Origin of the sequence: Pantoea dispersa, assembly GCF_014155765.1 — a bacterium.
Lineage (GTDB): Bacteria > Pseudomonadota > Gammaproteobacteria > Enterobacterales > Enterobacteriaceae > Pantoea > Pantoea dispersa.
Map to the genome: position 1 here is coordinate 796,682 of NZ_SCKT01000001.1, position 115,343 is coordinate 912,024.

Below are 115,343 nucleotides of genomic sequence, written 5' to 3' on the forward strand. Positions count from 1 at the left end.
CCGACTGACTGTACCAGCGGCGGAACTGTGACAAATCGACATTGGAGGCATCTTCCATCGCCTGCACGAAATCATCACAGGTGGCGGCGCTGCCATCGTGACGCTCGAAATAGAGCTGCATCCCCTGCTGGAACTGCTCTTCACCCAGCAGCGTGTGCAGCATGCGAATCACTTCAGAACCCTTCTCATACACCGTCAGGGTGTAGAAGTTGTTCATTTCAATCACCTGATCCGGGCGGATCGGATGGGCCATCGGGCTGGCATCCTCGGCAAACTGCGCGCCGCGCATCACGCGCACATTATCAATACGGTTGACCGCGCGCGAGCCGAGATCGGAGCTGAACTCCTGATCGCGGAAGACCGTCAGCCCCTCTTTCAGGCTGAGCTGGAACCAGTCGCGGCAGGTCACGCGGTTGCCGGTCCAGTTGTGGAAATATTCGTGACCAATCACGGCTTCAATGCCGAGATAGTCTTTATCGGTGGCGGTTTCCGCTTTGGCCAGCACGTATTTGGAGTTGAAGACGTTGAGGCCTTTATTCTCCATCGCGCCCATGTTGAAGAAATCCACCGCGACGATCATAAAGATATCGAGGTCATATTCGAGGCCGAAACGCTCTTCGTCCCATTTCATGCTGGCTTTGAGCGAGGTCATCGCCCAGTCCGCGCGGTCGAGGTTGCCGCGATCGACAAAAATTTCCAGCGCCACGTTACGGCCGGAACGGGTGGTAAAGCTGTCGCGCAGCACATCGAAATCGCCGGCGACCAGCGCAAACAGGTAGCAGGGTTTCGGGAACGGATCCTGCCATTTCACCCAGTGACGCCCATCCTCGTGCTGACCGCTCTCCAGCTTGTTGCCGTTGGACAGCAGGTACGGATAGCTAGCCGCGTCGGCGATCAGGGTGGTGGTGAAGCGCGCCAGCACGTCCGGGCGATCGAGATACCAGGTGATATGCCGGAAGCCTTCGGCTTCACACTGGGTGCAGAGCGCCTCGCCGGATTTATACAGCCCTTCCAGCGCGGTGTTTTTATCCGGATGGATTTCATTAATAATGGTCAGGGTAAAGTTGTCCGGCAGCTGGCTGATGATCAGTGCGCCCTGCTCTTCGCGGTAGTGCGGCCACGGATTGCCATCCACCGCCAGCGACAGCAGCGTCAGCGCCTCACCGTCCAGACGCAGTTCAGCCTGCTGCGCGCCAAGGCGTTTTACCTGACTGACGGCGGTGACGCGCGTGGTCGCCGCATCAAGATCAAACGTCAGGTCGATATCGGTGATGGTGTAGTCCGGCGCCCGGTAGTCGTGGCGATATTTAATTTGCGGCTGTTGCGTCATAAATCCTTCTCGCATCGTTAATATAGTCAACCCTCAGAGTCTAAGCGGGTTGCGCCCGGGTTGCCACGCACAATGCGTGCGTTGCGCCAAAAGTCTACAATTCATTAACAATGGCACAAATGACCCTCGACCTGTCACCTGCAATTATGGTGTGATCGCGGTGATTACTGTTTTATACTCCTGCGTCTTTATGACTTTGTTGAATACCGGGCTCTGCTCCGCGGAAGAGGATGCTGAAACGCACCATGACTGGACACGCTTCCCCGATTTTGACCACGCTGCTTGATACCGATGCCTATAAGCTTCACATGCAGCAGGCCGTTTATCATCGTTACTACGATGTCCCGGTAACGGCAGAATTTCGCTGCCGCAGCGATGAGCAACTCGGCCAGTATGCCGACGCCATCCGCACGCACATTACTGCCATGCAATCTCTGGCGCTGAGCGATGACGAATATCGTTACCTCAGCAGCTTACCGTTTTTCCAGCAGGACTATCTCGACTGGCTACGCCAGTTCCGCTTCGATGCCTCGCAGGTTGAGGTGCGCGACGATCACGGGCATCTGCGCATTCAGATTCGCGGCCCGTGGCGTGAAGTGATTCTGTGGGAAGTGCCGCTGCTGGCGCTGATCAGCGAAGTGGTACACCGTCACCGGACGCCGGAAAGCGGCGCGGAACAGGCGGTGGCGCATCTGCAGCAGAAGCTGGTGCACTTCCGTGAGCAGGTGGGTGATCTCGATATGTCGCGCTTCCAGCTGATGGACTTTGGCACGCGGCGTCGTTATTCGCGCGCGGTGCAGGAAGCGATTGTCAGCACGCTGAAAAACGAATTCCCGTGGCTGCTGGGCACCAGTAACTACGATCTGGCGCGCCGGTTGCAGCTTAACCCGGTCGGAACCCAGGCACATGAATGGTTCCAGGCGCATCAGCAGATCAGCCCGGTACTGGCCAACAGCCAGCGCGCGGCGCTGCAGTCGTGGCTGGATGAGTACGATAACCAGCTCGGCATTGCCCTGACCGACTGCATCACGATGGACGCCTTCCTGCGTGATTTCGGCCCCGGTTTTGCCCATCGCTATCAGGGCCTGCGCCATGATTCGGGCGATCCGGTGGAGTGGGGAGAAAAAGCCATTGCGCATTATCAGCGGCTGAATATTGATCCGCTCAGCAAAACGCTGGTGTTCTCCGACAATCTCAACCTCGACAAAGCACTGGCGCTGTATCGTCATTTCGGTCAGCGCGCGAACGTGGTATTTGGCATCGGCACCCGCCTCACCTGCGATATTCCCGGCGTCACGCCTTTGAATATCGTGATCAAACTGGTGAGCTGCAACGGTAAACCGGTGGCCAAACTCTCCGACAGTCCCGGTAAAACCATCTGCCAGGATAAAGCCTTCGTGCGCGCCCTGCGCAAAGCCTTCGACCTGCCGCTGGTCAAACGCGCCAGCTAATTGGCCTGAGCAGGGTGCCTGCGCCCTGCTCTGCGCCAGAAAATCTCTTTATTCTCCGGCAATTTTGCTTGTTTCCTGGTGGCTCGCAAGTAACATAGCTAAACCCCGGAATGGGGCTTATTTCACTCCATCTTCATTTATATAGAGAGATTTTTATGAGCGTAGTGCCTGTAGCGGATGTACTGCACGGCCGTGTAGCGGTTGACAGTGAAGTCACCGTACGTGGTTGGGTACGTACCCGAAGAGATTCCAAAGCCGGTCTTTCCTTCATCGCCGTTTATGACGGTTCCTGCTTTAATCCCGTTCAGGCCGTCGTCAATAATTCTCTGAATAATTATCAGGATGAAGTGCTGCGTCTGACCACCGGCTGTTCGGTGATCGTCACCGGTAAAGTGGTGGAGTCGCCGGGTGAAGGCCAGGCATTCGAACTGCAGGCGACCCAGGTTGAAGTCACCGGCTGGGTGGACGATCCGGATACCTATCCGATGGCGGCTAAACGTCACAGCATCGAATACCTGCGAGAAGTGGCGCACCTGCGTCCGCGCACCAACATTGTCGGTGCCGTGGCGCGCGTACGTCATACGCTGGCGCAGGCGCTGCATCGCTTCTTCCATGAAAACGGCTATTTCTGGGTCTCCACGCCGCTGATCACCGCTTCTGACACCGAAGGTGCCGGCGAGATGTTCCGCGTCTCAACGCTGGATCTGGAAAACCTGCCGCGCGACCCGCAGGGCAAAGTCGATTTCGATAAAGACTTCTTTGGTAAAGAGGCTTTCCTGACCGTTTCCGGCCAGCTGAACGCCGAGACCTACGCCTGTGCGCTGTCCAAAGTGTATACCTTTGGCCCGACGTTCCGTGCCGAAAACTCGAATACCAGCCGTCACTTAGCGGAATTCTGGATGCTGGAACCGGAAGTGGCGTTCGCTACGCTGGACGATGCGGCTGCCCTGGCGGAAGCAATGCTGAAGTACGTGTTTAAAGCGGTACTGGAAGAGCGCGCTGATGATATGGCGTTCTTCGCCGAGCGCGTGGATAAAGAAGCCATCGCCCGTCTGGAGCGCTTCATCAACACGGATTTCGCCCAGGTAGACTACACCGACGCCGTCGACATTCTGCTGAAAAGCGGCCAGAGCTTCGAGAACCCGGTGTCATGGGGCGTCGATCTCTCTTCAGAACACGAGCGTTATCTGGCGGAGAAACACTTCAAAGCGCCGGTGGTGGTGAAGAACTACCCGAAAGATATCAAAGCGTTCTACATGCGTATGAACGACGACGGTAAAACCGTGGCGGCGATGGACGTGCTGGCGCCGGGCATCGGTGAAATCATCGGCGGTTCCCAGCGTGAAGAGCGTCTTGATGTGCTGGACGCGCGCCTCGCTGAAATGGGCCTGAATAAGGAAGATTACTGGTGGTATCGTGACCTGCGTCGCTATGGCACCGTGCCACATGCCGGCTTCGGTTTAGGTTTCGAACGTTTGATCGCCTATGTCACTGGCGTACAAAATGTAAGAGACGTTATCCCGTTCCCACGCACGCCACGTAACGCGAATTTCTAAGATTTAAGATTAAATATAAGAAATTCATATATATATTGAGGTCGGCCCTGCCGGCCTTTTTTTATTTTTGTAAATTTTGAGTTCTCTCACAAAGTTCCCGATATTTTACAAATTGTAATACAATTTTGCTTTTTGATACGTAATTACGAGAATTGAATCATTTTCGGGCTAGAATTAGCAACCCCGTGATGGAAAGATGCGTGCAGACACAGGAGACATCAAACTTCTTTCAAGGTTCCCGTAAAGGTTTCTTGACGGCAGTGGCAGATGTCCAAATAACTCCAATGAGGGTAATAAATAATGATGAAGCGCAACATTCTTGCAGTGGTTATCCCTGCTCTGTTAGCTGCCGGCGCAGCAAACGCAGCAGAAATTTATAACAAAGATGGCAACAAACTGGACCTCTACGGTAAAGTTGATGCGCGTCACCAGTTCTCTGATGACTCAAGCTCAGACGGCGACAAATCTTACGTTCGTTTCGGCTTCAAGGGTGAAACTCAGATTACCGACCAGCTGACCGGATACGGCCAGTGGGAATACAACGTACAGGCTAACGTTGCTGAATCTGAAGGCACTTCTGGTTCTAAAACCCGTCTGGGCTTCGCCGGTCTGAAATTTGGTGATGCAGGCTCATTCGACTACGGTCGTAACTACGGCGTTCTGTACGACGCAATGTCTTACACTGACCAGCTGCCAGTGTTTGGTGATGATACCCTGTATCAGGATAACGACAACTTCATGGCCGGTCGTTCAAACGGTCTGGCTACCTACCGTAACAGCAACTTCTTCGGTCTGGTTGACGGCCTGGCATTCGCCGTTCAGTATCAGGGCAAAAACGAAGGTCGTGGCCCTCGTTACGATAATGGTGATGGCTGGGGTACCTCTCTGTCCTATGACACTGGCATGGGCATCAGCGCAGTGGGTGCATACTTCAACTCTGACCGTACTGACCAGCAGGCAACTGATGGCAACGGTGATAAAGCAAGTGCCTACGGCTTCGGTCTGAAATATGACGCGAACAATGTTTACCTGGCAGCCTTCTACGGTGAGTCACGTAACCTGACTCAATATGGCAATAACAACGACGGCACTGGCGCTACCGGCCCTGACTTCAACTTCGCTGCCAACAAAGCGCAGGCTTTCGAAGTGGTTGCTCAGTACCAGTTCGACTTCGGTCTGCGTCCATCCATCGCTTACCTGCAGTCTAAAGGCAAGGACCTGAACGGCGCGACTGGCCACGGCTCAACCTTCGCTGGCGGCGATGCTGACCTGGTTAAATATATCGAAATCGGTACCTACTACTACTTCAACAAAAACATGTCCACCTACGTTGACTACAAAATCAACCTGCTGGACGACAACGACTTCACCCGCGCTACCGGTACTTCTACCGACGACGTGGTTGGCGTTGGCCTGGTTTACCAGTTCTAATCTGCCGATTCGAACTGCGTAACACCTCAGAAACGGAGCCTTCGGGCTCCGTTTTGCATTTCAGTGATCGGGCTCCCGATTAGCGCCATTACTTTATACGCCACAGTTATTTCTTTTTTATGTCAGCGGTTGGCAAGCGTTGCGTCTGACGTTAACCTGATAGCTCATTTTGCTAAAGTTCACCCAAACGGAACTGACTCATGTTTGAATCAATCTCTGCCGCACCAGCCGATCCTATTCTGGGACTGGCTGACCTGTTTCGCGCCGACGACCGCCCGAATAAAATCAATCTTGGCATTGGTGTTTATAAAGATGAAACCGGCAAAACGCCGGTGCTGACCAGTGTGAAAAAAGCTGAGCAGTATCTGCTGGAGAACGAGACCACCAAAAACTACCTCAGCATTGATGGTCTGGCTGATTTCGCGCGCTGCACGCAGGAACTGCTGTTTGGCAAAGAGAACGCGCTGATTAGCGCTGGCCGCGCCTGCACCGCGCAGACGCCGGGCGGCACCGGTGCGCTGCGCGTCGCCGCGGACTTCCTCGCTACGCAAACCAACGTCAAACGCGTCTGGGTGAGCAATCCCAGCTGGCCGAACCACAAAAACGTGTTCAACGCCGCCGGTCTGGAAGTGTGTGATTACCAGTATTACGATGCGGCGACCCACAGCCTCGACTTCGACGGCATGCTGGCCTCGCTGCAGGAAGCGCAGGCGGGCGACGTGGTGCTGTTCCACGGCTGTTGCCATAACCCGACCGGTATCGATCCTACCGCTGACCAGTGGCAACAGCTGGCGCAGCTGTCGCTGGAGAAAGGCTGGCTGCCGCTGTTCGACTTCGCCTACCAGGGCTTCGCGCGCGGTCTGGATGAAGATGCTGAAGGCCTGCGCATTTTCGCGGCATCCCATCAGGAACTGATCGTCGCCAGCTCCTACTCGAAGAACTTTGGTCTGTACAACGAGCGTGTCGGTGCGCTGACGCTGGTAGCGGCAACGGCCGACGTGGCGAAGACAGCATTCAGCCAGGTGAAATACAGCATCCGCGCCAACTACTCTAACCCGCCGTCGCACGGTGCTGCCGTGGTCGCCACCATTCTCGGTAACGACGCGCTGCGTACCATCTGGGTGCAGGAGCTGACCGACATGCGCCAGCGCATTCAGCGCATGCGCCAGCTGTTTGTGAATACCCTGGCGGAGAAAGGTGCACAGCGCGATTTCAGCTTCATCATCAAACAGAACGGCATGTTCTCGTTCAGCGGTCTGACCAAAGATCAGGTGGTGCGTCTGCGTGAAGAGTTTGGCGTGTATGCGGTGAATTCCGGTCGCGTTAACGTGGCAGGTATGACGCCGGATAATATGTGGGCGCTGTGCGAAGCCATCGTCGCCGTGCTGTGACCAACGAAAAATGGGCCTGATGGCCCATTTTTTTATTGCAGGAAAGGATTACTGACGCGCTCGTGGCCGAGGGTGGAAATCGGGCCATGGCCGGGGACAAACGTCACATCATCACCCAGCGGCAGAAGTTTATCCCGTATGGCCGCGATTAGATCGCTGTGGCTGCCCTGCGGGAAATCGGTGCGCCCGACGCCACCGTTAAAAATCACATCACCGGAGATCAGCAGACGGCCAGCACGGTCAAAGAACACGATATGGCCCGGCGTATGCCCTGGACAATGCAGCACTTCCAGCGTCACGTTGCCCAGCTGTACCGTTTCGCCCTCTTCCAGCCAGCGATCTGGCGTCAGCGGCGCGCACTCCGGCAAACCAAACATCCGGCTTTGAGTGGGCAGGTTATCCAGCCAGAAGGCATCGGCTGGCTGCGGCCCGACGATCGGCACCTGATAGTGCTGCGCCAGTTCCGCAGCGGCACCGACGTGATCGAGATGGCCGTGGGTCAGCAGGATTTGCGACGGCGTTAAGCCTCGCTCCGCCAGCACGGTAATAATGGTTTCGGCATCGCCGCCGGGATCAACCAGCGCAGCCTGTTGCGTCTCGTCATCCCAGATAACGGAACAGTTCTGTGAAAAGGCGGTGACCGGAATAATCAGGTAATTCATAGCGCTCCATGACCGACACACGCAGCGCTGCCGGTATCAGGACCAGTGCCTTGCAGGCCCGGTATCAATGTGTACGAAGTTGCTGCGCGGGTAATATCCTACACCACCGGCGCGCATAGATAACGCCGCTTTGCGAACATTGCTGAGAGAAATGCCCTCAATGTGGAAATCCATCGCCTGACCTTTGGTGTGATAGCTGTGTTTAGCCACGCCAGGGCCCGATTCACGCAGCATATTATTGGTCGCCAGCGTACGGTAGCCGGAGATCAGCTGCACCGGTTTGCGCGTGTTGAGCAGCGTCTGCAAACGATACAGCTGGTCAAACAGATGCGGATCGATGTGTTTAACCTGATTGGCGCGGTAATCGCGGAAGAAGTGGTTTAAGCGAGCTAACTCATCCTTGTCATAACTCTTACCGTTAAAAAACTCAGTTTTGAGGGTTTCACCGGTATGCATGTTACTGAGCGTTAATACCCGGGGGCGGGAGGTGGAAACTGACGCCAGCGCTGCACCCGGCAGCAGTGACAATCCAGCCGCTGCGCCACCCAGCAGCAATAAACGACGACGTTGAGAATCAAAATTAGCCATGAAGCGGGGTTACCTAATCTAAAACGATAAAAATATGTGCAAAAAGTACACAAGGCCGAACAGTAACCGCAGCCTGGTGAGCAGTCAACCCGCAATCTGTCACAGAATGCGCAAAACCGGTCTGAAATCAATTTTCCAGACCGGTCTTGCCATTTTCTTTGAGGGAAGGATAACAGGGAAATCAACGCTTAGAGCAGCAGCTGCCCCGCTTTGGTCAGCACCTGGCTGCCGGAGCGCGCCGGGTTATCATAATTGTAAATATCTGTACGATACTGCGGCTGGCCGTCGTCCGCCACCCAGGCCGTAAGGTAGTAGAGATTGACCGGAATGCGATGGCGAATCGGCACGTAGCGCGTATCGCCCTGCTTCAGCGTGTCAGAGATACGGCTGTCGTTCCAGCCCGCGTCCTGCAACAGCAGATCGGCCAGTTCAGAAGCTTTGTTGACGCGCACGCAGCCGGAGCTGAGCGCGCGGATATCACGCTGGAACAGGCCATGGTTCGGCGTGTCGTGCAGATAAATCGCGTCAGAACTCGGCATGTTGAATTTATAGCGGCCCAGCGAGTTGCTGGCACCCGGCGCCTGACGAATGCGATACGGGAAACTGGCGGCGGACACCATGTGCCAGTCAATCATCGACGGATCGATCACTTCCGCATCAGCGCTCCAGCCCGACAGCAGCGTGTAGCCGTGCTTATACAGATAGCTCGGATCCTGCTTCACCTTCGGCACGATATCCTGGCGCACCAGCGTAGTGGGCACGTTCCACGGTGGATTGAGCACCACATTATTGAGCGCGCTGCGCATCAGCGGCGTTTTGCGGTCCGGACGACCGACAATCACCCGCGAGGACAGAATGGTATTGCCGTTGTTGTAGTAGGTCAGGGAATAGTTGGGAATATTCACCATGATGCCGTTGTGCATGTCATCCGGCAGCAGACGCAGACGCTGAATATTCAGCGCCAGCAGTGCCGCACGCATCTGCGGGGAAACATTCAGCCACTCGCGGGTACGCGGGCCGATGGCACCGTCGTCTGCCAGTCCCTGCCAGTGCTGGAAGCGTTTTACCCCCTCCACCAGCGTGTTGTCGTAGACATTATTGCTGGCAGCCGGGGTGACCGTGCTGATGTTGCCGCTGGCCTGCGGTACCTGCGCCGGCAGATCGCTGACGCTGGTGGCCGACGGACTGACGGCCACGGGCTGATCGCTCTGACTCACCGGCTGCGGCGCCGTCGGGACGGCATCGTCGGCTGGCGTGGGCGTCGCGCTGTGCGTGCCGGTCAGCATCCCGGTGCGCTGCAGAATCTCACGCAGCGCCGGCACATCATCGCTGATCTGACCCGGGCGCAGCGTGCCCTTATCGCGCAGCTGCGGCCACGGCCGGTTATCGGTCAGCAATGCTTTTAACGCGCTGTGCATCGGTGCGTACTGCGGATGCTGCGGTTGCAGCGACACCACAAAGGCGCGGCTGCCGCCGCCGTTCACCGCGTTTTGCCACTGATTGATGGCGGAAAGTGACGGCATGGTCAGCTTGTACGGCACATTGCTGTACAGCCAGGTTTCGCCCTGGGTCGGTACGTTAGCGACAAACTGCAGATAGCCAAGCATAGCGTCGCTCAGCACCACGTCCCGCGCGAAGCCTTTGATATCCGGATTAGTGAGCAACTCTACCCAGCGGGTAAACTGCGGCTGTACGCCGGAGAGCGCCACTTCTGCCAGCTGCTGCTGGAAAGCCTGCACGGCGTCGCGATCCTGCCACAGCGGCGCCATGTTGCGTGCCGCATAGATGCCGGCGAGGCCGGGCAGATAAAAGGGTCGTTCGCTGGGGCTAAATGCCTGCTGAATTTGCTGCTGGCTGGCAGCCACTGACAGCGTGCTGTGCGGCAGCGCGCCGACGTCTGCCGCCTGGCTGATAGCCAGCGGTGCCGCCATCAGTGACAAACTGAGTGCTATTGCAGCACGATTAACTCTGCTCTTCTTGTTCAGCAACATCCCTGCCCCCTTCTTACCAAAGACACAGCATCCTGAAAACGCCGTGTACCGCCTGTACTCTTATGGTTGAGTATAAAATAAAAAACGGCATCCGCCTCGCAGGGCCGATGCCGTTTACAGATTAACCGCAGCCTGAATTTTTAACCAGATTTGCTGCTAGCTATTTTCAGTGGCCACGCCTGCGCCGGGATTTTCCTGTTTCACCGGCGTCGGATCGGCGGAAAAACCGCGCAGTCCGACCACGTGCACATGCTCCGTATTGTTAAAGACTTTACGTACCAGCTTATAAGTGGTGCCTTTTTCCGGACTGATATTCTCCGGCGCGGCAATCACCAGCTGCATTTCCAGACGCTCGCACAGTTCGAACAGCGTGGCGATGGAGCGCGCATCAAGACGCGCGGCTTCATCGAGGAACAGCAGGCGGCACGGTGAAATATCTTTACCGCGCAGACGCCGTGACTCCTCTTCCCAGCTCTGCACCACCATCACCAGAATCGACATGCCGGTACCGATCGCTTCACCGGTCGACAGCGCCCCGCTTTCGGCGCGCAGCCAGCCGTCTGAGCCGCGGTTCACTTCCACTTCCATCTCAAGGTAGTTGCGGTAGTCGAGCAGCTCTTCACCGATGGTCTGCGCCGTGCGCTGGCCCATATCAATCTGCGGATTGAGACGCTGATACAGCTTCGCCAGCGCTTCCGAGAACGTGAGGCGATTGCTGGTAAACAGATCCTGATGCTGTTCATGCTCTTCCGACAGCGTATCCAGCAGCATGGCGTGCGTTTCGCGTACGTTGACGTTCAGCCGCACGCTGCGCACCTGACCAAAGCTCACCGCCTGCAAGCCCTGGTTCAGCTGACGGATGCGGTTCTGCTCGCGCTGAATGGTTTTGCGGATGATATTGGCCGCACTGCGCGAACTGATCGCCAGCGTCTGTTCACGCGCCGTCAGCTCTTCGGTCAGACGGTTCAGCTCAATCTCCATCTGCTCGATGGCTTCAACCGGATCGTCGGTACGAATAATGTCCTGACGGATACGTTCACGCAGATGCTGATAGACGGCGATAAAGAACTGAATCTTGCGCTCCGGCCGTTTTGGATCTTCCGACATGCGCAGCACATCGCGCAGGTGTTCATTATCCGCGACCGCCAGGCGCAGCGCACCGAGGGCCTTATCCGACATTGAGCGCAGCTCGTCGCCGCTCAGGTAAGCCAGTTCGCGGCGATGCAGACGGCGCTCGACGCCGTTCTCTTTCACCAGGCGCAGCACGATGCACCAGCCCGCTTTGGCGCTGACAACCTGCTCACGCATCAGGTGATAATCGCGCTCCAGCTTGCGCAGTTTCTTCTGCAGGCTATCCATCTCGGCTTCGCAGAAGGTGAGCTGTTTCTCCAGCTGATTGCGACGCGCACGGTTGTGGCTGAGCGCCGTGTAGAGTTCGTCACGCCGGCTGCGCGCGCGCTCCTCGGCGCTGGCATCGGCGTGCACGCCAATGTCCTGCATCTCCTGCTGCAACTCTTTCAGCATGTCGCGCTTGGCGTCGTACGAACTCTTCAGCGATGCCAGCACCTGGGAATACTGCGTCAGCTGCGCCTGATGTTCGCGCAGGCGTTCGCGCGCGCGGCTGCGTTCGCCTTCCGCCTGCTCCAGACGCTGGCGCAGTTTTTCGTTGAGATCGCTGTTACCGGTCAGCATGCCAGCCGAATCTTCATAGCTGAAGTGCGCGCGGCGCTGCACCACTTCGGTCAGGGCAAATGCCTGCTGACGCGCTTCGCGCTGCTGCTGCTGCGCCTGCTGATAGTCACGCGTCAGCTGTTCGTGCTGCTGCGGATCGCTCTGCAGCACCGCCACCAGCGGCTCCAGTTTGCTGAGTTTCGCGCCGTGCTGATGCAGGAAGCGCGCGGCTTCCTGGGCTTCTTCCACCCGCTCACGAATCTCTTCGCAGCGGTCGGCCAGCGAGTCGTCAAGCAACAGGTTAACGCGCGGCAGCAGGCGGTTGAGCTGCGCCACGCCCTCTTTTGCCTGCTCGAACTGGGCATGCTGCTGCTGGTTGTCATTCTCGTGCTGCGCCAGCGCACGCTCCAGCTCGCCACGACGACTGTTGAGCTGGCGCATCTGCGCTTCCGGATCTTCGTCGAAGGCCACGGCCAGGTGGCTGCCGATAAAGCGGCTAAACGACTGATGCAGACGCTGGGTTTTCTGCACGTCAAATGACAGCGTGGCAAAACGTTCGGCCAGCTGATCGCGCTCATTGCTCAACAGCTCCAGCTGATTTTCCCGCGCCGCGCGACCAAACAGCGGCACTTTCGGGAAGCGCGAATAACGCCACTGGCGCTCCGCCACTTTGACGACGACCGCATTTTCCAGCTCGTCGACGCTAAAGACGCTGTCATCAAACGACTGCGGATCGCCTTCGATCAGATAGAGATCTTCCGGACACTCTTCAAGGCCGTCGAGCATCTCGCGCACCAGCGACAGGTCCGGTACCACAATGGCGTGACGCGACGGGCCATACAGCGCGGAGAAGTACGGCGCATCATCCAGCGTCACGTCATCGTAAATTTCTGACAGCAGCACGCCGCCAAACCGCTCCGCCAGCTGAGTCAGGCGCGCATCTTCCGCGCCGCCCGGCTGGCTGAGTCGCGCAATCTGCTGCTCGACTTCACGCTTGCGCGCCGCCACTTCATCACGCTCAACGGTGGTTTCACGCTCGCGCTCCAGCAGCTGCTGCATATATTCGGTGATCTGCTGGCTGCTGCTCAGCGTCTGGCCGGTCTGTTCGCTCAGCTGGGTGAGAATCTCCTGCGCCGCCAGCCAGTGCGGTGCCCGCGCAGTCAGCGCAGTGATGCGCTCGCGCAGCTGCTCCAGCTCCTGGCGCATCAGCATGCGGCGTTCACCGGCGTCGGCCACGCTTTCGTTCAGCTGCTCTATCTGCGCTTCCAGTTCACGCTGCAGGCCTTCCAGCGCGTCAGCGTCATACTGCTGGCCCTGACGTTTACAGAAGTCGGCCAGCAGACGTTCGGCCTCATGCTGCTCGCGCAGGCGGGTTTCCAGTTCGTTGAGACGCAGACGCAGCGAAGAGAGCTGTTCGGCATGATGGCGCTGGTTAGCGGCATCGCGCAGCAATTCGCGCCCGACCTGCCACGCATCCTGCCGGCTTACCTCGCCAGCAATACTGGTGACCAGCGCCAGCGCCTGTTCAAACTGGCTGTGCGCCGCTTCCGCCACGCTCAGCTTCTGCTCCAAACGCAGCAGCCGTTCGGTGGCCTCTTCTTCGCGCGCCTGGAAGGTTTCCTGCCACTCTGCGGCGTTGTCGATGGTGAGGTCCGGCAGCTGGCACTGCGCCCGCGCTTTTTCCAGCGCCTGCAGCGCCTGCTGATACTGAATGGCGCGGGTTTGCTGCACATCAAGCGCCTGCTGAAAATCGGCCAGCTGGCTTTTCAGCTCGTCGACTTCAATTTCCGCCGCTTCAGCGCGCGCTTCGTTCTCTTCCTGCACTTCACGCGCTTCGGCCACCACTTCATTCTGCTCTTCGAGACGATAAGTCAGCTCTTCCAGATCGGCGTCGTAACGCGCGATCTTCTCCTGCTGACGCATCGCTGTCTGGACCAGATTAAGGTGATCGCTCGCCGCCTGATAATCGGTTTCCAGATCGCTCTCTGCGCCGTTGTGCTCAGAGAGTTCGCGCGCCATTTCGATGTGACGATACTGTTCCGATGCCAGCTGATTGCGACTGGTGAACAGCTCGTTACGCAGCTGCAGCGCACCGTCAAGATGGATGCGACGCTCGTTGGCGTGGCGCATGTAGTCGGCAGAAACGTAGCTGGTGGCTTCAGAGATCAGATGCTTAAACAGATCGCGGTCCGACTGCGTGACGCGAATTGCTTCCAGCGTCATGCGGTTTTCGCGCAGCGCCGCTTCCATATCCTGGAACGCTTTACGCACGCCGCCGTTTTCCGGCAGCAGGTAATCGCGCAGCGAGCGGGTAATGGCGCTGGAGATACCGCCATACAGCGAGGCTTCGATCAGACGGTAGAATTTGCTGCGATCGCCGGCGGTGCGCAGACGACGCGGTACCACGCCGAGCTCAAACATCATGGCGTGGTAGTCCGTGACCGAGCTGAACTGGCGGAACTGCACGCCCTCCTGCGCTTCCACCCGCTCCTTCACTTCTGCCAGCGGCAGCACGCGCGCCTGACGGCTGCCGAGAATTTCGGTCAGCATATCGGTTGGCAGCGTATCGGTCGGCAGGCCGTGAATACTGAAAGGCTTGATGTCGACTTTCTTATCGCGTCCGGCCACCTGCTGCAGGCGCACGCCAGCCACCACGCGCTGATGGCGCGAGTTGACCACGTCCAGCACCGCATAGCAGACGCCCGCGCGCAGTTTGCCGTGCAGGCCCTTGTCGCGCGAGCCGGATGTGGCACCGGCTTCGGTGGTGTTACGGAAATGCAGCAGGGTTAAGTCCGGAATCAGTGCCGTAACAAACGCCGCCATGGTGGTCGATTTACCGGCACCGTTACCGCCGGACAGCGTGGTGACCAGCTCATCCAGATCAAAGGTGCGGGCAAAGAAACCGTTCCAGTTGATCAGCGTGAGCGATCGAAATTTACCGCGTTCAATCATGCCTGTTCATCCTCCGCGCGCTCGCTCGCGTCGTGTTCGCTGTCATTTTCTGCCTCGTCGCTCTCACTGGCGACCGGTGCGTTCTCCAGCGTCATCGCTTCACCGTCACGAATCAGGCGCAGCTGCGCTTCACGTGCGTCGTCACCGCTGCGCACATCCGCACCAAAGCGGAAGACGGACTCCATGATGCGGAACTTGCTGCTGTCGTTGCCCATAAACCACACCATGCCGAGACGGCGCAGACGGCTGAGCGACGCACGCATCTTCTCCTGCAGTTTGGCGCGATCCAGGTCCGATCCGGTGGAGCGCTGGTTAACCAGCTTCAGCAACCTGCTTTCATCCGCCAGCGACAGCAGCTCGTCGTACAGCTCCTGCTGGGTGAAAATGCCCTCGTTGGCCAGCCGCTCCGGGCTCAGGTAGAGATAACAGAGAATTTTACCCACCATCATGTCGAGCTCGGACAGCACCGAGCGCGGGATCAGCGTGGTTGAGCGCGGACGCAGATAGAAAAAACCTTCCGGTGCGCGGATCAACTCAACGTTGTAGCGCGCATAGAACTCTTCCAGAAACGGCTGGTAATCCATCAGAAAAGCGTGATTATCCAGCTCTTCAATACCAATGTGGCGGCCGGCGCGTAACTGGCTATCAAGCGCGGGAAAAATCGGGTTTGCCAGTGCCAGCGCCAGTTTGACCGGCATCACTTGTTCAATATTTGTCGATGACATGTGCCTGCACCTTGGCTCCGTAATCATTGATGGTCTGCCATTCCGCAGGCAGACCGGCTAAATCGGCTTCGGCCACGCCGAGTCGCACCGCCTGATCGATGACGATGCGTGCGAGGTCGAAGTGGCGCGCGCGGGGATATTGCGCCAGATAATCACGCATCACCGTGGCGAGATGCAGCGGCTTCTGCTGCTGCTTGTAAATCTGCAGCGCTTCTTCAATCATCGCCGCCAGCTGCTCGCGGATTTCGTTAAACTCTTCGTACTCCATCTCCGGCGGCAGCTCGCCCATCACCTCGTCGTTACGCAGCGTCATCTCTTCATCGCGCATGTCATACAGACGGTCGGCATTGGCGTAGGTCAGCGCCCACGGCTGATCGAAATAGTTCTGCACCGACTGGCGCAAACGCTGCGCGAACACGCGGTTTTTATCCATGTCGATGGCGGTACGAATAAATTTGTGCACGTGGCGGTCGTAACCGATCCACAGATCGATGGCCTGCTGGCCCCAGCTGATAATGCGATCGAGCTTGTTTTGCAGGTCAAATACCAGCTTGTCGACGAAGCCCAGATCCGGGCTGCTCAGCGTGGCGTCCTGAATCCGCAGCAGATTAGCCTGCAGCTTGTCGCCTGCCGCTTCCAGCGTATCCTGCAGTTCGCGCAGCGTGCCGGAGGTCTCCGACAGCAGCAGCTCACAGCTGGAGATGGCCGCGCGCCAGTCTTTATTCAGCAGATCGGCGATATCGCTTTTTACCGCCTGCTGCTGTTCGTCCATCAGGCGCTGCGTCATGTCGATGCTGTCGAAGATTTCCGCGACCGAATATTTCAGCGGCGCAAAGACGTTGCGATGCCAGTGAAATTCGTCGCCATCTTCCTCGGCGGCGTCGGCGGCGCGCTTCAGCTCCTGCGCAACAATCGACAGCTGCATCGACAGGCGCAGCGTGGAAAATTCGCGCTGGCGGATGTAATAGTCGGTGATGCCGATCGCCAGTGGCGTCAGACGATAGATGGCGTGACCTTCGGTCAGCTCGCTGGTAAAGCGGTTAAGCAGGCGCTGACGCACCATGTCGTTGATGGCGTTGTTGGCACGGACCTGAATGGTTTCGTGGGTTTGTTCAAATGCTTTGCTGACGTGACGAAAGGCGTCAATCAGCTCACCTTCACTCATCTCGCCGTCCATGCGCTCCCCGTTGAGGGTGGCGATGGCCAGCAAAAACGCCAGACGTTCTACCGGCAGCGCAAGGGAAAAGTCATTCTTGCGCGCCCATGCCACCAGTTCGGGGACCGTCTGGGAAAATTCGCTCATAGTTGATCCTTCTACCTGGGTTTGCGCGCAGTCACGTGGATATAGCGCCCTAAGCTCAAAAAGGGCTCCTGACGACAGTAGCGCCGTTCCATCTCAATAATTTCCTCAACGCTCTTCCCGGCGCCGGGCTGCGGCTTCATGTAGTCACTGAACACGCGGATACCGGCACGCTGCTCGGTGATAAATCCGCACTGCGTCAGCCAGCGCTGTACATCGTCAGGATCGCGGGGGAAATCCGGCGACAGCGTGCGTTTTTTGCGCTTGTTCATGTTGGCGCGCAGATAGCCGAAATTGCCGAGCGTCAGGGTGCGGAACGTCAGGCCGTGCGCGTTATAAAACATCAGCGACAGCACACCACCGGGTTTCAGCGTATGCCACAGCGCCTGCAGCACCGCCAGCGGATCCGCCACCCACTCAAGCACAGCGTGAAACAATACCAGATCCACCGGCTTATCCAAATGTTCGCCAACCTGCTGCGCGCTAATTTGTTTGAATTGCATGTTGTGGCTCACACCTGCGCTGTACGCATGGGCGGCGGCCAGCTTAAGCATCTCGCCCGACAGGTCGCACAGCAATACCTGATGCCCCTGCGCAGCCAGACCGCTGGAGATCTGACCGACACCACCACCGGCATCCAGCACCGTCAGCGGGCCAGCGGGCAGCGTCGGCAGAATGGCGTTCAGCTCATCCCAGATGATCGCCTGACGCACCTGGCCTTTACGGGTGCCATAAATATTTTGCGAGAATTTTTCCGCCAGATCGTCAAAGTTACGATCCTGCATGGTGATGGCTCCGCTTTGCTGCATTCAACTTGTGCTATTTTGTCACAGGCTCGACAAGAATGAACCTTTCATGCCGCAGTAACTGTCTGGCTGCTGTTTTTTCGGACAAAAGGAGACGTTTTCGATGTTTTTTGCCTTAAAAAAATGGATTGGCGCGATGCTACTGCCTTTGCCATTGCTGTTAACGCTTATGGCGGCAGGACTTTTACTGCTCTGGTTCAGCCGCTGGCAAAAAAGCGGCAAAATCCTTATCTCATTGAGCTGGCTGATGCTGTTACTGCTGAGTCTGCAACCGGTGGCCGATCGGCTGCTGGCCCCGCTGGAAAACCAGTATGCCACGTGGAATGGCAGCGAGCCGGTAGACTATATCGTGGTGCTGGGCGGGGGTTACACCTATAACCGGCAGTGGGCACCGAGCTCCAACCTGCTGAACAACAGCCTGCCGCGCGTGACCGAAGGCGTTCGCCAGTGGCGACGCTATCCTCAGGCCAAAATGATCTTCACCGGTGCCGCTGCGGGCTACAATCCGCGCAGCAACGCCAGCGTTGCTGCTGACGTGGCGCGCAGCCTTGGCGTGCCCGACGATGCCATTATCGTGCTGGATCAGCCGCATGACACCGGCGAAGAAGCGCTGGCGGTGAAGCAGACCATCGGGCAGCATCCGTTTTTACTGGTGACGTCTGCCAACCATCTGCCACGCGCCATGCACTTTTTCCAGAGCGCCGGCCTGAATCCGCTACCGGCACCGGCTAACCAGCTGGCGATCACCTCACCGATCAGCGTCTGGGATCGCACGCTGCCCTCGCCGCTGTGGCTCAGCCATAGCCAGCGCGCGGTGTACGAAACGCTGGGGCTGATCTGGCAGCGGCTGCGCGGCAGTGGCGAACCTTCAGCCGAGCCAGGGGAGTAGCTGCGCGCGGGCATGGTCAAAGCGCGGGCGGTCAAACTGGCCGCTGCTGACCAGCGTGTCAACGCAATCCCACAGCTGATAGAGCCAGCGGCGCCAGACGAAACCTTCATCCACCGGCGCACGCTGTAAATAGTGCTGCAGCAGCGATGCTTCAGCACCGTTTTCCGCCAGGCGCATCAGCTCATACTCACGCGGGGCCCACAAAATGGTGCCCGGCTGGGTCATCGCCACCAGCTGATCGCTGTGCGGGTCTTTCAGCATACTGGCGAGACGCAGATTGCCGTGCATTAGCACGCACGGGTCGTCAAAGCCGACAAACAGCTGCGCCAGTTGTTCGCGGCTGCGGAACAGAATCTGACGATCGGCGTGGGTAAATCCGGGGGGCGACAGATAGCCCAGCGTGGACCACAGCACCTCCACCCGCTGGCGATACCATGCCGGCCAGCGATTTTCCTGCACGCTGTCAACGCTGCCGACCAGGCCATGGCTGTCAATGCGGTGCCACGCCAGCAGCCCTTCGACAATCTGTTCACACAGCTGCTCCCAGCGCGCTGCCGTGCGTGCCGGCGCTTCGGCCGATACGCCATTTAAGCGCGCCAGCAGCAGCATTTCATGCGCCGGCGGTTGCTGACTCAAAACCAGGCCGTACACCGTGGGCAGCGTAATCAGCCCTTCATGCGCCAGCATGGTGAGTTTTTTCGCTTCGAGCGCGGCGCGCCCCTGATGACGAAAATATTTGGCCACCAGCGGCATCGGCTTGCCGTGGTCATCATAGAGGGCGTAAAGCCGCGATTGTGCCTGTTCGCTGATGGTTTCCAGCCGGCTAACGCCTTCGCCCAGCACCAGCGCCAGTTCTGCACGGAGTTGTTCCATGGAAGAGTCCTCCGGAGTTAACTCATTGCACCATCCTGGAGGTCATGACGGCGCGAAACTTAGCGCCAGATCAAACTTTGCGGCCAGCCGGGTCGCTGGCCGCTGACGATTATGCCTGCATCGCTTCACGCACGCGCAGCAGATCGTCCGGCGTATCCACACCGACGCTCGGCACGGTGGCCGCTACCGCCACGTGGATCTTTTCGCCGTACCACAGCACGCGCAGCTGCTCCAGCAACTCGATCTGCTCCAGCGCACAGGGTTGCCATGCCACATAGCGACGGATGAAACCGGCGCGATAGGCATAGATACCGATGTGGCGCAGCAGCGTGTCGCCAATCTGCTCACGCGACTGCGCGTAACGTTCGCGATCCCACGGAATGGTCGCACGTGAAAAATAGAGCGCATAACCGCTGGCATCAGTGACCACTTTTACCGCGTTGGGATTGAACGCCTCTTCTGCCTCGTGAATCGGTACCGCCAGCGTGGCCATGCCGGCATCCGCCTGGGCCAGATTGTCCGCAACCTGACGCACAATCTCCGCCGGAATCATTGGCTCGTCGCCCTGCACGTTCACGATGATGGTATCGTCAGCAAACTGATACTTTTCAATCACCTCGGCCAGACGCTCGGTACCAGATTGGTGGTCGGCGCGCGTCATGCAGACTTCCCCGCCGGCAGCGGTCACCGCCGCCGCCACGTCAGGATGATCGGTGGCCACAATCACCCGCTCGGCGCCGGACTCGCGTGCACGTTCCATCACGTGCACCACCATCGGTTTACCGTGAATATCCAGCAGCGGTTTGCCCGGCAGGCGCGTGGAGGCGTAGCGTGCCGGAATAATCGCCACGAAACTCATGGATGAATCTCTTCAACGGACAGGGTGCGCGCTTCTACTTCCAGCAATACCGGAATACCGTCACGCACCGGGAACGCCAGGCCGTCGGGTTTGCAGATCAACTCCTGCTGCTCTTTGTTGTAATACAGTTTTCCGTTGCAGACCGGACAGGCCACAATCTCAAGTAAACGGTGATCCATACTTTTCTCCTTTCAGGACCGATACGTCAGAGGATTAGCATACCATAGCGCAATCAGGGACGGCGCGCCGCCATCGGCTTATATGCTGACGTGCCAGCACGTGGACCAGGCGGCCCGCAGCGCATCAGGCGCGTTTTCCAGCACCACTTCGCTGGCGCCCTGCCAGGCGGCGAAGCGGTTAATGGCTTTATGCACATCGGCGAGAAACTGCTGGCTCACGCGCACGCCGGGCTCCAGCCAGAAGGCCCGCAAAATGAGGCGCTGCGCCTGACGATCCATTTTGGCATCGACGCGCCCTTTCAGTACGCCGCGGTGCAGCAGCGGCAGGACAAAATAGCCGTATTTACGTTTGTGCTCTGGCGTGTAGCACTCGATGCGGTAGTCAAAATTAAACAACTCAAACGCGCGGCGGCGATCCCATACCACCGGATCAAACGGTGACAGCAGCGCGCTGTGCGTGGCGGCCTGCGGCTGTGCCAACTGCGGCAGCAGCGTATGGTGCAGCCACATCTCGCCCAGTTGCTCAACCTCAACGCGCTGAATCACTCCCTGCTCAGCGGCCTGCGCCAGCCAGAGTGCGATGGGCGCGCGTTTCAGCCGGTAGTAATCGGCCAGCCAGCTGGCGCGGAAAATGCCAAGGCTGCGCGCGCTGTGATCCAGCATCTGCATCACCGCCTCGTTCTCGCTCAGCGCATGCTGCTCGTCGCGCCAGTGCGGCATCACCCGACTACGCAGATCGTAGACGCGCTGGAAGTTACGGCGCTCGACAACCATCAGCTCACCGGCGCTAAACAGGTTCTCCAGATGTCGCTTGTGCGGCTTCCACGCCCACCAGCCGGGTTTGGTGTGCTTGTCGCTGGCAAAATCAGCGGCGCGTACCGGACCGGTGGCGGCGATATGTTGCAGCAGATCGGCGATCTCCTGCTGATGCTGATCCACCCATTGCTGATTGTATTTCCAGCCCAGGCGCTGCGGAGCCAGCATGCGGTGACGCAGCAGCGGATAATCTTCAAAAGGGATAAAACAGGCTTCATGCGCCCAGTATTCAAACAGCGCGCCCGCCGCCAGCGTTTGCTCCAGCCACTCAGCAGGAAAAGCGCCCAGCCGGCTGAACAGCACCAGATACGGACTGCGCGCAACCACATTAATGGTATCGATTTGCAGCAACGACATCTGCCGCACGCAGGCGTGAATATCGGCAAAACGCGCCTGACGGCGCGGCGGGCGTAGCAGGCCCTGGGCAGAGAGGTGCAGGTTGCGGGCGGTTTGCAGAGAGAGGGAATGCGTGCTGGTCATTACGTCGTCCCTTTAGATGGTTAGCGCGACCGGACGTCGCGCGCAGCCGTACAGAGTTGCGTCAGATCGGCCAGCAATGCGGCCAGCGGCGCGCCCGCCAGATGCGCATCCACCGGCAGATACCACCAGTTAGCGCGGGCAAAATGGCGGCACTTGACCGCGTCTTTTTCCGTCATCAGCAGGCACTGTGCATCCTGAGTCAGGCTGCGTAACTCTTCTTCGCTGTAAGCGTGGTGATCGGCAAAGGCGATCTCTGCCACCGGCTGCACGCCCTGCTGCTGCAGCGTAGTGAAGAAACGCGGCGGATGACCGATGCCGGCCATCGCGACAACTGGCGGCAGCTGCGTCAGCGCAGCCTGTTCACCGGTCAGCAAATTGACCGCCAGACCCGGCTGCAGCGTCATGGCGATCTCGCCAGCCTGCGCGCTGCCCCCGTTGACCACCACGGCATCAACCTGCTCCAGCCGCGATGCGCGTTCACGCATCGGTCCGGCCGGTAACCACCAGCCGTTGCCAAAGCGGCGCACGCCATCCACCACCACGATTTCGCGATCGCGCTCTAACGCATAGTGCTGCAGGCCATCATCCGTCACAATCACATCCAGCGGATGCGCCGCCAGCAGGGCCTCGATTGCCAGCCGGCGTTGCGGTGCCACTGCCACCGGCACCTGAGTGCGCTGGGCGATCAGCACCGGTTCATCACCAGCCTGTTCCGTCGCGCTATCCTGATTGACCAGCAGCGGATAGCGTTCCGCTTTACCACCGTAACCGCGCGACACCACACCCGGACGCAGCCCCTGCTGTTGCAGCGCCTGCACCAGCCAAATCACCAGCGGTGTTTTACCGTTGCCGCCTGCGGTCAGGTTGCCAACGACAATGACCGGACAGGGCGCGCGCCAGCGGGTACGCCAGCCGCGCTGATAGCTCAGGCGAATCAGCCAGGTGATAGCGCCATACAGCAGACTCAGCGGCCACAACAGCAGCCACAGCGGCGAGCGTCCGCTCCAGATACGTTCAATCATTGACCGAACTGCAGTTTGTGCAGCTGCGCGTAAGCGCCTTTCTGCGCCAGCAGCACCTCATGGGTGCCGCGTTCCACGATACGCCCATCCTCGACCACCACGATTTCGTCGGCCTTTTCAATGGTGGAGAGACGGTGCGCAATCACCAGCGACGTGCGGTTCTTCTGCAGCTCGTCCAGCGCCGACTGGATGGCGCGCTCGGATTCGGTATCCAGCGCCGAAGTGGCTTCGTCGAGAATCAAAATCGGGCAGTCACGCAGCAACGCACGGGCAATGGCGATACGCTGACGCTGGCCGCCAGACAGCAGCACACCGTTTTCACCAATGACCGTATCGAGACCGTTATCCATCTTGTTGATGAAGTCCATAGCATGCGCCATAGTCGCCGCCTGCTCGATTTGCTCGCGGGTGTATTCACCGTTGCGCGCATAAGCGATGTTATTGGCGATAGTGTCATTGAACAGATGGACATTCTGCGAGACTAACGCCACCTGATTACGCAGCGATCGCAGGGTGTACTCCCGCAGGTCGTGGCCATCCAGCAGAATTTCGCCCTCGTTGATATCGTAAAAACGCGTCAGCAGGCTGGCCATGGTGGATTTACCCGAGCCGGAACGGCCCACCAGCGCCACGGTTTTACCCGCGGGCAGCGTGAGATTAATATCACGCAGCGCCGGAATGTCACGGCCCGGATAGGTAAAGGTCACGTTGCGGAATTCAACATCCCCTTTCGCACGCGTAATTTCGCGCTTGCCGTTGTCGATCTCCTGCTCACTATCCAGAATGGTGAACAGAGTCTGACAGGCCGCCATGCCGCGCTGGAACTGGGCGTTGACGTTGGTCAGCGATTTCAGCGGACGCATCAGGGCGATCATCGACGAGAACACCACGGTAATGGTACCGGCAGTCAGGGTATCCATCACGCTCGGGAAGCTGGCCGCATACAGCACAAACGCCAGCGCCAGCGATGCGATCAGCTGGATCACCGGATCGGAAATCGAAGAGGCTGAGACCAGTTTCATGCCCTGCTGGCGCATTTTATTGCTCACCTGCGAGAAACGCTCAGCTTCTACTTCCTGTCCGCCAAAAATCAGAACTTCTTTGTGCCCTTTCAGCATCTGCTCAGCACTGGTGGTTACCTGCCCCATGGTGTTCTGCATATTTTTACTGATGCTGCGGAAACGCTTGGATACGGTGCGGATGGCAAAAGAGACCAGCGGCGCCAGCAGGATCAGAATCAGTGACAGCTGCCAGCTGTAGTAAAACATCATGATGAACAGGCCAATGATCGATGCGCCTTCGCGTACCACCGTCACCAGCGCGCTGGAGGAGGAAGAGGCCACCTGTTCAGAATCGTAGGTAATACGCGACAGCAGCGTACCGGTAGACTGCTGGTCAAAGAATGCAACCGGCATGCCCATCATGTGGCCGAACAGGCGACGGCGCATGTTCATCACCACATTGCCGGAGACCCATGAGATGCAGTAACTGGAGATATAACTGGTTACGCCGCGGATCAGCATCAGGCCGATGACCGCCAGCGGCATCCACAGCAGAACGGATTTGTCGGCTTTGCCGAAACCATCATCCAGTAAAGGTTTCAACAGGGAGAGCATTAGGGTGTCGCCTGCCGCATTGAGTATCAGCGCCACGGCGGACACAATCAGGCCAGCCTTGTGCGGCGCAATCATCGGCCAGAGTCGGCGAAATGTCTGCCACGTTGAGAGGTCTTTGTCTTGATGCATTATTTATTCACGCTGTTTGAAATAGCCGCTCATTCTACCTGGAATCGCGTTTGACGCCAAACCACTGATGATACCAGCGGGGGATTATTTGCTCTCTTAACCCCTTAATCTGCCAGCGACCCTGCCGTATCGCGATGTGAATCTGGCCTGATTGCGCAGTGTCATACCAGCGATAGCCCTGCTCGCGGTAACGCTGGACCACGGCGACGGCGGGCATACGCCAGGCGTTATAGCGCGCCAGCGAAGCCAGCGCCGCCTGCCCGGCAACACTCCGTAACAGTAAAGGGCCGGAGGAGCTCCGGCTGCCATGATGGGGCACCTGGATAACCGTAGATTGTAAGCCGCCCTTTTCCAGGGCGACCAGCTTGCGCTCCGCCTCCAGCTCAATGTCCCCGGTCAGTAACAGGCTGAACTGACCATCATCCACACGCACTACGCAGGAGTCGTTATTTTGCCCGGCAGTCTGCGCGTGCGGCGGCCATAGCGCGTGAAAGTGCAAACGCCCCCACTGCCACTGCTGGCCGCGATAGCACGGCAGATGCCCGGGCTCGCCGAGCGCGCTGCGTACCCGCAGACCAGGCTGCGCCTGTTGCAGCGCGGCTAATCCACCACGGTGATCGAGATGCTTGTGGCTCAGGATCACCCCTTGCAGTTGGCGCCCGGTGTAGTGCAGCCAGGGTAACAAAACCCGCCCGCCTGCATTGTCCTCTGCCCAGCCGGGTCCGCTGTCATACAGCATCACCTCATCTCCCTGGCTGATCGCCACCGCCAGACCATGTCCGACATCGATCATGTCAATCTGCCAGTCGTCCTGCTGGGCATTGCTGCGCCAGAACCACAGCGAGAGCAACAGCGCGCAGCAGGGCATCAACGCCTTCGCGAGCAAGCCGCTGCGCCACAGCGCCAGCCCGGCCCAGAGCAGCAGCACCGCCGGCAGCGTATCGCTCCAGCGCCACCATCCAGCGGGCAGCCACGCCAGCCCCTGCATCACCAGGCTGACCGACAGATCGGCCAGCTGCCATAGCGGAACGGCGATTGCAGGCAGCGCCAACAGCATCGCCAGCAGAATCAGCGGCACGGTAATCAGCGACACCACCGGCACCGCCAGCAGGTTGGCCACTAGCGCGCTCAGGCTGAGCCCGTGGAACAGAAAGATCTGCAGCGGCGCCATCAGAATCATCATGCCCAATTGCAGGTGCAACAGTCGCAGCAGCAGCCAGCGGCGCGGCTGGCGGAAACGTGGCGGCAGAGGAAACCACTGAAACCACAGTATCAGCATCGCCACGGCCAGCGCCGACAGCCAAAAGCTTTCTGACAGCACCGTTAGCGGATCAAGCCATAACAAACTCCCCATGCAGAGCGTCCACACCTGCCAGTTGCTCAGCTGCCAGCCAGCTATACGCGTCGCCAGCCACAGCGTTAACGCCAGCATCGCGCGCTGTGCCGGAGGATGACTGCCGGAGATCCAGCAATAGGCTGCCGCTGTTAACCCGCTGATCAGCAGCGGCATCAGATAGCCGATTTGCCTGGCAGGTAACACTAACTGGATGACGCGCGCCAGTAGCCAGCCTACGCTGGCCGCCAGCGCGATATGCATGCCGGAGATGGCCATCAGATGTGCGGTACCGGTTTCGCGCAGCAAGGCTCGCTGGGCCGGGGTCATCGCATCACGCACGCCAAAGGCCAGTGCCTGTACTATCGCGGGCTGCGTTAACCCGGTGAAACGCGCCAGATGATGATTGATAAAACGCGTCCGCCAGCTGCAGCGCAGAGACTCAGCCTGCTGGCTGACTATACGCCCCTGCAGCGCGCTGTGGTTAGCAATGGCAAAACGCTGCAGATCAAATTCGCCCTCGTTGAGCCGGGCGTGCACCGCGCGTAGCCGCAGCTGCATCTGCCAGCGCTGTCCCGCACACCAGACGACCTCATCGCTGACATTACGCAGCGTGACAAACAACGGTGGAAAGACGTAGCGGTCACCTGCCCGGATTACCTGCGCCGTGAGCTGGTTCTTCGCGAGATTCACTGCAGTTATCTGAAGCGTGGCCGCCACCGGTGCCACGGTCAGTTGCTCAAGGGTATCGACCGTCTGACGCGCCTCGATCAGTGCCCAGCTCAACAGCAGCAAGCCCAGTCCGGCGTAGCGCAAAAGCATTACTGATGTACACGCCAGCAACAGTGCGCTTATTAACAGCAGCACAATGGTGCTGTAAGCAGGGATGTGCGGCAGCATACCCAGCGGCAGCGCCGCGAGGAGCATCATTCTGGCTACCACTATTATTGTCACGCGCACGCCCTCTTCTGTCATTGCCGCGGATTGTGCGCGCTGACAGAGGCAAAAGCATGTGGCTAAATGTCGATTTCAGAGAGGGATTACGCGCAGTTTATGGTGGTTGCAGGAAATGAACAGCAACATGGAAGCAGGATCGCAAACCTGAATACGAGGCAAAAAAAAACGACACCTGCAGGTGTCGTTTTTATCGTTCGGTAACGGCTTAGCCGTAGATATTTGCACGGTCACGCAATTCTTTGCCTGGCTTGAAGTGGGGAACGTATTTACCTTCCAGTTCCACTTTGTCACCCGTTTTCGGGTTACGACCAGTGCGCGGTGCGCGGTAGTGCAAAGAAAAGCTGCCGAATCCCCGGATTTCAATGCGCTCGCCCTGGGCCAGCGTAGTGGCCATGTGCTCGAGCATCTCTTTGACCGCATCCTCAACGACTTTCGCCGGGATATGAGTATGCTGGCCAGCAAGTCTTTCAATCAGTTCTGACTTGGTCATGTAACCTCCGGTTAATCCCTGTTTGGAAAGGTATGACAGCTTTTACCGAAACCGGACGATTTTCACCGTCCGGTGCTTCGGGTCGATTACTCGCCTTTAGCCGCTTTGAACGCTTCAGCCATTGCGTTAGAGAAGTTGCCATCTTCCTGTTTGGTGTTAACAGTGTTGATAGCTTCTTTCTCGTCAGCCTGGTCTTTAGCACGAACAGACAGGCTCACAACGCGGTTCTTACGGTCAACGCCGGTGAATTTCGCTTCAACGTCGTCGCCTACGCTCAGAACCTGAGTGGCGTCTTCGATGCGGTCCAGAGAAGCTTCAGAAGCGCGCAGGTAACCTTCTACGCCGTCAGCTAATTCTACTGTAGCACCTTTAGCGTCAACTGCAGTGACTTTACCCGTCACGATTGCGCCTTTCTTGTTCAGGGTGATGTAGTTGTTGAATGGATCTTCAGCCAGCTGCTTCACGCCCAGAGAAATACGCTCACGCTCTGCGTCAACCTGCAGTACAACGGCAGCGATTTCGTCGCCTTTCTTGTACTCACGAACGGCTTCTTCGCCAGTCGCGTTCCAGGAGATGTCAGACAGGTGAACCAGACCGTCGATGCCACCGTCCAGGCCGATGAAGATACCGAAGTCAGTGATTGACTTGATTTTACCTTCAACGCGATCGCCTTTGTTGTGGGTCTCTGCGAACTGCTGCCATGGGTTAGATTTGCACTGCTTCAGACCCAGGGAGATACGACGACGCTCTTCGTCGATGTCCAGAACCATAACTTCAACCACATCACCTACGTTGACAACTTTAGATGGGTGGATGTTTTTGTTGGTCCAGTCCATTTCAGACACGTGTACCAGGCCTTCAACGCCTTCTTCGATTTCAACGAAGCAGCCGTAGTCAGTCAGGTTGGTCACGCGACCGGTCAGTTTGGTACCTTCCGGATAACGCTTAGCGATAGCAACCCATGGATCTTCGCCCAGCTGTTTCAGGCCCAGAGATACACGAGTACGCTCGCGGTCGAACTTCAGCACTTTAACAGTGATTTCGTCGCCCACGTTGACGATTTCGCTTGGATGCTTAACGCGCTTCCACGCCATATCGGTGATGTGCAGCAGACCGTCAACGCCACCCAGGTCAACGAATGCGCCGTAGTCAGTGAGGTTCTTAACGATACCTTTGACTTCCATGCCTTCCTGCAGGTTTTCCAGCAGCTGATCGCGCTCAGCGCTGTTTTCAGATTCGATAACCGCGCGGCGAGAAACCACGACGTTGTTACGCTTCTGATCAAGCTTGATTACTTTGAATTCAAGCTCTTTGCCTTCCAGGTGCAGAGTGTCGCGGACCGGACGAACGTCAACCAGTGAACCTGGCAGGAACGCACGAATACCGTTCAGCTCAACTGTGAAGCCACCTTTAACTTTGCCGTTGATAACACCGGTAACAGTTTCAGCGTCTTCGTAAGCTTTTTCCAGCGTGATCCAAGCTTCGTGACGTTTAGCTTTCTCACGGGACAGCAGGGTTTCACCGAAGCCGTCTTCTACTGCATCCAGAGCAACGTCAACTTCGTCGCCCACCTGGATTTCCAGTTCGCCGGCTGCGTTCTTGAACTGCTCTGCAGGGATAGCAGATTCAGATTTCAGACCCGCATCAACCAGCACGACGTCTTTGTCGATAGCAACAACGACGCCACGAACGATGGAACCCGGACGGGTTTCGATTTCTTTCAGGGACTCTTCAAAGAGTTGAGCAAAAGATTCAGTCATATTGATAATCTTAGGATTCTTCAATTTAACGTCCACCTGACGTCATTGTCGGATGGGGTTGTTTCACATGCCCTGCACCGCTTCCCTGGCACAGGGTTACTACAATTCGGTCGCCGAAAAGATTAAATGCCCAGCTTCTGGCGGGCATAATCTAGTGCCTTTTCAATCACTTGCTCAATGGTCATGCTGGTTGAATCCAGCACCAGAGCATCAGCGGCTGGCACTAAAGGCGCGATGGCGCGGTTACGATCGCGGTCGTCGCGTTCCTTTATCTCGGATAAAAGGCGATCAAAGTTAACACTAAAGCCCTTTTCCTGCAACTGTAGCATACGGCGATGCGCACGCTCTTCGGAGCTGGCATCGAGGAAAATTTTAACGGGCGCGTCCGGGAAAACCACGGTGCCCATATCACGTCCATCGGCGATTAAACCCGGCTCCTCGCGGAAAGCACGCTGTCGGCGCAGCAAGGCTTCACGCACGCGTGGAAATGCCGCCACGCGCGACGCCGTATTGCTCACTTCCTGGGTGCGGATTTCGCCGGTGACATCCTCACCTTCCAGCACTACCTGCATTTCACCGTCTACCGACAGAAAACGCACGTCAAGGTGCGCCGCCATAGGCACCAGCGCTTCTTCCGACTCGATATCCACCTGATGATGCAGCGCGGCCAGAGCCAGTACGCGATAAATAGCCCCTGAATCCAGCAGGTGCCACTGCAACGACTCCGCCATCGCTTTACATAAAGTCCCTTTACCCGCGCCGCTTGGGCCATCAATGGTAATTACCGGGGCGATTGCCGTCATTGTTCTCTCCTGTTGCTGCATGCTGATGATCAGCCTTCTTGGCTGTCTGGATTGCGCGGCATTATACGCTGCCCGCGTCCGCTTGGTTACCCTTTAGCGTAGACAGCGCCAGAAATTTCGACAGTTTCAGAACAATTTCCCGCCAGTGAGGCCAGCAGAGGGTTCAGAAGCCCGGCACAGCGGTACCGGGCGGGCGGATTAGGATGCGTGGCTGATTTTTGCCAGCTGCTGGAAGTAATCCGGGAAGGTTTTTGCCGTGCAGCCGGGATCGAGAATGGTTACCGGCGTGTCGGACAGCGCAACCAGCGAGAAACACATCGCCATGCGGTGATCGTTGTACGTGCCGATATCGGCGTGCTGTAACTGCGCAGGCGGTGTGACGCGAATAAAATCGTGTCCCTCTTCCACTTCCGCCCCGACTTTACGCAACTCGGTCGCCATGGCCGCCAGGCGATCGGTCTCCTTTACGCGCCAGTTATAGATGTTGCGCATCAGCGTGGTACCTTCGGCAAACAGCGCGGTGGTAGCGATTGTCATTGCCGCATCCGGAATATGGTTCATGTCCATATCAATGGCGTTCAGCGCACCGCGCGTGCAGGCAATATAATCGTCGCCCCACTCGATCACCGCTCCCATCTTCTCCAGCACGTCGGCAAAACGGATGTCGCCCTGCACACTGTTGCGGCCAATCCCGGTAACGCGCACCGTGCCGCCTCTGATTGCCGCAGCGGCAAGGAAATAGGACGCTGACGACGCATCGCCTTCCACCAGATAATCACCCGGCGATTGATACTGCTGCTGACCTTTCACCACAAAGCGCTGGTAGTGCTGATTCTCAACGTCCACGCCAAAGCAACGCATCAGGTGCAGGGTGATATCAATGTAGGGTTTGGAAACCAGCTCGCCTTTAATAGTGATCGTGGTGTCGTTTTGTGCCAGCGGCGCGGTCATCAGCAGCGCCGTCAGGAACTGGCTGGAAACGCTGCCATCGACACTGACTTCGCCGCCGGTAAATCCGCCGTTCAGACGCAGCGGCGGATAGTCGGTTTGTTCGAGGTAATCAATGCGCGCGCCGCCCTGCCGTAACGCATCGACCAGATGGCCGATCGGACGCTCTTTCATGCGCGGTTCGCCGGTCAGCACCACCGACTGCTCGCCGAGGCACAGTGCGGCCGCCAGCGGACGCATCGCGGTTCCGGCATTGCCCAGAAACAATTCCAGCGGCTGACTGGCGCGCAGCGGCCCGCCATTGCCGACCACTTCGCACACGGTGCGATCGGCTGACAGGGTATAGCTGACGCCCAGCGCCTGCAGCGCATTCAGCATGTGTTTAACATCATCGCTGTCGAGCAGGTTGGTCAGGCGCGTGGTGCCGTTCGCCAGCGCGGCCAGTAACAGGGCGCGGTTTGATACGCTTTTTGAGCCCGGTAAGTTTACCGTGCCGTCAACGCGGGCAATCGGCTGTAAAGTCAGGGAGTCCTGCATGTGAAACCAAATCTCCAGAAATACGAGACCCTGTCCAGTGACAGGGTCTGATGCCAGCCGGGCAGGCTGGCACTAAAGTAGATAATTAACCGTGACGACGTTCGAAGTCGACCATGAATTCGGTCAGCGCTTTAACGCCTTCCAGCGGCATCGCATTGTAGATCGAGGCACGCATACCGCCAACCACACGGTGCCCCTTCAGCGCATGCAGGCCCGCCTTCAGTGATTCTTCAAGGAACACCTTATCCAGCACAGCATCGGCCAGCTGGAAAGGCACGTTCATCCGGGAACGGTTTTCTCTGGCGACGTCGTTACGGTAGAAGCTGCTGCTATCAATCACGCCGTACAGCAGATCGGCTTTCGCCTGATTAACCTTGTCCATCTCCGCTACACCGCCCTTCTCTTTCAGCCATTTGAACACCAGGCCGGAGAGATACCAGGCAAACGTCGGCGGGGTGTTAAACATCGAATCGTTTTCGGCCAGCACTTTGTAGTCGAGAATGGAGGGCACCCAGCGCTGCGCTTTGCCAAGCAGGTCATCACGCACCACCACCAGCGTCAGGCCAGCGGGACCGATGTTCTTCTGCGCGCCGGCATAAATCACGCCGTAGCGGCTGATGTCGAGGGGGCGGGACAGGATGGTCGAAGAGAGATCGGCCACCACCACTTTATCGCCGAAGTCTGGCTCTTCATCGATGGCAATACCGTCGATGGTTTCATTCGGGCAGAAATGCACATAAGCCGCATCATCGCTGAGCTGCCATTCACGCATCGGTAACAGTGCGCGTTTACCCTCACGGGTGGTTTTGATGTCAATGGCGTTCGGCGAGCAGAATTTTTCTGCTTCTTTAATAGCGCTGTGCGCCCAGTAGCCGCCGTCGATGTAATCCGCGCGGCTGGCATCGCCCAGCAGATTGCCCGGGATTGCCGCGAACTGCGCGCGCGCGCCGCCATGGCAGAATAATACTTTGTAGTTGGCCGGGATTTTCAGCAGATCGCGAAAATCCTGCTCCGCCGCTTCCGCGACTTCAATAAACTCTTTGCTGCGGTGACTGATTTCCATCACCGAGGTGCCTAAGCCATGCCAGTTTGTCAGTTCTTGTTCTGCACGACGAAGCACTTCCACCGGCAGCATTGCCGGTCCGGAGCTAAAATTATAAACCTGCGCCATTTCCCCTCACCATTGTCATATCGAACGGTTATGAATACCCCATCGGTTTTATCATTGCCTCCGGATGGCTGCAATCATTTATCCGGCAGCGATCACATTTCCAGAGCCCGCTCCACCGCAGCTTATGTCACAAATGTAATAAGCCACGGAATTTTGTGAGGCAGTGCGGTGAAGTAAAATCAGACAGCTGCCAGAGCGCGAAAAAGCCGTAACAATGCGTTGAGAAATTTGGCGGAGCAATAGCGAAGCAGGCGCAAAACCCGTATTATTGCGCGCTTTACGCCCAACCATCGACTTGAGAGAGCGCCACCATGACGCAAACGTTTATTCCAGGTAAAGACGCCGCACTGGAAGACTCCATCGCACGCTTCCAGCAGAAACTGCAGGATCTGGGTTTCAACATTGAAGAAGCTTCCTGGCTAAACCCGGTGCCGCACGTCTGGTCTGTGCACATTCGCGACCGCGACTGCCCGCTCTGTTTTACTAACGGTAAAGGCGCCAGTAAAAAAGCGGCGCTGGCCTCAGCGCTGGGCGAATATTTTGAGCGCCTCTCAACCAACTACTTCTTTGCCGATTTCTGGCTGGGCGAAACCATCGCTAACGGCGACTTCGTGCACTACCCGAACGAGAAATGGTTCCCGCTGAGCGACGATGACAGCCTGCCGGAAGGTATTCTGGATGCACGCCTGCGTAAGTTTTACGATCCGGAACAGAGCCTGAGCGCATCCGATCTGGTGGATCTGCAGTCTGGTAATGCCGATCGCGGTATTTGCGGCCTGCCATTTACCCGCCAGTCCGATCAGCAAACTGTTTACATTCCGATGAACATTATCGGCAACCTGTATGTGTCTAACGGCATGTCCGCTGGCAACACCGCCAATGAAGCGCGCGTACAGGGCTTATCCGAAGTGTTTGAGCGCCATATTAAAAACCGCATTATCGCGGAATCCATCAGCCTGCCGGAAATTCCTGAAGCGGTGATGCAGCGCTATCCTGGCGTGGTGGAGGCTATCAATCGTCTTGAAGCAGAAGGTTTCCCGATTTTCTCCTACGACGCTTCGCTGGGCGGCAACTATCCGGTGATCTGTGTGGTGCTGTTCAACCCGGCTAACGGCACCTGTTTTGCCTCTTTTGGCGCCCATCCGGACTTTGGTGTCGCGCTGGAACGTACCGTCACCGAACTGCTGCAGGGTCGCGGCCTGAAAGATCTCGACGTGTTTACCCCGCCCACCTTCGATGATGAAGAAGTGGCCGAACACGCTAACCTTGAAACCCACTTCATTGATTCCAGCGGTCTGATCTCCTGGGATATGTTCAAAGACGATGCCGACTATCCCTTTGTCGACTGGAGCTTTGCCGGCACCACCCATGAAGAGTTCGATACGCTGATGGCGATCTTCCGTGCGGAAGATAAAGAAGTGTATATCGCCGACTACGAACATCTGGGCGTTTACGCCTGCCGCATTATCGTACCGGGCATGTCTGATATTTACCCTGCCGAAGACCTGCTGCTGGCGAATAACAACATGGGTGCATCACTGCGTGAAACGCTGTTGTCCCTGCCGGCAACCCAGTGGCAACCCGAGGAGTATCTGGCTCTGATCGAACAGCTGGATGAAGAAGGTCATGATGACTTCACCCGCGTGCGTGAACTGCTGGGGCTGGCGACCGGCAAAGACAACGGCTGGTTCACGCTACGTATTGGCGAGCTGAAAGCGATGCTGGCGCTGGCCGGTGGCGATCTGGATCAGGCGCTGATCTGGACGGAATGGACCATGGAGTTCAACCAGTCGATCTTCAGCCCTGAGCGTGCCAATTACTACCGCTGCCTGCAGACTCTGCTGCTACTGGCGATGGAAGAAGATCGCGATCCGCTGCAGTATCATCGCGCCTTTGTGCGCATGTATGGCGAAGCCGCCGTCGACGCCGCTTCGGCTGCCATCAGCGGTGAGGCACCGTTCTACGGTCTGCAGGTGGTTGACCGCGATCTGCACGCGTTCCCGGCGCATCAGGCACTGCTGGCCGCGTATGAAAAATTACAGGCGGCAAAACGTCGTTACTGGTCTGCGAAATAAATCGGCGCATTTTTTCTGCGACCAATTAGCCTGAAAATTAACGGGCACTGGCAGTATCCAGTGCCCTTTTTTTATGCCGCTGAAAATTCATCGGGCGCAGAAAATAATAAATAACAATTCACTATCATTGATAAACAGCATTTAACAAAATAGCCCTTAAGCCAGCCGCATCTTCAACTTATTTTGCATAAATTAAAAATTATTTATTTAATAATATTCAAGGCTTTAATTGATTTTTTGCTCGTTTTGCGGCTTTGCTTAACCCTGCCGTTTCGGCAAATATGATCCACATCAACTCCTGACCTATACTCCTTTGTTAGTATCTTTACAGACAATTTCTGGAGAGCGTTAGTGTGAAAGCTGACAACCCTTTTAATTCATTATTACCGGCGGCGATGGCAAAAGTCGCAGAAGATGCCGGTGTCTATAAAGCGACTAAACATCCCTTAACCACCTTCTTTCTGGCTATCACTGCTGGCGTCTTTATTTCCATTGCCTTTGTGTTTTACATCACCGCCACCACGGGCAGCGGCACTATGCCGTATGGCATGGCCAAATTAATCGGTGGCATCTGCTTCTCACTGGGTTTGATGCTGGTAGTGGTCTGCGGCGCTGATTTGTTTACTTCAACGGTGCTGATCGTGGTGGCAAAAGCCAGCGGACGCATTACCTGGCTGCAACTGGGTCGTCACTGGCTCAATGTCTACGTTGGCAACCTGTGCGGCGCGCTGTTTTTTGTGGCGCTGATTTGGCTGGCCGGTGAGCATATGGTCGCAAATGGTGCCTGGGGATTAAATGTCTTACAGACCGCCGACCACAAAATGCATCATACGTTTATCGAAGCGGTAAGCCTCGGTACACTGGCTAACCTGATGGTGTGTCTGGCGGTGTGGATGAGCTACTCCGGCCGTAGCCTGCTCGACAAAATGGTAGCGATGATTTTACCGGTTGCGATGTTTGTAGCCAGCGGCTTTGAGCACAGCATCGCCAATATGTTCCTGATCCCGATGGCCATCATGATTCGCGATTTTGCCAGCCCGGAATTCTGGCAAATGACCGGTGCCAGCGCGGCGCAATTTCCTGCACTGGGCATTGGCGATTTTATTGTTAATAACCTGATTCCCGTAACCATCGGCAACATCATTGGCGGCGGTCTGTTAGTCGGGTTGACCTATTGGGTTATCTATCTGCGCGACGGTGAGTCCGCGCACTGAGTCATTAAGTACGGGCGTGCTGAGCAGCGCGCCATACGTTACAGTCTCCCTAAATAAGGCAGGTATATCATGTCCGAACTGAATGAAAAAATGGCGTCAGCCTGGGAAGGATTTAGCGCCGGTGAATGGCAGAACAGCGTCAACGTCCGTGACTTCATCCAAAAAAACTACACGCCGTATGAAGGTGACGAAGCATTCCTCGCCGGCGCGACGCCAGCCACCACCAAACTGTGGGACAGCGTGCTGGAAGGCATCAAAATTGAAAACCGTACCCATGCACCGGTTGATTTCGACACTGATTTAGCGTCTACCATCACCTCACACGATGCGGGCTATATTAACAAATCGCTGGAAACCATCGTTGGTCTGCAGACTGAAGCCCCGCTGAAACGCGCCATTATCCCGTTTGGCGGCATCAAAATGGTGGAAGGCTCCTGTAAAGTTTACGGCCGCGAGCTGGACCCAGCGCTTAAGAAAGTTTTCACCGATTACCGCAAAACCCACAACCAAGGCGTGTTTGACGTTTACACCCCGGATATCCTGCGCTGCCGTAAATCCGGCGTGCTGACCGGTCTGCCAGATGCATACGGCCGCGGTCGTATTATCGGTGACTACCGTCGCGTCGCGCTGTACGGCATCGACTTCCTGATGAAAGACAAAGTGGCTCAGTTCAACTCACTGCAGAGTGACATGGAAAATGGCGTTGATCTCGAAGCCACCATTCGCCTGCGTGAAGAGATTTCTGAACAGCACCGCGCACTGGGCCAGATCAAAGAGATGGCCGCCAAATATGGCTTTGATATCTCTCTGCCAGCCACCACCGCGCAGGAAGCAGTACAGTGGACCTACTTCGGTTACCTCGCAGCAGTGAAATCACAAAACGGTGCCGCGATGTCGTTTGGTCGCGTGTCCACTTTCCTCGACGTTTACATCGAGCGCGATATCAAAGCCGGTAAACTGAGCGAAGAGCAGGCGCAGGAGCTGATTGACCATCTGGTGATGAAATTGCGTATGGTGCGCTTCCTGCGTACGCCGGAATACGATGAGCTGTTCTCTGGCGACCCAATCTGGGCCACTGAATCACTGGCTGGTATGGGCGTTGACGGTCGTACGCTGGTGACGAAAAGCACCTTCCGCTTCCTGAACACGCTGTACACCATGGGTCCATCACCGGAACCAAACATGACCATCCTGTGGTCTGAGAAACTGCCGGTTAACTTCAAAAAGTATGCGGCAAAAGTCTCCATCGACACCTCATCGCTGCAGTATGAGAACGATGACCTGATGCGTCCGGACTTTGACAATGATGACTACGCCATCGCCTGCTGCGTGAGCCCGATGATTGTCGGTAAACAAATGCAGTTCTTCGGCGCACGTGCCAACCTGGCTAAAACACTGCTGTACGCAATCAACGGCGGTGTGGATGAGAAGCTGAAAATGCAGGTCGGCCCGAAAGAAGCGCCAATCACTGATGATGTCCTGGATTATGACACTGTGATGGCGCGTCTGGACCACTTCATGGACTGGCTGGCAAAACAGTACGTCACGTCACTCAACATCATCCACTACATGCATGATAAGTACAGTTATGAAGCCGCGCTGATGGCACTGCACGACCGTGACGTTTATCGTACCATGGCGTGTGGTATCGCGGGCCTGTCTGTCGCCGCGGACTCACTTTCAGCGATTAAATATGCCAAAGTGAAACCGGTACGTGACGCCGATGGTCTGGCAGTGGACTTCGAAATTGAAGGTGAATATCCGCAGTTCGGTAACAACGACCCGCGCGTGGATGATCTGGCCTGTGACCTGGTTGAACGTTTCATGAAGAAAATTCAGAAACTGCAGACCTACCGTAATGCGGTGCCAACGCAGTCGGTACTGACCATCACCTCCAACGTGGTATACGGTAAGAAAACCGGTAACACCCCGGATGGTCGTCGCTCCGGTGCGCCATTTGGACCCGGTGCCAACCCAATGCATGGCCGTGACCAGAAAGGTGCTGTCGCCTCACTGACTTCCGTGGCCAAACTGCCATTTGCCTACGCCAAAGACGGTATCTCTTATACCTTCTCTATCGTACCGAATGCGCTGGGCAAAGATGATAACGTGCGTAAAACCAACCTTGCTGGCCTGATGGATGGTTACTTCCACCACGAAGCCAGTATCGAGGGCGGCCAGCACCTGAACGTTAACGTCATGAACCGTGAAATGCTGCTGGATGCCATGGAGCACCCTGAGAAATATCCACAGCTGACCATCCGCGTTTCCGGTTATGCCGTACGTTTCAACTCGCTGACGAAAGAGCAGCAGCAGGATGTGATTACCCGTACCTTTATTCAGTCGCTGTAATCCTCCTCACTGTAATCGAAAGGCTCCTGCGGGAGCCTTTTCTCCACAAGCCAGTTTCGCCAGTCTGCTTTTGCAGGCAGTCTGGCAAAACCGACTTACATCCTCAGAGCACAACACAGATTGTGCCGCCTGCGCGCCAGGCTGAACCGGAGAATACATCGCAATGTCAACCATCGGTCGTATCCACTCGTTTGAATCCTGCGGCACCGTTGACGGTCCCGGCATCCGTTTTATCACCTTCTTCCAGGGCTGCCTGATGCGCTGCCTGTACTGCCACAACCGCGATACCTGGGACACTCACGGCGGTAAGGAAATCACCGTCGATGAGCTGATGAGGGATGTGCTGTCGTATCGCCACTTTATGAATGCGTCTGGTGGCGGCGTGACGGCATCCGGCGGTGAAGCCATTCTGCAGGCTGAATTTGTGCGCGACTGGTTTCGCGCCTGCCAGGCCGAGGGCATCCATACCTGCCTCGACACCAACGGCTTTGTGCGTCGTTACGATCCGGTGATCGATGAACTGCTTGATGCGACCGATCTGGTGATGCTCGACCTCAAGCAAATCAATGACGATATCCATGAGATTCTGGTCGGCGTGTCAAACCACCGCACGCTGGATTTCGCCCGCTATCTGCAAAAGCGCGGTAAAAGGACCTGGATTCGCTATGTGGTGGTGCCGGGTTATTCGGACGATGACGATTCGGTACATCGCCTCGGTGAATTTACTAAAGACATGACTAACATTGAGAAGATCGAGCTGCTGCCTTATCACGAGCTCGGCAAGCATAAATGGATTGCGATGGGTGAAGAGTACAAGCTGGAAGGCGTGAAGCCGCCAACGAAAGAGACCATGGAGCGGGTGAAAAATATTCTTGCCGGCTACGGCCATAACGTCATGTATTAAGACGGTTGGCCTGCAGCTGAAGCTTTACCGGCAAGAAACAGAGCGTTACCGCCGGGACATTTGCGACAGGTTGCGAATGTCCCGTTTAAGCACCGCCATCAGGCATGCGCTACCGGTGTTGCATGCTGATCGGCTTTACGCAGCAGCATCACCAGATAGACCAGCGCCACCACCGCAATCATCACAAACAGCAGGCGATCGGAATAGTTCTGCATCAGCATCGCGGTCATCCCCGGCCCGACCAGACTGCCAACGGTATAACTGAACAGCAGCGCCTGATTCATCGCCACCAGTTCATGATGCGCCACCGTTTCACACGCCCAGGACATCGCTACCGGATAAAGCGTAAAGCCAGCCAGCCCCAGCACAAACAGTGCCGGTGCCATTGCCGTTCCGCTCAGCATAGCAATCGCACCCAGAATCACCACGAACACCTGCACGCGCAGCACCATCAGGCGACCAAAGCGGTCGGCAAGACGTCCTACCGGCCACTGACCGACAATCCCGGCACTGACCAGCAGCGCCATCCAGTAACCCACGGTGGCATCGCTCATACCCTGATGCGAAAGATAAAGCGGCATCAGGCCGTAGAGCGAACCGAGCACGATACCGGAAATAATGCAGCCGTTGATACCCAAACGCGAACTGCGGCGGCGCAGCATGCTCCAGATACGCCCGGTTGAGGCTTCTTCAGTAGCCGCACCGGCGTTGACCTGCACAAACACCACGGGCAGCACGGCACAGACGATCAGCGCGCTCACCCAGGGAATGACGTGCAGCAGTTCTGTCGAGACACGGCTCACCAGCAGCTGACCGGCAACGGTGCCAAGATAGTAGATGATCATGTAAGCGGCCAGCAGCTGACCGCGATTGCGCACGGTACCGCTGCACAATAGTGCACTCTCAACCACCACCCAAATCAGTGCACAGCCTACGCCCGCGGTGAAGCGCAGCAGCGTCCAGCTGTAAAAGCCGTCCAGCAGCACCATGCCCATGGTTGCCAGCGCAAACAGTACGCTGGCAAGGTAAAAGCAGCGATTAAAGCCATGGCGATTAATCAACCAGCCCGCCAGCAAGGTGCCCAGTAAGTTGCCGGTGTAATAAGCAGAGCTCGCCATGCCCACCTGCCAGGTCGGCAGTTGATCGTGGGTGAGCCACAGCGGCACCAGCGTATTAAGCACAGCAATAGACACCGTCATCAGCATTAAGCCGCAAAGCAGCAGCAGGACGGGGCGCGACCAGGTTGACATAGGGAATAAAACCAAAAGAAATGAACAGATTTGCGCGCAGTTTGCCATTGGCGATGGCAAAGTCAATGTGCAAAAAAACAGCGCCGCACATTTTGCTGCTGAACAATTTATTATTTTTATCTTCAGCGGGTTACAGGGCTTGAGAAAGGTCTTATATCTGAATCTATCTACATGAATTTATACATTTTTGATGGTTTGACGCGTAGCGATGACGATAACGTTTATTTCTGATTAATTCCGGTTAAAAAATAATGCCTGACGCGCTTAAGAAATAAAAAACCCGGCCTGAGCCGGGTTAGTGCATGAATGCCAGTTAACCGATATATTCCAGCCCGCCCATATACGGGCGCAGCACGTCCGGCACCGCAATGCGACCATCCGCCTGCTGATAGTTTTCCAGCACGGCCACCAGCGTACGACCCACCGCCAGGCCTGAACCATTCAGCGTGTGCACCAGACGCGGTTTTTTGTCCGTTTTGCTGCGGCAGCGAGCCTGCATGCGGCGCGCCTGGAAATCCCACATATTCGAGCAGGAGGAGATTTCACGGTAAGTGTCTTGTGCCGGCAGCCAGACTTCCAGGTCATAGGTTTTGGCTGAGCCGAAGCCCATGTCACCAGTGCACAGCAGCACTTTACGGTACGGCAGGTTCAGCAGCTGCAGGACTTTCTCTGCATGGCCGACCAGCTCTTCCAGCGCTTCCATAGAGGTTTCCGGTGCGACGATCTGCACCATCTCCACTTTGTCGAACTGGTGCATACGGATCAAACCGCGCGTATCGCGGCCGTAAGAACCGGCTTCGGAACGGAAGCAAGGCGTGTGAGCAGTGAGTTTGATCGGCAGAGATTCCTCTTCAACGATCTCATCGCGCACCAGGTTAGTCAGCGGCACTTCGGCGGTCGGGATCAGCGCATAGTTACTGCTGCCTGCTTCTTCGCCCAGCGGTTTGGTATGGAACAGATCCTCACCAAATTTTGGTAACTGACCGGTACCGTACAGCGTCTCGTGGTTCACCAGATACGGCACGTAAGTTTCCAGATAACCGTGCTGCTGGCTGTGCAGATCGATCATGAACTGGCTCAGCGCACGATGCAGACGGGCAATCTGGCCCTGCATCACGATAAAGCGTGAACCGGTCAGTTTCACCGCCGAGGCGAAATCCAGCCCTTTGACCGCTTCACCCAGCTCTACATGGTCTTTCACCGGGAAATCGAACTGGCGCGGCTGGCCCCAGCGGCTCACTTCCTGGTTTTCGCTGTCATCTTTACCCAGCGGCACTTCATCGGCCGGCAGGTTCGGCAGCGCGAGCGCAAAGTCACGAATTTCGTTCTGCAGGGTATCCAGCTCTGCTTTCGCCGCATCCAGGCGTTCGCCCAGCGCGTTCACTTCCTGACGCAGCGGCTCGATATCTTCCCCACGTGCTTTGGCCTGACCGATGGATTTGGAGCGGGAGTTACGCTCAGCCTGCAGGTTTTCAGTTTCTACCTGCAAAACCTTACGACGCTCTTCGAGGGAGCGCAGCGTATCCACATCCAGTTTAAATCCCCGGCGTGCCAGTTTTTCTGCGACTGCGTCTGGCTCATTACGCAGCAGATTGGGATCGAGCATGCTTATCCTGTGTAATAAAAGGTTGATTGAACGAATGGAGGGATGCATTCCACCGGAATGCATTGAAATCCTTGCTCACCTTACCGTAACGCGTTTATCAGCGGTAGCGTTTTATCGGGCTATTTTGATCCTGTTCAGCAAGCCAGGCGAGTTTTTCACCAATCTTGCTTTCAAGGCCACGATTGGTGGGTTGATAGTAGCGCGTCTGCGCCATTTCCGGCGGGAAAAACACCTCGCCGGCCGCATAGGCATTGGGTTCGTCATGCGCGTAACGGTACTCTTTGCCGAGGCCCATTTCTTTCATCAGCTTCGTCGGTGCATTGCGCAGATGTTCCGGCACATCGTAATCCGGGAACTCACGTGCATCACGCATCGCCGCTTTGAAGGCGGTATAAACAGCATTGCTTTTTGGCGCGCAGGCCAGATAAACAATTGCCTGGGCAATTGCACGTTCCCCTTCCGCAGGCCCGACGCGGGTAAAACAATCCCATGCGGCAATTGCTACCTGCATGGCGCGCGGATCAGCATTACCGACATCTTCCGAAGCAATCGCCAGCAGCCGCCGCGCCACGTACAGCGGATCGCCACCGGCAGTGATGATGCGCGCGTACCAGTAAAGCGCCGCATCCGGGGCTGAACCACGAACCGATTTGTGCAGTGCCGAGATGAGATCGTAAAAGCGGTCGCCTTTGTTATCGAAACGCGCCGCGCGTTCACCCGACACTTCATTCAGCAGCTGAGGCGTTAGCTCCCGCTGTCCCTGCGCATTGAGCTCAGCCATATCGGCCATCATTTCCAGCGTATTCAGTGCGCGTCGTGCATCACCATTGACCAGTTCAGCGATCATGCGCCGGGTATTGTCCGGTAACAGAATATCGCTGTCGCCGTAACCGCGCGTTTTATCCTGCATCGCCTGATCCAGCACCTGTTCGATATCCGCGCTGGTCAGCGATTTAAGCAGATAAACGCGGGCGCGCGACAGCAGTGCCGAGTTCAGTTCAAAGGAGGGATTTTCCGTGGTTGCGCCAATGAAGGTGATGGTGCCATCTTCAATGTGTGGCAGAAACGCATCCTGCTGGCTCTTGTTGAAGCGATGCACCTCATCAACAAACAGAATAGTGCGACGCCCCACCTGGCGATTCTGCCGCGCGCGCTCAATGGCCTCGCGGATCTCTTTAACGCCGGAAGTCACCGCTGAAATGCGTTCGACGTCGGCTTTGCCGTAATGCGCGATAATCTCCGCCAGCGTGGTTTTACCGGTCCCCGGCGGTCCCCATAAGATCATGGAGTGCAGCTGACCCGCCTCAATAGCGCGCGGCAACGGCTTACCGGCCGCGAGCAGATGCTGCTGACCAATATATTGCTGCAGCGTCGCTGGCCGCATACGCGCAGCCAGCGGTCTGAACTCATTTGACGGTGCAAAATCCAGCGACAGGTTACTCACCCTCACCTCACTGACGTTGATCGTCCACCGTTACCCCTTTTGGCGGCGTAAAGGTGAATTTATCCGGGCTGATAGCGCCGTTTTTCTGGCTCTTCAGCTGATAGTTGCTGCGCTGTCCATCCTGCTCGATCGCGCTGAACTGATTGATGGTGCCTGCGGAAGTGACATTGATGGTGAACTGTTTCAGGTTGCCATCGCTGCTTTTAGGCGTCAGCTCAAAATTATCACCCTGCTGCTTAATGTTGTACTGCTGCCAGTCAGAGGGCTGGTTACGCGCAATCAGCATAAACGGCGTGTTGCTGGTGGCATTCTGCAGCAGGCTTACGCTCGCCTGTTCCACAAAAGGATTATAGAACCACAGATTTTTACCGTCGGAGATAATCACGCTTTCGTCCGGTGCAGTCATGTGCCAGTTAAACAGGCTCGGACGTTTTACCCACAGTTCGCCTTCGCCGTCCTGCACATTTGCGCCGCTACCGTCAGTCACCTTCTGACTGAAGCTGGCATGGAAGCTGTTCACTTTATTAAGGCGCTGCTGCAGATCGCTGGAAGCATCCGCCAGGGCAGAAGAAGCAACAAAACCGGCCAGCAGGCCACAGGCAATAACGCGAAATTTCATCTGATACGATTCCTTATTCATGGTTTCCTGACACTTACTGCATTAACCGTAGTCGCCGCTCCGTCAGTTCGACAGGAGAAAAAGCCGAAAGCTCCCAATGATATGGGGATCGGACCACAGATAAACAACGGGCCAGTTTACACTGGCCCGGCATAACACTGCGGAGAAAAGTCTTACATTTCGTGAGGTGGCGGTGACAGCACTTCACGGTTACCGTTGTGACCTGGCTCCGAGACAATGCCCTGCGCCTCCATCTGTTCGATAATCCGCGCCGCGCGGTTGTAGCCAATACGGAACTGGCGCTGCACGCCGGAGATCGACGCGCGGCGTTTCTCCACCACGAACGCCACCGCCTGGTCAAACAGCGGATCCAGCTCTTCATCGCCGTCCAGGCCGCCAGCACCGCTTTCACTCTCTTCACCGGCGGTGATGCTGTCGATGTACTGCGGTCGCCCACGCGCTTTCCAGTCCTGCACGACTGCATGCACTTCCTGGTCACGCACAAAGGCGCCGTGAACACGTACCGGCATGGAGGAGTTAGGTGGCATGTAAAGCATGTCACCCATACCCAGCAGGGATTCCGCACCGCCCTGATCGAGAATGGTACGCGAGTCAATTTTACTGGATACGGTAAAGGCGATACGCGTCGGAATGTTGGCTTTAATCAGGCCGGTAATCACATCCACCGACGGACGCTGGGTAGCCAGCACCAGGTGAATACCTGCGGCACGGGCTTTCTGTGCCAGGCGCGCGATTAGCTCTTCGACCTTCTTGCCCACCGCCATCATCAGGTCAGCAAACTCATCAACCAACACCACAATGTACGGCAGTTTTTCCAGCACCGGCGGCGTGGTGTCCATGCTGTCGCCCGGTTTCCAGAACGGGTCCGGAATTGGCCGGCCCATCGCGGCCGCCTGCTCGATCTTCTCGTTATAGCCAGCCAGATTACGCACGCCCAGCGCAGACATCAGCTTATAGCGGCGCTCCATTTCGACCACACTCCAGCGCAGCGCGTTGGCCGCGTCTTTCATGTCGGTGACCACTTCCGTCAGCAGATGGGGAATGCCCTCATACACTGACAGCTCGAGCATTTTCGGGTCGATCATGATAAAGCGCACTTCTTCCGGCGTGGCTTTATACAGCATGCTGATGATCATGGTGTTGACGCCAACCGACTTACCGGAACCGGTGGTACCGGCCACCAGCAGGTGCGGCATCTTCGCCAGATCGGCCACCACGGGCTGACCAGAAATATCTTTACCCAGCACCACCGACAGCGGCGAAGGGTTGTCTCGGAACTTATCGCAGTCCAGCACCTCACGCAGATAGACGGTCTGACGATGTTTATTGGGGAGTTCGAGGCCGACATAAGGCTTGCCCGGAATCACCTCAACCACACGCACCGCAACGGCAGAGAGCGAACGTGCCAGGTCACGCGACAGGTTAGAAATACGTGCCGCCTTGACGCCCGGCGCCAGATCCAGCTCAAAGCGGGTGATTACCGGCCCCGGAGAGATACCCACCACTTCGGCTTTCACGCGGTAATCCGCCAGACGCGCTTCAACCAGACGCGCGGTCTGTTCCAGTGCGAACATATCCACCGGCTCCTCTTCCGCCGGCGGCGACGTCAGCAGATCCAGCGTCGGCAGCGGCGTGGAAGGTTTCTCCAGCGGCTGTTCGTGACGTACCAGGAAGGGGTGGAACAGGCTGTCCTGCGCAGGGGCGACAGGCTTCGGCGTTTCAGCCGGCGCGGCGTAAACCTCGTCGTCTGGCGTTGACCACGGGCTGGTTTCCTCACTCAGCGATGCGGGTACCGCCGGCTCAGGTGCCGCTGGCTGCTGCCACTGGGCCGGAGCGTCCGGCTCTGGCGTGGCGGCAATGGTAAACAGCGGTTCGCTCGGCGTGTCATCAACCAGATCTTTCATCGGAGAGAAATCAAACGCGGCTGAGGTATCCAGATTAAATACCGGCGCGCTCTCCTGCTCAGGCTGGCTGTAACGCTGTTGCTGCTGCTGAGCAAACTGCTGCGCCAGCTGGGCCTGCTGCAGCGCCTCTTCATCTTCTTCCTCTGCCGGCTGCTGCTGCCAGCTGTCGCCGTACCGCTGCTGCTGCTGCGAATGGAACGCTTCGCGCAGCTGGGCTTCCTGCAGCGCAGCGTTATCATCATCGTGCGGCTGTGGCACTTGCCAGCTGGCGCTGATTTCTGGCTGCTGCTGGTCGGCCTCTTCACGGGCCTTCTCTTCTGCCATGCGTTGCGATGGCAGTTTGATACCGTATGAGGCCAGCTCACGCCGGGTTGGCAGCTTAACTTTGTTAGGACGCGGCAGTTCCGGGCCGATGCCCTGTTTCACCTGCGGGTTGTAATCGCGCTCCGGCACCACATCAAAGGCTGGCGTGTAAGCCGCAGAGCGGGCAGCAGCGGCGGCCGTCGCTGAACCGAGTGCGGCAGCGGCTGCCGTATTCAGCGGTGTGGCGGCCTGATCGGCACTCTGCCAGTTACCCATGCGCGGGCCATCGTCTTCTTCAGCAAGCGAGAAGGCGTCGGCGGCCGGTGACGCAGGCACTTCGAAGCGATATAACGGGGGAGCCGCTGGCGTGGGTTCTGCTGGCGGAATAGCTGGCGCCGCAGGCGCACTGGCAACGGCTGCCGATGCCGGGACAGCCGCAGCCAGCTGTGACGGCGCAGGTTGTGAAGCTACGTTTACCGCCGGTGCGGATGGTTCAGGCGCAGCGACGGCCGGCGCCTGACGTGCGGCGTCACTGGTGGCGGCCAGCGCAGCCGCGGTAGCCGCACTGGCTTTCGCCAGCAGGGGATCCTCGCTGGCCACTTCAGCCACAGGTTCCGCTACCTGTCGGGGCTTAGCCAGCAGTACGTCATCTTCGTCGTCCTGAGCCGGCGCAGCGCGCAGTGGCGGAACCGCGTCGTCGGGGTGCGCCTCGTCGTAGTCGTCTTCTTCCTGCCAGGGTTCATCATGGCGCGAGCGGTTGCTGGCAAAGGTCAGCACGCCCATCACCACGCTGCCGATCTTCTCGGCAATCGCCAGCCAGGACCAGCCGGTATAAAGCGTGATACCCGCCGCCCAGACGCACAGCAGCGTCAGCGTGCCACCGGCACCGCTGAACCACGGCGCCATCGCATTGCTCACCAGGCTGCCAATTACGCCGCCGGAGGCAAAATACCAGATATCGTCCACGTTCAGCGCAGCCAGTCCGCAGGTAGTCACCACCAGCGCCAGCACGCCAATCAGCCGCAGGCCCACCGCAAAATAGTCGATGTAATCCTGGCGATCGCGCTGACGGAAGGTGATCCAGCACAGACCAATAATCACTGGCGGAATGGCGTAGGCCATCACACCAAAAATAAACAGCAGGGTATCGGCCAGCCATGCGCCCACGCTGCCGCCCAGATTGTGGATCGGCTCGTGCCAGGCGGTTTGTGACCAGCTGGGATCGGAGGGATTAAAGCTAACCAGCGACACCATCAGATAGATGGCAAACAAGGCCACCAGGATGAGCAACGCTTCCAGCAGCCGACGTCCGCTGCTCAGTGGTTGTAATGAAACGTCTTTATCTTCTGTATATTCCTGGCTCAAGAGAACTCTCCAGGTGCCTGTAAATTAAGAAGGCAACAGCGCCAGGCTTGCCTGACGCTGGTCCTGTATGAATTCACAGGAGTGTACCGAAATCCTGCAAGCTTTGCACCTGCCCTGCGTTACCGGGTCTTAATCACCAGACGATTGCTCTGTTTGACCTCTTCCATCACCACGTAGGTACGGGTGTCGTTGACGCCCGGCAGGCGCAGCAAGGTCTCACCCAGCAGTTTACGGTAGGCGGACATATCCGGCACGCGGGTTTTCAACAGGTAGTCAAAGTCACCGGAAACGAGGTGACATTCTTGAGTTTCCTCAAGTTTTTGTACAGCGGCGTTAAATTGTTCAAACACATCTGGCGCGCCGCGATTCAGAGTAATCTCAACGAATACCAGCAGTGAAGCATCGAGATAGTGCGGGTTCAGCTGCGCGGTGTAGCCCAGAATGAAACCCTGACGTTCCAGGCGACGTACGCGTTCAAGACAAGGTGTTGGCGAGAGGCCGACACGTTTTGAAAGCTCAACGTTGGAAATACGACCGTCTTTCTGCAGTTCATTCAGAATATTTCTGTCGATCCGATCCAGATCTTTTCCGGGGCGTTTCTTGTTGTCTACCATTATTATTGTCTCTCTTAATTCCTTCCCTTTACCTGCCAAACCCTGAAAACGTTCAATGTTCAGGGCCTTACTGAAGTGAAGTCTTTAAGCCTGTGCAGTAACGCGACCATCCGTATGACGCATGCTGTCTGTCCACATCATGCGTCATTACCAATGTCAGGCTGAGTTTATTTGGCGAAATTGCGCAAAACAGAGCTGAAATTCTGTTTCGAACCGCTAAATTTTCTCTGCTTCTGACAATGTTTTCGCAAAAGCGCAGGCGATTGTCAAAGTAAAACATCCAAATTCAGTACAAGATGCCAGACAGCGTACTGGGTTGCTGTTTTTAAATGAGAATTTTTATACAGCTGCACCACAAATTGCCGAGCAATGCCCCCTTTTGGCGCAGCGCACGTGCAGAATTGCCATTCATCGTCTACGCCGCTTGCAGTGATTGTTAACAAAATTGCTGAAACCTTTTTTTGCGACAGTAATTTCCCTACAATCGAAAACTATGTTGTCAGACACACACTGAGGAACGCATGAGTACGGCCAAACACAGTAAGCTGCTCATTCTGGGCTCCGGCCCTGCCGGTTACACCGCAGCGGTTTATGCCGCCCGCGCTAACCTGAACCCGGTTTTGATTACCGGACTGGAAAAAGGCGGCCAGCTCACCACCACGACTGAAGTCGAAAACTGGCCGGGCGACCCGCACGATCTGACCGGCCCTGCGCTGATGGAACGCATGCAGGAGCATGCTGAGAAGTTCAACACCGAAATCATCTTTGACCATATTCACACGGTTGATTTGCAGAACCGTCCGTTCCGCCTGACCGGCGACAGCGGCGAATACACGGCGGATGCGCTGATCATCGCGACCGGTGCCTCAGCGCGCTACCTTGGCCTGCCGTCAGAAGAGGCATTCAAAGGCAAAGGGGTATCGGCCTGCGCCACCTGTGATGGTTTCTTCTATCGCAACCAAAAAGTCGCGGTTATTGGCGGCGGTAACACGGCCGTTGAAGAGGCGCTCTATCTGGCGAACATCGCTTCTGAAGTGCACCTGATTCACCGTCGTGACAGCTTCCGCGCTGAGAAAATCCTGATTGACCGCCTGATGGAGAAAGTGCGTAACGGCAACATCGTGCTGCACACTGACCGCGCGCTGGACGAGGTGGTAGGCGATCAGATGGGCGTCACCGGGTTGAAACTCTCGTCAACCAAAGGTGAAGCTCCGCTCTCGCTGGAAGTGGCGGGCCTGTTTGTCGCCATCGGTCATAGTCCGAACACGGCGATTTTCGATGGCCAGCTGGATCTGGAAAACGGCTATATCAAAGTGCAGTCCGGCCTGCAGGGCAATGCGACGCAGACCAGCGTGCCGGGCGTGTTCGCTGCCGGTGACGTAATGGACCACATCTATCGTCAGGCCATTACCTCTGCCGGTACCGGCTGTATGGCCGCGCTGGATGCGGAACGTTATCTGGATGGTCTGGTTAAAAACGATAAGTAAGTTGTTAATTATCTGATCATAATTGCACTGAGGCGGCCACTTTTGGTCGCCTTTTTTATCGCCTGCGTGCTACAGTTCTGCCACCCGTCTGTCCGGCATTTAGCGTCGGATTTTGCCTCTCGTCACGGTGATCAAACGGCTTCGCATGAACAAATCACGGCAACACGAACTGCTGCGCTGGTTACGCCAGCAACGTCATCATGGCGCACGCAGCCTGCGACTGGCTTCGCTGGCAGGTTTTGCTGCGGCGTTAATTCTCATCGCCCAGGCCTGGCTACTGGCCTCCCTGCTGCAAAAACTGCTGGTGGAACAGCAACCCCGCGCTGAACTGGTGAGTGATTTCCTGTTACTACTGCTGTGCTTCGCACTGCGCGCCGCGCTGCACTATGGTCGTGAGATGGCCGGTTTCAGGGCTGGCGTGGCGATTCGCCGTGCACTGCGGCAACAGGTGCTGGACCGGCTGAACGCGCTCGGTCCGGCCTGGATTCAGGGCAAACCGGCCGGGAGCTGGGCAACGCTGCTGCTGGAACAGATTGAAGAGATGCAGGAGTATTACGCGCGCTATCTGCCGCAGATGTCGCTGGCGGTGTTTGTGCCCTGCGCCATCCTGATCGCCATTTTCCCGATAAACTGGGCTGCCGGACTGATTCTGCTGGCGACCGCGCCGCTGATTCCGCTGTTTATGGCGCTGGTCGGCATGGGTGCGGCCGATGCCAACCGGCGTAATTTTCTTGCGCTGGCGCGTCTGAGCGGCGATTTCTATGACCGTCTGCGCGGACGCGAAACGCTGCGCCTGTTTCACCGCGCGGACGCTGAGCAGCAGGCGATTGCCGCCACTACGCAGGATTTTCGTCAGCGCACCATGGAAGTGCTGCGCCTCGCCTTTCTCTCCTCTGCGGTGCTGGAGTTTTTCGCCTCGCTGGCGATTGCCGTGGTCGCGGTCTATTTCGGCTTCTCGTACCTGGGTGAACTCAATTTTGGCCACTACGGCACCGGCGTGACGCTGTTTGCCGGTTTCCTCGCGCTGATTCTTGCTCCCGAATTTTTCCAGCCGCTGCGCGATCTTGGCACCTTTTACCATGCCAAAGCGCAGGCGGTGGGCGGCGCAGACGCGCTGGATACCTTCCTGCGCGAAACGCCCCAGCACGCGCCGCAGGCGGCCACGCAAACGCTGGATGCTGACGCGCCATTCTCCCTCCGGGCGCAGGATCTGGTGATCATGACCGCTACCGGCGAGGCGCTGTCACAGCCGCTGAATTTCAGCCTTACTCCCGGTCAGCGCGTGGCGCTGGTCGGGCAAAGCGGCGCCGGAAAAAGTGCGCTGATGAATGTCCTGCTCGGTTTTCTGCCCTACCAGGGTTCACTGTGCATTAACGGCCAGGAACTGCGCGACATCAGCCGCAGCAGCTGGCAGCAGCAGCTGGCCTGGGTAGGACAAAATCCGCAGCTGCCGGCGGCGACGCTGCGTGACAATCTCCAGCTCACTGACACGCCGGTGGACGAGGCCACGCTGACCGCCGTGCTGCAGCGCGCTGGCGTCAGCGAATTTTTGTCGCGTCTGCCGCAGGGGCTGGATACGCCAGTTGGCGATGGCGGCATCGGCCTGTCCGTTGGGCAGGCACAGCGCATCGCCGTTGCGCGGGCGCTGCTGAAACCGGCCCGCCTGCTGCTGCTGGACGAACCGGGATCCGGGCTCGACAGCCAGAGCGAGCAGCACGTGATGGGCGCGCTACAGCAGGCCGCACAGCAGCAAACCACGTTAATGATTACCCATCAGCTGCACGCCCTCGACCAGTGGGATGAAGTGTGGGTGATGCAGGCCGGACAACTGGTGCAGCAGGGCCACTGGCAACAGCTGATCGCAGAAGCCGGCCCGCTGCGCGAGCTGGCGCAGCATCGTCAGAAGGAGATTGCCTGATGCGCACGTTACTGCCTTTCCTGCGCCTGTATCGCCGCCATCCGTGGCGTTTAGGTCTTGGCGTGGTGCTGGCGATTGTCACGCTGCTCGCCAGCATCGGCTTGCTGACGCTGTCCGGCTGGTTTCTTGCTGCCTCTTCGCTGGCTGGCGTCGCCGGCTTGTACAGCTTCAATTACATGCTGCCCGCAGCTGGTGTGCGTGGCGCGGCAATCACCCGCACCGCCGCGCGCTATTTTGAACGGCTGGTGAGCCACGACGCCACTTTCCGCGTGCTGCAGCATCTGCGCGTCTTTACCTTCAGCCGGCTGATGGCGCTGGCACCGGCGCAGCTGGCGCGCTTTCGTCACGGCGAACTGCTGAACCGCTTTGTCAGCGATGTTGATACCCTCGACCATCTCTATTTACGCGTTATTTCTCCACTGCTGGGTGCGGCGGTGGTGATTGTGGTGGTGACCTGTGGCCTGGCGCTACTCGATATGCGACTGGCGCTGCTGCTTGGGGCGATCATGTTGCTGACGCTGCTGCTGATGCCGCCGCTTTTCTGGCGACTCGGCGCGCGCACCGGCGCGCAGATTGCCCGTTACCAGGCTCGCTGGCGCCTGCAACTGACGCACTGGCTCAGCGGACTGGCCGAGCTGCAGATTTACGGCGCGGCGGCGCTGTGGCGACAGCGGCTGGATCAGGAAGAACGTGCGTGGCAACAGGCGCAGCAGCAGCAACACCGGCTGCAGGCGGTGGCGCAGAGCCTGCTTACGTTGATCGCCGGCAGTACCGTTACGCTGCTGCTGTGGCTGGCCGCCAGCGGCGTCGGCACCAATAGCACACCGGGTGCACTGATTGCCCTGTTTGTGTTTTGCGCGCTGGCCGCGTTTGAAGCGCTGGCACCGGTGGCCGGCGCATTTCTGCCACTGGCGCAGGTGACGCACGCGGCGCAGCGCGTGCAGGAGATCATCGATCAACCGCCAGCCATTCACTTCCCGACACAACCGGTCGCGACGCAGCGCGGCCTCAGCCTGACGCTGGAACAGATCGATTTCAGCTATCCGCAACGGCCAGAAGCAGTACTGCACAACTTCTCCCTGACGTTAGCAGCCGGTGAACATCTGGCGCTGCTAGGCCCGACCGGCTGCGGAAAATCCAGCCTGCTGGCGCTGATCACGCGCGGCTGGGAAGCGCAGCGCGGCACGATTCGCCTGAACGGGATTGATCTGGCGGCGTGGGACGAAGCCAGCCTGCGTCAGCGCATCAGCGTTGTCACGCAGCGCGTCCATCTGTTTAGCCAGACGCTGCGCGCTAATCTGCTGCTGGCAGCACCACAGGCCAGCGATGCACAGCTGATTGACGTACTGCAGCAGGTTGGGCTGGCGCATCTGACGCAGCACAGCGAAGGACTGAATGCGTGGATGGGTGAAGGCGGCCGGCCGCTGTCCGGCGGTGAACTGCGCCGGCTGGCGATTGCCCGTGCGCTGCTGAACGATGGCGACCTGTGGCTGCTGGATGAGCCGACCGAAGGTCTGGATGCCGCGACCGAGCAGCAGATTCTCACGTTACTACAGCAGGTTAGCCAGGGAAAAACGCTGATCATGGTGACGCATCGCCTGAGCGGACTGGAAAAAATGGATCGCATCTGTGTGCTTGACGGTGGGCAGATTATCGAATCCGGCAGCCATGACGAATTAATCTCAAAAGCGGGACGCTACTGGCGTTTCCAGCAGCGCTTTGCGCTATAGTCTATGCGTTTAGCCTGAGGGTGACCGACGCCATGAGACTGGTACAACTTTCCCGGGATTCGCTCAATTTCCCGCCGCCGGAGATGGCGCTGCGTGAGCCAAACGGCCTGCTGGCCATGGGTGGCGATCTCTCCCCTGCCCGCCTGATGAATGCCTATCAGCGCGGTATTTTTCCGTGGTTTTCGCCCGGCGATCCAATTTTATGGTGGTCACCAGATCCACGCGCGGTCCTGCTGCCGGAGTCGTTTCATCTCAGCCGCAGCATGGCGCGCTTCCATCGCCGTTCGCCCTATCGCGTCACCATGAATCACGCCTTTGCTCAGGTGGTGGAAGGTTGCGCCAGCGGGCGTCAGGAAGGCACCTGGATCACCTTTGAAGTGAAACGCGCCTGGCTGCGCCTGTATGAGCTGGGCCATGCGCACTCAATTGAAGTCTGGCAGGATCAACGTCTGGTTGGCGGCATGTATGGTCTGGCGCTCGGACAGATTTTTTGCGGCGAGTCGATGTTCAGCCGGGCGGAAAATGCCTCTAAAACCGCGCTATGGGTTTTCTCACAGCACTTTATTGCGCATCAGGGACGGCTGATCGATTGTCAGGTGCTGAATCCGCATACCGCCTCGCTGGGCGCAGTTGAAATTCCGCGCGTCGATTATCTGCAATACGTGCAAACGCTGGCCTGGCAACCGGTGCAGGCCGGCTGCTGGCAAACACAAACCCTTTTTTGACTGTCCCCGCAGATGTTTTGCACACAATTCCCGACAAAAGTGATACAATAAGCGAGTTTGGTATGTCGTCCGCGCTTCGCTGTGGCGAGCCGGAATTGCCAGGCTGGGAATCTCACCCTGTTCCCGAAGCTGTTTCAGTTGCGCACCCGATGCCGATTGCTGCAGATTCTTAGCCCGCTAATCCCCCGCAGACGTCAAAAACACCCGAATTTATCCGTAATGCACGCGCAGCGGCGCGACGCACGGCGAAGCGTTGGCAAAAACAGCCAACGTTTCTTTACATAAATCATGGAATTCGGCATTATCTTGCCGGTTCAACAGTTTGGTAGTTCACCCAGAGGATTCGATGGCCAAAGAAGACAATATTGAAATGCAAGGTACCGTACTGGATACGTTACCTAACACCATGTTCCGCGTAGAGCTTGAAAACGGGCACGTGGTTACCGCTCATATCTCCGGTAAAATGCGTAAAAACTACATCCGCATCCTGACGGGCGACAAAGTGACTGTCGAGTTGACCCCGTACGACCTGAGCAAAGGCCGCATTGTCTTCCGTAGTCGCTAAGTTGTTGCACTCGCCTCGCGTTTGCTGATGTAAACTAAGCGCGAAAAAAAAGGCCGGATTTTAATCCGGCCTTTTTCTTATCTGCGCACCCGCTTAATGCACGGTGCCCTCGGTTTTGCGTTTTTCCGCACTCATGAAGTGGTAGGTGAGCTGGTTTTTCTCTTTATCCAGTCCAACCGACACCGATCCGCCATCCACCAGCGAGCCAAACAGCAGCTCATTAGCCAGCGGTTTCTTCAGGTTTTCCTGCACGGTACGCGCCATCGGACGCGCGCCCATCGCTTTGTCGTAACCTTTTTCGGCCAGCCAGTCGCGCGCATCATCGCTGACTTCCAGCGACACACCTTTCGCATCCAGCTGTGCCTGCAGCTCAACAATAAATTTATCCACCACCTGATGGATCACCTGAGTATCGAGGTGACGGAACCAGATAATGTTGTCGAGACGGTTACGGAACTCCGGCGTAAAGATCTTTTTGATCTCTTCCATTGCGTCGGTGCTGTTGTCCTGCTGAATCAGGCCGATGGATTTACGCTCGGTCTCGCGCACCCCGGCGTTGGTAGTCATCACCAGCACCACGTTGCGGAAGTCCGCTTTGCGGCCGTTGTTATCGGTCAGCATTCCGTTATCCATCACCTGCAGCAGCAGGTTGAAGACATCCGGATGGGCTTTCTCGATCTCATCCAGCAGCACCACCGCGTGCGGATGCTTGATCACCGCATCGGTCAGCAGACCGCCCTGATCAAAGCCGACGTAGCCCGGAGGCGCACCAATCAAACGACTGACGGTGTGACGCTCCATATACTCGGACATATCAAAGCGCAGCAGCTCAATGCCCAGCGCCTTCGCCAGCTGCACGGTGACCTCGGTTTTACCGACCCCGGTCGGACCCGCAAACAGGAACGACCCGACTGGCTTACGCTCCTGCCCCAGACCCGCGCGGCTCATCTTGATGGCTTCAGTCAGCGCTTCAATCGCGTTGTCCTGACCAAACACCAGCATTTTCAGACGGTCGCCGAGATTTTTCAGCGTATCGCGATCGGTGGCCGAAACGCTCTGCTCCGGAATACGCGCGATGCGCGCCACCACGGATTCGATGTCCGACACGTTGACGGTTTTCTTGCGCTTGCTGACCGGCACCAAACGCGCACGCGCGCCGGCTTCATCGATCACGTCAATCGCCTTGTCCGGCAGATGACGGTCATTGATGTATTTCACCGCCAGCTCAACCGCCGCACGTACCGCTTTGGCGGTGTAGCGCACATCGTGATGCGCTTCGTACTTCGGCTTCAGCCCGTTAAGAATTTGTACCGTCTCTTCAACCGATGGCTCAGTGATATCAATTTTCTGGAAACGGCGCGCCAGCGCACGATCCTTCTCAAAGATATTGCTGAACTCCTGATAGGTCGTGGAACCCATCACGCGGATTTTACCGCTGGAAAGCAGCGGCTTGATCAGGTTCGCCGCATCCACCTGGCCGCCCGATGCCGCACCGGCACCGATAATGGTGTGGATCTCGTCGATGAACAGAATGCTGTTGTTATCCTGTTCCAGCTGTTTCAGCAGCGCTTTAAAACGTTTTTCAAAATCACCGCGGTATTTGGTACCGGCCAGCAGCGAACCGATATCCAGCGAGTAGATGGTGCACTCTTTCATCACTTCCGGCACGTCGCCCTGCACAATGCGCCAGGCGAGCCCTTCCGCAATCGCAGTTTTACCGACGCCCGATTCGCCCACCAGCAGCGGGTTATTCTTGCGACGACGGCACAGCACCTGAATGGCCCGTTCCAGCTCTTTATCGCGACCGATCAGCGGGTCAATTCCGCCGACGCGAGCAAGCTGATTAAGATTGGTGGTGAAGTTTTCCATACGTTCCTCCCCGCCTGCTTGCTCTTCGTTAACCGGATTTTCCGCGCTGTTCTGCGGCTGGCCCGGTTCGTCTTTACGCGTACCATGGGAGATGAAGTTCACCACATCAAGGCGGCTCACTTCGTGTTTGCGCAGCAGGTAAGCCGCTTGCGACTCCTGCTCGCTGAAAATGGCGACCAGCACGTTCGCACCGGAAACTTCACTGCGACCGGATGACTGGACATGGAAGACCGCACGCTGCAGCACACGCTGGAAGCTGAGCGTCGGCTGAGTGTCGCGCTCCTCTTCGCTGGCAGGCAGCACCGGCGTGGTTTGTTCGATGAAGGCTTCGAGTTCCTGACGCAGAGCCGCAATATCCACCGTACAGGCTTCCAGTGCCTCTCTGGCCGACGGGTTGCTGAGCAGCGCCAGCAACAGATGTTCGACGGTCATAAACTCGTGACGGTGCTCGCGCGCTCTGGCGAAAGCCATGTTTAAACTGAGTTCCAGTTCTTGATTGAGCATTTGGCACCTCCCCCAATTATCGCTCTGACGGACTGAATCCTATATGGAGACAGCTTCAGGCTTTTTCCAGCGTACACAGCAACGGATGTTGATTTTCCCGCGCGTAATTGTTCACCTGGGCGACTTTGGTCTCCGCCACTTCTGCAGTGAATACACCACAGATTGCCTTTCCATGGTAGTGAACTTTCAGCATCAGTTGCGTTGCACGTTCAACATCATAAGAAAAGAACTTTTGCAGAACGTCAATAACAAATTCCATAGGTGTATAATCGTCATTATTCAGAATGACTTTATACATTGAAGGCGGCTTTAACCCTTCGCGTACTTTGTCTTCGGCCAGATGTTCAAAGTTAAGCCAGTCGTTTGTGTTTGCCATAATGTTCCGTTGAAATTCTGCGTTACGGTAGCGCACATTTCTGTGCTCTCACCTCAAGTTTAACACGCCTGTCAAGCCGCTTTTCCTGTGGCAAAAATCGGTCCTGAAAGCGCATGCGCGACCTGTATCACAAAATTTGCAATAGCGTTAACTGCCTCAAATTTTGATGAATTTCTCCCCGTGCGCCAGAGCCGTTTGCTTGACGATAAGGTCCGTTTCTCTACATTCTACTTACACAAGCTGATTGAGTTTTAAACAAACTCGACTCACAGCTTCAATGACCTCACCTACTTATCAAAATGTCTTGCGAGGGAAGTAAAAGCATGGAGACGGGTACTGTTAAATGGTTCAACAACGCCAAAGGCTTCGGCTTTATCTGTCCGATTGGCGGCGGCGACGATATCTTCGCACACTACTCCACGATTCAGATGGAGGGATACAGAACGCTGAAAGCGGGCCAGCACGTTCAGTTCGATGTCCATGAAGGGCCGAAAGGCAACCATGCCAGTCTGATTGTGCCCTGTGAAGCATCGTCACTCTCCTGACGGGCGCGCGTCTGCTCTCATTCTGACCACTCCCGAAAAAAAATGCCAGCCGCAGACGCTGGCATTTTTCTTTGGCGTCCCGCGTCAGTTTTACTCTGCCCGACCGCGCGCCAGCCACATCACGCGGCCAAACAGCTGATCGAGCAACGGCGGAATCGCCTGCGGCCCGCGTTCGGCCGCTGCCATCGCCACCGCAATCGCCAGTTCCGGCTTCGAGCTGTGATGAATGGCTTTGGTAATAATACGCCGCGCGTTCATCGGCACGTTTAACGGCAGGTGCGCCATCTGGTGATAGACATCACTAAAGCCCTGCTTATAAAGGAAGTGTTCGATGTCGGGCGCCGGGAACTGCGTGAGATGGTCGCTCTCCTGCTCATGCGGCTGTAGCTGGCTGCGCGCGGTGGCGGCATATTTTTTCCCGGCCTCGTCGCCGTCAGTCAGCACGTGCCAGGCAATGCCCATGCGGCGCGCATATTTCAGCAGCGGCTTGAGTCCGGACTGCGCAAACTCAATCACCTTCACGCCTTCCGCGGCAAAATGGTAGCCGCGCTGCCGCGCCAGCTCATTGATGATCCACACTTCGGTTTCACCCTCTACCAGCAACCAGCAGCGGGCAAACAGCGCCGACGGACGGTTGACGCGGATATGAAAGCCGATACGGCGCGCCTCTTCGGCACTTAATCCTTCCGGCCCGATACGCCACGCCGCCACGCGATCGGGTTCGCGCACCAGTCGGCAGATTTGCTCCAGCGCCACCTGTGACAGCAGCTCGCCGGAGTTAGTAGTGGCGATTTTTTGCAGCGGCATCAGCGCCAGCAGATTCCACGCCACCGACAGCATGATGGGATGCAGCCGCGTTTCCGGATCCTCCACCAGCAGCAAGGGGCGCGCGCCTGCGGGCAGCGCATCGTTGCCGTGCGCCTGCAGCAGGAGCGAGAACATGCGCAGCAGAATCACCTGGCGACTGCGCGATTCGGTACCGGCGATCAGCTGATTGAGCTGATCGAGCGAACGCCAGCCCTGACTGCCGTCACGCAGCTCCGGCGCAACCCGCGCGGCGCCCGTGTCCGGTTGCTGTACCAGAAAATAGTGCGCCATCAGCTGCTGCATGGTGTGCAATCCCTGGCGCAACAGCTCGTCGCTCAGGGTTTGCGGCCGCGCCACCAGATCGCGCGTCAGGCTATGCATCTCCTGCGCCAGCGCGCTCAGCGTATCAGCGCGCCGCTGGGTGTCGTTGTCGTTATGGCGCGACCGCCGGCCAAAGCGCGCATCACGCAGGCGCAGCACCGGATAGTACGCGCGCAATTGCGCCAGCGCGGCGTCGGTGCCCGCCAGCGGCAGCACCTCGCCACGCGCGTCAATAAAGCGCCAGCGGGTTTTGACCTCGTTACCCTGGCGCGTCGCCAGCGTACTGAAGCGCAGATAGCGCCCCGCGTCATCCTGCTGCCAGAACGGCGCAAACAGCGCTTCATGCTCATCGCCCTGCGCGCGAAAGCGAAACACCAGCTGCAACTTATATAGGCGTGCTTCCACCTCACCGGGCGGGAAATGGAAGTCCTGTTCCGTGAACATATAGGGCTCAGCGGCCGGTGCCAGCAGCAGCGTTAGCGCATCCAGCAAACTGGATTTACCCCACGCGTTTTCCCCAATCAGCAGGTTGGTGTCGGTCAGCGGCAGCGACAACCGGTTAATGCCGCGAAAGCCGTGTATATCGATATGTTCCAGAATCATCGCGCAGTCCCTCCGTGCTTTGCCAGAGCATGGTCCGCCGCGCTGCGTTGGTCAAGTCGGCAGCGGGAGAAAAGGTTTACACTTCAGGCGTTTTCCATTAGCGTGGCGTCTCGCAAAAAAGGACGTCATTTTTCATGTATACCGGACTGCTTATCATTCTGGTGCCGCTGATGGTGGGCTATGTGCTGCCGTGGCATCAGCCTGCGCTGTTGCAGCGCGTTAACCGCCTGCTGAGTTTGCTGATTTACGCCATTCTATTTTTTATGGGTACCAGCCTCGCCTTTCTCGACAATCTCGGCACCAACTTGCTGATCGTGTTTAAAACCGCACTGATTGCCGCAGGCGCCATTCTGAGCTGCTCGCTGCTGGCGCTGTGGCTGCTGGATCGCCGCTGGCCGTGGCGGCAGCAGCATCGCCAGCAGAATCTGCCCTCGCGCTGGCACATGGTGCTGGAGTCACTCAAGCTGTGTGTGGCGGTGCTGGCCGGTTTCCTGCTGGGATTAACCCAATGGGCGCCGCTGCGCCATGCCTCCACCCTGAGCGAAATTGCGCTGGTGGTGCTGCTGTTCCTGGTTGGCGTGCAGCTGCGCGGCAGCGGCATGACGCTGCGCCAGATCACCCTGAACCGGCGCGGCATGACGGTAGCGCTGGTATCCCTGTGCGGCTCGCTGGGCGGCGGCGTGCTGGCGGCGTGGCTGCTCGGCGTTTCGCTGTCAACCGGACTGGCGCTGGCCAGCGGCTTCGGCTGGTATTCACTGTCCGGCATTCTGATGACCGAAGCGTACGGCCCGGTGATCGGCAGCGCCGCCTTCTTTAACGATCTGCTGCGCGAGCTGGCTGCGGTGCTGCTGATTCCGGTGCTGGTCAACCGCTACCGCAGTATGGCACTCGGGCTGAGCGGTGCCACGTCGATGGATTTCACCCTGCCGATTCTGCAGCGTGCCGGCGGAATGGAGATTGTGCCTGCGGCCATCGTGCACGGTTTTATCATGAACCTGCTGGCACCTATCCTCATCGCCCTGTTTTCCGCCTGACGCGCAGCGCATTTTTTCACGCCCGCTGCGCTGCGGCTTCGTCTACGCTTTCTCTCTGACACGTTTTTTGCCATCCGCCTGGATGGCCAACACCAGAAAGGAGCGAACGATGAAGCAAACTGTGGCGGCCCTGCTGGCCAAAACGCTGGAGAGCGCCGGCGTAAAACGCATCTGGGGCGTAACCGGTGACTCCCTCAACGGACTGAACGACAGCCTCAACCGCATGGGCACCATTGAATGGATGCCAACGCGCCATGAAGAAGTGGCCGCTTTTGCCGCCGGGGCGGAAGCACAAATCAGCGGTGAGCTGGCGGTGTGCGCCGGCTCCTGCGGCCCCGGCAACCTGCATCTGATCAACGGCCTGTTTGACTGCCATCGCAACCATGTTCCGGTGCTGGCAATTGCCGCGCACATTCCTTCCAGTGAAATCGGCAGCGGCTATTTTCAGGAAACCCATCCGCAGGAGTTATTCCGCGAGTGCAGCCATTACTGCGAACTGGTCTCCAATCCGGAACAGCTGCCGCAGGTGCTCGGCATCGCGATGCGTAAAGCCATCCTCAATCGCGGCGTGTCGGTGATTGTGCTGCCGGGTGACGTGGCGCTGCAGGCGGCGCCGGAGAATGCGCGCAGCGAATGGTATCCGCCGCAGCTGCCGCAGGTGGTGCCGTCGGTCAGTGAACTGACGCGCCTCGCAGAGACGCTCAATGAAGCGAAAAATATCACCCTGATGTGCGGCAGCGGTTGCGCCGGTGCCCATGCGGAAGTGGTAAAGCTGGCCGAAACGCTGAAAGCACCGGTGGTGCATGCCATGCGCGGCAAAGAGCACCTCGAGTACGATAACCCGTACGACGTCGGCATGACCGGGCTGATCGGCTTCTCATCCGGCTATCACGCCATGATGAACGCCGACACGCTGGTGCTGCTCGGCACCCAGTTCCCTTATCGCCCGTTCTACCCGGCGGACGCGCGCATTATTCAGATTGATATCAATCCGGCCAGCCTCGGCGCGCACAGTCACGTTGATATGGCGCTGGTGGGCGACATCAAAGCCACGCTACAGGCGCTGCAGCCACAGCTCACCAGTCACAGCGACCGTCATCACCTCGATCGCGCACTGGAGCACTACGCGGATGCGCGCAAAGGGCTGGACGATCTGGCGACCGCCAACGATAAGCAGGCGATTCACCCGCAGTATCTGGCCCAGCAGATCAGCCACTATGCGGCCGATGACGCCATCTTTACCTGTGATGTCGGCACGCCAACGGTGTGGGCGGCGCGCTATCTGAAAATGAACGGCAAGCGCCGTCTGCTCGGCTCGTTTAACCACGGTTCGATGGCCAACGCCATGCCGCAGGCGCTGGGCGCACAGGCCATCGATAAACAGCGTCAGGTGGTTGCGCTGTGCGGCGATGGCGGCTTCAGCATGCTGATGGGCGATTTCATCTCGCTGGCGCAGCTTAAGCTGCCGGTAAAGCTGGTGATCTTTAATAACAGCGTGCTGGGCTTTGTGGCGATGGAGATGAAAGCCGGCGGCTATCTCACCGATGGCACCGATCTGGAGAACCCGGACTTCGCCGCCATCGCTACCGCCTGCGGCATCAAAGGGATCCGCGTGGAAAAAGCCTCGGAGCTGGATGGCGCGCTGCAACAGGCGTTCGCCCACGACGGTCCGGTGCTGGTGGACGTGATCACCGCTAAGGAAGAGTTGTCGATGCCACCGCAAATCAAAGCCGAGCAGGCGAAAGGTTTCAGCCTGTACATGCTGCGCGCGATCCTGAATGGCCGCGGTGATGAAATCGTCGAGCTGGCGAAAACCAACTGGCTGCGGTAAAACGAAGAGACTTGCCGGATTAATCATCATGCGGGCGCTTAGCCCGCTTTTTTATGTCAGGAGAGCAACGTGATCGATTTACGCAGTGATACCGTGACCCGCCCGAGTGCCGCGATGCTGGATGCGATGATGGCGGCCGAAACCGGCGATGATGTCTATCGCGATGATCCCACCGTCAATGCGCTGGAGGCTGAAGCGGCGCGCCTGAGCGGTAAAGCGGCTGCGCTGTTCTTCCCTACCGGCACCCAGGCCAATCTGGTGGCGCTGCTGTGCCACTGCCAGCGCGGCGATGAGTACATCGTCGGCCAGCAGGCGCACAACTACAAATATGAGGCTGGCGGTGCCGCGGTGCTCGGCAGCATCCAGCCGCAGCCGATCCTCGCGGCTGCCGACGGCACGCTGCCGCTGCACGACGTGGCGGCCGCCATCAAGCCGGACGACATGCATTTTGCCCGCACCCGCCTGCTGAGCCTGGAAAATACCCATCACGGCAAAGTGCTGCCGCTGAGCTACCTTGAACAGGCGTGGCAATTTACCCGCGAGCGCCAGCTGGCGCTGCACATTGACGGCGCGCGCATCTTTAATGCCGTGGTGGCGCAGGGTGTGCAGCTGATCGATATCGCCCGCTACTGCGATAGCCTGACCATCTGCCTGTCGAAAGGACTGGGCACGCCGGTCGGCTCCCTGCTGTGTGGTGATGAAGCTTATATCGCGCAGGCGCGGCGCTGGCGCAAAATGACCGGCGGCGGCATGCGCCAGGCCGGCATTCTGGCGGCTGCCGGTCTCTACGCGCTGCAGTATAACGTGGCGCGTCTGCAGGAGGATCATGACAACGCCGCGTGGCTCGGCGCACAGCTCAGCGCTATTGGTGTGGAAGTGGTGAGCCAGCACACTAACATGCTGTTCGTGAAAGTGCCGGCGGAGCAGGTCGCACCGCTACAGCGCTGGATGCTGGCGGGCGACGTGCTGCTCAGCGTAGGTCCGCAGACCCGCATCGTCACCCATCTGGATGTCAGCCGCCAGCAATTACAGCAGCTGGTGGCGCGCTGGCAGGCCTTTCTCCAGCCGTAACGCCGCAACGCGCGGCTACGGTGCCGCGCCGTATTTCGCCAGCAGCGCACGGGCGATGGCCAGCGTCTCGGCATCGGCTTCGCCACGGTAATCACGCGGGCGGAAATGCATCTGAAACGCCGCAATCAGTTTGCGCTGCATCTGCGGCGTTTGCGCAGCGGCAACGTCATAACCATAGCGCTGCAGCGCAGCCAGTAGCGTTGCAGCCTCGACCGGGGCATCCGGCGGCTGGTTAGCCAGATAGCGCTGCACCGTGGCGGCATCCGGCCACGCTCCCAGCCCCTGCCGGGCCAGCTGTTGCCACGGAAACAGCGGACCGGGATCCTGCTTGCGCTGCGGCGCGATATCACTGTGCCCGACAATATTTTCCGGACTGATGCCGTAACGCTGGCTGATATCGCGCACCAGTGCGATCAGGGCCGTGATTTGCGCGGCGGTGAACGGCTGCCACTGCCGGCCGGTCAGCGTGCGGCGATAGCCGTCATTGACGATTTCGATGCCAATTGAGGTGTCATTAATGCGCGTTGCACCGCGCCAGAAGCTCGGTCCGGCATGCCACGCCAGCTGGTTTTCAGGCACCAGCTGCCAGATCACCCCGGCGCCGTTTTTCTGCGGCGGCTGCTGCGGAATCAGATAGTGCGCGCTGACGTTGCGGTCCGTCAGGGTCGCCAGCGACGAGGGAAAATCCTCCGCCGTGTAGTGGATTACTACCACTTTGATGCGCGGTCTGGCCCCCTGCGCCGGGTGCGCGCTATCGACCCAATAGCCGTTGCGCGCTTCCAGCGTCGACTGGCAGGCGCTGAGCAGCAGCGCCATCGCCAGCAGTAACACCGCACGCATTAGCGCACGATCACCGCAGTACCGGTAACGCTCACCATCAGCATGCTGCTGTCTTTGCCCACGGTTTCGTAGTCAATATCAATGCCAACCACTGCATTGGCGCCCAGCGCTTTCGCCTGTTCTTCCAGCTCTTCAAAGGCGATCTGCCGCGCTTTGCGCAGCTCTTTCTCATAAGCACCGGAGCGGCCGCCGACGATATCGCGGATGCCGGCAAAGAAGTCGCGGAAAATGTTGGCACCGAGAATCGCTTCGCCGGTCACAACGCCGCAATATTCAGTGATGCTGTGCCCTTCCAGGGTTGGCGTAGTCGAAAATTTCATCGTTCTCTCCTGTGGTGATTCATGAGGCGATAGCTCGTACGGCGTAAAAGCACGGCTATACTCTATGCTAAAAATGGCGCTTTGCCAGTGAACAATAAGGAAATCGAGATGAGAAACAAAGCCTTTGCGCTGCTTGTTCCCGCTGCATTGCTGCTGAGTGCCTGTACCACCGTTGAGCCGGTGATCAAGGACAACGGGCCGCGTACCGCACCCTGCGTTGACGGCGGTCCGGACAGCGTGGCGCAGCAGTTCTACGATTTACGTGTCAGCCAGCCAACCCAGGGATTGCCGGACAGCACCACGCTGGCAAAATATCGCCCGTACCTGAGCGACAACCTGTATCAGAAACTGCTGCATGCCAGCAGCCAGAGCAACCCACCGGCAGCGTGGCGCCAGGGCGATCTGTTCTCCAGCCTGGCACAGGGGCCTACTGCCGCTGACGTGGCCAGCGCCTCCAGCATTCCTAACCGCGACGCGCGTAATATTCCGCTGCGCGTGACGCTGAGCCGCGGCGATAAAAGCTGGCGCGATGAAGTGCTGATGATCCACGAAGGCACCTGCTGGGTGGTGGATGATGTGCGCTACGTCGGCGACTGGCCACACGCCGGTGGCGGCTCGCTCAGCCAGCTGCTGGAAGAGAAAAAATAGTCGCGCATTTTTTCCGCACTCAGCCGCAACCATTAGCGCGCCGCACCATTGCGGCGCCGCTAAGCTTCCGCGCAACAGCCAACGCTTACCCGTCAGCCCCTTTCCCCACTGCCCTGCCCGATTTTGTGCTACGCTTTTGCTGTTTAATTGCTCTTTAATAAATTTTAACCCACCTCAATTGCATAACTATTCTGGTGACGTTAAGATTTGCGACACTAATTGCTATTCATTTTTTGCGCATGAGTATTCAACTAAACGCCATCAACTGTTTTTACGGTGCCCATCAGGCGCTGTTCGATATCAACCTGGCCTGCCCGCAGGGCGAAACGCTGGTGTTGCTCGGCCCGAGTGGCGCGGGTAAAAGTTCACTCCTGCGCGTGCTCAACCTGCTGGAGCTGCCGCGTTCCGGTAGCCTGCAGATTGCCGGCAACCATTTCGATTTCAGCCAGACGCCGTCCGACAACGCGATTCGCGAACTGCGCCAGAATGTCGGCATGGTGTTCCAGCAGTACAACCTGTGGCCGCACCTCAGCGTGATGCAGAACCTGATCGAAGCACCCTGTCGTGTGCTCGGGCTCAGCAAAGATGCGGCACGCGCGCGCGCCGATAAACTGCTGGAACGCCTGCGTCTGACGCCGTACGCCGATCGTTTTCCCCTGCACCTTTCCGGTGGCCAGCAGCAGCGCGTGGCAATTGCGCGCGCGCTGATGATGGAGCCGCAGGTGTTGCTGTTTGATGAACCGACCGCCGCGCTCGACCCGGAGATCACGGCGCAGATCGTCAGCATCATTCGTGAGCTGGCGCAGACGCAGATCACGCAGGTGATTGTCACCCACGAAGTTGAGGTGGCGCGCAAAACCGCCAGCCGCGTGGTGTACATGGAGAACGGTCGCATCATTGAACAGGGCGATGCCAGCCACTTTACACAGCCGCAAACCGAGGCGTTTGCTCATTATCTTTCGCACTAAGTCAGGATGCTTCTAATGAAAAAAGTTGTACTTGCTGCACTGCTTGCCAGCCTGAGCCTGAGCGCTTCTGCCGCGCAAACCCTGCGTTTCGCGACCGAGGCGTCTTATCCGCCGTTTGAATTTGTCGACTCCGACAACAAAATCCAGGGCTTTGACGTCGATCTGGCCAATGCGCTGTGCAAAGAGATCGATGCGACCTGCACCTTTACCAACCAGGCCTTCGACAGCCTGATCCCCAGCCTGAAATTCCGCCGTTTTGACGCGGTGATGGCCGGCATGGATATCACGCCAGAGCGTGAAAAGCAGGTGCTGTTCACCAAACCTTACTACGACAACTCTGCGACCTTCATCGCGCAGAAAGGCAAGCTGGCGGACGTTGCGGCGCTGAAAGGCAAGCGTGTGGGCGTGCAGAACGGCACCACGCACCAGAAATATCTCTCTGACAAGCACAGCGACATCACCATCGTGCCTTACGACAGCTACCAGAATGCGGTGCTCGACCTGAAGAATGGCCGTATTGATGCGGTGTTCGGGGATACCGCCGTGGTTAACGAGTGGCTGAAGCAGAATGCCAACCTCGCCGCGCTGGGTGAGAAAGTGACCGACAAAGCCTACTTCGGCACCGGTCTCGGCATCGCCGTGCGTCAGGGCAACAGCGAACTGCAGCAGAAGTTCAACGGCGCGCTGGATAAGATCAAAGCCGACGGCACCTACAAAACCATCTACAACAAATGGTTTCAGCAGTAATTTCTGATGAATGAAATGATTCCACTCGCAAGCGCCGCCGGCATGACCGTCGGCCTTGCCGTTTGTGCCCTGATCGCCGGCCTCGCGCTGGCGATGATTTTTGCTGGCTGGGAATCGCTGCGCTGGAAACCGCTGGCGTGGATCGGTACCGGGCTGGTGACGCTGATTCGCGGCCTGCCGGAAATTCTGGTGGTGCTGTTTATCTATTTCGGTGCCTCGCAGCTGCTGCTGACGCTGTCGGACGGCTTCCAGCTCAATCTGGGCCTGTTCACCCTGCCGGTGCAGATGCAGATTGAGAACTTTGATGTCAGCCCGTTCCTGTGCGGCGTGATTGCGCTGGCGATGCTCTATTCAGCTTACGCCTCTCAAACGCTGCGCGGTGCGCTGAAAGCGGTGCCGTCCGGCCAGTGGGAATCAGGCCAGGCGCTGGGCATGAAAAAGTCAGCGATTTTCTTCCGCCTGATTATGCCGCAGATGTGGCGCCATGCGCTGCCCGGACTCGGCAATCAGTGGCTGGTGCTGCTCAAGGATACGGCGCTGGTGTCGCTGATTAGCGTCAACGATCTCATGCTGCAGACCAAAAGCATTGCGACGCGCACCCAGGAGCCGTTTACCTGGTATCTGGTGGCTGCCGCGATCTATTTAGTGATTACGCTATTCAGTCAGGCGGTACTGCGCCGTATTGAATCACGTACCACGCGTTTCGAGCGGGGGGCCTGACGCATGCTGGCGTATTTACCTGAGCTACTGAAAGGCCTGCATACCAGCCTGACGCTAACGGCCGCCTCGCTGGTCGCCGCGCTGCTGCTGGCGCTGCTGTGCACCATTGTGCTGGCGCTGAAGCTGCCGCTGCTCAACTGGCTGGTCAAAGGCTATATCACCCTGTTTACCGGCACGCCGCTGCTGGTGCAGATTTTCCTCATCTATTACGGTCCCGGCCAGTTCCCCAGCATTCAGAACGTGCCGTGGCTCTGGCATTTACTGTCGCAGCCGTGGCTGTGTGCCATGCTGGCGCTGTCGCTTAATAGCGCAGCCTACACCACACAGCTGTTCTACGGCGCGGTGCGCGCCATTCCGGCCGGGCAGTGGCAGTCCTGCGCCGCGCTGGGCATGCGCCGCCGCGATACGCTGCGTATTCTGCTGCCGTACGCGTTTAAGCGCGCCCTCTCCTCTTACTCCAACGAAGTGGTGCTGGTGTTCAAGAGTACTTCGCTGGCCTATACCATTACGCTGATGGAGGTGATGGGCCACGGCCAGCTGCTGTATGGCCGCACCTATGACGTCACCGTGTATGCTGCCGCCGGTCTGATTTATCTGGTGGTTAACGGCCTGCTGACGCTGCTGATGCGCCTGGTCGAGAAGCGCGCGCTGGCGTTTGAGCGCCGCAACTGATCGTCTGACGCGGTGCGAAGGAAAGCGCCGCGCCCTTTCTCGCTATATTTGATTGCAGCGAAATAAATTTTTAATCATATTTATTGCATACAAATGCATTAACTGGCATCGTGTAAATCGTTTCGCCTCTGGCATGGTTTACAGGAGCCTTATAATGAAAAAATGGATTGTTGCGGCAGTGATGGCAACGCTGGCAATGAATGCTTATGCGGCAGAGAAAATTCGTTTTGCTGCCTCAGCCACCTATCCCCCGTTCGAATCACTCGATCAGAATAACCAGATTGTCGGTTTTGATATCGACCTCGCTAAAGCGCTGTGTCAGCAGATGCAGGCCGAGTGCACTTTCACCAACAATGCCTTTGATAGCCTGATTCCTTCGCTGAAATTCCGTCGCTATGACGCGGTCATTTCCGGCATGGATATCACCGCCGAGCGCAGTAAGCAGGTCGATTTTACCCAGCCCTACTACGCCAATTCGGCGATTGTCATCGCCCATAAAGGTGAATATAGCGACTTTAGCCAGCTGAAAGGCAAACGCATCGGCGTGGAAAACGGCACCACCCATCAGAAATACCTGCTGGAGAAGCATCCGGAAGTGATTGCGGTGGCCTACGACAGCTACCAGAACGCAATCCTCGACCTGAAAAATGGCCGGCTCAACGGCGTATTTGGTGACAGCGCAGTCGTCAATCAGTGGCTGAAGGCCAATGCGGATTTGAGCACGGTCGGCGAGCACATTACCGACAGCGACTACTTCGGCACCGGGCTCGGCATTGCGGTGCGCAAGGGCAACAGCGCGCTGCTGCAACAGCTGAACAGCGCGCTGGCGGCGCTGAAAGCCAACGGTCGCTGGCAGCAGATCAATCAGAAGTGGTTCCCGGAATAAGCATTATGGAGTTGCGTGGCGCCGGGCCTGCCAGGTTCTGCACGTCCTCAGCGCAGCCGGGCGCTACGCGATTCCACCCTTACGACGCAGTAACGTCAGCACCTCGAAATGTGCGGTGTGCGGGAACATATCGAACAGCTGCACGCGGCTGATGTCATAGTCGGCCAGGCGGGCAATGTCCTGCGCCATGCTGGCGGGATTGCAGCTGGAATACAGGATGTAGTCCGGCGCCATGCGGCTCAGCCAGGCGCACAGTTCTGCCCCAATACCGCGACGTGGCGGATTGACCAGCACCAGCTGCGGCACGCTCGTATGCCCGGTGGCAAACTGCGTGGAATCCAGCGCGGCAAAACTCACCTGCTCTAACCCCAGCTGCTGCGCCGACTGCTGCGCGCAGGCGATGGCTTCCGCACTGATTTCAATGCCGGTAAGCTGCATCTGCGGCGTGGCGCAGTGCAGGCCAAAGCCGCCAACGCCACAGAACAGATCCCACATGCTGTGCACCGGCAGCTCCGCCACCCAGTCGCGTGCCGTTGCGTACAGCGCAGCCGCCACCTGCGGGTTAGTCTGGAAGAAACTTTGCGGACGGATATACAGCGGCACGTCGTTGAAGCGTTCCGGCAGCGCCTGCTCAGGCGTCAGCGCCATCTCCTCCTCGCCCTCCAGTATCGCCATGTGCACCGGCTGAATATTGGCGGAGATCACCTGGAGCTGCGGCAGCTGCTGTTGCAGCCACGGCAGCGCGGCGCGCAGCTGCGCCAGTTTGCTGTGCGAGCGCAGGACAAAACGCAGCATCATGCCGCCCTGGGTACTCTCCGTCAGCAGCAGAAACTTCAGCTCGCCGCGTTTGCGCGCCACGTTGTACGGCGTCAGACCGGCACGGGCGATAAAGGGTTTCAGCACGTCGAATACCGCCGCGAAGCTGGCGGGATAGAGCGGACAGGCGCAGAGATCCACCGGCTCGCCGTCTCGCGCCACCATACCGAACAGCGGTTTTTCCACGCTGCCGCTCACCACCATCTTGGCTTTATTGCGAAACCCCTGCTGCGCCGAGGTGACCGGCGGCCGCCAGTCAGCGACCGGCATGCCGTCCAGCAGCTGCGTCAGCTGCGTCTGCTTGTCGCTGAGCTGTTGCGGATAGGGTTTTTCCAGCCACTGACATGAGCGACAGCGACCGGCCTGATAAAGCGCGCAATGCATGGAAAGGCCTGTATTGAGAATCTGGAGCAAAAACGGGGGCCGATTGTATCACCGGCTGCGGAAAAATGCGCGACTGCTGGCCGGCACAAACAGCAACAGCAGCACCAGCACATCCGGCAGTTTCTGCAGCAGCGTGTGGTGAATAATCTGCGCGTTATTCTCGCCGGGAATGCTGAAAATCTCCGGATAGATCCAGCCCACCGACGCCATCAGCATGTACAGCAGCACCACGATCTGCGTGGCCACATATCCCCAGCGCCCGGCATTACTGCCGCGCATCAGGGTAAAGGCACAGCGCAATTCAAACAGGAAAATCAGCTGGCTGGCGATAAAGATCAGCGTGGAGTCCCACGCCTGCGCGCTGCGGTGCACAAAATTGGCGATTTCGTCATAGCCCAGCTCATTGGCCAGCATCAGCACGCTGATACAGCGCGTGGCGATAATGGCGCTGCCGGCAATGGTCACCGGCACGGGCGTGGAGGTTAACACCAGGTTTTTCAACGTTTCCGACATTGCGCGCGCTCCATAAGAAAAGGCTGACAGAGTCAGCCTTGCTTATATTGGCAAATGTTGCGTCACTCAGCCACGTTTTGCTTTCTGAATATCGCGCAATCGCTGTTTTTCTTCGTGCGCCATAAAGCGCCAGGCGATAAAGCCGACCAGCCCGACCACAAACAGAATCAGCGAGGCCAGCGCGTTGATCTCCGGATTGACGCCGCGCCGCACCGTGGCAAAGATCGCCATCGGCAGCGTGGTAGCGCCCGGCCCGGTGACGAAGCTGGCGATCACCAGGTCGTCCAGCGACAGAGTAAACGCCAGCAGCCAGCCGGTAATGATCGCCGGGGCAATCATCGGCACGGTAATCACGAAGAACACCTTCAGCGGCGTAGCGCCGAGGTCCATCGCCGCTTCTTCAATTGAGCGATCCAGCTCGCGCAGCCGCGAGTTGATCACCACCGCCACGTAGGCGGTACAGAACGTGACGTGCGCCAGCCAGATGGTCAGCATGCCGCGATCGCCCGGCCAGCCAAAGGTGTTACCCATCGCCACGAACAGCAGCAGCAGTGACAAACCGGTGATCACGTCGGGCATCACCAGCGGCGCGGTGAGCATGAAAGCAAAGCCGCTGTGGCCGCGAAAACGCCCGAAGCGCACGATAATCACCGCCGCCATGGTGCCGAGCACCACTGCCATGGTGGCCGACAGCGCCGCGATGGTCAGGCTCAGGCCAACCGCATCCAGCATCGCATCATCCTGGAACAGCACGCGATACCAGTGAAACGAGAAGCTCTCCCATACCGTCACCAGCTGCGAGCTGTTGAAGGAGTAAACCACCAGCAGCAGCATCGGCGCGTACAGGAACAGGAAGCACAGCGCCAGAATCGCGGTGCGCCACGGAGAGCGGATTACCGGTAGCTGATTCATCCCTTCTCCCCCATTTCACGGTTTTGATGTTTGTGGAACCAGACGATAGGCAGAATCAGGATCAGCAGGATGATCACCGCCAGCGCCGAGGCCACCGGCCAGTCGCGGTTGTTGAAGAACTCCTGCCACAAAATGCGCCCAATCATGATGCTGTCCGGTCCGCCGAGCAGTTCCGGGATCACGTACTCGCCCACCGCCGGAATAAATACCAGCATTGAGCCAGCAATAATGCCGCCTTTGGTCAGCGGCACGATGACGCTGAAGAAAGTTTTCAGCGGGCGCGCGCCGAGGTCGAGCGATGCTTCCACCAGCGAATAATCAATGCGCGTCAGCGCGGTGTAGATCGGCAGCACCATAAACGGCAGGTAGCAGTAAACGATACCGATATACACCGCTGTGTTGGTGTACAGGATGATCAGCGGATGATCGATCACGCCAAGCCACATCAGGAAGCGGTTGAGGATCCCGTTGTTGTTCAGCAGTCCCATCCATGCATAGACGCGCACCAGGAACGAGGTCCACGACGGCAGGATCACCAGCAGCAGCAGGATGGTGCGCATGGAGGGCTTGCTGTGCGCCACCGCCCACGCCAGCGGATAACCGATCAGCAGACAGATCACCGTTGAGATCGCCGCCACCTTCAGCGAGGTGAGATAAGCTTCGGCGTATAGCGGATCGTCGGTCAGCGTCAGGTAGTTGCCCAAATTGAGCACCAGGTTGAGCTGGTCGTCCGCCCAGGTCACCAAATCGGTGTAAGGCGGAATGGCGCGCGCAATATCGGCGAAACTGATCTTCAGCACGATGAGGAACGGCAGCATAAACAGCAGGATTAGCCACAGATAAGGCAGCGCGATCACCAGCTTGCGACCATGTTGCATTTTCATGCGCGTGCCCCAGCGCTGCAGCGGTGTGCCCGCTACCTCCGGCTCGCTGCGTTGAGAAATCTGGCTCATAGCGCCTCCTTAAACCGTCAGGACCACACAGCTGTCGGCATCCCAGCACAGGCGCACTTCATCGCCCCAGGTGGGCGCGCCTTTCCGGTAGCGATGCGCATTCTGCAGCTGGGCGCTGATCATCTGGCCGCTGCGCAGCCGGACGTGGTAAATCGACAGATCGCCGAGATAGGCGATGTGCACCACTTCGCCGACGGCAAAGTTGCAGCCGTCGGCCGGCACCTCGTCGCACAGCATGACTTTTTCCGGCCGCAGCGCCACGTGCACCGGCACGTTGTCCACAATCGACACATCGGTCTGCACCTTGAGCGGATGCATCAGCCCCGGACTGTCGATCACCACGCCCTCGTCGCGGCGTTCACGCAGCAGGCCATCAAACACATTCACCGAGCCGATAAACTCGGCGCTGTAGCGGCTGGTCGGGTGCTCGTAAATCTCTTCCGGCTCGCCAATCTGCACAAATTTACCGCGGTTCATGATGGCGATGCGGCCCGCCATGGTCATGGCCTCTTCCTGATCGTGGGTCACCATCACGCAGGTAGCGCCCACGCGCTCCAGAATATCCACCACTTCATGCTGCATGCGGTCGCGCAGTTTTTTATCCAGCGCGCCCATCGGTTCGTCGAGCAGCAGCAGCTTGGGACGTTTCGCCAGGCTACGCGCCAGCGCCACGCGCTGACGCTGGCCGCCAGAAAGCTGGTGCGGCTTACGTTTGGCGTACTCTTCCATATGCACCAGCGCCAGCATCTCTGCCACGCGGCTGCTGATTTCGCCTTTCGGCAGTTTGTCCTGCTTCAGGCCAAAAGCGATGTTCTGTTCCACCGTCATGTGTGGAAACAGCGCGTACGACTGGAACATCATGTTGATGGGCCGCTGATACGGCGGCACGTGGGACAGATCCTGACCATCCAGCACAATCTGGCCACTGCTGGGAATTTCAAAGCCGGCCAGCATCCGCAGCAGCGTGGACTTGCCACAGCCGGAAGCGCCCAGCAGTGCGAAAATTTCGCCTTTGTAAATGGTCAGGCTGACATCATCCACGGCGTGCTGGCCGTCAAACGATTTCGTCAGGTTGCGGATTTCCAGCAGCGGCGTTAACGCCTTAGCCGTTTTATTTTGGGGGCGGGGAATCGCGTCGTTCACTCACATGTCTCCGGCGCTAAGCGGGATAGCGCGGCACAGCCAGCCGCTAAATGACACAACAGAGGCCAGCACCGCGCCTCTGTTGTCGTTTACCGATAAGGGAATCCGTTCAGAACGAATTACTTACCACTTTTTACTTTAGTCCATGCACGGGTACGCGCACGATCCAGTTTCGGATCCTGGACCTTGAGCACAAACAGTTTGGCCATCGCTTCCGGCGTCGGGAAGATACCCGGATTGTTGCGCACATCCGCATTGATCAGCGGCAGCGACGCTTTGTTGCCGTTAGCGTAGTTCATCTTGTTGGAGACGTCGGCAATCACTTTCGGATCCATGATGTAGTTCAGCCACTGATAAGCCGCATCCAGATTTTTCGCGTCTTTTGGAATGGCCATCATGTCGAAGAACGCCAGCGCGCCCTCTTTCGGTACGCTGTAACCGAGATGGACACCGTTGTTGGCTTTCACCGCGCGATCTTTCGCCTGCAGAATATCGCCAGACCAGCCGATGGCAACGCAAATGTTGCCGTTGGCGAGGTCATTGATGTACTGCGAAGAGTGGAAGTAGCGGATATTCGGCCGCAGCTTCAGCAGCAGGTCGGTCGCCGCACCGGTGTAATCTTTCGCGTCAGAGCTGTTCGGATCTTTGCCGAGGTAGTTCAGCACGGTGGCAAAAATCTCTTCTGGCGCATCGAGGAACGAAACGCCGCAGCTCTTCAGTTTTTCCAGGTTTTCCGGCTTCAGCACCAAATCCCAGCTGTTCACCGGCGCATCGGCGCCCAGTGCCGCTTTGACTTTATCGATGTTATAGCCAATACCGGTGGTGCCCCACAGGTAAGGAATGGCGTATTTGTTACCCGGATCGTGCTGGGCCACTTTCGCCATCAGATCGGGATCGAGGTTTTTATAGTTAGGCAGCTTGCTCTTATCCAGCTCCTGGAACACACCAGACTGCAGCTGACGCGCGAGGAAGCTCGACGACGGTACCACCACGTCATAACCGGTGCTGCCGGCCATCAGTTTGCCTTCCAGCACTTCGTTGGAGTCAAACACGTCGTAGACCACTTTGATGCCGGTCTGCTTTTCAAAATTGGGCACGGTGTCGGCCGAAATATAATCGGACCAGTTATAAACGTGCAGCGTTTTATCCTCTGCCTGAGCGCCCACGGCCGCAGCCATCAGCACACCTGCAACCACACCTGGCAACCATTTTTTTGACTGGTTGATCATGTTTTTCTTCCTCCTGAGCGGGTCATCACAACGCTGCATACACGCGATCCGGTCGTTGCGTTGTCTGTTAAATTACAGCCACACAATGAATCAATATTCAGCGGGAGTTTAATAGCAAAAACCTATAGCTGCGCCGTAGTTGCACGTATCAGACAGCCCCGCAAGAATAGCCCCCCTGATTCCTGCGTGCCAGATCCCAGCTTAAAAAACGCCTTTTTGCGATAAGTTATGCATGTTTCTGCTATGCACTCTGGCACTAGCGGCATAAAGCACGACTAATATCTGGCAATAAAGGGCAAAATGCAGAATAAAAAGTGGTGGGCCTGAAATGAAAACTGCCGCAAAAAGCGGCAGTTAGCAGGAGGGAAAAAATCAGTGCAGCATGCTGTGGCTGCTGACACTCGGCGGACGCTCCTCGTCTTCGCCCATCATCAGCAGATGATTGGCGAACGCTTCCATGATCACCATCGAAATCCCCTCTTCGCTCTGCTTCATGAAGTGGGTGAACTGACCAAAGGTGATGCCGGCGCTTACGCTGATTGACTGGCAGACAATCAGCTTCGGCAGGTTGTCATCCTGTATATCGATAAAGGCTTTCACCGTGAGCGAACTGGCATTGATTTGCGACAGTTCACCAACCAGCGGGATCAGCGCGGTGGGCTTTACTTCTGCCAGCGCCGAGAAGAGGATAACGTTATCCACCAGGTCGATTTTCGCGTCAAACACCCCGTCAAAATTCTGCATATGCGGCAGATGCAAAGCCTGGCAGGCGTCGCATTCGAACCAGGTGATATTTTGTTGATCCAGCCAGCGACGCAGCATGTCGATGTCAGGAACGACCAGTGAATCCATCGTTGTATCCTGTGGGGTGAATAAATAAGCGCCTTAGCTTACGGAAAAATGGCTGCAGATGCCACGAAAACCGCGCAAAAGCGCGGTTTAGCCCCCGGTTTTCGGACGATAACCGGGACAGGCGTGCTGCTCAATCCAGCGGATCATCATGGCGGCAATGTCTAAACCGGTGCTGCCTTCGATGCCCTCCAGCCCCGGAGAGGCATTGACCTCCATCACCAGCGGACCCCGGTTGGCGCGCAGAATATCCACGCCCGCCACGGCTAATCCCAGTGTCGTGGCCGCTTTGACCGCGATCTCGCGCTCCTGATCGGTAATGGTGACGGCGCGGGCGCTGCCGCCGCGGTGCAGATTAGAGCGGAAATCGCCCTCTTTCGCTTCCCGCTCAATCGCCGCCACCACCTCGTCACCAATCACCAGGCAGCGGATGTCGCGCCCGCGCGCCTCTTTGATGAACTCCTGCACCAGAATATGCGCATTGAGACCGCGAAACGCATCGATCACGCTCTCTGCCGCCTGGCGGGTTTCCGCCAGCACCACGCCGATCCCCTGCGTCCCCTCCACCAGTTTCACCACCAGCGGCGCGCCGCCGACCATGGCGATCACATCCTGTGTATCATCCGGCGACGAGGCAAAGCCGGTAACCGGCATGTCGATGCCCTCGCGCGCCAGCAACTGCAGCGAGCGCAGCTTGTCGCGTGCGCGGGTAATGGCCACTGACTCGTTGAGCGGATAGCTGCCGAGCATCTCGAACTGACGCAGCACCGCCGTACCGTAAAAGGTGGTGGCGGTGCCGATGCGCGGGATCACCGCGTCGAAATGGCCGAGCGCCTCACCGCGATAGTGCACCGCCGGCGAGTCGGAGTTGATGTTCATGTAGCAGGAGAGCGGATCGATCATCTGCACCTGATGGCCACGCGCTTCCGCGGCTTCACGCAGGCGTTTACAGGAGTAGAGCGCGCCGTCACGGGTGAGAATGGCCATCTTCATTGCAGCGGTCCCTGTACTTAGCGCGTTGCCCAGCCCTGCTGATGCAGGTAGTCCAGCATAAACGGTCGCGTTTCTTTAATGATCAAACGCTGAATCAGTTCGCTCCAGGTTTCCGAGCGCTGATTGCTGTCGCGCTGCTGATAGTAAGCGGTGATCTGCTGGTCATATTGCGCCAGCACTGCTTTATCCAGCGGCTGGTAGCGGTTTTCATGCACCAGCATCGCCTGCGGCATGCGCGGCTTGACGTCCGGTGACGCGTCGGGATGGCCGATGCAGAAGCCAAACAGCGGCAGCACAAACTTCGGCAGCCCCAGCAGCTCCGTCACCTGCGCGATGCTGTTGCGAATGCCGCCAATAAACACGCCGCCTAAACCGAGCGATTCCGCAGCGACCATGGCGTTCTGCGCCATCAGCGCGGTATCGACACAACCCAGCAGCAGCTGTTCGGCTCGGCCCAGCTGAGCCTCAGGGCAGATTTGCTGGTGGCGGTTGAAGTCGGCGCAGAACACCCAAAACTCCGCTGCGGCGCTGACCCATGGCTGGCCGCCTGTGAGCTGCACCAGCTGCTCGCGCAGGGCGCGGTCGGTGATACGGACAATGGAGGAACACTGTAAAAAACTGGAGGTCGAGGCCGCCTGCGCCGCAGCGATAATCGCGCTGCGCTGGGCGTCATCAATCCCCTGCTCAGTAAAGGCGCGAATGGAACGGTGGCTGCAAAGCAAATCAATAGTCGGCGTCATAATCCTCTCCGGTTACTTCTTTTTGTGGGTGTGATTGAACAACTGCGGTGCCATCGCCTTTGCGGTGCGCCACATCATCAGCCACGCTGCCGGCAGCATCAGCGCAATGCCGAGGAAAAACAGCAGCGTTGCCAGCGGTTTTTTCGCCATGAATGCCGGTGCCGCCAGCCAGTCGTTGACCAGCAGCAGCGCGCCAATCACTGCCAGCACGCCCAGTGCTTCCAGCAGTAGCACGGGTTTAGGCAACGTCGCCAGATTACGCATGGTTCAGGGCTCCTCAGTGTTCATCTGTTTCTGCTGCAGGTGATACCCGAATACTGTAGTACGGCATTGTGACCGGGTATAGACAGCGCGCATTAGAGTAACAGGCAATTTCTGCTTTTCTTAAGCAGGATGGGCGGGCATGATGTGACGCATTATTCACGCTGTGATGTGAGACAAGTCACAAAACAGCAGCGGAAGGAGAGAAGCAATGATTGCAGTGATTTTTGGCCGTTCCAGCTGCCCATACTGCGTACGAGCAAAAGAGTTAGCCACGAAGTTAACCAGCGAGCGCGACGATTTTAATTATCAGTACGTCGATATCCAGGCGACCGGCATCACCAAAGCCGACCTGGAAGCGCGTGCCGGTAAACCGGTTTCTACCGTGCCGCAGATCTTCCTCGACGACCAGCACATCGGTGGTTACACCGAATTTGCTGCGTGGACCAAAGAAAACCTCGGCATCGAAGCCTGACCTGACGGGCCTGCGGGCCCGTCTTCGCTTCACTCAGCTGGTGCGCATCGCCAGCATAATGCGCAACAGGCGCACCAGCAGCGCACCGCACCCCGCCCAGAATAGAGCACTCAGGCTCCACGCCGTCACCAGCAGCAAGCTGTGCGTCATCGGCATCACCAGCCACACCCACATCATGCCCAGCAGCGTCCCGCCCAGCGCGATCCACAGGGTGCCGATCAGCGGACTGTCCGGCTGCAGCAGCGCCATCACGATGCCCGGCAGCAGAAACAGCAGCAGTTCCGGCTGTCCACGCACCGCCTGCGTCGCGGCGGCGGACCAAAAATGATGTGCAAAAATAAACACCAGCGTATAAAGCATCACGCCCAGAACCGATGCTGGCCAGCGATTATTGCGCTGCAACATACCTCTCCTCAACTTTGACGTTAACAATATTGAAACTTTTAACTGCCCTGATGCGCTTACGTGGAAATAAAAAGAAACAGCTGAAGGCAGAAGGAATGAAAACTGCTGATAGCTGAGGGTGTTAATTATGATTAGAATGGCGCCGCTTTATGTGGGTCACAGATTAAGAACATTCGGTGACCGGGCCGTGCGCTGCCGTCACAAGATAGCGAAAAAATCCCCTTCCATCAACCCGTTACAGGTAAATAAGAAGTTAAACCGTGAACATTAACGTCGCAGAATTGTTAAGCGGAAATGACGTTCTGTTATTATTTGTCGTATTAGCCCTCGGCCTGTGCCTGGGTAAATTACGCCTTGGCTCCGTACAACTCGGTAATTCTATTGGTGTGCTGGTGGTTTCGCTGATTCTGGGTCAGCAACACTTCGCGATAAATACTGACGCCTTAAGTCTGGGCTTTATGCTGTTTATTTTTTGTGTCGGGGTGGAAGCCGGTCCCAACTTTTTCTCCATCTTTTTCCGCGACGGTAAGAACTATTTCTTTCTGGCAATCGTCATGGTGGTCAGCGCTCTGCTGATTGCGCTGACGCTCGGCAAACTGTTTGGCTGGGATATCGGCCTCACCGCCGGCATGCTGGCCGGCTCGATGACCTCAACGCCGGTGCTGGTGGGCGCAGGCGATACGCTGCGGCAAAGCATCAGCGACACGCAGCTGCTGGGTCGCATGCAGGATAACCTCAGCCTGGGTTACGCCCTCACCTATCTGATTGGGCTGGTCAGCCTGATTTTCGGCGCACGCTACCTGCCGCGCCTGCAGCATCAGGATTTGCCGACCTGCGCCCAGCAAATCGCGCGCGAGCGCGGTCTGGATGCGGACAGCCAGCGTAAAGTGTTCCTGCCGGTGATTCGCGCTTATCGCGTTGGTCCGGAGCTGGTTGAGTGGAGCGGCGGCAAAAACCTGCGCGAGCTGGGGATTCACCGTCAGACCGGCTGCTACATTGAGCGCCTGCGGCGTAACGGCATTCTCGCTAGTCCGGACGGTGATGCAGTTTTGCAGCTCGGCGACGAGATTTCTCTGGTGGGCTATCCGGATGCCCATGCGCGTCTCGACGCCAGTTTCCGTAATGGTAAAGAGGTGTTCGATCGCGATCTGCTCGACATGCGCATCGTCACCGAAGAGATCGTGGTGAAAAACCACAACGCGGTGAATAAACGCCTGAGCCATTTAAAACTGACCGATCATGGCTGCTTCCTCAACCGGGTGATTCGCAGCCAGATTGAGATGCCGATCGACGACAGCATTATGCTCAACAAAGGCGATGTGCTGCAGGTGAGCGGCGAAGCGCGCCGGGTGAAAAGCCTGGCCGATCGCATCGGCTTCATTGCTATTCACAGCCAGATGACCGATCTGCTGGCGTTCTGCGCCTTCTTTATCATCGGCCTGATGATCGGCATGATCACCTTCCAGTTCAGCAACTTCAGCTTTGGCCTGGGCAACGCCGCCGGGCTGCTGTTCGCCGGCATCATGCTCGGCTTCCTGCGCGCCAACCACCCGACGTTCGGCTACATCCCGCAGGGCGCACTGACCATGGTGAAAGAGTTTGGACTGATGGTGTTTATGGCCGGGGTTGGCCTGAGCGCCGGCAGCGGCCTGCAGCACGGTCTCGGCAGTGCGGGCGCGCTGATGCTGCTGAGCGGCCTGCTGGTGAGTCTGTTGCCGGTGGTGATTTGCTATCTGTTCGGCGCTTACGTGCTGCGCATGAACCGCGCGCTGCTATTTGGTGCCATCATGGGCGCGCGCACCTGCGCACCGGCCATGGAGATCATCAGCGATACCGCGCGCAGCAGCATTCCGGCACTCGGCTATGCCGGCACCTACGCCATTGCCAACGTCTTGCTGACGCTGGCGGGGACGCTGATCGTCATCATCTGGCCGCTTTTGCCTGTTTAAAAATATTTTTACACGCGTCAGAACTAATCGGACGCGATGCAGTCTGAATAAGTGCCACTGCTTTTCTTTGAAATCCCCAAATTGAGGAGCCCGTTAGCCTTCTGCTAGCGGGTTTTTTTATGCCTGCTACGCGCTCCCCTTAAGGTTTCCCTAAGCGTGATTTGCCACCCTGTGACTCTGGTTTCGCTATTTGCAAATATTCATGCAACTTTCATCAAAGTTAAACACTCCAACAACCCGCAGTGAGATTCGGAGCGCGGCTATTTATTCTCTGTCCGCGCGCTTCTACGCTATCAACCTTATTTTGCTGGCAATTCTGGCGCTGGCGCTTCTGTGGTGGTCGCGCCACGAAAGCCTCGACATCGCCATCAGCCAGCGCTGGTTTGATCCGCTCACCCGGCGTTTTCCGTGGCAGCACAACCGCTGGCTGGACCTGATTAACCATCGGCTGATGAAGGATGTGATTATCGCTGGCGCGGTGCTGCTGTTACTGCGCGGCCTGCAACAGCGCGACGCCCGGCGTGTGCTGGTGGCCCTGCTGTTTGGTATGGGGCCGCTGGTGGTGGGCATGCTGAAGGCGCACAGCGCGCACTCCTGTCCGTGGGATCTGACGCTGTTCGGCGGCAATGCCGCGAGCTTTCCGCTGCTGGCGGCGGTGCCGGCCAACAGTGGCCCGGGCCAGTGCTTTCCGGGCGGCCATGCTTCCAGCGGCTTTGCGCTGATGGCGCTGTTTTTTTTGTGGTGGCCGGAGCGTCCACGCCGCGCGCTGCTGGCGCTGGCAGTGGGTATCGCCTGTGGCCTGCTGATGGGCTATGGCCAGGTGATGCGTGGTGCGCACTTTTTCTCCCACAATTTGTGGGCGGGCTGGTGGGTGTGGCTCAGCCAGCTGCTGATTTTTGCCGCAATTTCTTTTTGGGTAAACAAGACGAGGACGAGGAAACGTGATGGAAGCTCTTAACCACACCCTCTTTTTATGGATTAACGCCACGCCGGATTCACCCGCGTGGCTGCTCAGCCTGGCGACTTTTATCGCCAAAGATGTGATTGCGATTGTACCGTTGCTGATTGTCGCCCTGTGGCTGTGGGGACCGCGCGATCAGCTGCAGTCGCAGCGCGCGCTGGTGCTTAAAACCGGCATGGCGCTGATTTATGCGCTGAGCATCTCCTGGTGCGTGGGCCAGCTGCTGCCACACCCGCGCCCGTTCGCCATTGGCTTCGGTCATCAGTTCCTGTCACACGCCGCTGATGACTCCTATCCCAGCGATCACGGCACCACAATTTTTACCTTCGCGCTGGCGTTTATTTTCTGGCACCGTCTGTGGTCCGGCGTGGTTTTGCTGGCGATTGGCAGCGCTATTGCCTGGTCACGCGTGTATCTCGGCGTGCACTGGCCGCTGGATATGCTGGGCGGTTTTCTGGTGGGGTTGCTTGGCTGTCTGGCTTCGCATCTGGCGTGGCAGCTGTACGGTCAGCGCATGCTGGCGCTGACGCATCAACTCTACCGCGCCCTGTTCGCGATGCCGATTAAAAAAGGCTGGGTGCGCGGATAAACTCAGCCGGCAGGCGGGTTAGCCACGGGCTGACCCGCCGTCCTGAGATTAACTGAACCACTTACCAAACCAGCCGTTGAATTTCATCATAATGAAATCCCAGATGCGACCAATAAAGCCGGCTTCCGGTACATCCTCCATCGCTACCAGCGGACGCTGCTCAATGGTTTTGCCATCCAGCTGGAAATCGATAGTGCCCACTACCTGGTTCTTTTTCAGCGGCGCTTCCAGCTGCGGTGCGTTGAGGGTAAAGCTGGCCTTGAGATTTTTCATCTGCCCTTTCGGGATAGTGATCGCCGCATCCTTCGCCACGCCGAGGTTGACCTGGCTGTTTTCGCCAAACCACACGCGCTGCTGGGCAAACGGTTTATCCGCTTTAATCGGCGTAACGGTTTCATAGAAACGGAAGCCCCACGTCAGCAGCTTCTCACTCTCGCGGAAGCGAATGGCATCGGTCTGCGCGCCCAGTACCACCGAAATCAGGCGCATATCGCCGTCCACCGCTGAAGCAACCAGATTATTGCCCGCCCCCGAGGTATGCCCGGTTTTGATGCCGTCAACCTTGAGGTTGCTGCTCCACAGCAGGCGGTTGCGGTTCATCTGTTTGATATTATTAAAGGTAAATTCTTTTTCGCTGTTCAGCGCATACTCTTCCGGCACATCACCAATCAGGCGCTGGCCGATAATCGCCATATCGCGTGCGGTGCTGTACTGGCCTTCGGCGTCCAGACCGTGCACCGTCATGAAGTGGGTGTTTTGCAGGCCAAAGGCTTTAACATAATTGTTCATCAGGCCAATAAAGGCATCCTGACTGCCGGCGACATAGTCCGCCAGCGCGATACAGGCATCATTCCCCGACTGGATCACCACGCCCTTATTCAGTTCCGAGACCGGGATGCGATCGCCCGGCTTGAGGAACATCAGCGACGACCCGCGCAGTTTCGGATTGCCGGTGGCCCACGCATCCTGGCCGATGGTCACCCTGTCGTTACTGGTGATTTTGCCGGATTTCAGCGCCTGGCCGACCACGTAGCTGGTCATCATTTTGGTCAGACTGGCGGGATCAAGACGCTGGTCGGCATTGGACTCTGCCAGCACTTTGCCGCTGCTGTAGTCCATCAGAATCCAGGCCTTTGCCTCAATCTGCGGTGCCGCCGGTGCCTGCTCGGCCTGAGTGGTGACAGGGACGAAAAGCAACAATAATGAACTGGCCGCCAGTGGCCGCCAGAATGAAGTCAGGGATGTTTTTCTCATGAGCGTGACCCAATTGTCCTTGTAAAATCACGGATTTGTGCAGGTAAGACATGTCTTACCAAACGCTAACGGTTCACGCCGGTGAAAAAAACCGCCAAACCGTAAAGTTTTTTAGAGTTTGTTAGAGTAACCCTGGCATTAAGGCCGCTGCGCTGCCAGTGCGCGGGCGTCAGGGCAGAGGAAAAATTGCGAGAAATTCCGAATTTTCGTAGAACAGTTAAGCCAGTCACAAAATTCCGCTAACCTGATGCCAGTCAGCCCGAGGAGAATCATGATGGACTTAGCCGTTTTCGATCTGGATGAAACCCTGATTTGTGAAGACAGCACCAGCCTCTGGCTGCGCTGGCTGGTTTCGCAGGGGTTTGCACCGGAAGAGATCATTCGTCAGGAGCAGGCGCTGATGGCGCAATACCACGCCGGCAGCCTGTCGATTGAAGAGTACATGCGCACTACGCTCTCACCCCTCACCGGCATGGCGACGCTCACCGTCGCAGGCTGGGTGCGGCGCTTTATTCATCGCGATATCCTGCCGCGCGTCTTTCCCGCCGCGCGCGAACGCATTCAGTGGCATCAGCAGCGTGGCGACACGGTAATGATTATTACCGCCAGCGGCGATCACCTCGCCGTACCGATTGCGGAACGGCTGGGCGTACACGGCGCGCTGGCGATTGGCGTGGAAGTGGTCGATGAACGCTACAGCGGTGAGATTTACGGCACCGCCACTTACCGTGAAGGCAAAGTTTCACGCCTCAGCGACTGGCGAGCGCTGCAGCAGGATCGACGCTTTGAGCGCACCTGGGCGTACAGCGATTCGATGAACGATCTGCCGCTGCTGTCGCATGCCGATCATGCATGGGTGATCAACCCGGATGCGCTGCTGCAGCAGGAAGCGCAGCAGCGCGGCTGGCAGGTGTGTAACTGGGTGCGCTGATTAACCGCGCGCGGCGCTGGCGGCCTCCGCCAGCCCGACTTTCAGCAGCTTGCCATTGGCCTCATCGGTCAGCACATACAGATAACCATCCGGTCCCTGACGAACATCGCGGATGCGTTCGCCACGATCGCCCAGCAGCCGCTGCGCCTCTTCGACCTTCTCGCCGTTAACGCGCAGACGGATCAGACTTTTATCTTTCAGCGCACCGATAAACAGCGAGTTTTTCCACTGGGGAAAGCGCGCGCTATTGTAAAACGCCATGCCGCTGATGGCCGGCGATTGCGGCCAGTAAAACAGCGGCTGCTCAGTGCCGGCAACGGCGCTGCCCTGCGCTTCCGGCACTTTCTGCCCGCTGTAATCAATGCCGTATGTCGCCAGCGGCCAGCCATAATTTTTGCCCTTCGCCGCCAGGTTCACCTCATCGCCGCCGCGCGGGCCGTGTTCACTCTCCCACATCTGCTGCGTCCACGGATTAAGCGCCAGCCCCTGCGGGTTGCGCACGCCGTAAGACCAGATCTCCGCGCGTGCGCCCTGACGATGGTTAAACGGGTTATCCGCCGGCACCTTGCCGTCCTGTGTCAGGCGGACAATTTTGCCCGACAGTTTGTCCAGCTGCTGCGCGCTGCGGCTGGCAAAGTTATCGCCGAACGCGATGTACAGATAGCCCTGGCGATCAAACGCCAGCCGCGTGCCGATGTTGGCACCGCCGGAGAGTTTCGGCGTTTGCTCCAGCACCACCTTAAAATCCTGCAGCTGACGGAGATCTGCGCTGAGCGTGCCGTAACCCACTACGCCGCCCGCGCGGCCGGTGTCATCGGCGGTGGTATAACTGAGCCACACCCGACGGCTTTGCGCGAAGTCCGGCGCCAGCACCACATCCAGCAGACCGCCCTGGCGGTTGGCCCACACGTCGGGTACGCCGCTAATCGGCTGCGATAGCCCCCGGCCCGGCTGCCAGCTGCGCAGCTGTCCGGAACGTTCGGTAATCAGCAGGGTTTGCTGGTCGGGCAGAAACGCCACCGACCACGGATGATCGAGCTTGTCCTGTAACACCTGCACCTGGACATCAGCCGCCAGCGCGGTAAAGGAACCGCTGAGCGCGCCAGCCAGCAGCGCAACACGCCATAAACGCATGGGATTCTCCTTTTCACAGTCTGCCGTTAAGGGTAGTCAGCCAGTAAGAAAGGATGTGCAGGATTTACAAAACATTAAGCCCGGCGCAGTGGCCGGGCGGATAGCAGGCAGGATTATTCGAAGCAGGTTTCCGGGTTTTCCGACAGTGAAATGAAGGATTCACCGCCTTTGGTCAGCGCAATAATGCCGCCGCTTTCAATATCATAAACCCAGCCGTGCAGGCGCAGCTTGCCTTTGCGCAGCGCGACCGAAACGGAAGGATGCGTTTTGATATTGTTGAGCTGGGCAATCACGTTCTCTTTCACCATTTCGTTGAGGCGTTTCTCAACTGATTCGTAGTTGCGCTCTTCCACCACCGCTTTTGCCGCATTGGCGTAGTGCAGCCAGTGATCAACCGCCGGCATGCTCTCGAGATCGGCGTTGGACGCAATCGCGTTCATCGCACCGCAGTTGGAGTGACCACAAATGATAATTTCGGTTACGCCCAGCGCGACCACCGCGTACTCGATGGTTGCTGACACGCCACCCGGCTCCGGACCAAACGGCGGGACGATGTTACCGGCGTTACGGATCACAAACAGCTGGCCCGGCTCCGACTGTGTCACCAGCTCTGGCACCAGACGGCTATCCGAACAGGAGATGAATAAAGCTTTAGGATTCTGGTTGGACGCCAGACTCTTGAAAAGATCCTTCCTTTCAGGAAACACATTCTGTTGAAAATTCAGAAAACCTTTGACGATCTCTTGCATTTGTCTGCTCTCACATTATCCACTTCTGCCCCGGCAGAGAGAAACTCACCGCTGGCGCGCTTTAAAATTCTGTAATGTCGATAATAACTTACAATTACCAACCCAATATTTAAGCAAAATCGACCCGCTTGCACAACCCGGATGTCCGCCATGCTCACTAAGCGTACACCAAACAAAATGTTGCGCCAGGTAAACGCCCTGCCATGATATATAAGATTATTAGATTGACAATATTAGATTTACTCTTTATTTTCTAATTATCCCTTGCAGGGATGGCAGGTGAAAAGAGGTGCATTGTGGTTGAAGTATCCTGGTCTAAACGTGCCCTGAAACACCTGATGAAGATCGACAAACGCTATCAAAAAAGCATCTTTGAAAAGACATCCCAGCTGATCGCCTTTCCGGCCGTCGCCCTGGACATCAGGAAGCTGCAGCAGAGTGATAATCGTTACCGTCTGCGGGTGGGCGATTATCGGGTTATCTTTGCGTTGATAGAGGGAGAGCCTGTCGTTCTTGAGATTGTAGAAGTTGCACGCAGAACCTCTCATACTTACTGATACTCTGCGGGGGAAACCCCGCAGCTATGTACCTGATGACATTGGCCGCGACCTGACGCTACCCGGATAACGTATGTCAAAACAGTATATTTATGATGAAGCAGGCGAACCGCAATTCGTGGTTCTGCCTGTCGCGGAGTATGAAAAGCTGCTTTCAGATGCGGAAAGCAACTGGACAACCCTCGCAATTGAAGCGGATGAACATGATGATGAAACCGTGCCGCATGACGTGGTTGGCATTATGCTCAGCCAGGATATCAGTCTGCAGGCGGCCTGGCGTGTTTACCGTAACCTCTCGCAGCAGTATGTTGCCGAAAAATTAGGGACCACGCAAAGTGCAATTTCCCAACTGGAACGCAAAGAGAGTAAACCACAGAAAAAAACGCGCGAGCGCTTAGCCCGACTCTACAGCTGCCGTCCGGAACAATTATTGCTGTAATTCCCCCGGCCACCGTTTGCGTGGCCTTTTTCTCTGATTTCGACAGCGCTTCCCTATACATTTTCCCCGTCAACCTCTGTACAATCGCGCTCCTGTCCACCTTAATTATGATGAATTTTTATCCTTATGAGCCATGTCAAAAATCCGCCGCGTGTAGGCTTCGTCTCTCTCGGCTGCCCAAAAAACCTCGTCGACTCTGAACGCATCCTGACGGAGCTGCGGACAGAAGGCTACGACGTGGTGCCACGCTACGATGATGCGGAGATCGTCATCGTTAACACCTGTGGATTTATTGACAGTGCCGTACAGGAATCACTTGAAGCGATTGGTGAAGCGCTGAACGAGAACGGCAAAGTGATCGTCACCGGCTGCCTCGGCGCCAAAGTGGATCAGATTCGCGAAGTGCATCCGAAAGTACTGGAGATCACCGGCCCGCACAGCTACGAGCAGGTCCTGTCGCACGTGCACACTTACGTGCCAAAACCCGAGCACAACCCGTTCCTCAGCCTGGTGCCGGAACAGGGCGTGAAGCTGACGCCGCGCCACTACGCTTACCTGAAAATTTCCGAAGGCTGTAACCATCGCTGCACTTTCTGCATCATTCCGTCAATGCGTGGCGATCTGGACAGCCGTCCGATTGGCGCGGTACTTGATGAAGCTAAACGTCTGGTGGAAGCCGGCGTAAAAGAGCTGCTGGTGATCTCGCAGGACACCTCCGCGTACGGCGTCGATGTTAAACACCGCACCGGTTTCTGGAACGGTTCGCCGGTGAAAACCAGCATGGTCAGCCTGTGTGAGCAGCTGGCAAAACTCGGCGTCTGGGTGCGTCTGCACTACGTTTATCCGTATCCGCACGTGGATGATGTGATCCCGCTGATGGCCGAAGGCAAAATCCTGCCTTACCTCGATATTCCACTGCAGCACGCCAGTCCGCGTATCCTGAAGCTGATGAAGCGTCCGGGCGCGGTTGAGCGCACGCTGGAGCGCATCAAACGCTGGCGTGAAATCTGTCCGGAGCTGACGCTGCGTTCCACCTTCATTGTGGGTTTCCCGGGCGAAACCGAAGAAGATTTCCAGATGCTGCTCGACTTCCTGCGTGAAGCGCGCCTCGATCGCGTTGGCTGCTTCCAGTACAGCCCGGTTGAAGGCGCCACGGCTAACCAGCTGCCGGATCAGGTTCCGGACGACGTCAAGCAGGCGCGTTTTGACCGCTTCATGCAGCTGCAGCAGCAGATCTCCGCAGAGCGTCTGCAGGAGAAAATCGGTCGCGAGATTCTGGTGATCATCGATGAAGTGGATGAAGAAGGCGCGGTCGGCCGCAGCATGGCCGACGCCCCGGAAATCGACGGTGCGGTGTACCTGAATGGCGATCGCCAGGTGAAGGTCGGCGAGGTGGTGCGTGTCAAAGTCGAACACGCCGACGAATACGACCTGTGGGGCACGCGCGTTTAACCGTACTTTTGCTGGTGCGCTTTTTTGCGCGCCAGATAATCGTTATCGGCGCGCAGCCGGTCCCAGCACGCTTTGAACACGGCCGCCGCAGCGGCCTTTTCTTTTTCTACCGTACGCGGCAGCTCTTTGCCGTCGGCATCGTATTTCCGTCCGCCCTGATGATTGCTGTAGCGGCGCGCGCGGGTGTAACCCATCTGAATAAATTTGCGCGCCATATCCATACCGACAAAATCATCCTGCGCGCGATACGCCTCGAACAGCTGCATGATTTTTTCTGATGACTGCTGCGCCAGCTCGACGGTGCGAAAGCGCCAGTGCGGCAAAATTTCGCTTTTATAAGGTTCCACCATCAGCACCCCCTGCTCGCCGCGCCCGACCTGATACAGCTCCGGATGCTGACGGAAGTCGAGCTGTTTAAAATCCTGCTGGTAATTGAAGGGTTTCATCCCCTGGCCTCCTGTCCGTAACCATTACTGCGGTGAATTATTTCGCTGCCGCACTTTAGTGATGCTTTTTTCCACCGATAACATAACTACCGGCTCATTTGCTAAGAGATGCTCACATGTTCAACAAGATGAAAATTGTGACCGCCATTGTGGTTATTCTGGTGGTATTCACAGCCATGCAGGCCATATCCGGCTCGCTCTTTTTCTCCTCGCTGCGCGCGGGACAGCATAATTTCACCGCCAGCAATCAGTTGTCTCATCAGCAGCGCGAGCTGGGCGACGGCTGGCAAACGCTGGTGAAAACCCGCGTCACCATCAACCGCGTGGCGATCCGTATTCTGAAAAATCAGACAGACGAGCAGTCGCTGGCGGCGATCAACAAGCTGCTGCTGGCAGCCGGTGCCTCGCTGGAAGCGGCGCAGCAGCACTTCAATCAGTATAGAAGCTATCCGCGCATCGACGGCCAGAGTGCGTCGACCGCCGATCTGATCGACAATAAATTCAAAGCGTTTGCCGCGCTGCTGCAGCAGTCCGCCGTGTTTCTGAAAGCCAATAACTACGCGGCCTACGGCAACCTCGATGCGCAGCAGGCGCAGGATGAACTGGAACAGGCTTATCAGCAGTGGCGTGATGAAAACATGCAGCTGATCAATCAGCGCAGCCTGCAAAATGACAGCAACTATCAGCAGGTGCTGATCATGATTGCCGTCATCGCACTGGTGGTGGTGCTGATGGTGGCGGCGGTATGGACGCTGGTGCGCCGCGTGCTGCTGGCACCGATGCAGCAGGTGCAGCAGCAGATCGAGCGCTTTGCCGAAGGCGATTTGTCAGCCAGCCTGCAGGTGGCAGGCCGCAGTGAAATGGCGGCCATTGCCGCCAGCCTGAATCATATGCAGCAGGCGCTGCTTGGTACCATTAATAACGTGCGCGACAGCGCGGATGCCATTTTTGGCAGCGCCAGTGCCATCGCCAACGGTAATAACGATCTCTCGGCGCGCACCGAACAGCAGGCTGCCTCACTGGAAGAGACCGCCGCCAGCATGGAACAGCTGACCGCGACCGTGAAGCAGAATGCTGACAACGCGCGTCAGGCCACGCAGCTGGCGAAAACCGCGTCGGACACCGCCGATAAAGGCGGTAGCGTGGTGGAAGGCGTGGTGAAAACCATGCGTGACATTGCGGACAGCTCGAAAAAAATCGCCGACATTACCAGCGTCATCGACGGTATCGCTTTCCAGACCAACATTCTGGCGCTTAACGCCGCGGTAGAAGCGGCGCGTGCCGGTGAGCAGGGGCGCGGTTTTGCGGTGGTGGCGGGCGAAGTGCGCAACCTGGCCCAGCGCAGCGCGCAGGCGGCGAAAGAGATCAAACTGCTGATTGAAAACTCCGTGCAGCGCGTGGATCTCGGTTCGCAGCAGGTCAGCAGCGCTGGCGATACCATGCAGGAGATTGTCAGCGCGGTGACGCGCGTCACCGATATCATGGGCGAGATTGCCTCTGCCTCTGATGAGCAGAGCCGCGGTATCGACCAGATTGGCCAGGCGGTGAATGAGATGGATCGCGTGACGCAGCAGAACGCCACGCTGGTGCAGGAATCGGCCAGCGCCTCGGCATCGCTGGAGCAGCAGGCCAGCCGGCTGTCATCGGCGGTGGCACGGTTCAACACCGGCGCCCGCCCGCCTGCTGCGGTAACCGAGCGGGTGGTGAAACCGGTGCTGCCCGCCCCGACCCGCGCTCTGCCCGCGGCGGTGAGCCACGGTAACGATAACTGGGAAACGTTTTGATGCGCTGAAGTGTTAATAAAATCAATGACCTGAATAAGGGTCATGCGCCAGGCATTGCAGTTATCGTAGCGGCGCAATTTATTGCGCGATGAATCGCGCCGCTACAACTGCAATGCGGTGTTCACCCTCAGCTCTTCAGTTTCGGGTCCAGCGCATCGCGCAGGCCGTCGCCCAGCAAATTGAACGCCAGCACGGTGAGAAAAATCGCCAGGCTGGGGAAGATCGCCACGTGCGGTGCAATCACCATATCGGCGCGCGCCTCGTTGAGCATCGCGCCCCACTCCGGCGTCGGTGGCTGCGCGCCCAGACCGAGAAAGGACAGGCTGGCAGCGGTGATGATCGAAGTACCGATACGCATGGTGAAATAGACCACAATCGACGACACCGTACCGGGCAAAATGTGACGCATGATAATGGTCCAGTCGGAAGCACCAATACTGCGCGCCGACTCGATATAGGTCTGATGTTTCAGCACCAGCGTATTGCCACGCACCAGACGGGCAAATGCCGGAATACTGAAAATCGCCACTGCCACAATCACGTTGCTCATGCCACTGCCCATGATCGCCACCACCGCGATCGCCAGCAGAATGCCGGGAAAAGCAAACAACACGTCGCAGATGCGCATGGTGATACGATCCCACCAGCCTTCGTAATAGCCCGCCAGCAGCCCCAGCACGGTGCCGATCACCGTGCCAATCGCCACCGAGAAGAAGCCAGCGATCAGCGAAATGCGCGTGCCGACCAGCACCCGGCTGAAGATATCGCGTCCAAGGGAATCGACGCCAAACAGATGCATCCACGACGGCCCTTCGTTGAGCCGGTCGTAGTCAAAATAGTTTTCGGCATCAAACGGGGCGATCCACGGGGCGATAAACGCCACCACAATCAGCAGCAGCACAAACGCGCCTGCCAGCAGCGCCACATGCTGACGGCGAAAGCGCCGCCAGAATTCACGCCACGGCGTGCGAACCCGGTTTTCCGTCATCAGCGGCAGGGATTTCAGTGCCGCATCGCGTCGCCAGTTCTTCAATTGCGACTCCTTACCTGTAGCGAATAGCCGGGTTGATCGCCGCGTAGAGCATATCGACGATCAGGTTAATCAGAATGAACTCCAGCGAAAACAGCAGCACCTCGGCCTGAATCACCGGGTAATCGCGCATCTCCACCGAATCCACCAGCAGACGGCCCAGTCCGGGCCAGTTAAACACCACTTCCACCACAATCGAGCCGCCGAGCAGAAAGCCGAACTGCAGCCCCATCATGGTGACGACCGGAATCATGGCATTGCGCAGCCCGTGTTTGACCACCACCAGCGATTCGCGCACCCCTTTGGCCCGCGCGGTGCGCATATAATCTTCCTGCATCACCTCAACGAACGAAGCGCGGGTAAAGCGCGCCATTACCGCGGCCACGGCGGCACCGAGCGTAATCGACGGCAGAATGTAGTGCTGCCAGCTATCGGCGCCCACCGTCGGCAGCCAGCCGAGCTCGACCGAAAAGACCTGCATCAGCAGCATGCCCAGCGCAAACGCCGGGAAGGAGATGCCGGAAACCGCCAGCGTCATGCCGATGCGGTCCGGCCAGCGATTGCGCCATACCGCCGAAACGATGCCGATCGCCATGCCAAACAGTACCGCCCACACCATGCTGCTCAGCGTCAGCCACAGAGTAGGAAAAAAGCGCGCGGCAATTTCGGCAGAGACCGGCCGCTTTGACACCATCGACTGACCAAAATCACCCTGCAAAGCATTGAGGATAAAGTGCCAGAATTGCTGAATCAGCGGCTGATCGAGCCCCAGCTCCTGACGCACCAGCGCCACCACTGAGGCATCCGCTTCCGGTCCGGCAATCAGGCGCGCCGGGTCGCCCGGCAGCAGATGCACGAACAGGAACACCAGCACTGCGACAATCAGCAGCGTGGGAATCAGCCCGAGCAGGCGTTTAAGAAAATAGTTGAGCATGCGAAATCCCGCGCAGCATCGGCCAGCCCCGTAAGGCTGGCCGCGTCTGTTACTTCAGATCCGCCTCATCAAAATTGAATGAGGTATCGGGCATGACGTAAAAACCGGTCAGGTTTTTATTGTTCGCAGACAGCAGCTGCTCCACCACCAGCGGAATCCACGGGTGATCGTTCCAGATGCGGTCCTGCGCGTCTTTATACAGTCTGGCTTTCTGGTCGCGATCGGTGGTCTTCAGCGCATCCGCCAGGTCTTTATCCACCTGCGGGTTGCTGTAGAACGCGGTGTTGAAGATAGCCGGTGGCCACGAGCTGGTTGCGAACAGCGGCGTCAGCGCCCAGTCGGCTTCGCCGGTGGAGGCTGACCAGCCGGTGTAGAACATGCGCACCCCGCTCTCTTTCTGCCCTTTACTCTCCACTTCCGCCGCGCGCTGGCCGGCATCCATCGCCGTGACTTTCACCTTCACACCCACCTGCGCCAGCTGCTGCTGGGTAAACTGCAGCACTTTCTGCGCGGTGCTGTGGTTATGCGATGACCACAGCGTGGTTTCGAAACCATTCGGGTAGCCCGCTTCCTTCAGCAACTCGCGCGCTTTGGCCGGATCGTATTTGATGGCCGGATAGCTCTGGGCAAAATCAATGCGCGGCGGCACGATGCCGGTGGCTGGCGTGGCGTAACCGGCAAAGGCCACTTTGGCCAGCGCCTGGCGGTTGATGGCGTACTCCAGCGCTTCGCGCACTTTCGGGTTATCGAACGGCTTTTGCGTCACGTTGAGGCTAATGTAACGCTGCATGATCGACGGTGTGGTCACCACATCCAGCTTGCTATTGGCCTGCAACAGTTTGGCCTGCTCTAACGGCACCGGGAAGGCAAAGCTGGCCTCGCCAGTTTGCAGCATCGCCGCGCGGGTGTTGTTGTCCACCACCGGACGCCAGGTAATGCTGTCGAGTTTTGGATAGCCCGGTTTCCAGTAGCCCGACCACTTTTTCACTTTGACAAAGTCGGTCTGGTTCCAGGTGTCAAAGGTATAAGGTCCGGTGCCTACCGGATGGAAACCGATGTCCTTACCATATTTTTTCAGCGCGGTTGGCGAAATCATCACCGCAGCCGGATGCGCCAGATTGTTGATAAACGCTGAGAACGGCTGCTTCAGGGTAATTTTCACCGTGGACGGATCGACCACTTCGGTGGTGGCGATATATTTAAACAGGTTATAGCGCTTGAGATGGTTGTCCGGATTGCTGGCGCGGTCGAGGTTGACCTTCACCGCTTCGGCATTGAAATCCGTGCCATCCTGGAATTTCACGCCCGGACGCAGTTTGATGGTGTAAGTCAGCCCATCGCTGCTGGCCTGATAGCTTTCGGCCAGCACGTTGACCAGCTTCATGTCTTTATCGAAGCCGAACAGGCCCTGATAGAAAGATTTGGCCACCGCCTGCGACAGCGTGTCGTTGGCGTCGTACGGATCCAGCGTGGTGAAGGTCGACGACACGGCAATCACCGCATCTTTGGCCGCCCAGGCGGGCAGCGCCAGCGCCGAACTCAACAACCCGGCAGTGATAACCCCTTTTCGCATGATATGGTGCATCGTTATCGATCTCCTGTAGTCCCTGTCTTGCGCGCCCTGCACAGAGGGCGCGGTTGGTTGCTGCTCAGGCGCCGCTAATGGCATGGCGGGCGACAAAATGGCCCGGCGCCACTTCCAGTAACGGTGCCACTTCCGGCTCATCACCCAGCGGGCGAATCGGGCTGGGGATCTCATCGACCATCAGCGCCCGCTCGCGGTGCCGATGCGCCGGATCGGCCACCGGCACCGCGGCCATCAGTTTTTTGGTATAAGGATGGCGCGGCTGTTCGAATACCGCCTGACGCGGCCCCATCTCCACAATCTGCCCGAGATACATCACCGCCACGCGATGGCTGATGCGCTCCACCACCGCCATGTCGTGCGAAATAAACAGGAAGGCGATGCCAAATTCACGCTGTAAATCCAGCATCAGATTGATGATCTGCGCCTGGATCGACACATCCAGCGCGGAGACGGATTCGTCGGCGATCACCACTTTAGGATTGAGCGCCAGCGCGCGTGCGATGCAGATACGCTGGCGCTGACCGCCAGAAAACTCGTGCGGGTAGCGCTGCGCGTGTTCGGGCAGCAGACCGACGCGTTCCAGCAGCCAGGCGACGCGTTTCTCTGCCTGCGCGCGCCCCATGCTGCGGTGCACCAGCAGCGGCTCCATAATTGAAAAGCCGACGGTAAGGCGCGGATCGAGCGACGCATACGGATCCTGAAAGATAAACTGAATGTCGCGGCGCAGCGTGGCCAGCGCCCTGCCCTGCAGCGCATCAATGCGCTGGCCGCCAAAGGTGATGCTGCCGCCCTGGCTGGCGACCAGCCGCAGCAGCGAGCGTCCGGTGGTGGATTTACCGCAGCCGGACTCGCCCACCAGCGCGAGGGTTTCGCCTGCATAAAGATCGAAACTGACTTTTTCCACCGCGTGGACGCGACGCTTCACCCGATTGAGCAGCCCGCCGCGAATATCAAAGCGCGTTACCAGATCGCGCACCTGTAAAATCGGCGGACGATCGTGACGCACGGTATCCTGCGGCGTGCTGGCCTCTTCGCGGCCGTTGGTATGCAGCAGCGGGAACTTCGCCGGCAGCGGCTGGCCGCTCATCGCCCCGAGCTTTGGCACGGCCGCCAGCAACGCGCGGGTATACGGCTGCTGCGGCGCATCGAACAACTGCTGCACCGGCGCGCGCTCAACCACATCGCCGCGATACATCACCTGCACGCGATCGGCCATCTCCGCCACCACGCCCATATCATGGGTAATAAAGATGACGCCCATCTGCATCTCTTTTTGCAGCACGCGAATCAGCTGCAGAATCTGCGCCTGAATGGTGACGTCCAGCGCGGTGGTCGGCTCATCGGCAATCAGCAGCGCCGGCTTGCACGACAGCGCCATGGCGATCATCACGCGCTGGCGCATACCGCCAGAGAGCTGATGCGGATAGCGCGACAGCACATTGTGCGCTTCCGGAATGCGCACCAGGTCCAGCATGCGTCGCGCTTCGGCCTGCGCCTGCTGGTGACTTTTCCCCTGATGCAAACGAATAGATTCGGCGATCTGTTCACCGACGGTGAACACCGGGTTGAGCGACGTCATCGGCTCCTGAAAGATCATCGCCATGTCCGCACCGCGCACCCGGCGCATCTGGCTGGCGGACGCCCGCATCACATCCAGCACCTCGCCGTTGCGCCGCCGCAGCAGGATTTCACCGCTGACCGCGCCGCCGGCCTGTGCAATCAGACGCATCAGCGCCAGCGACGTCACCGATTTGCCCGAGCCCGATTCGCCCACCAGCGCCAGCGTTTCTCCGCGGTGCAGATCGAGCGAAAGCTGCCGCACGGCGTCCGTCACGCGCCCTTCATGCTCAAAGCGCACGCAGAGGTCGCGTACCGCCAGCACCTGCTGCGGCGCAAACTGCTGCTGTAGATCCGTCATGCCTGCTCCTTAGCTGTCGCGGTAAATCGCCACCTCAACCTCGCCGCCCACGTATGCGAATCCGCGGTACATACCTTCGCTGTTAAACGGCAGCGCCACGTTGCCGTGGGCATCAACGGCAATCAGCCCGCCGCTGCCCTCCAGCTCCTGCACTTTGTCATGAATCACGCTGGCGGTGGACTGTTGCAGCGAACGACCGCCATATTCCATCTGCGCTGAGACATCGTAAGCCGCCAGCGTACGAATAAACACTTCGCCGGTACCGGTACAGGAGACCGCCACGGTGGCGTTGTTGGCATAGCAGCCGGCGCCCGCCAGCGGTGAATCGCCGACGCGGCCCGCCTGCTTGTTGGTCATGCCGCCGGTGGAGGTGGCGGCCGCCAGATTACCCTGCAAATCGAGCGCTACCGCACCCACGGTGCCAAATTTGCGATCCGGGTCCAGCGGTTCGCTCCCCTGCGCCGCGCCATCATGATCCAGCAGCATTTGTTCGCTGCCCAGCGCGCGCTGCAGCTGCTCCCAGCGTTCTGGCGTCGAGAAGAAATCAGGCTCGACCGGCGTCAGCCCCTGTTGCGCGGCAAAGGCTTCTGCCCCGCTGCCAATAAAGAGCACGTGCGGACTGGCTTCCAGCACTTTACGCGCGGCAAGAATCGGATTGCGGATACGGCTGACGCCAGCGACGGCGCCGATATCCAGCGTACGGCCATCCATCAGGCTGGCGTCCAGTTCATGGGTGCCCTGATGGGTGAACACGGCCCCTCTGCCGGCATTGAACAGCGGGCACTCTTCCAGCAGCCGCACCGCTTCAGTCACGGCATCCAGCGCGCTACCGCCGCTGGCCAGAATCTGCTGGCCGGCGCTGACAATCGCGGCCAGCTGCTGACGATAGTGCTGCTCTTTTTCGGCGCTCATTGCCGCACGCGTAATCGCGCCGGCGCCGCCGTGAATTGCGATAACTGCTTTAGCCATAACCGTTACCCTGTCAAGGAATCAGAGCCAAAAACACTGATTTAGAATGGTTTTCATCTTTTTTTGGCAATTTTCGACTATAGAAAGCCCCTCCCTGCTTGTAAAGCAGAAAGTGTATCAGCGGTCATAACCTTTTAATGTGGATTATGCTTTTTTGTGAATTAAGGGTGAGAACGCACCAGCTTTAACATTATGACTGGCGCGCTTCGCTCTGGCACCGAAAAGGCAGTGAGCAACTTATTCGCCCTTACCTTTTGTGTGGCTTCAGTGCCGGTTAAAAATCGGGTAAGTTAAAGGCCCATTCATGAAAAGGAATATTCAGTGGAAGATGAAAAAGGGGTAAGGATTGCACTCTCCCCGGTGCAGCTGGCAGCCGTCCTTTCAGATCGCAGCGTCAGCGAGGGTGAAACGACCAGCAACCGCATTTTCGGAGGGCTCGGGCTCGCTGGCGGGGTGATTGAGCTTTTTGGTGCTGGCGCGCTGTGCGTCGTGCCTGAGCCCACCATGCTGACCAAAGCTGGCTGCGTCTTTGTCGGCACTCACGGTCTCGACACTCTTCAGGCCAGCCTGCGCCAGATATGGACTGGCAGACAGGTCGCTACCGACACGTTTAATTCGGCCGTGTCACTCGCAGAATCGCTCGGCGCTGACCATCAGACCGCCATGAATGTCGGCCTGACGGTAGATATCGCCATTCCGATGGCATTTGCCTTTGCAGCCGGAGCAGAGCGCGTCATCGCGGTGCGTGCCGGGCGGGTCAAAATCGCCGAGCATGAGTCGCTCTCAGGGCGAGCACCCGGTGGGCACACGATTGAGCGACATATCGCCAAAACGCCGGATGAGCTGCGGGAGAGGCTTCGTAACCGGCCTCGTCTCGATGAGGCCAGTAGCTTTAAGTCTCTGAGCGAGGCGGAAGCACTGATCAGTAAGGTGCTGGCAGATAATAAGCATCAAATTCAGATGTGGGTGAAAAATATCCCTCCAGGCTTACAAGCCCGTATGCGCCTGAGTCGGCGTTTTTCACATCCGGTTGGTATAGTCGTGAGTAAAGGGCGTGAAGAGGTTGAGACCTGCTACGCCGTTCGCGTCATACTGGATTTTAAGCCCTACAACGGCAAACCTTACTTTATCATTACCGCTTTCCCGGAGTTATGATGGACCGTATCAGTATCAGTGAACTGGATAATTTTATTGGCATCTGGTTTGGGCAGGATTTTGACCTGTTTGAACCGGGTGATGAGATCGAGCCCAAAATCGAGGCGTATATCAGAGAAGCGCATAAAGGAAACCTGCACGCCATGCTGGCAGACATCGAGCTGTTTCTGGCAGAGTGCGATGATGTCGAATCTGATTTCCGTGACCGCTATAAAAGAGAGTTTGTTCCGGCCAACTGGGATACCACTGCGGGCGCGTTTCTGTCACTGGTGCATAAGAAAGTATCTGCCGCACTCACATCATAACTTCAGCACCGTTGTTAACATGACTATCACTTTCAGTCTGAACAAAGCATGTTCGCCGGCGGATTCGTCACCGCGCACTAATTTCCATTCCCTTTGATCTCGCATGTGACTCAGCCGACAACAGCCACCATAATAGGCAGCATTCGCCTTTAACCCGACAGAGATGGACATGGAACCTTTTACCGCCGGACTGATTTCCCTGGAAGACGCGCAGCAGAAAATGCTGCAGCAGCTGCAACCGATTAGCGATTGCCTGAGTGTCGCGCTGGCCGATGCCGCCGGGCGCGTTACCGCGAAGCCGGTGATTTCGCCGCTGGACGTGCCGCCGTTCGATAACTCTGCGATGGACGGCTACGCGCTGCGCCTGAGCGACCTGTCCGCTGACCGCGTGTTGCCGGTAGCGGGCAAAGCGTTTGCCGGCGCTCCGTTTAATGGCGAGTGGCCAGCCGGCAGCGTGATTCGCATCATGACCGGCGCACCCGTCCCCGCCGGCTGCGACGCCGTGGTGATGCAGGAGCAAACCGAATCGCGTGACGGCGGCATTGTCATCACCGCGCCAGTGCGTGCCGGGCAAAATATTCGCCGCATCGGGGAAGATATTCAGGCCGGTAAGCAGGTTCTGGATGCCGGTGTGCGGCTTGGTGCCGCGGAGCTGCCGCTGCTGGCGTCGCTGGGTATTGCGGAGGTCAGCGTGCTGCGTAAGCTGCGCGTGGCCATTTTCTCCACCGGTGACGAATTGCAGGCGGTGGGCCAGCCGCTGGCTGAGGGCCAGATTTATGACACCAATCGCTTCACCGTGGCGCTGATGCTGCGCAAACTTGGCTGCGAGGTGATCGACCTCGGCGTGATCGCTGACGATCCTGCGAAGCTGCGCCAGGCCTTCAGCGAAGCCGATCGCCAGGCCGATGTGGTGATCAGCACCGGCGGCGTGTCAGTGGGCGAAGCGGATTTCACCAAAGCGATGCTCGAAGAGCTGGGTGCAATTACCTTCTGGAAACTGGCGATTAAGCCCGGCAAGCCGTTTGCCTTTGGCCGTCTGGCCAACAGCTGGTTCTGCGGGTTGCCGGGCAATCCGGTGTCGGCAGCCGTGACCTTCTATCAGCTGGTGCAGCCGCTGCTGGCCACGCTGACCGGCCAGACCACGCGCATCATGCCGTTGCGCCAGCGCGCGCGCGCAACGCAGCGTCTGAAGAAAGCGCCGGGCCGGCTCGATTTTCAGCGCGGCATCCTCAGTCGCGGCGATGATGGCGTACTGGAAGTACGCAGCACCGGTGCGCAGGGCTCGCACGTGTTCAGTTCCTTTGCGCTGGCCGACTGCTTTATTGTGCTGGAGCGCGATCGCGGTGACGTTGAGCCGGGCGAATGGGTTGATGTCGAGGCCTTCAACAGCCTGCTGGAGGGCTAATGCACACAGAGCTGAGCGATGAAGAGATGCTGCGCTACAACCGGCAGATTGTGCTGCGCGGCTTCGATTTCGACGGCCAGGAACGGCTAAAAGCCTCACGGGTGCTTATCGTTGGCCTGGGCGGACTGGGCTGTGCCGCCGCGCCCTATCTTGCCGCCGCCGGCGTCGGCCATCTGACGCTGCTGGATTTCGATCGCGTCAGCCTGAGTAATCTGCAACGCCAGATTCTGCACAGCGATGCGCGCATCGGCATGGCAAAAGTCGCCTCGGCCCGTCAGCAGCTGGCGGCGCTCAATCCGCACTGCACGCTGGAGCCGATCGATGCGCAGCTGGATGAAGCCGCGCTCGGCGAACTGATTGCGCGTCACGATGCGGTGCTGGACTGCAGCGACAATGTCACCACGCGCGAACAGGTGAACCGCGGATGTTTTCAGCATCGGGTGCCGCTGATCTCCGGTGCCGCCATCCGCATGGAAGGCCAGCTCAGCGTATTCACCTGGCAGCCCGGCGAACCCTGCTACCGCTGCATCAGCCGCCTGTTCGGCGAGCAGACGCTGAGCTGTGTCGAAGCCGGCGTGATGGCTCCGCTGGTCGGCGTGGTAGGTGCGATGCAGGCGATGGAAACGCTGAAGGTGCTGAGCGCCTTTGGCCAGCCGGCCAGCGCGCGACTGCTGATGTACGATGCGATGAGCGCCGAGTTTCGCAGCCTGAAAGTGGCGCAGGATGCGCAGTGTGAAGTGTGTGGCCAGCGTGAGGAATAACGTCAGGGCGTGACATAAGCGTCAGGTATTGCTGAGCGGCGCAAATTATCAGGCGATAAATTGCGCCGCTGATGATGGCGGGTACTAAACGGCTACGCCGTCAGACGATGCCCTGGCTGCGCAGGTAATCTTCGTAGTTGCCGGTGAAGTCAACGATGCGATCGCCTTTCATCTCGATGACGCGCGTCGCCAGCGAGCTGACGAACTCACGGTCGTGCGAGACGAAAATCAGCGTGCCTTCGTACATCTCCAGCGCCATGTTCAGTGACTCGATCGACTCCATATCCAGGTGGTTAGTCGGTTCGTCCATCACCAGGATGTTTGGCTTCTGCATCATCAGCTTGCCAAACAGCATGCGGCCCTTCTCACCACCGGACAGCACTTTCGCTGGCTTCTTGATGTCGTCATGGCTGAACAGCAGACGACCAAGAATACTGCGCACCGCCTGCTCGTCGTCGCCTTCCTGCTTCCACTGGCTCATCCAGTCGAACACGCTCAGGTCGTCAGCAAAATCTTCGGCGTGATCCTGCGCGTAGTAACCAATGCGCGCATTCTCCGACCATTTCACCGTGCCGCTATCCGGCTGCAGTTCGCCGACCAGCGTTTTCAGCAGCGTGGATTTACCAATACCGTTGGCGCCGAGGATAGCCAGTTTCTCACCCACTTCCAGCAGCAGGTTAAGATTTTTAAACAGCGGACCGTTATCAAATCCTTTGGTCAGTGCTTCCACTTCCAGCGCATTACGGAACAGCTTTTTATCCTGCTCGAAACGAATATACGGGTTCTGACGGCTGGAGGCTTTTACCTCATCCAGTTTGATTTTATCAATCTGCTTCGCGCGCGAAGTGGCCTGACGCGATTTTGAGGCGTTAGCGCTAAAGCGGCTAACGAAGGATTGCAGATCGGCAATTTGCGCTTTCTTCTTGGCGTTATCCGCTAATAAACGCTCGCGCGCCTGGGTCGCCGCCGTCATATATTCGTCATAATTGCCGGGATAAACGCGCAGCTCACCGTAATCCAGATCCGCCATATGCGTACACACCATATTCAGGAAGTGACGGTCATGCGAAATGATGATCATGGTACTGTCACGTTCGTTCAGCACCTGCTCCAGCCAGCGAATGGTGTCAATATCCAGGTTGTTGGTCGGTTCGTCGAGTAACAAAATATCCGGGTTAGCAAATAATGCCTGCGCCAGCAGCACACGCAATTTCCAGCCAGGGGCAATTTCACTCATCGGACCGTAATGCTGCTCCACCGGAATGCCCACGCCGAGTAATAATTCTCCGGCGCGTGATTCGGCACTGTAACCGTCCATTTCACCGTAGGCGACCTCAAGGTCGGCGACTTTATAGCCTTCCTCTTCGCTCATTTCCGGCAATGCATATATGCGATCGCGCTCCTGCTTCACCGCCCACAATTCCTGGTGACCCATAATCACGGTATCCAGCACGCTATATTGCTCGAAAGCAAACTGATCCTGGCGAAGCTTACCGATGCGCTCATTGGGGTCGAGGGAAACATTTCCGTTAGTCGGAACCAGGTCGCCGCCCAGTATTTTCATGAAGGTCGATTTACCGCTGCCGTTCGCACCGATTAAACCGTAACGATTACCGCCGCCAAATTTAACGGAGATATTCTCAAACAGTGGCTTACTGCCGAACTGCATAGTGATATTGCTGGAAACTAACACGGCATTGACCTTTGTTACGCAGTGGAGGAAAAAACAGCGGGCATTATGCCAGAAGCGGCCTGGATGAGCCACCTCTGCACCCGGATACGCAGAGGCAAGGCGGAGAACACCTTGTTGCCAGAGGTAAAATAATTGCGACCGTGCCGGACAGGTTATCCACGGCGCGGGAAATGACCCGCCGCCCGTACCCGGAGCGAGGCCAATAAAAAAGCCGGAGACGCTGACGCCTCCGGCTCCCGCTTACAAGGATTGTGCAGATTATTTGATCAGGAAGCTGTCGAGGCTTTTACCTGCATCCAGCGCTTTTTTAATCGCAGCTGGGGTACGGCCCTGACCGGTCCATGATTTCTCTTCACCGTTTTCGTCGGTGTAAGAATATTTCGCCGGACGCGGCGCACGCTTGGCGCGTTTTTTACCGGTTTCCAGTGCACCCAGTAATTCGTTCGGGTCGATACCGTCTGCCAGCAGCATTTCACGGTATTTAGACAGCTTCTCTTCTTTTTCGCGGTTCTGCGCTTCTTCCGCTTCAACTTCGTCGCGGCGCTCAGTCACCACGACGGTTAATTTTTCCAGAATTTCTTCCAGATCGCTCAGTGGCAGTTCACGAGCCTGTGCACGTAATGTGCGAATGTTGTTCAGAACTTTAAATGCGTCACTCATCACAATGTCCTTGCTTAAGGGGGTTAAATAAACTGTAGTGGCAAGATTACCCAATTCAAATAAAAAAATAAATTAATTTTGCAGACCGGATTAATCCGAATGGATTAGCCTATTCCAGTCAGGCGCGTTTAAACCCAATGTGCGGCGTGAATTAACGGTGAATTAACATCAGCGGTTCAGTACCACCGGCTGGAACTGGAATCGATTTCATTGCTTATTCACGCGTAGGAAACAAGCGTTTAGCGCTTATTGTGCGCTGAGGCAGTAGTCAGCATAAAGGTAAAAAAACATTAATAGTGTAAGTAAAATCCGTTTTTAACGCGGATGGCATTAGCGTCACAGATGCGAGCAATATCTCATTTTGCCATTAAATAAATAAAAAAAGGCCGGTTGTTAACCGGCCATCATGCAAAAATCGTATGTCTGTGGTTATCCGCTTTTCTTCACTGCCGGTCGCAATAGCTGGGGCGCCGGCGCATCAGACAGCCGGTCGTGCAAATAATGTTCAATCTGCTCCAGCGAACGATGGCGTGTTTCCGGTACCCAGCGAATAACAAAAATCGCGCCGCCTATGCCAATCAGCGCGAAAATAAAGAACGCGCCGGATAAGCCAACCGACGCCAGCAGAACCGGGAACAGCAGAGAAATAAGAAAATTGGCGATCCACAACGCAAATACCGCGCCGCCCATAAAAATACCGCGTAACCGCGTCGGGAAAATTTCTGACAGCAGCAGCCAGGTGACCGGCGATAACGCGCCCTGCTGGAAACTCAGAAACATCAGCATACCCAGCAGCACCATATAACTGCGCAAGATATCCGGCTGACCGTTAACTGTTTCCGGCATCAGGTAACTGACGGTGCCAATAAACACCAGACAGGCGGTACAACCAAACTGACCTACCATCGTCATGGTGCGGCGACCGATGCGCCCCAGCAGCCAGATTCCCACAAAGGTCATTAATACCGAGACCGCGCCATTGGCAATGGTGGCAAACAGCGCAGCGTCATTGCTCATCCCCACCGCTTTCAGCATGGTCGGCGCGTAGTACATGATGGTATTCACGCCGGTCAGTTGCTGGATGGCGGCAATACCAATACCGATCAGGAACAGTTTGATCAGCCATGGCTGGCGCAGTTCCCGCAGACGCGGACGCTGCTGTTGCTCGTCCGACAGCGTCTCTTCGATCTCCATCATCTCCCACTCAACGTCTTCGCGCGCGCGGGTGCGTTCCAGAACCTTGCGCGCCTCAGCGAGACGGCCTTTCATGGCATACCAGCGCGGCGTGTCCGGCATAAACATCATCCCGAACCACAGCAGCACCGCCGGCAGCGTGGCGACCGCCAGCATCCAGCGCCAGGTCGTGTCGCCCCCCCAGGCCGCGTTGAAGCCGGCATTCGACATATAGGCCAGCATCTGGCCGGAAACGATCATCAGCTCCTGCATGGTCACCAGTTGACCCCGTTTGTTGGCCGGTGCCATTTCGGCGATATACACCGGTACGGTGGCGGACGCACCGCCCACGGCCACGCCAAGGACCAGGCGGAAGAAAATCATCCAGCTGACATCAGGTGCCAGTGCGGTACCCAGCGCGCCGAGTGCAAAAATAATCGCCAGTACCAGAATAATTTTTCTCCGCCCGGCCGCGGCGGCAAAGTGACCGGAAGCCAGTGCGCCAAACGCCGCGCCGAACAGCAGACTGCTGGTCACCAGCCCGGTGGTAAATGGGGTGAGATTCAGATCGTCGCCCATAAATAACAGTGCGCCAGAGATCACGCCGGTGTCGTAGCCAAACAGCAAACCACCGAGGGTGGCAATCAGCGCAATGACCTTCACAAAAGGCTCGGTGCGCGTGCTGCTGTTTGGCCCTGATGCCGGATTGGGCGTCATCCAGGTTTCGCGGGACATAACCAACTCCTTTCCTGAGATAAGAAGCCTTAAAATAGATTATTTCCACCACAATGAATAAATATGAAATTTAAATTTTGCGCCACGGGTCATTATCTTTGCCTTTAATTGAGATAATGATCACACAACCTGATTCAGGGCGCAGAGAAGTCAGTGCAAATTTTGCACAACAAACAGAAGGGAGAATATTTATTTCAAGTAAGGCGCTGACCGCACGCCGTGAATGCGGTCAGCGATGGCAGATTAATTGACTGCGGTGGCCGGACCAAAGACGTCATAGTCCGGCAGCGTCACCTGCTGATACGGCTCCCAGCCGCCGCCCAGCGCTTTATACAGCGCTACCAGGTCCAGCGCGCTTTGCATGCGCGCCTGGGTGGATTGCGCCTGCGACTGCGCCAGCTGGCGCTGGGCATCCAGCACCTCAAGGAAGGTGGAGATGCCCTGTTTGTAACTGTCACTGGCGAGCTCAAAGGCGCGCTGCAGTGCGCCGGTAGTCTCATCCAGCGCGGTAACCTGTTGCTGATCGGCGCGGTAGCTGACCAGCGCATTTTCCACATCCTGCAGCGCCGTCAGTACCGTCTGGCGATAATCGAGCGCCGCGCTCGCCTGCTGCGCGCGCGCCAGTTTCACGCTGGAAACCAGACGTCCGCCCTGAAAAATCGGGATCGACAGCGCCGGGCCGACGCTGAAGAAGTGGCTGCTCCAGTCGTCAAGGTAGCTGGCATCGGTGTTGCGCACGCCCAACTGCCCGGTAAGCGACAGGCTGGGGAACAGGTTCGCGACCGATACGCCGATATTGGCGGTCTGCGCATGCAGATTCGCTTCGGCCTGGCGGATATCCGGACGGCGGCGCGCCAGCGTCGATGGAATGCCCACCGCCACCAGCTTCGGCAACGCCGGCAGCGCTTTGCTGCTCATCAGTTCGTTATCCAGCGCGCCCGGCGTTTTGCCCAGCAGCACTGCCAGCCCGTTCATCGCCTGACGTTCCTGGGCCTGATATTGTGGCAGCTGCGCGTTAAGGGAGGCCAGCTGCGCACGGGCATTCTCAACGTCGGTGAGCGGCGCCAGACCGTTACGCTGCTGGCTTTGCGTCAGCTCCCAGGTTTGCTGCGCCACGTTAATCTGCTGTTGCAGCGTCGCCAGCACCGCCTGCGCGCCGCGCAGCTGCAGATACGCGCGCGCGACCTCAGCTTCCAGCGACACCAGCGCATCATTACGCTGCTCAATCGCCGCCTGCTGCTGCGCGTCCGCCATCTCCATCTGGCGTCTTACCTTGCCCCATAAATCCAGTTCCCAGCTGGCGTCAAAGCTGCCCTGATACAGCGTGACCGAATGGGTCAGACCGTTGAGCTGATCTGCCACGTCATCATCCACCTGATCGTACACCCCGTTGGATTTCAGCATGCCTTTCAGGCCGAGCTGCTGACGCGTCACTTTGGTGGAGCCGTTAAGCGACGGGAACAGCCCGCCACGCGCCTGCGCCAGCTGTTCGCGCGCACCGGCGATGCGCAGCACCGACTGTTGCAGCGTCAGGTTGCCAGCGATGGCGCGCTCAATCAGGCTATCGAGCTGCGGGTCGTTAAAGCTTTTCCACCACGAAGGATTGGTCGCGGACGCCAGCGGTTTTGAGGCTTCCTGAGAGGGCAAATCACGGTAGCTACCGGGCGTGTGCGCCTGCGGCGGCTGATAATCGGGCCCGACGGCACAACCCGCCAGCAGCATGGACAGCGCCAGCAGCGTCAGCGACGGCGTAACGCGCGAAGAGGTGATCATGTTAATGTGCTCCTGCACTGCCTTCGCTCTTGATCGGCGAAAGCAACCAACAAAAAGGAATCAATAGCACGGCGACAATACTCAGGCCCATGAACACGTCGATGTAAGCCAGAATACGCGCCTGGGCAATCATCTCCTGATAGAGCTGACCGCTGGCCAGCGTCAGCGGATCGCCCACCGCACTGGTAAAGTCACGAATCGCCTGCGCCCAGTGCTGCAGCGTGAGGTTGAACTGCTCATTGAGCGGCGACATGTTGTGCACCATGTGGGCCGATCGCACCTGTTCACGTTCGGTGATGCCGGCAGTGGCCAGCGAGATGCCGATCGAACCGGCCACGTTACGGAACATGGTGAACAGCGCGGAGGCATCCGCATTCAGGCGCTGCGGCACGGTGATAAAGGCAATGGTGGTGAGCGGCACAAACAGGAAGCCGAGGCCAATCGACTGCGCGCTGCGCATCAGCACCAGCGTGGTGAAATCCACGTTGGGCGTCAGGGTGCTGGAATAGAAGAAGGCCAGCGCCAGACAGGTAAAGCCAAAGGCGATGATGTAGCGTGTCTGCACAATTGGCATCAGCTTCAGCACCAGCGGGATGGTGAGCACGATCAGGACCGCGCCGGGCGACAGCACCAGCCCGGACCAGGTGGCGGTATAACCGAGATCCTGCTGCGCCAGCTGCGGTAACACTACCGAGCTGCCATAAAGAATCATCGCCATGCCCGCCATCAGCAGACCGGCCACCCAGAAGTTGCGATCCTTCATCACCGTGATATCCACCACCGGCTTGCGCGCATACAGCAGCCAGTAAACCGCACCGACGATGCCGACGGCCGCCAGCATGGCAAACAGGCGAATGAAGTGTGAAGCGAACCAGTCTTCGTCTTCACCGCGATCGAGAAACACCTGCAAACAGCCGAGACCCAGGGTAATCAGGCTGATGCCGATATAGTCGATTTTCAGCCGGCCCTTCTCCCACTTGCGCTCCCACGGCGGATCTTCCAGCAGCTGATAGATAGCCAGCACCGTGAGGATCCCCACCGGAATATTAATAAAGAACACCCAGCGCCAGCTGTAGTTATCAGTGATCCAGCCACCGAGCGTCGGGCCAATTACCGGCGCGACAATAATGGCAATCGATGACAGGCCAAAAGCCTTGCCGCGGTCTTCCGGCTTGAAGTAATCCAGCAGCACCGACTGCTGCACCGGTTGCAGCCCGCCGCCGAAGAAGCCCTGCAATACGCGGAAAAGAATGATTTGCCACAGCTCGGTGGCAATGCCGCACAGGAAGGAGCAGATGGTAAACATCACGATGCAGATCAGGAAGAACTGCTTGCGCCCAAACAGGCGGCTGAAAAAGGCCGAGATCGGCAGCACAATGCCGTTGGCGACCAGATAGGAGGTTAGTACCCAGGTGGATTCATCGTAGCTGGATGACAGCGACCCGGCGATGTGCGGCAGCGCGACGTTAACGATGGTGGTGTCCAGAATTTCCATGAACACCGCCAACGTTACCGTGATGGCAACCAGCCAGGGATTGCTGGCCGGACGCCAGCTTTCGCTCGCACTCATTCCACCGTCACCTTCGGTTCAACCGACAGGCCAAGCGGCAGCGGATGATTCGGGTCGAGTCCTTTATCAATCACAATTTTCACCGGCACGCGTTGCACAATCTTCACGTAGTTACCGGTGGCGTTCTCGGCCGGGAAGGTAGAGAAGCGCGAGCCGGAGCCCATCTGCACGCTGTCGACGTGCCCTTCCAGCTTCATGTCCGGCCAGGCATCAACGCCAATCTCCACTTTATCGCCCGGATTCATGCGCGCCAGCTGCGACTCTTTGAAGTTGGCGGTGATCCAGATATCCGGCGATACCAGCGAAAACAGCGCACTGCCGGCCTGCACCAGCGTACCGGGCTGCACGTTGCGTTTGGTGACGAAACCGTCATACGGCGCGCGTACTTCGGTGTAAGAGAGGTTAAGCTCGGCAGTGTTGAGCTGAGCCCGGGCTTGCTCGACCTGCTGCTGCCGCGCTTCGACATTGGTTTCCTGCTGACGAATCTGCAACTGCACCTGCGAAGCCACTTCGACCTGCGCTTTGGCGCTTTGCAGCTGCGCTTCAGCCGAGCGTAACTGCGCGGCGGCGGTATCAATATTGCGCTGCGAGGTCGCGCGCGGGTCAACCCCGCGCTGACGACGGTAATCCGCCTGCGCATTGAGTAAATTGGCCTGCGCCCGTGCCTGGTCGGCCAGCGCCTGATCGCGCTGCGCCGGATATTGCACCCGCGCCAGCGCCAGCTGCGCCTGCGCCTGATGCAACTGCGCCTGCGCCAGACCGAGCTGTGCTTTGGCCTGATCGCGCTGTGCGGCGTTATCACGCGGGTCGATCAGCACCAGCAGATCGCCCTTCTTTACCCGCTGGTTATCTTTTACCAGCAGCTGCACCACGTAGCCCGACGCTTTGGGCGCGATGGTCACGGCATCGCCTTCGGTGAACGCATCGTCGGTGGTTTCAATGTTGCGCGTGCTAAACCAGAACCAGAATCCCACCAGCAGCATAATCACCACCACAATCGCCAGAATGATCAGCGGCTTTTTGCCGGGGCGTTTACGGGGTGATTGCTCGTTATCCTGACTGGAATCTGACGTGTTGTTGTCTTTTTGCTCATCGGCGGATGGCGGATTGTGGTTTTCACTCATAATTTGTCATCACTGGCTGGTAATCCCGATCCCCGGGCGAAACGGTCAACTTAACCTTAGATGGGAAATTGACAAATGCCAGTGTAACTTTACATAAGCTAACATCCGACGCATTTTCTGCCACATCACTTAACGCGCTGATAAATCAGCGCGTCTTGCTAAGGCGGACAGGTTGGTCAGGGTTAACGCAGCAGCTGTAACAACAGCCAGCCGCACAGCATCGACCAGGCAAGCATCGGCAGGGAAAACAGATGGAAACGCCACCACACTTTGGCGTCCTGTGCCATGCGCAGCGCAATCAGGTTGGCCAGCGATCCCGGCAGCAGACCAAAGCCGCCGATATTCACCGCCCAGGCCAGCACTTCGGAAGGCGGGACTTTTTGTAACAGCAGAATGGTGGCCGGTACGTTGCTGATCACCTGTGACAGGCCAATCGCCAGCAGATAGATACCGCCCTCGCCCAGCTGACCGATGGCGGCAAAATGCGGCTGCAGAATGGGCAGGTGCATCAGTAAAAAGACATCAATGAACATCGCCACGAACACCAGCAGCAGGCTCCAGTCGATGGTCGCCAGCACCTGACGCGCCATCAGCAGAAAACAGCCCGCCACCAGCAGCAGCGCCCAGCCGGTGAGTTTCAGCTCCAGCGCGACGATAAACACCACGTACAGCAGCACGCTGACGATAAACAGCGGTTTCTGCCACTGCTGATTGCCCGGTGCATCATGCTTCTCAATGCTGCGCGCCGGGAAGCTAAACCACGTCAGCACCACCAGCGTCAGCATCAGCATCGCCGCCAGCGGCGCCATCTGACCGATAAAACCGGCCACGCTGAGCGTGCCGTGGCTCCACAGCAGGATATTTTGCGGGTTGCCGACCGGCGTCAGCAACGAGCCGGCGTTGACCGCCAGCGCTTCAAAGATGATCAGCCGGGAGATGGGCAGGCGCGAGAACTTGCGCAGCGTCAGCGTGAGCGGCACCAGGATAAACAGCGCTACATCATTGGTCAGGAAGGTCGAGAGCAGCGCCGCCGCACACACCATAAACAGCGCCAGCGTACGTTCGTGCTGGAAGCCCTGCGCCAGCCGCGCACCGAGCACATCAAAATAGCCGCTGTTTTCCAGCCCTTTTGTCAGCATCAGCAAACCGGTGAGCGTCATGATGGTGTGCCAGTCAACGGCGGCGGGCAGCTGCGGCCAGCGGTAATCCGCCAGCGGCAACAGAATCACGCCCAGCAGCAACAGTAAATGCAAAACGCGGTCACGCATTAAGGAACGAAGCACGATGGGCATGATGGCAGAAGGCCTTGTAGGTTAGCGATTCTCGTAAAATTTCTGGAACACGGCGAGGGTTTCATCACTGACGTGATGCTCGAGGCCTTCGGAATCCCGGCGGGCGGTTTCCGGACTGACGCCCAGCGCCAGCAGAAAGGTTTCAACGATATGATGGCGCACGCGGCTGGCTTCAGCCAGCTTCTCGCCTTCCGGGGTGAGGAACACGCCGCGATACGGCACCTGCTCAACCAGACCGGTGGTACTGAGACGCTTCAGCATTTTGGCCACGGTCGGCTGCGAGACGCCCAGGCGTGCCGCCATGTCAACCTGGCGCGCCTCGCCAAATTCACGAATTAAATCAGAGATTAACTCAACGTAATCATCAATCAGCTCACGGCGATGCGCTTCGCGTACCTGGCGAAATCCTTCGACATGCTCCTCAATATCTTTCAGCGGCCCCTGGGGCATGTGGGTGGCGCTTTTCGCACGACGACTCATTCAGCTTCCTCTTTATTATCTGCCGCACTTTACCTGCGGTGCGGGCTGGCTGCGCTCATTGTAAACCAGGCACAAATAAGCACAAATTTTTCCTGAATAGTGTTGGCTAAAGAGTATAGCCAGTGCTATCTTTGTACATGTTGTAAGCGAATAGCCTACAAAGGAGGCAACGATGAACGAACCCTGGCTGTTGCTGCTCCTTTTCCTGCTGTTTATTGCAGGGCTGTGCTTACTGTTGAGTTACCCGTTTTCCAGGAGGTAAAGATGAGCACGATGAAAAGCTGCCTCGACTGCGGCAAATGCTTCCAGACCGTACAAAGCAAACCGGCTTTTGAGCTGAAGTCGCTGTTGTGTCTGTTTAGCCGCTCGCCTTTTGCCCTGCGCCTGATGCTGCTTGAGAAACTGACCGGCAAAAAAATCGCCGCGCAGCCCTGCCCGAATCTGATCTGGCGCGGCTGAGTTTCCTCAGGGCTTCACATTCTGACCCGCTGCCTGCAGCGGGTTTTATTTTGCCTGCGAAAAACGCCCTTCACGGCAGCGTTTTCAGGCATAAAAAAACGGCCCGTAAAGGGCCGTTTCTGTGCAACTCTGGTCTAAGCAAAAACTTAGAAGCTGTAACCTACGCCAGCAATCCAGGTGCCCACGTCGACGTTACGGATGCGGCTCTGCTCGTAGCCCACGTCCAGAGCAACGTTCTGGATTGGGTTGAACTGCATACCTGCGCCGTAAGAGAAGCCTACGTCGCTGCTGTCGGTTTTAGACTGACCGGCAGTCTGGTTCTGCTGGTATTTGCCGTAGCCGATACCTACTACGCCGTAGATGCTGGCCCAGTCGTTCAGACGGTAAGCCGGACCACCGGTGATGCCGTAGTACTGACCTTTGTTGTACACGCCATCTTCAGTGCGATCTTTTTCGGTGTAGGTGAAAGAACCGATCCAACCCAGTGGGTTAGAACCGTCTTCGTAGCGGTATTTCAGGTTGAAGCCGTTAGCTTTGTTAGCAACGCCCTGATAGTCGCTCTGCGCGTAGCCGGCAGAAACGGTGCTCTGTGCCATGGCGGAACCAGCGGAAACTGCCAGTACACAAGCCAGTGCTGAAAGACATGCAATTTTTTTCATAACCACCTCAAATGTGAATATACTTCTCTCCTGACAACGCTAAAAATATAACAAAACTTAGCAAGAAACTCTGCCCGCATTTTGTTGTCTAACAGATTGTTTGGTGTAACAGAAAGTTAATGAACTTTCGTATGTCATTCATTTTTCTTATAAAAAGCATCATCTTTCTGCAATAATCCTGCGCACAGAAAATTATCGGTTTAAGTAAATTCCTAAACTAACCTGACATTTCTTTACGGAAATGGCCCTGAAAACGGTGTTTTTTCAGCCAGTCGCTGGTGCATTTTTTCCGCCGTCGCGCTTTATTCGCTGGAAATTTCGCCCGAAAAGCGGTGTCAATGAGGCGTCACTGACGCCAGGATAATGCGAGGCGACCGCGCCCGATGATAAAGCGGTGACAGAAACCCTGCATCATTGCCTCGTCGCCTCCTTATTTCCCGCCGATTGTTTTACACTGGCTGCCCGTTGCCTGGTTATTCATCATCACAGGAATTGATCACAGGATGTCTGCACCTCTTTCCCATCCCAAACTGGCGCCGGTAGTGCTGCCGGTTGCCGTATTACTGATCGCCATGCTGTCGCTGCAGGGCGGCGCGTCGCTGGCGAAATCGCTGTTTCCCACCGTCGGTGCGCCTGGCATTACCGCGCTGCGTCTGGGACTGGGCACGCTCATCCTGTGCGCGATTTTCAAACCCTGGCGCCTGCGCTTCAGTGCAAAGCAGCGCAAGCCGCTGCTGATGTATGGACTGGCGCTGGGCTGCATGAATTACCTGTTCTATCTCTCGATCCGCACTGTGCCGCTGGGTGTGGCGGTGGGGCTGGAGTTTCTCGGCCCGCTGACGCTGGCGCTGGCCGGCGCACGCCGTCCGCTGGATTTTCTCTGGGTGCTGCTGGCGGTCACCGGCCTGTGGTTCCTGCTGCCGATTGGTCATGGCCTCAGCCATATCGATCCCACCGGCGCGCTGCTGGCGGTGGGTGCCGGTGCCTGCTGGGCGGTCTATATTCTGGCGGGCCAGCGGGCAGGCGCCGAACACGGCCCGGCCACGGTGGCAATAGGCTCGCTGATCGCCTCAGTGATTTTTGTGCCGCTCGGTCTGACCTTTGCCGCGCCCGGTATCTGGCAGTGGGAAATTCTGCCGCTGGCGTTGCTCATCGCCCTGCTCTCCAGCGCCATTCCGTACTCGCTGGAAATGATGGCGCTGACGCGTCTGCCGGCGCGCATTTTCGGTACGCTGATGAGTCTGGAACCGGCGATGGCCGCGCTCTCCGGCATGCTGTTCCTCGGCGAGTTGCTGACGCTGCAGCAATGGCTGGCGCTGCTGGCGATTATCGCCGCGTCTGCCGGCTCGACGCTCACCATGAAACAGAAGGCGGCACATATAAATGAAGTGGATATCAACACGCCGCAATAAGCCGTACAGGTCAGCCGGTTATTTAACCGGCTGTATATAGACACATTCTCATTATCATTTCTCAAATAACCACACGGTAAGCTGTTATTATTTTGCAACATGATAGAAGAATAATTAACACTCACCATAACCAACTGATTTTAATCACTTTTAATAAAACCGCTATTTTTGCGGCTTAACATTAAGCTTTAGCTATTCCTGTCATTGATTTAATCAATCCTGCAGAGCGAAAAACTGCTGCTATACTTATTCCCGTGCTTGATTAGGACAACCATCAATAAGAGGACATTAATGATGAGTACCGCAAAACTGGTTAAAACAAAATCTTCCGATCTGATTTATACCCGCAATGACGTGGCTGATAGCGAGAAGAAAGCTACCATCGAGGTGCTCAACCGTCTGGTCGTGGAATTTATTGACCTGTCGCTGATCACCAAGCAGGCGCACTGGAACATGCGTGGCGCGAACTTCATTGGCGTACATGAAATGCTGGATGGCTTCCGTACCGCGATTACCGATCACCAGGACACCATTGCAGAACGTGTGGTACAGCTGGGCGGCGTTGCGCTGGGCACCACGCAGGTGGTTAACGACAAGTCACCGCTGAAAAGCTATCCGCTGAATATTCACAGCGTACAGGATCACCTGAAAGCGCTGGCTGACCGTTATGCCGTCGTGGCTAACGATACGCGTAAAGCCATCAGTGAAGTGAAAGACGAAGATACGGCCGATATCTTTACTGCCGCATCGCGTGAC

General features: G+C 57.6%; 100 protein-coding genes (2 of these 100 running past the window's edge). 40 read left to right on the top strand and 60 right to left on the bottom strand.

Going from position 1 to position 115,343, the window contains the following annotated elements; genetic code table 11:
- A protein-coding gene (gene pepN, locus H7K56_RS03885) for an aminopeptidase N (protein WP_150360638.1) crosses the window boundary here: on the bottom strand, positions 1 to 1,330 show its 5' portion. Its footprint begins 1,286 nt before the window's first position; the window shows 1,330 of its 2,616 coding nt (coding positions 1-1,330); its start codon is at positions 1,328 to 1,330; the stop codon falls past the left edge of the window.
- A gap of 245 nt (positions 1,331 to 1,575) precedes the next feature.
- Between pepN and pncB the strand changes: the two genes are divergently transcribed.
- The 4 genes from pncB to H7K56_RS03905 all read left to right on the top strand — a co-directional run bounded on the left by pncB (position 1,576) and on the right by H7K56_RS03905 (position 7,159).
- Positions 1,576 to 2,781, top strand: a complete 1,206-nt coding sequence (pncB, locus tag H7K56_RS03890) for a nicotinate phosphoribosyltransferase (RefSeq protein WP_058780857.1) — start codon at positions 1,576 to 1,578, stop codon at positions 2,779 to 2,781.
- Positions 2,782 to 2,936: 155 nt separating this feature from the next.
- Complete coding sequence (gene asnS / locus H7K56_RS03895) at positions 2,937 to 4,337, top strand: asparagine--tRNA ligase (protein ID WP_058769559.1); 1,401 nt, start codon at positions 2,937 to 2,939, stop codon at positions 4,335 to 4,337.
- 300 nt (positions 4,338 to 4,637) lie between these two features.
- Positions 4,638 to 5,768, top strand: coding sequence for a porin OmpC (ompC, locus tag H7K56_RS03900; protein ID WP_058780805.1), 1,131 nt, complete (start codon positions 4,638 to 4,640; stop codon positions 5,766 to 5,768).
- A 200-nt stretch (positions 5,769 to 5,968) separates the two neighbouring features.
- A complete protein-coding gene (locus H7K56_RS03905) occupies positions 5,969 to 7,159 on the top strand; it encodes an amino acid aminotransferase (RefSeq protein WP_150360637.1) in 1,191 nt (396 codons plus the stop codon).
- Positions 7,160 to 7,191: 32 nt separating this feature from the next.
- On the opposite strand, the gene H7K56_RS03910 is transcribed toward H7K56_RS03905, so the two are convergent.
- From H7K56_RS03910 to cmoM, 7 genes are all read right to left on the bottom strand, one after another.
- Positions 7,192 to 7,821: an MBL fold metallo-hydrolase gene (locus tag H7K56_RS03910; protein ID WP_150360636.1), complete on the bottom strand. Its 630-nt coding sequence runs from the start codon at positions 7,819 to 7,821 to the stop codon at positions 7,192 to 7,194.
- 36 nt (positions 7,822 to 7,857) lie between these two features.
- Complete coding sequence (mepK, locus tag H7K56_RS03915) at positions 7,858 to 8,409, bottom strand: peptidoglycan L,D-endopeptidase MepK (RefSeq protein WP_031279855.1); 552 nt, start codon at positions 8,407 to 8,409, stop codon at positions 7,858 to 7,860.
- A 188-nt stretch (positions 8,410 to 8,597) separates the two neighbouring features.
- A complete protein-coding gene (ldtD, locus tag H7K56_RS03920) occupies positions 8,598 to 10,400 on the bottom strand; it encodes a L,D-transpeptidase LdtD (RefSeq protein ID WP_058757755.1) in 1,803 nt (600 codons plus the stop codon).
- 156 nt (positions 10,401 to 10,556) lie between these two features.
- Complete coding sequence (mukB, locus tag H7K56_RS03925; RefSeq protein ID WP_150360635.1) at positions 10,557 to 15,023, bottom strand: chromosome partition protein MukB; 4,467 nt, start codon at positions 15,021 to 15,023, stop codon at positions 10,557 to 10,559.
- Positions 15,020 to 15,748, bottom strand: coding sequence for a chromosome partition protein MukE (gene mukE, locus H7K56_RS03930; protein ID WP_031279857.1), 729 nt, complete (start codon positions 15,746 to 15,748; stop codon positions 15,020 to 15,022). The genes mukB and mukE overlap by 4 nt, the downstream gene beginning before the upstream one ends.
- Positions 15,729 to 17,051: a chromosome partition protein MukF gene (mukF, locus tag H7K56_RS03935; RefSeq protein ID WP_021508336.1), complete on the bottom strand. Its 1,323-nt coding sequence runs from the start codon at positions 17,049 to 17,051 to the stop codon at positions 15,729 to 15,731. Before mukF ends, mukE begins: the two co-directional genes overlap by 20 nt.
- Positions 17,052 to 17,062: 11 nt before the next feature.
- Entirely contained in the window at positions 17,063 to 17,833 is a 771-nt protein-coding gene (gene cmoM / locus H7K56_RS03940; RefSeq protein ID WP_058757758.1) for a tRNA uridine 5-oxyacetic acid(34) methyltransferase CmoM, read from the bottom strand.
- Positions 17,834 to 17,957: 124 nt separating this feature from the next.
- Here cmoM and elyC point away from each other — a divergent pair, with 124 nt between their 5' ends.
- Positions 17,958 to 18,743, top strand: coding sequence for an envelope biogenesis factor ElyC (elyC, locus tag H7K56_RS03945; RefSeq protein WP_021508338.1), 786 nt, complete (start codon positions 17,958 to 17,960; stop codon positions 18,741 to 18,743).
- On the opposite strand, the gene H7K56_RS03950 is transcribed toward elyC, so the two are convergent.
- From H7K56_RS03950 to serC, 12 genes are all read right to left on the bottom strand, one after another.
- Entirely contained in the window at positions 18,723 to 19,616 is an 894-nt protein-coding gene (locus tag H7K56_RS03950; protein WP_058757759.1) for a YcbJ family phosphotransferase, read from the bottom strand. The two genes, elyC and H7K56_RS03950, sit on opposite strands and share 21 nt — an antisense overlap.
- 109 nt (positions 19,617 to 19,725) lie before the next feature.
- Positions 19,726 to 20,475, bottom strand: coding sequence for a 3-deoxy-manno-octulosonate cytidylyltransferase (kdsB, locus tag H7K56_RS03955; protein ID WP_058757760.1), 750 nt, complete (start codon positions 20,473 to 20,475; stop codon positions 19,726 to 19,728).
- Positions 20,472 to 20,654 carry a Trm112 family protein gene (locus tag H7K56_RS03960; protein ID WP_010618270.1) on the bottom strand — a complete coding sequence of 61 codons (183 nt, stop codon included), beginning with the start codon at positions 20,652 to 20,654 and terminating at the stop codon, positions 20,472 to 20,474. Before H7K56_RS03960 ends, kdsB begins: the two co-directional genes overlap by 4 nt.
- Before the next feature lie 78 nt (positions 20,655 to 20,732).
- Positions 20,733 to 21,950, bottom strand: coding sequence for a winged helix-turn-helix domain-containing protein (locus H7K56_RS03965; protein ID WP_150360634.1), 1,218 nt, complete (start codon positions 21,948 to 21,950; stop codon positions 20,733 to 20,735).
- A 20-nt stretch (positions 21,951 to 21,970) separates the two neighbouring features.
- The gene (gene lpxK / locus H7K56_RS03970; RefSeq protein ID WP_150360633.1) at positions 21,971 to 22,972 is read right to left on the bottom strand and encodes a tetraacyldisaccharide 4'-kinase; all 1,002 of its coding nucleotides are present in this window, start codon (positions 22,970 to 22,972) and stop codon (positions 21,971 to 21,973) included.
- Complete coding sequence (msbA, locus tag H7K56_RS03975; RefSeq protein WP_021508343.1) at positions 22,969 to 24,717, bottom strand: lipid A ABC transporter ATP-binding protein/permease MsbA; 1,749 nt, start codon at positions 24,715 to 24,717, stop codon at positions 22,969 to 22,971. Before msbA ends, lpxK begins: the two co-directional genes overlap by 4 nt.
- A gap of 34 nt (positions 24,718 to 24,751) precedes the next feature.
- Positions 24,752 to 26,980 carry a DNA internalization-related competence protein ComEC/Rec2 gene (locus H7K56_RS03980; RefSeq protein ID WP_249042715.1) on the bottom strand — a complete coding sequence of 743 codons (2,229 nt, stop codon included), beginning with the start codon at positions 26,978 to 26,980 and terminating at the stop codon, positions 24,752 to 24,754.
- 232 nt (positions 26,981 to 27,212) lie between these two features.
- Complete coding sequence (gene ihfB / locus H7K56_RS03985; protein ID WP_010618275.1) at positions 27,213 to 27,497, bottom strand: integration host factor subunit beta; 285 nt, start codon at positions 27,495 to 27,497, stop codon at positions 27,213 to 27,215.
- Between the two features lie 86 nt (positions 27,498 to 27,583).
- Entirely contained in the window at positions 27,584 to 29,257 is a 1,674-nt protein-coding gene (gene rpsA, locus H7K56_RS03990; RefSeq protein WP_021508345.1) for a 30S ribosomal protein S1, read from the bottom strand.
- Positions 29,258 to 29,379: 122 nt separating this feature from the next.
- Complete coding sequence (gene cmk, locus H7K56_RS03995) at positions 29,380 to 30,060, bottom strand: (d)CMP kinase (protein WP_021508346.1); 681 nt, start codon at positions 30,058 to 30,060, stop codon at positions 29,380 to 29,382.
- Positions 30,061 to 30,258: 198 nt separating this feature from the next.
- Positions 30,259 to 31,545, bottom strand: a complete 1,287-nt coding sequence (gene aroA, locus H7K56_RS04000; RefSeq protein WP_150360631.1) for a 3-phosphoshikimate 1-carboxyvinyltransferase — start codon at positions 31,543 to 31,545, stop codon at positions 30,259 to 30,261.
- An 85-nt stretch (positions 31,546 to 31,630) separates the two neighbouring features.
- The gene (serC, locus tag H7K56_RS04005) at positions 31,631 to 32,716 is read right to left on the bottom strand and encodes a 3-phosphoserine/phosphohydroxythreonine transaminase (RefSeq protein ID WP_150360630.1); all 1,086 of its coding nucleotides are present in this window, start codon (positions 32,714 to 32,716) and stop codon (positions 31,631 to 31,633) included.
- 311 nt (positions 32,717 to 33,027) lie between these two features.
- Here serC and ycaO point away from each other — a divergent pair, with 311 nt between their 5' ends.
- From ycaO to pflA, 4 genes are all read left to right on the top strand, one after another.
- Complete coding sequence (gene ycaO / locus H7K56_RS04010; RefSeq protein WP_127833869.1) at positions 33,028 to 34,791, top strand: 30S ribosomal protein S12 methylthiotransferase accessory factor YcaO; 1,764 nt, start codon at positions 33,028 to 33,030, stop codon at positions 34,789 to 34,791.
- 353 nt (positions 34,792 to 35,144) lie between these two features.
- Positions 35,145 to 36,005: a formate transporter FocA gene (gene focA / locus H7K56_RS04015; RefSeq protein ID WP_021508350.1), complete on the top strand. Its 861-nt coding sequence runs from the start codon at positions 35,145 to 35,147 to the stop codon at positions 36,003 to 36,005.
- A gap of 69 nt (positions 36,006 to 36,074) precedes the next feature.
- The gene (gene pflB / locus H7K56_RS04020) at positions 36,075 to 38,357 is read left to right on the top strand and encodes a formate C-acetyltransferase (RefSeq protein WP_150360629.1); all 2,283 of its coding nucleotides are present in this window, start codon (positions 36,075 to 36,077) and stop codon (positions 38,355 to 38,357) included.
- A gap of 163 nt (positions 38,358 to 38,520) precedes the next feature.
- Positions 38,521 to 39,261 carry a pyruvate formate lyase 1-activating protein gene (gene pflA, locus H7K56_RS04025; RefSeq protein WP_058780812.1) on the top strand — a complete coding sequence of 247 codons (741 nt, stop codon included), beginning with the start codon at positions 38,521 to 38,523 and terminating at the stop codon, positions 39,259 to 39,261.
- Between the two features lie 98 nt (positions 39,262 to 39,359).
- Here pflA and H7K56_RS04030 read toward each other — a convergent pair whose 3' ends face one another.
- The 6 genes from H7K56_RS04030 to lrp all read right to left on the bottom strand — a co-directional run bounded on the left by H7K56_RS04030 (position 39,360) and on the right by lrp (position 48,387).
- Positions 39,360 to 40,511 (bottom strand): MFS transporter, encoded by a 1,152-nt coding sequence (locus H7K56_RS04030; protein WP_132465344.1) that lies wholly within the window; start codon positions 40,509 to 40,511, stop codon positions 39,360 to 39,362.
- Positions 40,512 to 40,824: 313 nt separating this feature from the next.
- Positions 40,825 to 42,117, bottom strand: coding sequence for a serine--tRNA ligase (serS, locus tag H7K56_RS04035; protein ID WP_104186998.1), 1,293 nt, complete (start codon positions 42,115 to 42,117; stop codon positions 40,825 to 40,827).
- 97 nt (positions 42,118 to 42,214) lie between these two features.
- Positions 42,215 to 43,561: a replication-associated recombination protein A gene (locus H7K56_RS04040; RefSeq protein ID WP_021508355.1), complete on the bottom strand. Its 1,347-nt coding sequence runs from the start codon at positions 43,559 to 43,561 to the stop codon at positions 42,215 to 42,217.
- A 7-nt stretch (positions 43,562 to 43,568) separates the two neighbouring features.
- On the bottom strand, positions 43,569 to 44,180 hold the full coding sequence (gene lolA, locus H7K56_RS04045) for an outer membrane lipoprotein periplasmic chaperone LolA (protein WP_150360628.1): 612 nt from the start codon (positions 44,178 to 44,180) through the stop codon (positions 43,569 to 43,571).
- 173 nt (positions 44,181 to 44,353) lie between these two features.
- The gene (locus H7K56_RS04050; protein WP_150360627.1) at positions 44,354 to 47,773 is read right to left on the bottom strand and encodes a DNA translocase FtsK 4TM domain-containing protein; all 3,420 of its coding nucleotides are present in this window, start codon (positions 47,771 to 47,773) and stop codon (positions 44,354 to 44,356) included.
- Positions 47,774 to 47,892: 119 nt separating this feature from the next.
- Positions 47,893 to 48,387: a leucine-responsive transcriptional regulator Lrp gene (gene lrp, locus H7K56_RS04055; RefSeq protein ID WP_006118610.1), complete on the bottom strand. Its 495-nt coding sequence runs from the start codon at positions 48,385 to 48,387 to the stop codon at positions 47,893 to 47,895.
- Positions 48,388 to 48,908: 521 nt separating this feature from the next.
- Here lrp and trxB point away from each other — a divergent pair.
- The 5 genes from trxB (at position 48,909) to infA (ending at position 54,812) form a co-directional block, all read left to right on the top strand.
- The gene (gene trxB, locus H7K56_RS04060) at positions 48,909 to 49,874 is read left to right on the top strand and encodes a thioredoxin-disulfide reductase (protein ID WP_058775366.1); all 966 of its coding nucleotides are present in this window, start codon (positions 48,909 to 48,911) and stop codon (positions 49,872 to 49,874) included.
- 145 nt (positions 49,875 to 50,019) lie between these two features.
- Positions 50,020 to 51,792 carry a heme ABC transporter permease/ATP-binding protein CydD gene (gene cydD / locus H7K56_RS04065; RefSeq protein WP_150360626.1) on the top strand — a complete coding sequence of 591 codons (1,773 nt, stop codon included), beginning with the start codon at positions 50,020 to 50,022 and terminating at the stop codon, positions 51,790 to 51,792.
- A complete protein-coding gene (gene cydC / locus H7K56_RS04070; RefSeq protein WP_150360625.1) occupies positions 51,792 to 53,522 on the top strand; it encodes a heme ABC transporter ATP-binding protein/permease CydC in 1,731 nt (576 codons plus the stop codon). Before cydD ends, cydC begins: the two co-directional genes overlap by 1 nt.
- Before the next feature lie 32 nt (positions 53,523 to 53,554).
- Entirely contained in the window at positions 53,555 to 54,247 is a 693-nt protein-coding gene (gene aat / locus H7K56_RS04075; protein ID WP_031279861.1) for a leucyl/phenylalanyl-tRNA--protein transferase, read from the top strand.
- Between the two features lie 346 nt (positions 54,248 to 54,593).
- Positions 54,594 to 54,812 (top strand): translation initiation factor IF-1, encoded by a 219-nt coding sequence (gene infA, locus H7K56_RS04080; protein ID WP_002211347.1) that lies wholly within the window; start codon positions 54,594 to 54,596, stop codon positions 54,810 to 54,812.
- 93 nt (positions 54,813 to 54,905) lie between these two features.
- Here the strand turns inward: infA and clpA are convergent, their stop codons facing one another.
- Complete coding sequence (gene clpA, locus H7K56_RS04085) at positions 54,906 to 57,185, bottom strand: ATP-dependent Clp protease ATP-binding subunit ClpA (protein ID WP_021508362.1); 2,280 nt, start codon at positions 57,183 to 57,185, stop codon at positions 54,906 to 54,908.
- Between the two features lie 55 nt (positions 57,186 to 57,240).
- Positions 57,241 to 57,561, bottom strand: coding sequence for an ATP-dependent Clp protease adapter ClpS (gene clpS, locus H7K56_RS04090; protein ID WP_021508363.1), 321 nt, complete (start codon positions 57,559 to 57,561; stop codon positions 57,241 to 57,243).
- 323 nt (positions 57,562 to 57,884) lie between these two features.
- Between clpS and cspD the strand changes: the two genes are divergently transcribed.
- Entirely contained in the window at positions 57,885 to 58,106 is a 222-nt protein-coding gene (gene cspD, locus H7K56_RS04095) for a cold shock-like protein CspD (protein ID WP_058757774.1), read from the top strand.
- Positions 58,107 to 58,196: 90 nt separating this feature from the next.
- On the opposite strand, the gene H7K56_RS04100 is transcribed toward cspD, so the two are convergent.
- Positions 58,197 to 59,837 (bottom strand): ATP-dependent nuclease, encoded by a 1,641-nt coding sequence (locus H7K56_RS04100; RefSeq protein ID WP_150360624.1) that lies wholly within the window; start codon positions 59,835 to 59,837, stop codon positions 58,197 to 58,199.
- A 134-nt stretch (positions 59,838 to 59,971) separates the two neighbouring features.
- Here H7K56_RS04100 and H7K56_RS04105 point away from each other — a divergent pair, with 134 nt between their 5' ends.
- From H7K56_RS04105 to ltaE, 3 genes are all read left to right on the top strand, one after another.
- Positions 59,972 to 60,871, top strand: coding sequence for a LysO family transporter (locus H7K56_RS04105; RefSeq protein ID WP_150360623.1), 900 nt, complete (start codon positions 59,972 to 59,974; stop codon positions 60,869 to 60,871).
- A 109-nt stretch (positions 60,872 to 60,980) separates the two neighbouring features.
- A complete protein-coding gene (gene poxB / locus H7K56_RS04110) occupies positions 60,981 to 62,702 on the top strand; it encodes a ubiquinone-dependent pyruvate dehydrogenase (RefSeq protein ID WP_021508366.1) in 1,722 nt (573 codons plus the stop codon).
- 69 nt (positions 62,703 to 62,771) lie between these two features.
- Positions 62,772 to 63,773, top strand: coding sequence for a low-specificity L-threonine aldolase (ltaE, locus tag H7K56_RS04115; protein ID WP_150360622.1), 1,002 nt, complete (start codon positions 62,772 to 62,774; stop codon positions 63,771 to 63,773).
- A gap of 15 nt (positions 63,774 to 63,788) precedes the next feature.
- Here ltaE and H7K56_RS04120 read toward each other — a convergent pair whose 3' ends face one another.
- Both H7K56_RS04120 and H7K56_RS04125 read right to left on the bottom strand, forming a co-directional pair.
- Positions 63,789 to 64,613 carry an N-acetylmuramoyl-L-alanine amidase gene (locus H7K56_RS04120; protein WP_125308436.1) on the bottom strand — a complete coding sequence of 275 codons (825 nt, stop codon included), beginning with the start codon at positions 64,611 to 64,613 and terminating at the stop codon, positions 63,789 to 63,791.
- Entirely contained in the window at positions 64,613 to 64,933 is a 321-nt protein-coding gene (locus tag H7K56_RS04125) for a heavy metal-binding domain-containing protein (protein WP_058757780.1), read from the bottom strand. The genes H7K56_RS04120 and H7K56_RS04125 overlap by 1 nt, the downstream gene beginning before the upstream one ends.
- 108 nt (positions 64,934 to 65,041) lie before the next feature.
- On the opposite strand from H7K56_RS04125, the gene H7K56_RS04130 reads away from it, so the two are divergent.
- From H7K56_RS04130 to H7K56_RS04155, 6 genes are all read left to right on the top strand, one after another.
- Positions 65,042 to 65,581 (top strand): lipoprotein, encoded by a 540-nt coding sequence (locus tag H7K56_RS04130; protein WP_021508370.1) that lies wholly within the window; start codon positions 65,042 to 65,044, stop codon positions 65,579 to 65,581.
- 239 nt (positions 65,582 to 65,820) lie between these two features.
- Positions 65,821 to 66,549: an arginine ABC transporter ATP-binding protein ArtP gene (artP, locus tag H7K56_RS04135; RefSeq protein ID WP_021508371.1), complete on the top strand. Its 729-nt coding sequence runs from the start codon at positions 65,821 to 65,823 to the stop codon at positions 66,547 to 66,549.
- A 15-nt stretch (positions 66,550 to 66,564) separates the two neighbouring features.
- Positions 66,565 to 67,296, top strand: a complete 732-nt coding sequence (gene artJ, locus H7K56_RS04140; RefSeq protein ID WP_021508372.1) for an arginine ABC transporter substrate-binding protein — start codon at positions 66,565 to 66,567, stop codon at positions 67,294 to 67,296.
- A 6-nt stretch (positions 67,297 to 67,302) separates the two neighbouring features.
- Complete coding sequence (gene artQ / locus H7K56_RS04145; RefSeq protein WP_021508373.1) at positions 67,303 to 68,016, top strand: arginine ABC transporter permease ArtQ; 714 nt, start codon at positions 67,303 to 67,305, stop codon at positions 68,014 to 68,016.
- 3 nt (positions 68,017 to 68,019) lie between these two features.
- The gene (gene artM, locus H7K56_RS04150; RefSeq protein ID WP_021508374.1) at positions 68,020 to 68,688 is read left to right on the top strand and encodes an arginine ABC transporter permease ArtM; all 669 of its coding nucleotides are present in this window, start codon (positions 68,020 to 68,022) and stop codon (positions 68,686 to 68,688) included.
- A gap of 154 nt (positions 68,689 to 68,842) precedes the next feature.
- Positions 68,843 to 69,574, top strand: coding sequence for an arginine ABC transporter substrate-binding protein (locus tag H7K56_RS04155; RefSeq protein ID WP_021508375.1), 732 nt, complete (start codon positions 68,843 to 68,845; stop codon positions 69,572 to 69,574).
- A 63-nt stretch (positions 69,575 to 69,637) separates the two neighbouring features.
- On the opposite strand, the gene rlmC is transcribed toward H7K56_RS04155, so the two are convergent.
- From rlmC to H7K56_RS04205, 10 genes are all read right to left on the bottom strand, one after another.
- Positions 69,638 to 70,774, bottom strand: a complete 1,137-nt coding sequence (rlmC, locus tag H7K56_RS04160) for a 23S rRNA (uracil(747)-C(5))-methyltransferase RlmC (protein WP_088516406.1) — start codon at positions 70,772 to 70,774, stop codon at positions 69,638 to 69,640.
- A 48-nt stretch (positions 70,775 to 70,822) separates the two neighbouring features.
- Positions 70,823 to 71,287 (bottom strand): YbjO family protein, encoded by a 465-nt coding sequence (locus H7K56_RS04165; RefSeq protein ID WP_021508377.1) that lies wholly within the window; start codon positions 71,285 to 71,287, stop codon positions 70,823 to 70,825.
- A 66-nt stretch (positions 71,288 to 71,353) separates the two neighbouring features.
- Positions 71,354 to 72,199 carry a putrescine ABC transporter permease PotI gene (potI, locus tag H7K56_RS04170; RefSeq protein ID WP_058757786.1) on the bottom strand — a complete coding sequence of 282 codons (846 nt, stop codon included), beginning with the start codon at positions 72,197 to 72,199 and terminating at the stop codon, positions 71,354 to 71,356.
- Positions 72,196 to 73,152 carry a putrescine ABC transporter permease PotH gene (potH, locus tag H7K56_RS04175; protein WP_021508379.1) on the bottom strand — a complete coding sequence of 319 codons (957 nt, stop codon included), beginning with the start codon at positions 73,150 to 73,152 and terminating at the stop codon, positions 72,196 to 72,198. The genes potI and potH overlap by 4 nt, the downstream gene beginning before the upstream one ends.
- A 9-nt stretch (positions 73,153 to 73,161) precedes the next feature.
- The gene (gene potG, locus H7K56_RS04180) at positions 73,162 to 74,295 is read right to left on the bottom strand and encodes a putrescine ABC transporter ATP-binding subunit PotG (protein ID WP_021508380.1); all 1,134 of its coding nucleotides are present in this window, start codon (positions 74,293 to 74,295) and stop codon (positions 73,162 to 73,164) included.
- 119 nt (positions 74,296 to 74,414) lie between these two features.
- Positions 74,415 to 75,524: a spermidine/putrescine ABC transporter substrate-binding protein PotF gene (gene potF / locus H7K56_RS04185; protein ID WP_021508381.1), complete on the bottom strand. Its 1,110-nt coding sequence runs from the start codon at positions 75,522 to 75,524 to the stop codon at positions 74,415 to 74,417.
- A 372-nt stretch (positions 75,525 to 75,896) separates the two neighbouring features.
- Positions 75,897 to 76,376: a type III secretion system chaperone family protein gene (locus tag H7K56_RS04190; RefSeq protein WP_021508382.1), complete on the bottom strand. Its 480-nt coding sequence runs from the start codon at positions 76,374 to 76,376 to the stop codon at positions 75,897 to 75,899.
- An 87-nt stretch (positions 76,377 to 76,463) separates the two neighbouring features.
- Positions 76,464 to 77,366: a 30S ribosomal protein S6--L-glutamate ligase gene (gene rimK / locus H7K56_RS04195; protein ID WP_021508383.1), complete on the bottom strand. Its 903-nt coding sequence runs from the start codon at positions 77,364 to 77,366 to the stop codon at positions 76,464 to 76,466.
- A 17-nt stretch (positions 77,367 to 77,383) separates the two neighbouring features.
- Positions 77,384 to 78,106, bottom strand: a complete 723-nt coding sequence (nfsA, locus tag H7K56_RS04200) for an oxygen-insensitive NADPH nitroreductase (protein ID WP_058757789.1) — start codon at positions 78,104 to 78,106, stop codon at positions 77,384 to 77,386.
- A 12-nt stretch (positions 78,107 to 78,118) separates the two neighbouring features.
- Positions 78,119 to 78,370 (bottom strand): DUF1418 family protein, encoded by a 252-nt coding sequence (locus H7K56_RS04205; RefSeq protein ID WP_058769528.1) that lies wholly within the window; start codon positions 78,368 to 78,370, stop codon positions 78,119 to 78,121.
- 208 nt (positions 78,371 to 78,578) lie between these two features.
- On the opposite strand from H7K56_RS04205, the gene H7K56_RS04210 reads away from it, so the two are divergent.
- Positions 78,579 to 78,842, top strand: coding sequence for a GrxA family glutaredoxin (locus H7K56_RS04210; RefSeq protein ID WP_010618314.1), 264 nt, complete (start codon positions 78,579 to 78,581; stop codon positions 78,840 to 78,842).
- A 33-nt stretch (positions 78,843 to 78,875) separates the two neighbouring features.
- Here H7K56_RS04210 and ybjM read toward each other — a convergent pair whose 3' ends face one another.
- Positions 78,876 to 79,247, bottom strand: coding sequence for an inner membrane protein YbjM (gene ybjM / locus H7K56_RS04215; protein WP_021508386.1), 372 nt, complete (start codon positions 79,245 to 79,247; stop codon positions 78,876 to 78,878).
- 260 nt (positions 79,248 to 79,507) lie between these two features.
- Here ybjM and H7K56_RS04220 point away from each other — a divergent pair, with 260 nt between their 5' ends.
- From H7K56_RS04220 to ybjG, 3 genes are all read left to right on the top strand, one after another.
- Positions 79,508 to 81,196, top strand: coding sequence for an aspartate:alanine antiporter (locus tag H7K56_RS04220; protein WP_021508387.1), 1,689 nt, complete (start codon positions 79,508 to 79,510; stop codon positions 81,194 to 81,196).
- A 202-nt stretch (positions 81,197 to 81,398) separates the two neighbouring features.
- Entirely contained in the window at positions 81,399 to 82,154 is a 756-nt protein-coding gene (locus tag H7K56_RS04225; RefSeq protein WP_150360621.1) for a phosphatase PAP2 family protein, read from the top strand.
- Positions 82,141 to 82,746: an undecaprenyl-diphosphate phosphatase gene (gene ybjG / locus H7K56_RS04230; protein WP_021508389.1), complete on the top strand. Its 606-nt coding sequence runs from the start codon at positions 82,141 to 82,143 to the stop codon at positions 82,744 to 82,746. The genes H7K56_RS04225 and ybjG overlap by 14 nt, the downstream gene beginning before the upstream one ends.
- Positions 82,747 to 82,794: 48 nt before the next feature.
- Here the strand turns inward: ybjG and H7K56_RS04235 are convergent, their stop codons facing one another.
- The gene (locus H7K56_RS04235; RefSeq protein ID WP_150360620.1) at positions 82,795 to 84,000 is read right to left on the bottom strand and encodes a serine hydrolase; all 1,206 of its coding nucleotides are present in this window, start codon (positions 83,998 to 84,000) and stop codon (positions 82,795 to 82,797) included.
- Between the two features lie 274 nt (positions 84,001 to 84,274).
- Between H7K56_RS04235 and H7K56_RS04240 the strand changes: the two genes are divergently transcribed.
- Positions 84,275 to 84,931 carry an HAD family hydrolase gene (locus tag H7K56_RS04240; RefSeq protein WP_021508391.1) on the top strand — a complete coding sequence of 219 codons (657 nt, stop codon included), beginning with the start codon at positions 84,275 to 84,277 and terminating at the stop codon, positions 84,929 to 84,931.
- Here the strand turns inward: H7K56_RS04240 and H7K56_RS04245 are convergent, their stop codons facing one another.
- The gene (locus tag H7K56_RS04245) at positions 84,932 to 86,065 is read right to left on the bottom strand and encodes a PQQ-dependent sugar dehydrogenase (RefSeq protein ID WP_150360619.1); all 1,134 of its coding nucleotides are present in this window, start codon (positions 86,063 to 86,065) and stop codon (positions 84,932 to 84,934) included.
- A 113-nt stretch (positions 86,066 to 86,178) separates the two neighbouring features.
- The gene (locus H7K56_RS04250; protein ID WP_021508393.1) at positions 86,179 to 86,814 is read right to left on the bottom strand and encodes a carbonic anhydrase; all 636 of its coding nucleotides are present in this window, start codon (positions 86,812 to 86,814) and stop codon (positions 86,179 to 86,181) included.
- Between the two features lie 296 nt (positions 86,815 to 87,110).
- Between H7K56_RS04250 and H7K56_RS04255 the strand changes: the two genes are divergently transcribed.
- The 3 genes from H7K56_RS04255 to rimO all read left to right on the top strand — a co-directional run bounded on the left by H7K56_RS04255 (position 87,111) and on the right by rimO (position 89,262).
- On the top strand, positions 87,111 to 87,371 hold the full coding sequence (locus H7K56_RS04255; RefSeq protein ID WP_031279864.1) for a type II toxin-antitoxin system RelE family toxin: 261 nt from the start codon (positions 87,111 to 87,113) through the stop codon (positions 87,369 to 87,371).
- A 73-nt stretch (positions 87,372 to 87,444) separates the two neighbouring features.
- Positions 87,445 to 87,810 (top strand): helix-turn-helix domain-containing protein, encoded by a 366-nt coding sequence (locus H7K56_RS04260; protein ID WP_150360618.1) that lies wholly within the window; start codon positions 87,445 to 87,447, stop codon positions 87,808 to 87,810.
- Between the two features lie 126 nt (positions 87,811 to 87,936).
- Positions 87,937 to 89,262: a 30S ribosomal protein S12 methylthiotransferase RimO gene (rimO, locus tag H7K56_RS04265; protein ID WP_021508396.1), complete on the top strand. Its 1,326-nt coding sequence runs from the start codon at positions 87,937 to 87,939 to the stop codon at positions 89,260 to 89,262.
- Here rimO and H7K56_RS04270 read toward each other — a convergent pair.
- Positions 89,259 to 89,708 (bottom strand): DUF4385 domain-containing protein, encoded by a 450-nt coding sequence (locus tag H7K56_RS04270; RefSeq protein ID WP_058775349.1) that lies wholly within the window; start codon positions 89,706 to 89,708, stop codon positions 89,259 to 89,261. The genes rimO and H7K56_RS04270 overlap by 4 nt on opposite strands.
- A 116-nt stretch (positions 89,709 to 89,824) precedes the next feature.
- On the opposite strand from H7K56_RS04270, the gene H7K56_RS04275 reads away from it, so the two are divergent.
- Entirely contained in the window at positions 89,825 to 91,492 is a 1,668-nt protein-coding gene (locus tag H7K56_RS04275) for a methyl-accepting chemotaxis protein (RefSeq protein ID WP_021508398.1), read from the top strand.
- A 127-nt stretch (positions 91,493 to 91,619) separates the two neighbouring features.
- On the opposite strand, the gene gsiD is transcribed toward H7K56_RS04275, so the two are convergent.
- The 5 genes from gsiD to H7K56_RS04300 all read right to left on the bottom strand — a co-directional run bounded on the left by gsiD (position 91,620) and on the right by H7K56_RS04300 (position 97,931).
- Entirely contained in the window at positions 91,620 to 92,525 is a 906-nt protein-coding gene (gsiD, locus tag H7K56_RS04280; protein ID WP_058769520.1) for a glutathione ABC transporter permease GsiD, read from the bottom strand.
- A 10-nt stretch (positions 92,526 to 92,535) separates the two neighbouring features.
- The gene (gene gsiC / locus H7K56_RS04285; protein WP_058769519.1) at positions 92,536 to 93,456 is read right to left on the bottom strand and encodes a glutathione ABC transporter permease GsiC; all 921 of its coding nucleotides are present in this window, start codon (positions 93,454 to 93,456) and stop codon (positions 92,536 to 92,538) included.
- A gap of 49 nt (positions 93,457 to 93,505) precedes the next feature.
- A complete protein-coding gene (gsiB, locus tag H7K56_RS04290) occupies positions 93,506 to 95,041 on the bottom strand; it encodes a glutathione ABC transporter substrate-binding protein GsiB (RefSeq protein WP_150360617.1) in 1,536 nt (511 codons plus the stop codon).
- Between the two features lie 64 nt (positions 95,042 to 95,105).
- Complete coding sequence (gene gsiA / locus H7K56_RS04295; RefSeq protein WP_150360616.1) at positions 95,106 to 96,962, bottom strand: glutathione ABC transporter ATP-binding protein GsiA; 1,857 nt, start codon at positions 96,960 to 96,962, stop codon at positions 95,106 to 95,108.
- Positions 96,963 to 96,971: 9 nt separating this feature from the next.
- Positions 96,972 to 97,931, bottom strand: a complete 960-nt coding sequence (locus H7K56_RS04300; protein ID WP_150360615.1) for an isoaspartyl peptidase/L-asparaginase family protein — start codon at positions 97,929 to 97,931, stop codon at positions 96,972 to 96,974.
- A 321-nt stretch (positions 97,932 to 98,252) separates the two neighbouring features.
- Here H7K56_RS04300 and H7K56_RS04305 point away from each other — a divergent pair, with 321 nt between their 5' ends.
- The 4 genes from H7K56_RS04305 (at position 98,253) to moeB (ending at position 101,557) form a co-directional block, all read left to right on the top strand.
- Positions 98,253 to 99,086 (top strand): RNase A-like domain-containing protein, encoded by an 834-nt coding sequence (locus tag H7K56_RS04305; protein WP_150360614.1) that lies wholly within the window; start codon positions 98,253 to 98,255, stop codon positions 99,084 to 99,086.
- The gene (locus H7K56_RS04310; RefSeq protein ID WP_150360669.1) at positions 99,086 to 99,391 is read left to right on the top strand and encodes a contact-dependent growth inhibition system immunity protein; all 306 of its coding nucleotides are present in this window, start codon (positions 99,086 to 99,088) and stop codon (positions 99,389 to 99,391) included. Before H7K56_RS04305 ends, H7K56_RS04310 begins: the two co-directional genes overlap by 1 nt.
- 169 nt (positions 99,392 to 99,560) lie before the next feature.
- Positions 99,561 to 100,796: a molybdopterin molybdotransferase MoeA gene (gene moeA / locus H7K56_RS04315; RefSeq protein WP_282957653.1), complete on the top strand. Its 1,236-nt coding sequence runs from the start codon at positions 99,561 to 99,563 to the stop codon at positions 100,794 to 100,796.
- Entirely contained in the window at positions 100,796 to 101,557 is a 762-nt protein-coding gene (gene moeB / locus H7K56_RS04320; RefSeq protein WP_058775343.1) for a molybdopterin-synthase adenylyltransferase MoeB, read from the top strand. The genes moeA and moeB overlap by 1 nt, the downstream gene beginning before the upstream one ends.
- Positions 101,558 to 101,657: 100 nt before the next feature.
- Here moeB and H7K56_RS04325 read toward each other — a convergent pair whose 3' ends face one another.
- The 8 genes from H7K56_RS04325 to mntR all read right to left on the bottom strand — a co-directional run bounded on the left by H7K56_RS04325 (position 101,658) and on the right by mntR (position 112,057).
- Positions 101,658 to 103,250 (bottom strand): ABC-F family ATPase, encoded by a 1,593-nt coding sequence (locus H7K56_RS04325; protein WP_031279866.1) that lies wholly within the window; start codon positions 103,248 to 103,250, stop codon positions 101,658 to 101,660.
- A gap of 258 nt (positions 103,251 to 103,508) precedes the next feature.
- Entirely contained in the window at positions 103,509 to 103,910 is a 402-nt protein-coding gene (locus tag H7K56_RS04330) for an H-NS family histone-like protein (protein WP_021508409.1), read from the bottom strand.
- Positions 103,911 to 104,339: 429 nt separating this feature from the next.
- Positions 104,340 to 105,818 (bottom strand): sugar porter family MFS transporter, encoded by a 1,479-nt coding sequence (locus H7K56_RS04335; RefSeq protein WP_150360612.1) that lies wholly within the window; start codon positions 105,816 to 105,818, stop codon positions 104,340 to 104,342.
- Positions 105,819 to 106,061: 243 nt separating this feature from the next.
- The gene (locus tag H7K56_RS04340; RefSeq protein WP_150360611.1) at positions 106,062 to 107,591 is read right to left on the bottom strand and encodes an efflux transporter outer membrane subunit; all 1,530 of its coding nucleotides are present in this window, start codon (positions 107,589 to 107,591) and stop codon (positions 106,062 to 106,064) included.
- A 1-nt stretch (position 107,592) separates the two neighbouring features.
- Positions 107,593 to 109,161: a DHA2 family efflux MFS transporter permease subunit gene (locus H7K56_RS04345; RefSeq protein ID WP_058775341.1), complete on the bottom strand. Its 1,569-nt coding sequence runs from the start codon at positions 109,159 to 109,161 to the stop codon at positions 107,593 to 107,595.
- On the bottom strand, positions 109,158 to 110,285 hold the full coding sequence (locus H7K56_RS04350; protein WP_021508413.1) for an HlyD family secretion protein: 1,128 nt from the start codon (positions 110,283 to 110,285) through the stop codon (positions 109,158 to 109,160). The genes H7K56_RS04345 and H7K56_RS04350 overlap by 4 nt, the downstream gene beginning before the upstream one ends.
- 182 nt (positions 110,286 to 110,467) lie before the next feature.
- The gene (locus H7K56_RS04355) at positions 110,468 to 111,577 is read right to left on the bottom strand and encodes an SLC13 family permease (protein WP_058769512.1); all 1,110 of its coding nucleotides are present in this window, start codon (positions 111,575 to 111,577) and stop codon (positions 110,468 to 110,470) included.
- Between the two features lie 21 nt (positions 111,578 to 111,598).
- The gene (gene mntR / locus H7K56_RS04360; RefSeq protein ID WP_021508415.1) at positions 111,599 to 112,057 is read right to left on the bottom strand and encodes a manganese-binding transcriptional regulator MntR; all 459 of its coding nucleotides are present in this window, start codon (positions 112,055 to 112,057) and stop codon (positions 111,599 to 111,601) included.
- 264 nt (positions 112,058 to 112,321) lie between these two features.
- Here mntR and H7K56_RS04365 point away from each other — a divergent pair, with 264 nt between their 5' ends.
- Positions 112,322 to 112,516, top strand: coding sequence for a hypothetical protein (locus tag H7K56_RS04365; RefSeq protein ID WP_021508417.1), 195 nt, complete (start codon positions 112,322 to 112,324; stop codon positions 112,514 to 112,516).
- Between the two features lie 146 nt (positions 112,517 to 112,662).
- On the opposite strand, the gene ompX is transcribed toward H7K56_RS04365, so the two are convergent.
- The gene (gene ompX / locus H7K56_RS04370; RefSeq protein ID WP_031279869.1) at positions 112,663 to 113,175 is read right to left on the bottom strand and encodes an outer membrane protein OmpX; all 513 of its coding nucleotides are present in this window, start codon (positions 113,173 to 113,175) and stop codon (positions 112,663 to 112,665) included.
- Positions 113,176 to 113,678: 503 nt separating this feature from the next.
- Here ompX and rhtA point away from each other — a divergent pair.
- On the top strand, positions 113,679 to 114,587 hold the full coding sequence (gene rhtA, locus H7K56_RS04375; RefSeq protein WP_150360610.1) for a threonine/homoserine exporter RhtA: 909 nt from the start codon (positions 113,679 to 113,681) through the stop codon (positions 114,585 to 114,587).
- 294 nt (positions 114,588 to 114,881) lie between these two features.
- A protein-coding gene (gene dps / locus H7K56_RS04380; RefSeq protein ID WP_021508421.1) for a DNA starvation/stationary phase protection protein Dps crosses the window boundary here: on the top strand, positions 114,882 to 115,343 show its 5' portion. 42 nt of this gene lie beyond the right edge of the window; the window shows 462 of its 504 coding nt (coding positions 1-462); its start codon is at positions 114,882 to 114,884; its stop codon lies off the right edge, out of view.

Excerpts from the sequence above, each read along its gene's own strand:
- pncB (WP_058780857.1), top strand. The coding sequence starts at position 1,576 with ATGACTGGACACGCTTCCCCGATTTTGACCACGCTGCTTGATACCGAT.
- asnS (WP_058769559.1), top strand. The coding sequence starts at position 2,937 with ATGAGCGTAGTGCCTGTAGCGGATGTACTGCACGGCCGTGTAGCGGTT.
- ompC (WP_058780805.1), top strand. The coding sequence starts at position 4,638 with ATGATGAAGCGCAACATTCTTGCAGTGGTTATCCCTGCTCTGTTAGCT.
- H7K56_RS03905 (WP_150360637.1), top strand. The coding sequence starts at position 5,969 with ATGTTTGAATCAATCTCTGCCGCACCAGCCGATCCTATTCTGGGACTG.
- H7K56_RS03910 (WP_150360636.1), bottom strand. The coding sequence starts at position 7,821 with ATGAATTACCTGATTATTCCGGTCACCGCCTTTTCACAGAACTGTTCC.
- mepK (WP_031279855.1), bottom strand. The coding sequence starts at position 8,409 with ATGGCTAATTTTGATTCTCAACGTCGTCGTTTATTGCTGCTGGGTGGC.
- ldtD (WP_058757755.1), bottom strand. The coding sequence starts at position 10,400 with ATGTTGCTGAACAAGAAGAGCAGAGTTAATCGTGCTGCAATAGCACTC.
- mukB (WP_150360635.1), bottom strand. The coding sequence starts at position 15,023 with ATGATTGAACGCGGTAAATTTCGATCGCTCACGCTGATCAACTGGAAC.
- mukE (WP_031279857.1), bottom strand. The coding sequence starts at position 15,748 with ATGTCATCGACAAATATTGAACAAGTGATGCCGGTCAAACTGGCGCTG.
- mukF (WP_021508336.1), bottom strand. The coding sequence starts at position 17,051 with ATGAGCGAATTTTCCCAGACGGTCCCCGAACTGGTGGCATGGGCGCGC.
- cmoM (WP_058757758.1), bottom strand. The coding sequence starts at position 17,833 with ATGCAGGATCGTAACTTTGACGATCTGGCGGAAAAATTCTCGCAAAAT.
- elyC (WP_021508338.1), top strand. The coding sequence starts at position 17,958 with ATGTTTTTTGCCTTAAAAAAATGGATTGGCGCGATGCTACTGCCTTTG.
- H7K56_RS03950 (WP_058757759.1), bottom strand. The coding sequence starts at position 19,616 with ATGGAACAACTCCGTGCAGAACTGGCGCTGGTGCTGGGCGAAGGCGTT.
- kdsB (WP_058757760.1), bottom strand. The coding sequence starts at position 20,475 with ATGAGTTTCGTGGCGATTATTCCGGCACGCTACGCCTCCACGCGCCTG.
- H7K56_RS03960 (WP_010618270.1), bottom strand. The coding sequence starts at position 20,654 with ATGGATCACCGTTTACTTGAGATTGTGGCCTGTCCGGTCTGCAACGGA.
- H7K56_RS03965 (WP_150360634.1), bottom strand. The coding sequence starts at position 21,950 with ATGACCAGCACGCATTCCCTCTCTCTGCAAACCGCCCGCAACCTGCAC.
- lpxK (WP_150360633.1), bottom strand. The coding sequence starts at position 22,972 with ATGATTGAACGTATCTGGAGCGGACGCTCGCCGCTGTGGCTGCTGTTG.
- msbA (WP_021508343.1), bottom strand. The coding sequence starts at position 24,717 with ATGCATCAAGACAAAGACCTCTCAACGTGGCAGACATTTCGCCGACTC.
- H7K56_RS03980 (WP_249042715.1), bottom strand. The coding sequence starts at position 26,980 with ATGATGCTCCTCGCGGCGCTGCCGCTGGGTATGCTGCCGCACATCCCT.
- ihfB (WP_010618275.1), bottom strand. The coding sequence starts at position 27,497 with ATGACCAAGTCAGAACTGATTGAAAGACTTGCTGGCCAGCATACTCAT.
- rpsA (WP_021508345.1), bottom strand. The coding sequence starts at position 29,257 with ATGACTGAATCTTTTGCTCAACTCTTTGAAGAGTCCCTGAAAGAAATC.
- cmk (WP_021508346.1), bottom strand. The coding sequence starts at position 30,060 with ATGACGGCAATCGCCCCGGTAATTACCATTGATGGCCCAAGCGGCGCG.
- aroA (WP_150360631.1), bottom strand. The coding sequence starts at position 31,545 with ATGCAGGACTCCCTGACTTTACAGCCGATTGCCCGCGTTGACGGCACG.
- serC (WP_150360630.1), bottom strand. The coding sequence starts at position 32,716 with ATGGCGCAGGTTTATAATTTTAGCTCCGGACCGGCAATGCTGCCGGTG.
- ycaO (WP_127833869.1), top strand. The coding sequence starts at position 33,028 with ATGACGCAAACGTTTATTCCAGGTAAAGACGCCGCACTGGAAGACTCC.
- pflB (WP_150360629.1), top strand. The coding sequence starts at position 36,075 with ATGTCCGAACTGAATGAAAAAATGGCGTCAGCCTGGGAAGGATTTAGC.
- pflA (WP_058780812.1), top strand. The coding sequence starts at position 38,521 with ATGTCAACCATCGGTCGTATCCACTCGTTTGAATCCTGCGGCACCGTT.
- H7K56_RS04030 (WP_132465344.1), bottom strand. The coding sequence starts at position 40,511 with ATGTCAACCTGGTCGCGCCCCGTCCTGCTGCTGCTTTGCGGCTTAATG.
- serS (WP_104186998.1), bottom strand. The coding sequence starts at position 42,117 with ATGCTCGATCCCAATCTGCTGCGTAATGAGCCAGACGCAGTCGCAGAA.
- lolA (WP_150360628.1), bottom strand. The coding sequence starts at position 44,180 with ATGAAATTTCGCGTTATTGCCTGTGGCCTGCTGGCCGGTTTTGTTGCT.
- lrp (WP_006118610.1), bottom strand. The coding sequence starts at position 48,387 with ATGGTAGACAACAAGAAACGCCCCGGAAAAGATCTGGATCGGATCGAC.
- trxB (WP_058775366.1), top strand. The coding sequence starts at position 48,909 with ATGAGTACGGCCAAACACAGTAAGCTGCTCATTCTGGGCTCCGGCCCT.
- cydD (WP_150360626.1), top strand. The coding sequence starts at position 50,020 with ATGAACAAATCACGGCAACACGAACTGCTGCGCTGGTTACGCCAGCAA.
- cydC (WP_150360625.1), top strand. The coding sequence starts at position 51,792 with ATGCGCACGTTACTGCCTTTCCTGCGCCTGTATCGCCGCCATCCGTGG.
- aat (WP_031279861.1), top strand. The coding sequence starts at position 53,555 with ATGAGACTGGTACAACTTTCCCGGGATTCGCTCAATTTCCCGCCGCCG.
- infA (WP_002211347.1), top strand. The coding sequence starts at position 54,594 with ATGGCCAAAGAAGACAATATTGAAATGCAAGGTACCGTACTGGATACG.
- clpA (WP_021508362.1), bottom strand. The coding sequence starts at position 57,185 with ATGCTCAATCAAGAACTGGAACTCAGTTTAAACATGGCTTTCGCCAGA.
- clpS (WP_021508363.1), bottom strand. The coding sequence starts at position 57,561 with ATGGCAAACACAAACGACTGGCTTAACTTTGAACATCTGGCCGAAGAC.
- cspD (WP_058757774.1), top strand. The coding sequence starts at position 57,885 with ATGGAGACGGGTACTGTTAAATGGTTCAACAACGCCAAAGGCTTCGGC.
- H7K56_RS04100 (WP_150360624.1), bottom strand. The coding sequence starts at position 59,837 with ATGATTCTGGAACATATCGATATACACGGCTTTCGCGGCATTAACCGG.
- H7K56_RS04105 (WP_150360623.1), top strand. The coding sequence starts at position 59,972 with ATGTATACCGGACTGCTTATCATTCTGGTGCCGCTGATGGTGGGCTAT.
- poxB (WP_021508366.1), top strand. The coding sequence starts at position 60,981 with ATGAAGCAAACTGTGGCGGCCCTGCTGGCCAAAACGCTGGAGAGCGCC.
- H7K56_RS04120 (WP_125308436.1), bottom strand. The coding sequence starts at position 64,613 with ATGCGTGCGGTGTTACTGCTGGCGATGGCGCTGCTGCTCAGCGCCTGC.
- H7K56_RS04125 (WP_058757780.1), bottom strand. The coding sequence starts at position 64,933 with ATGAAATTTTCGACTACGCCAACCCTGGAAGGGCACAGCATCACTGAA.
- H7K56_RS04130 (WP_021508370.1), top strand. The coding sequence starts at position 65,042 with ATGAGAAACAAAGCCTTTGCGCTGCTTGTTCCCGCTGCATTGCTGCTG.
- artP (WP_021508371.1), top strand. The coding sequence starts at position 65,821 with ATGAGTATTCAACTAAACGCCATCAACTGTTTTTACGGTGCCCATCAG.
- artJ (WP_021508372.1), top strand. The coding sequence starts at position 66,565 with ATGAAAAAAGTTGTACTTGCTGCACTGCTTGCCAGCCTGAGCCTGAGC.
- artQ (WP_021508373.1), top strand. The coding sequence starts at position 67,303 with ATGAATGAAATGATTCCACTCGCAAGCGCCGCCGGCATGACCGTCGGC.
- artM (WP_021508374.1), top strand. The coding sequence starts at position 68,020 with ATGCTGGCGTATTTACCTGAGCTACTGAAAGGCCTGCATACCAGCCTG.
- H7K56_RS04155 (WP_021508375.1), top strand. The coding sequence starts at position 68,843 with ATGAAAAAATGGATTGTTGCGGCAGTGATGGCAACGCTGGCAATGAAT.
- rlmC (WP_088516406.1), bottom strand. The coding sequence starts at position 70,774 with ATGCATTGCGCGCTTTATCAGGCCGGTCGCTGTCGCTCATGTCAGTGG.
- H7K56_RS04165 (WP_021508377.1), bottom strand. The coding sequence starts at position 71,287 with ATGTCGGAAACGTTGAAAAACCTGGTGTTAACCTCCACGCCCGTGCCG.
- potI (WP_058757786.1), bottom strand. The coding sequence starts at position 72,199 with ATGAATCAGCTACCGGTAATCCGCTCTCCGTGGCGCACCGCGATTCTG.
- potH (WP_021508379.1), bottom strand. The coding sequence starts at position 73,152 with ATGAGCCAGATTTCTCAACGCAGCGAGCCGGAGGTAGCGGGCACACCG.
- potF (WP_021508381.1), bottom strand. The coding sequence starts at position 75,524 with ATGATCAACCAGTCAAAAAAATGGTTGCCAGGTGTGGTTGCAGGTGTG.
- H7K56_RS04190 (WP_021508382.1), bottom strand. The coding sequence starts at position 76,376 with ATGGATTCACTGGTCGTTCCTGACATCGACATGCTGCGTCGCTGGCTG.
- rimK (WP_021508383.1), bottom strand. The coding sequence starts at position 77,366 with ATGAAGATGGCCATTCTCACCCGTGACGGCGCGCTCTACTCCTGTAAA.
- nfsA (WP_058757789.1), bottom strand. The coding sequence starts at position 78,106 with ATGACGCCGACTATTGATTTGCTTTGCAGCCACCGTTCCATTCGCGCC.
- H7K56_RS04205 (WP_058769528.1), bottom strand. The coding sequence starts at position 78,370 with ATGCGTAATCTGGCGACGTTGCCTAAACCCGTGCTACTGCTGGAAGCA.
- H7K56_RS04210 (WP_010618314.1), top strand. The coding sequence starts at position 78,579 with ATGATTGCAGTGATTTTTGGCCGTTCCAGCTGCCCATACTGCGTACGA.
- ybjM (WP_021508386.1), bottom strand. The coding sequence starts at position 79,247 with ATGTTGCAGCGCAATAATCGCTGGCCAGCATCGGTTCTGGGCGTGATG.
- H7K56_RS04225 (WP_150360621.1), top strand. The coding sequence starts at position 81,399 with ATGCAACTTTCATCAAAGTTAAACACTCCAACAACCCGCAGTGAGATT.
- ybjG (WP_021508389.1), top strand. The coding sequence starts at position 82,141 with ATGGAAGCTCTTAACCACACCCTCTTTTTATGGATTAACGCCACGCCG.
- H7K56_RS04235 (WP_150360620.1), bottom strand. The coding sequence starts at position 84,000 with ATGAGAAAAACATCCCTGACTTCATTCTGGCGGCCACTGGCGGCCAGT.
- H7K56_RS04240 (WP_021508391.1), top strand. The coding sequence starts at position 84,275 with ATGGACTTAGCCGTTTTCGATCTGGATGAAACCCTGATTTGTGAAGAC.
- H7K56_RS04245 (WP_150360619.1), bottom strand. The coding sequence starts at position 86,065 with ATGCGTTTATGGCGTGTTGCGCTGCTGGCTGGCGCGCTCAGCGGTTCC.
- H7K56_RS04250 (WP_021508393.1), bottom strand. The coding sequence starts at position 86,814 with ATGCAAGAGATCGTCAAAGGTTTTCTGAATTTTCAACAGAATGTGTTT.
- H7K56_RS04260 (WP_150360618.1), top strand. The coding sequence starts at position 87,445 with ATGTCAAAACAGTATATTTATGATGAAGCAGGCGAACCGCAATTCGTG.
- rimO (WP_021508396.1), top strand. The coding sequence starts at position 87,937 with ATGAGCCATGTCAAAAATCCGCCGCGTGTAGGCTTCGTCTCTCTCGGC.
- H7K56_RS04270 (WP_058775349.1), bottom strand. The coding sequence starts at position 89,708 with ATGAAACCCTTCAATTACCAGCAGGATTTTAAACAGCTCGACTTCCGT.
- H7K56_RS04275 (WP_021508398.1), top strand. The coding sequence starts at position 89,825 with ATGTTCAACAAGATGAAAATTGTGACCGCCATTGTGGTTATTCTGGTG.
- gsiC (WP_058769519.1), bottom strand. The coding sequence starts at position 93,456 with ATGCTCAACTATTTTCTTAAACGCCTGCTCGGGCTGATTCCCACGCTG.
- gsiB (WP_150360617.1), bottom strand. The coding sequence starts at position 95,041 with ATGCACCATATCATGCGAAAAGGGGTTATCACTGCCGGGTTGTTGAGT.
- gsiA (WP_150360616.1), bottom strand. The coding sequence starts at position 96,962 with ATGACGGATCTACAGCAGCAGTTTGCGCCGCAGCAGGTGCTGGCGGTA.
- H7K56_RS04300 (WP_150360615.1), bottom strand. The coding sequence starts at position 97,931 with ATGGCTAAAGCAGTTATCGCAATTCACGGCGGCGCCGGCGCGATTACG.
- H7K56_RS04310 (WP_150360669.1), top strand. The coding sequence starts at position 99,086 with ATGGACCGTATCAGTATCAGTGAACTGGATAATTTTATTGGCATCTGG.
- moeA (WP_282957653.1), top strand. The coding sequence starts at position 99,561 with ATGGAACCTTTTACCGCCGGACTGATTTCCCTGGAAGACGCGCAGCAG.
- moeB (WP_058775343.1), top strand. The coding sequence starts at position 100,796 with ATGCACACAGAGCTGAGCGATGAAGAGATGCTGCGCTACAACCGGCAG.
- H7K56_RS04330 (WP_021508409.1), bottom strand. The coding sequence starts at position 103,910 with ATGAGTGACGCATTTAAAGTTCTGAACAACATTCGCACATTACGTGCA.
- H7K56_RS04335 (WP_150360612.1), bottom strand. The coding sequence starts at position 105,818 with ATGTCCCGCGAAACCTGGATGACGCCCAATCCGGCATCAGGGCCAAAC.
- H7K56_RS04340 (WP_150360611.1), bottom strand. The coding sequence starts at position 107,591 with ATGATCACCTCTTCGCGCGTTACGCCGTCGCTGACGCTGCTGGCGCTG.
- H7K56_RS04345 (WP_058775341.1), bottom strand. The coding sequence starts at position 109,161 with ATGAGTGCGAGCGAAAGCTGGCGTCCGGCCAGCAATCCCTGGCTGGTT.
- H7K56_RS04350 (WP_021508413.1), bottom strand. The coding sequence starts at position 110,285 with ATGAGTGAAAACCACAATCCGCCATCCGCCGATGAGCAAAAAGACAAC.
- H7K56_RS04355 (WP_058769512.1), bottom strand. The coding sequence starts at position 111,577 with ATGCCCATCGTGCTTCGTTCCTTAATGCGTGACCGCGTTTTGCATTTA.
- mntR (WP_021508415.1), bottom strand. The coding sequence starts at position 112,057 with ATGAGTCGTCGTGCGAAAAGCGCCACCCACATGCCCCAGGGGCCGCTG.
- H7K56_RS04365 (WP_021508417.1), top strand. The coding sequence starts at position 112,322 with ATGAGCACGATGAAAAGCTGCCTCGACTGCGGCAAATGCTTCCAGACC.
- ompX (WP_031279869.1), bottom strand. The coding sequence starts at position 113,175 with ATGAAAAAAATTGCATGTCTTTCAGCACTGGCTTGTGTACTGGCAGTT.
- rhtA (WP_150360610.1), top strand. The coding sequence starts at position 113,679 with ATGTCTGCACCTCTTTCCCATCCCAAACTGGCGCCGGTAGTGCTGCCG.